Origin of the sequence: Niallia sp. RD1 (assembly GCF_024219955.1) — a bacterium.
Classification (GTDB): domain Bacteria; phylum Bacillota; class Bacilli; order Bacillales; family Cytobacillaceae; genus Niallia; species Niallia alba.
Genome location: NZ_CP100420.1, coordinates 345365 through 460707, shown reverse-complemented (window position 1 = coordinate 460707; position 115343 = coordinate 345365). Strand labels below are relative to the sequence as shown.

The following is a 115343-nucleotide window of genomic DNA, read 5'->3' as shown; positions in this document are numbered from 1 at the left end:
TGGCGGTTTTTTTTATTGGGATTAGCAAGTTCAAGCAATGAAAATTAACGTGGTGTATTTAAAGAGAACAATATTCTTAATGGAAGGGAGCTCATTTATGTATAAACTAGAAGTTCGCCATACGAATAAGATTTTTAAAAAAGAAGGAAAGGAAGTAGTGGCCTTAAAGGATGCCAATTTGAAAATCACAGAAGGAAAATTTATCAGCTTAATTGGTCCAAGTGGATGTGGAAAATCGACATTATTTAATATTATTGCTGGTCTAATTAAACCCACAAGTGGTGAGATTCTCCTCGATGGCAAAAATATTGTCGGCAAAAATGGAAATGTAGGCTATATGCTTCAAAAAGATTTACTTCTACCGTGGAGAAGTATTTTACAAAATGTGATTTTAGGATTGGAAATCAAGGGGGTGAGTAGGAAAGAAGCAGTTGAACGAGCAATGCCGCTTCTTCAAAAATACGGGTTAGAGGGATTTGAACATCATTATCCAGATGAATTATCTGGCGGAATGAGACAAAGAGCTGCATTATTACGCACACTTTTATATGACCAAGATATTATTTTGCTCGATGAACCATTTGGTGCTTTAGATGCACAGACACGATTATTGATGCAAACATGGTTGCTCCAGATTTGGACTGATTTTAAGAAAACGATTCTGTTTGTGACCCATGATATTGATGAAGCGATATATTTGTCAGATGAAATCTATGTGTTATCTCCAAGACCTGGACGAATAAAAGAAAAGGTAGAGGTACATTTACCAAGACCAAGAAATGAAAATACGTTATTACAGCCAGCATTTATTGATTTGAAACAGCATTTATTTGCGTTATTAAAGGAAGAAGTTCTGCTAGAAAAATAAATGTAGGGTAGGAGGAATAAATATGCGCGACAATTCAGAGCAAATCATCTTCCAGCAGGAGCTAAAAATGCAAGAGGTAGAAGTATTTCCCGTTATTATGGAGGATGAAGAGCTGAAGGAGAAAAGGAGAAAGCGAATAACTATTATTGGGCAGATTTTAATAGGGATCCTCTTTTTTATGTTTTGGGAACTGCTGGCGAAGTGGAAAGTAATCGATTCTTATTATTGGAGTAGCCCGACGATTATATGGGAAACAGCCGTTATTGCCTTTACGGAAGGAACTTTATGGAGTGATCTTATATATACTTCAGGTGCTACTATTATCGGCTTTCTTTTAGGGACATTTTTTGGTGCGTTGCTTGGATTATCTTTTTGGTGGTCTTATTTTTATGCAAAAATAGCCGAGCCTTATTTAGTTGCCTTTAATGCCATACCAAAACTAGCGTTAGCTCCTGTTTTAGTTATTCTTTTTGGGATTGGTTTTAGTTCAAAAGTGGTTTTAGCACTTATGATGACCGTTATTGTAACAGCGATAGCTGCACATAGTGGGGTAAAAAGTGTTGATGCTGATTTAGAAAAGATGCTCTTTTCCCTCGGAGCGAAAAAATATCATATTTTCATGAAAGTCGTTATTCCATCAGCAATGCCATGGATTGTCAGCAGCTTAAAAATCAATATTGCTTTAGCCTTAGCTGGGACAATTGTAGGTGAATTTATTAGTTCAAGACAAGGAATCGGCCGCATGATTTTATATGCTGGCCAGATTATGAATATAAATTTAGTTTGGGTAGGAGTTGTTGTTTTATCTATATTATCTGTACTTATGTATGGAGGCACCGTTTGGTTAGAAAAACGCTTATTGAGAGGAAATCGAATTAGAGAATAAATGCTATTAGCTTTATCAAATGTATATAAAAAGTGTGCATATAGGGGGAGAGTTCACATGAAAAAGAGTGGTCACTTTAAAGTTGGAGTTTATCTGTTACTTCTTTTAATGATTTTGAGTGGATGTTCGTCAACCAAAGGAGCAAGTGAAGAAAAATCGTCTGGAAATGGAACAAAGAAGCTTGTCATTGCAGAGCCGGTTCACTTAATAGGCTACTTGCCTTTATATGCAGCGATTCGAGAAGGTTTTTTTGAGGAAGAGGGGCTTGAGGTCGAAGTAATTACAGCAACAGGTGGCGCTCATGTTACTTCTGTAGTTAGTGGTGATGCCTGGGGAAATATCGGTGGTCCAGAATCGAATCAAATGGCAAACACAGGGAACTCTGATCCAATTGTTTCGGTAGTAAATGTCGTAAATCGAGCCAATGTATATTTAATGGCGGATACAGATCAAACAATAGCAAATACTAGTAAGGAGGGCCTTGCTGACTATTTAAAAGGGAAAACAATTGCAGCGGGACGTTTCGGAGGAAGCCCCAATTTACTAACTCGATGGTTAATAATGGATGTAGGATTAGATCCTGAAAAAGACGTCAAACTAGAAGAACCAGCAGATGCAAGTGCTGTCGTTTCATTAGTAGAATCAGGGCAAGCAGATATAGCAAATGGAGCAGAACCCCAGATTACAGAAGGAATAAATAAGGGAGTCTGGGCTGAACCATTTTACAGCTTTGCCAGTCTCGGCGATTATCCCTATTCTGTATTAAGTGTAAAAAAGTCGACAATAGAAGAACAACCAGAGACGGTAAAAAGCTTTGTAAGAGCTGTGATGAAAGGACTAAAGGCGATAGATGAGGATCATGAGTTAGCAATGGAAATTTTAAAACAGGAATTTCCTTCTACTACAGAAGAAAGCTTGAAGGCTTCACTTGATCGAGCATATGCAGATAGCCTTTGGAGTAAAGATGGATTTATTTCCGAAGAAGCCCTTGCAAAACCAATGGAGGTTGTCGAAAAAACAGGCGTTTATACAAATGGATATAGCTATGATGAATTAATTGACATGCAATTTGTGGAGGAGCTTTCTAAATAACTGGTAATCATTTTTGAAAAGAAGGCATATGGAATGAGGTAAAAATCACGAAAATGAAATTGTCTGGAAAGGATGAAATGGATGAATCAGCTGGAATGGGATCCTAAACATAGTGCTCTACTAATTGTTGATGTTCAGAATGATTATTGTCATAAAGAAGGAAGTTTAGCTAAACAGGATTTGGATGTATCTATGGTGGATGAAATGATGCCAAATCTGAAAAGCATGATTACTTCCATGAAAGAAATAAATGTCCCCATTATTTATATTCAAACCATCCATGAGGATAGTACCGATTCAGAAACGTGGATTAAACGATTAAAAGGAAAAAATCAGAAGAACCTTTGCAGAAAGGATACGTGGGGAGCAGAATTTTATCAATTAGAACCAGAGAATAAAGATGTAATCGTGATAAAACATAGATATAGTGCATTTATTAATACAAGATTGGATTCCGTATTGAGAGCTTTGAAAATCCAAACTCTTTTAATGGCAGGTGTTAGTACAAATATTTGTGTGGAATCAACAGCAAGAGACGGCTTTATGCTTGATTATGATGTTATTTTCTTATCTGATTGTACTGCCGCCTTCTCAAAAGAGGCACATGATATGACTTTGCAAACAATCAATCAATTCTTTGGAACAGTTGCTACAAGTAAAGAAGTTGTTAAATCTATTCATGCTTTACCAGTAGGAAGCGAATGATTTTATTGTGAATGGATGGAGTGGAATAGACTTGATTTCTGCCGAAAGTGGGTGAAGGCAAGAAGCTCCCATTCCTCCCATAGGAATATTGTAGATTTAGCGGTATGAAAGGATATTACCAACTATGAGAGAATAGTTGAACGTCATATTATAGAGAACACAGATGTTCACCATCATAAAGGATGATTCGAATGGTAAAAAACAAAGTAACTTATTTCGAGGCTAGGGATGGCACCAAAGCGGAGGACCATAAATTCCAATCCATACTTTTATTGATATCTGTCTGTACTGGGGCATTTTTGTCCCATTTTTCTGCTGGATTTGTCAATATTGCCTTAACAGATATATCAATAGACTTTTCTGCAAAGCTTTCCGTTACACAATGGATTGTCAATGGCTACCTTCTATCGATTATGTTATTTTTACCTCTAATGGGGAAACTAGCTGATCAGTTTGGCAAGAAACGTATACATAATCTTGGTTATCTTATTTTTGCAGTGGGAGCATGTGGAGCAGCTCTATCTTTCAATATTCCTCTGTTAATTATTGCAAGAGTAATCCAAGGCAGTGGTGCTGCTATGCTCCAAGCAGTTAATATGGCGATTGTTACAGATGCTTATCCAGAAAAACATCGTGGAAAGGCGCTTGGGATTATTAGTACCTCTGTTGGGATTGGTGCATTATTAGGTCCATCTGTTGGTGGTTTTTTCATTGAAGCTTTTTCGTGGCATAGCTTATTTTGGACTGTGGTGCCAATAAGTATTGGGGCATATTTTTTAGCGCAAAAATTTGTTCCAATGGATCGAAGCTTTGAAAATTCTAGCTTTGATTACAAAGGAAGCATCTATTTTGGTGTGGGAATCGTAACTTTTGTTTTTGTACTTAATTCGATTGGAGAAGGCGTTTATAAGGTATATTTATTAGTAATAGCTTGTGTCAGTGTTGCCTGTTTTCTTTTCTTTTTTTTCCATAGCAAGAAAGAAGAGTACCCATTTATACAGCCATCGATTTTTTCATCTCCGATTGTTAAAGCAGGTGGATTAATATTAATGGCAAGCTATTGTGCTGCATTTGCTTCCACTGTTATTTTGCCATTTTATTTAAGGGGTGTTTTGGGATTTTCTGCCGAGCAATCGGGGCTATTATTGATGTGCTATCCTTTGTTTCTTGCTGTTCTTGGACCAATCAGTGGATCTTTATCAGACAAGTTTGGAGGAGCAAAGGTAGTAGTTGTCGGCTTAGGACTGTTGTGTATTACGATGCTAGGTTTAAGCTTTTTATCTCCTGGGACATCTTTATCCACTTTAATTATTTTGCTTAGCTTATTAGGCTTTTCTATGGGGATTTTAACCTCACCTAATTACAGTATTATGATGCTATATGTGCCCCTGCAATATTTAGGAATGATGAGCAGTACGATTGCTTTGCTTAGAAATATAGGAATGGTAATCGGAACAGCACTTGCGATTACCTTTATGAATACATGGTTAGACGGAACGATAACCGATTGGATGAATGATACTAGGCGCTCAGAATTTGAGGCAGTGATGTTAGGATTTCATTATTTATTTTTACTTTTATTTATTCTTCTAGTGTTGATTGGTATTTATTTTCTTTATTCGGTATTTCGAAGAAAAGAACGAGATGCAGAGGGAATTTTTTAAAGACTTGTTTGTGTAAAGCTGTTTTTTTTATTTATGCTTCAATAAATAAATATTATTTGATGGTTTCGAAAACCCCTGGCTATGCCGGGGGTTCCGGAGAGCTTATAGCGAGGTAACAAAAAAACCTCCTTTCATGGTAGGATAAAGTTGGTTTCCCGACCACTTTATCTCACGCAAGAAGGAGGTATGCCCTTATGAAGGACATGAACAGTTTAGCACATACAACATGGAATTGTAAGTATCACATAGTCTTTGCCCCAAAATACAGAAGGCAAATTATTTATGGCAAATACAAAAAGAGTATAGGACAAATCATAAGAGAGCTATGTGAAAGAAAAGGTGTCATTATACATGAAGCAAATGCCTGTCCGGATCATATCCATATGTTGGTTAGTATTCCACCAAAATTAAGTGTATCGCAGTTCATGGGTTACCTAAAAGGAAAAAGTAGCCTGATGATATTTGATCGACATGCGAATTTGAAATATCGCTATGGGAATCGTAAATTTTGGTGTCGTGGTTTCTACGTTGATACCGTGGGGAGAAATAAGAAACAAATACAAGAATATATAAGAAATCAGCTGAAAGAAGATTATATGGCTGATCAGCTAACTTTGTTCGAAGAATTCGATCCGTTCACGGGTGAGAAAAATCGGAAGTAAATAAAGAAATTCTTTAGAATTGGTGAGTGAATGTGGTGCAGAAGGGAAACCTTTTCAGTGGGCCTTTAAGGCCGAGGCCGGTAAGAGAGGCTTTTAGCCGCAGAGCAAACCACCAGTTCACACTGGTGGTTTTGATTAGATAAACGCATCGAGATATCAGCCAAAAAGAAGTTATATTAGTGAAATATATGGAGATAGGAGTCAAAAAGAAGTTAAATCAGTGAAATATATGGAGATAGGAGTCAAAAAGAAGTTAAATCAGTGAAATATATGGAGATAGGAGTCAAAAAGAAGTTAAATCAGCCAACCCAATCGAGATATCAGCCAAAATCAAAGTATATCAGCCAACCGCATCGGGATATCAGCCAAAATCAAAGTATATCAGCCAAAATCAAAATATATCAGCCAACCCAATCGAGATATCAGCCAAAATCAAAGTAAATCAGCCAACCCAATCGAGATATCAGCCAAAATCAAAGTATATCAGCCAACCCAATCGGGATATCAGCCAAAATCAAAGTATATCAGCCAACCGCATCGGGATATCAGCCAAAATCAAAATATATCAGCCAACCCAATCGGGATATCAGCCAAAATCAAAATATATCAGCCAACCGCATCGAGATATCAGCCAAAATCAAAGTAAATCAGCCAACCCAATCGAGATATCAGCCAAAATCAAAATATATCAGCCAACCCAATCGGGATATCAGCCAAAATCAAAGTAAATCAGCCAACCCAATCGGGATATCAGCCAAAATCAAAGTATATCAGCCAACCGCATCGGGATATCAGCCAAAATCAAAATATATCAGCCAACCCAATCGGGATATCAGCCAAAATCAAAGTATATCAGCCAACCCAATCGGGATATCAGCCAAAATCAAAATATATCAGCCAACCCAATCGGCATATCAGCCAAAATCAAGTTAAATCAGCTAACCCAATCGAGTTAAATTTCTCACACCCAAAAAAAGAGTATAGAACAATCAACCAGATTATTCTATACTCTCCTTAACATTAAAATTTAAATTTCTTCTTTTTGATTAAACTGGGACACAATTTCCATTAATTCTTCTGCCATACTGGATAAGGATTCAGCAGAAGCTTTAATTTCTTCCATAGATGCCATTTGTTCTTCTGTAGAGGCAGCGACTTCTTCTGTACTGCTCCCGTTTTCTTTAGAAAGAAGGGCAATCTCATTAGCAACCCTTACGACGTCTTTGATCTGTGTCGTGATCGTAGCCACCGTTTGGGCAACTTCTTCTATGGCTGGAGCTACTTTTTGCGTGTTTGTTACAATCGTGGAGAAGGATTCAACAGTATTTGTTGATATACTTACTCCTGTCTTCGCTCGATCTAATGTCTCGTTTAACATCGTGACTGCTTCTGATGTATCTTGTTGAATTCCCTGTAAGGATTGCGAAATATCTTGTGTGGAAGCTTGTGACTGCTCCGCTAATTTCCGCACTTCATCTGCTACAACAGCAAATCCTTTTCCGTTTTCTCCTGCTCTAGCCGCCTCGATTGCTGCATTCAACGCTAACAGATTAGTTTGATTAGCGATATTGCTTATTAATTCAATCATTTTTCCAATTTCATTTGAACGCTCCGCTAGGGAAGCAATAATCGAATTGGAACGCTGAACAGAATCATAAATGAACTCCATTTGCGTTAAATTATCATGAATTTGCTTTGTCCCCTGTTCTGCATTCGTAAAGGCAACTTGCGATAATGAAGAGACGTAATGGGAACGGTCTTTTATCGCCTCTACTCCGCTTAAGATTGAATCCAAGGCAAGGGCATTATCAGAAATTTTCCCAAGTGTATGCTCATTGCTCTCAGCAATCGACTGAATGGAAGAGGCTATCGTAGTAGAGGCATTGCTTGATTGTTCTGCACTTGCATGTAATTGTTCAGCTGATGCTGCTACCATATTTGAGCTCTCCGACATATTAGAAATCATTTTTGATAAATTGTCTTTCATTTGTTCAAAAGCTTCATTTAAATGATAAATTTCATCTTTGGCTTTAATAGAGAATTTAGCTGTATGTAAATCTCCTTTTGCAACCTTCTGCATATTTGTTTGTAATTTTTGAATCGGTTTCGTAATAAGTGAAGATTGAATGAAACCAATCGTCAATGAGATAGCAGTTACTATTGCACTAAAAATTACAACAAGAAACATTCTTTGTTCAGACTCTCTCTGGGCATTTTCAATTTCTGGCTTCAAAATATCATTTGTAAGCAAATTATTTAAAATATCAGCCTGATCCGACAAAGTATCTGATAGAGCAGTAACCTCATCTAAAGCAGATTGAGAAGGGCTATTGCTGTTCATCAGTGCGTTTCCTTTATGTGTAAGTTCTTTGTTTAAAGCCGCTAATTCCGTTAATCGTTTTTCTATATCTCCGTCAGCGGAAATTTCTACCCCCTTGTCAACAAAGGTATTGATATTACTGCTAGCACCATTGAATCTGTTTTTGAAACTAGGCGTAGAGTAGACAAAATACCCCCTTAAGTAGGAGATTTGTCTCGCTGCATTCGTTTTAATTTGTTCTGAAATAGAGCGCAGTTCTGTAACTGTTTCGATTAGGTAATCATATGTTTCTACTGTTTCCTTTGTACTTTTATAAGAATAATAAGACAGTATGATAAATAAAATGGAAACAATCAAAAAACTTACAGATAATTTATGTTTAATGGATATTCTCATTCTATTCTCCTTTCTTTTGATAAAACATTTTTGTTAAGGTGCTTTAATTAGCTCCCAAACATAGGAACATCGAATTATATCGGCGGAAATTTCCTTGTTTGTAGTAGAAAGGTAAAAGTCGGAATTAAAAGAAAAGTGGTAATTATTGAAAATAATGGTGCAAGTTCATAGATATAGAAACAAAGGAATGATTTAAGAAGAAGGAGGGTATATAGTAATATCACAACAGATAGAGAGGTGTGCATACATGGCTAATCCAGATATTACAATGTATTATTTTGAACAAAATAGGTATATACCTAACCACCCATATTTACCAGCACTTCATTACAAGAAGGCAATGGAAAATAAGGAAGAAAATATCGAAAAAGTTTTTCATTATAATAATTGGAAAAATAGTTGGACGAATGGAGTTTTTCCATATCATCATTATCATAGTAATGCACATGAAGTTCTTGGGATTAAAAAAGGCTCTGCTTTACTACAAATAGGAGGGGAAGGAGGCTCTAAGCTTATTGTAAAGAGTGGAGATATCTTGCTACTTCCAGCTGGAACTGGTCATAAGAAATTATCAGCTTCACCAGATTTTCAAGTCATCGGTGCCTATCCGAGTGGGGAAGATTATAATATCAAAAAAGATGTAGAGGAAGATTTAAACGGTGTACAAGAGGAAATAGAAAACGCAATTTTTCCTGAAGCGGATCCAGTCTATGGGGAAAGTGGTCCACTTGCAAAGATGTGGAGACAAAAATAATTAGCATAAAATGTTGATGGGACCCTTAGTAATGTGAGTATTAAGACCTAATCAGGGAGGAGGGTTCCACAATGATGGGTTTTAAAAAATCTTTACTTATATACATATTTTAGGTAATGTAAAGATAGATAGTTACATTAATTTAAAGGTGGGAGAACAGCGACAATGGTTTATAAACAAATCGTAGAAAAATGGACAAGTTTTGCAGGATTAGAAGCTAACTTAAAAGCGCAACTAACAGAATTACAAACATCTGATAAGTTGCTGGAGGACAGTTTTTATAAGCACCTAGAATTCGGTACTGGTGGTATGCGTGGAGAATTAGGGCCTGGTATTAATCGCATGAATATCTATACTGTTCGTAAGGCAGCTGAAGGATTAGGGAAATACATAGTAGAACAAGGGGAAAAAGCGATGAATCGTGGGGTAGCTATTGCATATGATTCCCGTCATCAGTCTCCAGAATTTGCATTAGAAGTTGCGAAAGTAGTCGGTAAGCTTGGAATTAAGTCCTATGTATTTGAAGAGCTTCGTCCTACACCTGCATTATCTTTTGCTGTAAGATACTTAAATACATTCGCGGGAGTAGTGATTACCGCTAGTCACAATCCTCCTGAGTACAATGGATTTAAAGCTTACGGAGAAGATGGTGGACAACTTCCTCCTGAGGCTGCAGATATCATTATTAAATATGTAAATGCAGTCGAAGACGAGCTAACGATAGAGGTTTTAGAAGAAAAAGAACTATTAGAAAAAGGCCTATTAACATATATTGGTGCAGATGTGGATGCTGCCTATGTTGAACAATTAAAAACGATCCAATTAAATCGTTTGCCAGAAGCAAAAGATTTAAAAATTGTCTTTACTCCACTACATGGTACAGGAAACAAGCCAGTTCGTGCAGGATTAGAAGCATTTGGATTTGAAAATGTAACAGTCGTAAAAGAACAAGAATTACCTGATTCTAACTTTTCTACAGTAAAATCGCCAAACCCAGAAGAGCATGCAGCTTTTGAAATTGCGATTCGTTATGGAAAAGAAATCGATGCAGATGTTCTCCTTGCTACAGATCCAGATGCAGATAGACTAGGGGTTGCTGTGAAGGATTTAAGTGGCGAATACACCGTTCTTACAGGAAATCAATTAGGTGCATTAATGCTAGAATACTTATTATCCGAGAAAAAAGCGAAAGGGATCCTGCCAGAAAATGGTGTGGTTATTAAAACAATCGTTACCTCTGAGATTGGCCGCACGATTGCTAAGTCCTATGGCATTCCAACAATCGATACATTAACAGGATTCAAATTTATTGGCGAAAAAATTCAAGAATTTGAACAAACACATGAGCATACTTTCCTTTTCGGATATGAAGAAAGCTATGGCTATTTAATCGGTGATTTTGTTCGTGATAAAGACGCTGTTCAATCTGCTATTTTTGCGGCAGAGGTTGCTGCTTATTATAAAGCAAAAGGCTTAACGCTTTATGAAGGATTACTAGAAATTTTTGAAAAGTATGGCTTCTATCAAGAAGGTTTAGAGTCATTAACGTTAAAAGGAAAAGATGGAGCAGAACAAATAGCTTATATTATGGATACATTCCGTAAGGCTCCAATCAAAGAAATAAATGGCTTAAATGTAGTTGCAGTAGAAGACTATTTAACAAGTCAACGTCAAGAAGGTCTAACAGAAACATTGATTGATTTACCTAAATCCAATGTGATCAAATACTATTTAGAAGACGGTTCTTGGTTCTGCTTGCGCCCATCTGGAACTGAACCAAAGGCAAAGTTCTACTTTAGTGTGAATAGCCCTTCCTTAGAAGAAAGTTCTAGTAAACTAGAAGCATTGAAGACAGGCGTAATGGAGCAAGTGAACGCTGTAATCGATGGATATAACAAATAATTCATCAGATTAATAATAAAAAACTCCTTCAAGGAATGTGTTAGTAAAGAGAAGTCATTCTCAGTCTAGACATTCTGAAGGAGTTTTTTATTGGAAAAATTTAAAAATGCAAAAATTGAGTTTTAGAGCGTTTTATTGCCCTAAAGTTCAAAAATCGCCTAGACGAAACTTAAGTTTTCTATATGTAAACACTCCCCAAAATTGAATTTTTGACATTTTCCATTTGCTGAAATTCATAGTATGATTTTACTAATTTAGTAGAGAAAGGAGGGAAAAGATGATTAATCAAGTTACTTTAGTCGGGCGACTAACGAAAGATCCAGAATTGCGAGTAACACAAGAGGGTACATCTATCGTCCATGTTATTGTCGCAGTTAATAGAAACTATAAAAATCAAGCTGGTAACTACGAGGCTGATTTTGTCCAGTGCATATTTTGGAATAAAGTAGCAGAAAATACAGCACAGTATTGTCATAAGGGATCTTTAGTAGGAATCGTTGGAAGAATTCAGACAAGAAATTATGAAAATCAGGAGCAAAAAAAAGTTTATGTGACCGAAGTTATTGCAGAATCTGTTCGTTTCTTGGACCCGAAAAAAGTGGAACAAACCATTCCATAAAGGAGGAAAAAATTGTGAATAATGTGCCAGATGTAATGGTTACATTAATTAAAATGCAGGCAAAGACAAATGAAAAATTAGAGCAATGCAATGTAAGAATCAAACAATTAGAACATATTATTTACACCGAAAAAATCACTCGTACTTCCTCAGCATCTTAAGACTTTCATTCTATACACTACTCACACTATTATCTTTTCGTTTCAAAACTCCTCTTTGAAACAATCAATCTTTATTAGAAAGAATCAATACACACTCCGATTATATTCCCCATTATTTAAGTGCCTTTGTGGCACTTTTTTGTTTGCTGGTAGTTCAATAATAAATACGGAAAATTCTAGTAAGGATTTAAGGGGAAGGATAATACAGAAGGTTATCAACGTAGAGAAGAGAAAGAAAAAACATCCTTAATAAAGAAATTTCCTATTAAGGATGAATCGCTATAATTATCGAATATTCTGATATTTTACCAATCGACTTTTTCTAGTATTGTTAGTACAGCCCGAACTTCTTCTTGCGTAAAGCCTTGTTCTTTTGCCTCCATTATGAGCGATATCCATTCATTGTCCAAATTACTTTCTTTTGAAACTTTGGTGGGAAACAAATTAATCATGATAATTAACCTCCTTATAGAATATAAGGTGGCCTAGCCATCATAGTATAAATCTACCTTAGACCTGAAGCTTTGCGTCCCACCTTTTCAGATGGTTTGCCTTTATCTGATAATTGTACTATTTAAATTTTATCACTATTGTTCAAAAGTTAACAACTTTTTCATAAACAATGTTTCGACATATTCCAACATATCTATAGTAATTAATTATTCGGAAAGCAAATATAGTCGGCAGAAGCAAAAGAGTTAGGACAAGTCCGCAGTATTCTACTGCTTTTAGAGTAACTATTTCTAGCTCGAATTGTTTCTAGCAGACAATTTTTATATAATAGAAAGGGGCTTTTTTAAAATTTTTTCATTAGGGGATACATAATGGATAAGAAATGGTTAGGAAATGTAAAAGTAAATATTTTAAGCTCGGAGGAAGCTATTACTTATATAAAAGAAAAACTAGCGAAGAAAATAGCTTCGGATATTTTTTTCCTAAATGATCATGGATACAATATTGCGCAAAAGGATTCAGCATATCTTGACATACTGAATAATGCTGATTTGTTGTTAAATGATGGAATCGGTATCGAAATGGGAGCAAAGTTTTTTGGATTTTCTTTTAAAGAGAATTTAAATGGCACTGATTTAATTCCAGCATTATTTCAATCTTTAAACGAAGAGAAGGGTAACCAATATCGTGTCTTTCTTTTAGGAGCGAAACCTGGTGTTGCCCAAAAGGCACAAGAACGCCTTCAAGAAAAATATAATAATATCCTTTTTGTAGGCTGTCAGGATGGATATTTTCCGAAAGAAACCACAGAAAATATAATTGAAGAAATTAATAAGAGTAAAGCAGATATCCTTTTAGTAGGATTTGGAATGCCGCTACAAGAACAGTGGATTAAGGAACATCGATCAAAGCTTGAGAGCACGATTACAATGGCTGTAGGTGCTTTTATCGACTTTTCTTCCGGTGAAGTTACAAGAGCTCCTAAAATTTTTCGCGACCTTCGTCTCGAATGGCTATATCGAATGGGAAAAGAGCCGAGAAGATTATGGAAACGAAATTTCGTGGGGCATTTCGCTTTTTTCTATTCTATTTATAAGCAAAGAAAAACAGAGAAAAATACCTGATAAGGAAAACTCCTTGTCAGGTATTTTTTCTCTGTTAATTAGCTGTTCGCTTTTTCCTTTTTTGTACTAGAAATACAATTGCCCCAATTAGCAGGAGACTTAACCCAATTAAAAGAAGGTTATAAGTACCTGTAGCAGTATTAGGAAGTGATTCTCCTTTTCCTTTGTTTGGATTACTTGATGATTCTGTGACTTGCTTTGAATCCTCCGAGCCTGGTGTTTTAACATCGTTACCACCAGAAGCAGGCGGTGGTGTTTCCGAATCTGTTTCTCCAGAAGTAGGTGGTGTTTCTGGTTCAGTAGGCTGAGTTGGCTCTTTCTCATCAGCATCGACTAATAGAATAGTTCCACCGTCTTCTCTAGAAGGAAGGCTTATCGTAATTTTATTTTCACTAATAGGATATGTCTTTCCAGAATATAAATCTACTGCTTCCTTAGCAAATGGAACTTCAAAAGTTACTTCATTTGCTGTTTCTTTCGTATTTAATCCCACAAAAACTTGCTGATTGGAGTATTCACGTTTAAATACAGAATAACCTTCTTCATCACTCCCCGTTACTTGAGCACGAGTTCCTTTTGAAAATACGCTGGAGTATTCTTTTCTAGCATTTAATAGTTTTGTATAGTGTGATAGGACATCATTGTTTTGTGTTAAATTCCAATCAATACTATAACGGTTATCATAGTAAGGGTAATTATTTGCTCCTGACAGTCCAAGCTCTTCTCCATAGTAAATGACAGGTTGACCTTTGGAAGTAATTTGGAGAGCTGCTGCAAGTTTAAGCTTTCCTATGTCACCACCAACAGATTCTAAAAATCCATCTTCATCATGACTACCTAAAAATTGGCCTAATGTTCCTGTATTTGAAAGCTTATTATTTCTTTCCTCTAATGCAAGTTGGACACGCTCTATATCGCCATTTGCAAAATCACGTGCTAAATATTTGAAATCGAAATCTAATAAGGAATCCATCATGCCACTATTTAAATAGCCTTGATCATCATTTACCTGTGCTCCCCAAGCTTCTCCAATTAATTTAAAGCTTGGCATAATTTTTGATAATTCATTTTTGAAGCTCATCCATGTTGTATTTTCAACGTGCTTGACTGTATCGACACGGAAGTAATCGATCGTGTTGCCTTTCGCTGTTTTTGATTTTTCAATCCAGCTAGTTTGCCAATCTACAATTTGTTTTCGTACTTCTGGATTTTCGGTTAAGAAATCAGGTAGTCCAGATAGTTCCCCTTGTACAGTATCTGTGCCACCATCACGGAACATTCCAGCAAAACGATTTCGATCTTCCGATGTAGGGAAGTTGGCGATTTTTCCATCATTTACTGCATCACTTGCTTTTAAACCATAGCCGGCATGGTTTACGACAACATCAACCATAATTTTTATCCCACGATCATGGGCTGCATCAATTAGCTCATGAAAATCTTCCATTGATCCAAAATGAGGATTTAACTTTTCAAAATTACTAGCCCAATATCCATGGTACGCATAATAAGGGGTTTCTGGATCTTCATTGCGAACATCGTACTGGATATTTTCTACTATAGGATTAATCCATATTGTATTAATTCCAAGGTTTTCGAGGTAATCTAACTTTTTCGTTATGCCCTTAAAGTCTCCACCGTGATAGGTTCCAGGTTTACTCGTATCATAGCCAATACCGTACGGATCATTGTTGGATGTATCTCCATCAAAGAATCGATCGGTAAGCATAAAGTATATTCTTGCCTCATCCCAGTCAAAATCATCTTTTCCTACTGAGTGTCTTGCTTTAATGGTGATTTCTGCTTTTTCTGTATGAGTGTTGCCATACTGATCGATAATATATACTGGAATTTCTTTTGGTCCAGTAGTTGTATTTTGGTCAATAGCAATGGTTAGTTCCTTTAATTGTGGATCAATCGCTACTTTTTCTTTTCCACCAATTGTTCGTAAATCAGCATAAACTTCTCTAATAGCTGTATTCTTGTTTGTTTTCCAATCAACCGTTAGTACTGCATTGTCGTTATAAGTAGCTTCTTGTGGATAGATATTCGCAAGTATATTTAAATCTGCTTTTTCATAAGCGAGAAGGGACTTTCCATCGACTGTATTGTAAGGATCAGTAACCTCTGTTTCTATCCCATCAATTGTGACAAAGAATGAATAAGGATGCGTTCCTTCTGGAATATTTTCTATCGTATAGGAAAAACGTTCATTCTTTGTTTCATTCGCCATCTTATAACGTTTTCCATTGTATTGAAGTTCTACTTGCTCGATTTTGTCCATTTCATTTTTAGCAAATAAATCTTTGTCTCTGTAGTAGAATGTGGCATTTCCGTTTTCCAAAACAGGACCAGTAACTTCAGGGACAATATAAAGATCCTCTTGACCACTAGTTACATAAACCTTCGTTATTAAATCTGTTTTATTTAGAGGAATATAACGGTCTCCATTACCTTCTTTAATAGCAGTATCCCAATTCTCACCCTTTCGTAAAATAAATCCAACGTTTTGCGTTGCTTCACTTACATTAATCGTTGCAGTCGCCATGCCATGGAGATTTTGATCGAAATCGATTTGATCATCTTTTACACCAGTTCCCCAAACCCATATATGCCAATCCTTGTAATCTGAATCAGGTCGATCATACATAAATTGAATATGTCGTCGTTCATAATTACCGCCCTTTAACTTATCAATGGCTTTAATAGCTTCTTCTTTCGAGTAAAAAACAGTTTCTAATCCTTCAATTATCCATGCTTCAGTATCTTGTTTGCCATCAGCAACAACAATTGTATTTTGCGCATCTTGTGCTTCCCAGTTTCCTTTGCGGGGGATAATGGTTATCTCGTTTTCTGGAAAAGAATAAGTTCCATTTATAAACGTATAATCATTTGTAACATCCTTCGTAAAAGGAAAGCCATTATCAGGTATGCCACTGTTAAAAATCCATAAATCCCATTTCGTATAGTCTTCATCGAAACGATAATAGTTTATATTGTACGTATACATGCTTCCAACAATCTCGATTTTCTTTTCTGCTTTTTCCCCATCTTTTTCAGCAAGAAGGGTAAAGGATTCATTTGCTTTTGCATTGTCATGCACTTTTAGTTGTCCATCCACAAGCTCGACACCTTCAACTTTGTCTTTCAGTGACCAAGTTAGCTGCGTTTCGTTCTGCACACTGCCATCTTTGTTTACTAGTGTTGCTTCTAATGGATAGGCTTTATTTTTTTCAACCTTCACAGGAATTAAATCAAGATTTAAGCCGGGAACAACGAAGGTACTGTTTCCATTTTCTATCTTTTCATTGGCTGGATCTGTTATCCATTCATTGTCCACGATAAACTTATATTGATAGACACCTGCTGCGAGATTCGGAACGGTAAGCGACCATCGATTATCAGCATCCTGTTCCATTGATAATGCTCCATTTTGCCAATCCGTAAAGCTTCCTGCCACTTTAACTTCCTTTGCAGCTGCATTATCATAGAAAAACTGCACGGACTTATCAGCAGTAAGGATAGGGGAATCTAGTAAACTATCTGCTTGTGCTTTTTTACTTGGAAGATAGCCTCCAAAGCTGCTGAAAATAAGAAGAAAAATTAAACATAGTGCGAGATAAGGATGTTTTTTCGTTTTCAAAAAACATTCTCCTTTCCATTTTTTTATGAGAAACAGAATGACTTCTGTTGCTACCTATGTATTGTTTCCAAGAAAACGATTGCGCTAAGAAAATAAAGGTATTTATCGAGAAAGTGAAGTCATGATGAAAAGGTTTGTGAAAACGTTTGCGCAAAATAGCAAAAAAAGAAGATGGTTGAATTTAATTGTTGAAAACGTTTTCTGCTGATTCTTTTTAAAGATACTATGTTTTTCGGTTTTTGACAATAGTTTTTGTAGTTTTTAATATGAGAAAAAGTGATATAATGACTAGATTATTTTAATTTTTATCTGACAGAGTAAGGTATCAATATAGGTTTTTCTTTTTAAGTTATTATATTAAACTTCTTATAAGAATAATAAATGTAAAAGATGTGATAAAATAGGAAAGAATTTAAATTGTAATTTAAAGGAGAATTATTCTTATGATTTTAGTAGTAGGTGGAGCTGGCTATATTGGTAGCCATCTAGTCAAAGAATTAGTGGAAAAGGAAGAAGTGGTAGTACTAGATAATCTTGCTACCGGACATGAGGAAGCTGTTGATTCTCGTGCAGTTTTCGTAAAAGGTGATTTAGGAAATGTGGAGGACTTAGAATCCATTTTTTCGAAGTATCCAATTAAAGCAGTCATGCATTTTGCTGCTTTTAGTCTAGTAGGTGAATCTGTTCAAGATCCGTATAAGTATTATGAGAATAATGTTGCTAATACATTAACATTATTAAATGTCATGTTAAAACATAATGTTAAAAACTTTATATTCTCATCTACTGCGGCTACATATGGAATTCCGAAGGAGGAAATAATTGTAGAAAAATCAGAAACTTCCCCTATTAATCCGTATGGAAGATCAAAATTAATGGTAGAACAAATTTTAGCTGATTTTCATGCAGCTTATGGACTTAATTATGTAGTATTACGTTATTTCAATGCCGCAGGTGCTCATGTATCAGGCGAAATCGGCGAAAATCATGATCCGGAAACACATTTAATTCCGATTATCTTACAGCAATTATTGGGAGAAAGAGAGTCTATCTCTGTCTTTGGTACAGATTATCCAACAGAAGATGGGACTTGTATTCGCGATTATATCCATGTAACAGATTTAGCAAATGCTCATATAGCTGCATTAGACGCCCTATTAAATGGAACAAAGAAAGCAGAAACCTATAATCTTGGCAATGGGGTGGGCTATTCTGTAAAACAAGTAATTGAAATGTGTGAAAAGGTTACTGGTGAAAAAGCGAACGTAATTCTTGGTGATAGAAGAGCAGGAGACCCAGCAAGATTAGTTGCTTCTTCAGATAAAATATTCAGCGAACTTGGCTGGAAAGCAGAAAGAGGCTTAGAGACAATTATTGAAAGTGCTTGGAAATGGCATAATAAATAATACTGAAGGCGAAGGAATCAATACAATTTCTTCGCTTTTTTCTAACACTCCGGTCTTATTTTAGGTTGGATAGCTTGTCTCAGCAATCGTATTTAACACAAAGGGAGCTAAAAAATGTTTAATGTAAATCGTATTCATCATATAGCAATTATCTGTAGTAATTACGAAGTTTCTAAACAATTTTATGTTGATCTATTAGGTTTTAAACCACTAAACGAAGTATACAGAGAAGAAAGAGACTCATATAAGCTAGACCTTTTAGTAAATGATATTTATCAAATTGAACTTTTTTCTTTTCCTAATCCAAAGGAAAGACCAAGTTATCCTGAGGCTGCTGGCTTACGTCATATTGCATTTGAAGTGAATAACATAGAAGAAACTGTACAATATTTACAATCGAGCAATATTACAGTTGAAGAAATTCGGATTGATCCAATTACAGCCAAAAAGTTTTCCTTTTTTGCAGATCCTGATGGGTTACCAATTGAACTATATGAGGCTTAAATATTATAGGCTTTTCCCTTTATATTGAGAAAGGCTACTAATTGTTTTTAAAATAAAAAGCTTGTCTTGGGTAGTTAATGAACGCCAACTACGTACTTTTATTTTCATTGTGAAACCTCCTCTTTTTAATATGAAATATCTTATAGTATTTATATACCGCGTTTAATTTCATTGAAAACACTAAAATTATCAACAAAAGCTGACAAGTATTTCTCGAGAAATGTCGGGAGGTGAAAAAGTGGCCTTTAGCAAATTGCAAAGACCACTTTTTTATAAATATTATTTTGTTAACCAGTTATTTATAGTTTGAACTACGTTTTTACTAGAACTACCAACTGAATACGTATTCCATTCTTGATGAAAATCTGCAATTTTTTCTAATTGAAAAGAAGAATGGTGAATGATTTCAACGATATCTTCGGTTGAAAAAGCAATGGGACCAGGAACAAGTTCATGATAAGGTACCCAAAAACCTCGAGTCTTTCTGTATTCTTCTAAATCATAAGGATAAAAAATCATTGGCTTTTGCAAAAATGAAAATTCAAAAGGTATAGAGGAGTAGTCCGTTATTAATATGTCGGTAATAAATAATAAATCATTCAAAATAGGGTAATCAGAAAAATTATAAACAAAGCCGTTATAGTCACTAAAATCTATCTGATTATTAATGCTAGGATGAAGACGAACAAGAATGATGTACTCCGATGCTAAAGCATTTTTTAAATAGGAAAGGTCTAAATGAATTTGATTAGATAATTCTGCTTCATTTTCTCGAAAAGTTGGAGCATAGAGAATAATTTTCTTGTTTTTTAGATTGGTATACTTTTTATAAAAGAAGCTTGTCACTTTCTCTATATGTTCTTTATCAAAAAAAATATCTGTTCTTGGTATTCCCATTTGTAGTATTTGACAGGAGGAAGCAGAGAAGGCTTCACAAAAGATAGCAGACATTTTTTCTGAACCAGAAAGAATATAGTCAAACTGTTTATAAACAGCCGCGAATCTCTCTTTCGCTTTATTTGAACGATCCTTGACACTTAAATCTTTCCAGCCAAAAGTTTTAATTGCGCCATTCGCATGCCAAATCTGTAATTTTTTTACACTTTTCTTGAATGTGATAGAAGATAAGAAACCATAATAATTATCTAATATAATCACTTGAGATGTTGCTAAAAAATATATTCCTTTAAGGAAAGATAAAGGATGTTTTGGAGAGAAGTGCAAAACCGTATCTCTTGTAATCCGTTCTTTAAAAAAAGGATGAGTTTTATCATCTGTTAATAAAATGCATTGGATGTTTGGGTAATTTTTCTTTAATTCCTCATAGAGATGAGTAGTATTTTCAACAAAAGACACACAAAAAACTATTTTCTTCTGTAAAGGAAATAGTTTTGCAATTCCAAATAGAAAAGAAAATAGTTTTAAGTATAAGTAAATGGCTAACTCTCTAACCATTTACTTTAAATAAGTCCTTTTTAATTTTTGTTGTGGAAATCCCAACCGTTCTTGGAAGATAAACCACTTCACAGTAATCCTTTAAGAAGTCAAATTTTCCTTCCCAATCGTCTCCCATAACAAAAATATCAATGTTATGATCTACAACATCTCTTATTTTTTGGTCCCAATCATGCTCAGGAATTACTTCATCAACATAACGAATTGCTTCTAAAATCATTTTTCGATTATCATAAGTATGGTATGCTTGCTTGTTTTTAATTGCATTAAATTCATCACTGGATAGTGCTACTGTTAAGTGATCTCCCAACTCTTTAGCTCGTTTCAAAATATTTATATGGCCCCAGTGTAATAAATCAAAGGTACCATAGGTAATTACTTTCTTCATTTTTTTCCTCCTATAATGATAGACAATTTAATAAGGATAGAATTATTCTAAAGGATGATGATTAGGTAATCCTTCTGCAACACCCTATAATCTGTATTCCATGTTTGAATCATTGGCGTTAAGTAGTAAAACTTTTTTTTTAGCTTTCCCTAATTATTTTATTTTAAAACTTTTTCCGCTTATTGACAAGTATCAGCATTGTTTTGTCATAATATGAAATATATATGCAAAATTTGTTTAAAATAAAAGTAAAGATTTTTTTTATTTATCAAATTTGTTGGATCAATTTTTTTTTAGACAGTGAGAACATCATTTAAAAAAATGCAAAAAGGTAAGGTGATACTTCACTGCAAGTATATGTGATATTAATGCCTGATAGGAGTTTAGCTATTTTGATTTTATGGTTGATTGAATTCCAGCACATTGTTATATATAATGTTGGTTAGGTGTTTTATGAGATAATGTTCATAATAAGAAGTTTATTTTTTCTTTTTCAACAATTATACGCTCTTTTTTTAAGGTGTTTATGTAGAGGAGAAGAGATAAACTTATTAATTAAATAACATTATTAAATGGAATTTGCATTTTGGAGAGGGGATTCTTAATGAGTGAATCTGGGTTTAACCATAAACAAATACAAACGATTAGCATTATCCACAATATACTCCGTTTTCAATTTGGATTTAAAACAAGTATATTGGAGGATAATAAAGCCTCGTTTCTCATTTTAAATAGAAAGACAGAAAGCGAAAAATACGTTCCGTTTCATACAATAGAAGATGAAAATACTGTCGGAAGTTATGAAGTTAAAATTGATTTACATAAAGAAATAGGATTTTTTGGACAACCAGGGGTATGGGATATATATGTTGTAGTAGAGTCAGAAGATGATGAATACAAAAGATATCGTTTAGTAAGTAATCGCCAAGAGTTGAATTTAATTTACTATAATTATGCAGATATGGGAACAGTTTTTTATCCATATACGACTAATAAAATGAATGTTTCTCTGAAAACGACAAAAAAACCTTTTATTGCGAAAGTAGAGGATGCTTTTCTCGAAAAGGATGGTTCATTAAATATTAGCGGATATGTATTAAATACTAATCTTACTGTTAGCAATAAAGAAATAAATAAGACATTAATTATTACGAATCATTTAGATGAAGAGCAATATCGTTTGCCTTTAGAAAATATAAAGAGAACAGATTTAACGGAATTGTATGGGGATGGGATACGAAACTATGATGAGATCGGCTTTAAAGGTACTATTGATTTAAAAAATTATTTGCATACATCTGAATTATTATATTTCCGATTTTATATTGAGTTATCATCTATTGAAAATGGAGAAGAGGTAGTTACAGTTAGTCCAAGATTAACTTTTAATCCTTTTAACCCACTACACTCGAGAAGAGCGAAGGTTATAAAAATTGATGGAATAGATAGAAGGATTTTTATTAAAAAAACAAAGGTAAAGAGCTATCTTTCCGTTAAAGTATATGTGTATAATCGTTCGAAAGAGTGGAAAAGTAGAATTAGAAGGAAAATGACGGATATAAAGAGAAGCAGGAAGATAAAGATACTTTACAAAAAAGTCTTTAAGTTGCTCGGGTATGCTCCAGTTCGTAAAAAATCTGTTGTATTTGAAAGCTTTGCTGGAAAGCAGTTTAGCTGTAATCCGAGAGCAATATTTGAATATATGAAGGAATATAATCCTGAATATAAAATGTACTGGAGTGTTGATAAAAAGTACATGAAAAATTTCGAAGGCAGAAATTTAAATATTGTGCCCCGTTTTTCTATCAAATGGTTATTTATTATGGCAAGAGCACAATATTGGGTGAGCAATAGCCGTTTACCTTTATGGATTCCGAAACCAAAGCATACAACTTATCTACAAACATGGCATGGTACGCCACTGAAAAAATTGGCTGCTGATATGGACGAAGTGCATATGCCTGGTACAAATACAGTTAAATATAAGAATAACTTTTTAAAAGAAGCATCTAATTGGGACTATTTAATTTCTCCTAATGCTTATTCTACGGAAATTTTTAAAAGAGCATTCGACTTTAATAAAACAATGATTGAATCTGGCTATCCTCGAAATGATGTGTTGCATGTAGATAATACGAAAGAAAATATAGAAGCCTTAAAACAAAAGTTTGCATTACCGATGGATAAGAAGGTAATTCTTTATGCACCTACTTGGAGAGATAATCAATTTTATGGAAGAGGCAAATACAAATTTGATTTAGAATTAGATTTAAATATGCTTCGTGAACAGCTTGGAGAAGAGTATATTGTATTATTAAGGATGCATTATTTGGTGGCAGAAAACTTTGATTTAACACCATATACAGGGTTTGCATTTGATTTTTCAAATTATGAAGATATTAGAGAGCTTTATTTAGCTTCTGATATTTTGGTAACTGATTATTCTTCCGTGTTTTTTGATTATGCAAATTTAAGAAGACCAATGATATTCTTTGTATATGACATTGAAGATTATCGAGATAATTTACGTGGTTTTTATTTTGATTTTGAGAAAACTGCTCCAGGTCCACTTGTGAAAACGACAGAAGAAGTTATTGAGTCAATCAGAGATGCAGAAGTAAGTCCTATAAGTGATAAATTCAATGATTTTTATGATAAGTTTTGCTACTTAGAGGCTGGGAAATCTGCTGAAAGAGTAGTGGAAGAGGTTTTTAACAAAAGATAAGAATTCAAAAGCAGAATATTAGAGGCAATAAAAAAAGAGCTGGGTAGGTCTTTTTTTATTGCCTTATTTTTTATCCTACTCTTAAAGGGCAGTAAGACCCCCGTTGATGAAATTCTTCTTTATTGTACGTCCAAATGTTCTTTTAACTCATTTTGAATTTTAGTTTTTTCTGCATCGTCCACAATTAAATACCATACTTTATTAATTGTTTGTCCAGAACCATTGATGGTTAACTGATCGATATTGCTAGCGGCTGCTTTATATTTAGATTGAATGTCGATCATTTCATCAAAAGTGATATTTGTTTTGATGTTTTTGCTTAATGCTTCAAAAATTGAATCGAAGTTTGTTAAAGAATTTAAGCTAGCTCCTTCTTTAATAACAGCTTGGATAATTAGTCTTTGTCTTAACTGTCTACCAAAGTCACCTCTTGGATCATCATAACGCATTCGGGAAAATTTCAATGCATCCTCGCCATTTAGATTAACAGGGCCTTTAGCAAAGTGAACCCCTTCGTAAGTGAAATCTAAATCATTTTCTACCGTTACCCCGCCAACAGAATCAACAATATCTTTAAAGCCTTCCATATTAATTTGCATATAGTAATCAATAGGTATATCAAGGAAGTTTTCTACTGTATCCATCGACATTGGAACACCACCAAATGCATATGCATGATTGATTTTGTCTGTAGTGCCGTGTCCCACAATTTCTGTACGAGTATCACGAGGTATGCTTAGCATTTTAACAGATTTTTTATCAGGATTTACCGTAAGTACGATCATTGTATCCGATCTTCCTGAGTCTCCATCACGTTCATCCACACCTAACATTAAAACAGAGAATGGCTCTTTGTCCCCAAGGCTCAAAGTATCGGTTCTTTTTGAAGTCTGTCTTTCAATTGGCTCATGCATATTATTCACAGCAGTGGAAAGAGAATGCCATACAGTATACAGATATATTCCTATTCCAATAACAAGGAGAAGAAGAATAATACCCGTGACTTTTAACCATTTTCTCTTCTTTTTTTTCGGCTTATTTCTACTCATTTAACAATATCCTCCATATCTTGACAAAAAATGATAAACTTATTTAAAGAATAGCAGAAATCATCTCTACTGAACATTCTTTTTTAGTATAGGATGAAAAGAACTAATGTTCTTTTTAATAGTAAATAATAGCACTTCTATTTTACATTCATATTCATAAGGAATATTTTGTGATTAGTAAGTGTTAATCATGGATAAACTTTTCCTATACTATTAAATAAAATGAGAGCTCTTGAACAATTTTTATCTTATTATTTGAGGATACATTAAGAATTATCCCCCAAAGCTATTTTTAATAGCATTATTTAGTTAAGCTTAGTTCAAAAGTATTCTATTAATAGATGATGATATACTGATACCTGAATATATAGACGACCTTTTTAAAAGAAAAGTTGCAAAAGATAGCGTTTACACCATTTTTTTCTGAGCAGATAAGATGAAATTGATAGAAATACAATAAAATAGGTCCAATAATAGTGCTTTTCTAATGATTGAAGTATACTAAATAGTAGTAGCAAGTGACGCACTAAAAATTTATTTATAAGAGAGGTATTTTTTATGAGTAAAGTAAAAAAAGCGATTATTCCTGCTGCAGGATTAGGAACTAGATTTTTGCCAGCAACAAAGGCGATGCCAAAAGAGATGTTGCCAATCGTTGATAAGCCAACGATTCAATATATTGTGGAAGAAGCAATAGCCTCAGGAATCGAGGATATTATTATCGTTACTGGGAAAGGAAAAAGAGCTATTGAAGATCACTTTGATAATGCTTTAGAATTAGAAGAAAATTTAATTGCAAAAGAAAAATTTACTTTGTTAGAAAAAGTGAAGGAATCTTCCAATGTAGATATCCATTATATACGACAAAAAGAACCAAAAGGTTTAGGGCATGCTGTTTGGTGCGCGAGAAATTTTATCGGGGATGAGCCGTTTGCCGTATTGTTAGGAGACGATATTGTTGATAGCGAAAAACCATGTCTAAAGCAATTGATGGATCAATATGATCAAACCCTTTCTTCTGTCATTGGTGTACAAGTCGTACCTGACTCGGAAACGCATCGATATGGAATAATAGACCCCTTACCAGATACAGGTAGAAGATATCAGGTAAAGAAATTTGTTGAAAAACCTAAACAAGGAACTTCGCCGTCTAATTTAGCCATTATCGGAAGATACATATTTACACCACAGCTGTTTCACTTTCTTGAGTCACAGGAAATTGGCACTGGAGGAGAAATCCAACTAACAGATGCAATTGAAAAACTAAATAAAATTCAACGTGTATTTGCTTATGAATTTGAAGGAAATCGTTATGATGTCGGTGAACAATTCGGTTTTATTCAAACTACAATTGAATTAGGGTTAAAACGTACAGATATAAATGCACAATTAAAAAGTTATATATTAGAGCTTGCTGAAAGATTAAAAGAAAAGGAAAAAAATAAACTTTCTAAGTGAGTGTTTAGATAAATTAATGAAATAAAATTCTTTTTAATAATAGCGAAAGACTGCCTTCATTATAGGGGCAGTTTTTTTGTCGTCTTTTTATAATAAAGACTTTTAGTAGGTATTTTAAACTACTTATTTTGCATAGTGAAATTTTATGAAAATGAAAATTTTGACAAGAATCGCTAAAAAATAGATAAAATTACCCATTATTTTTTGTCGAATGCTCTTAACATATTTACCATTTTACTAGATAATAGAAATATAGAAAAAATAGTTAGGAGTGAGTGGAAAATAGAAACTCGAATATTTTGGAGAATAGCAGGTACATCTTTGTTTTTATGTTTTCTTTTGTTTATAATTTCACCCCAAATGAACATAAAAGCAGCAGAGAATACATGGTCCTCCAATTTTTACAATAATAAAAACTTAACAGAAACACCTGTTTCCAAATTGTATGACAATATACGATTTAATTGGGGGAAAAACGAGCCTTTAGCAGGAATCAATAAAGATAATTTTTCAGCTAGTTTTGAAAAGAATATAAGTATTTCCGATTCTCAAAAAGATTATTATTTTCACACATATGCTGATGATGGTGTGCGTATGTATTTGGATAATCAAATAAAAATCGATCGATGGACAAGTTCGAGTGGAAATTACTTAGCAGCTCCAATGACTAATTTGTCCCCAGGTAATCATACAATAAAAACGGAATACTATGAGGGAGCTGGCAATGCTGTATTATTTGCAGATATGCTTCCTTTTGGATCATGGATTGGTTATTTCTACAACAATGAAAAATTCAGCGGTAATCCAGAAGATGCTCTAGTATACACTCCAGACAAAAATGGCGATTTAAGCTTTGATTATCAGTATGATAAGCCCAATGTGAAAGGTATTGGATCCAATCATTTTTCAGCTAAATTGTTTACGTATAAAAAATTACCAGCAGGAAATTATCTTCTGCAAACAAAGCATGATGATGGTACTCGTATCTATATTGATGGGCAATTAGTTTTAGATAGTGATCGAGTTTCTCAAGATACTAGATTAATTACAATCGAGAATAACCAAGGAAATGATGTTCATGAGATTCGCATTGAATACGTAGAGAAAACAGGAAAAAGTTATTTGCAATTCTCTCTAAAATCTGTTCAAGACGTATTATCGACATCTACTTGGTTTTCATCTTATTATAATAATACGAACGTTTCAGGAAATGCATTTGTTTCATCTGGAATAAAAGAGATTAAATATAATTGGGGAAATTCAGCACCAAATTCTAGTATTAACAAAGATAATTTTTCAGCCTCATTTTATAAGCTCTTAAATAAAGGAGATTACTTTGTTTATTCATATGCTGATGATGGAGTTAGAGCAAAAATTAATAACTCAATCTTGTTTGATCGTTGGTCAGGAAGCTCGGGTAAAGCAAATAAAGCATTAATCACTAACCTTAATGAAAATAATAACGTCTTTCAATTAGATTACCTTGAAAAGTCAGGAAAAGCTCTTATTAATGCTGATGTTCTTCCATTAGGACAATGGCTAGGCTACTATTATTCTAATAATAGCTTAAAAGGTGCGCCAGCTAATAAAGCGGTAATAAAGGGTGACGAAAAAGGAGCATTTAGTTTTGATTATGGGAAGAACGCTCCGATATCAGCTATACCGAAAGATAACTATTCTGCCAGTTTTACTACTGCATTAAGGCTTGAACAAGGAGAATATGTTATCCGTTCTGTGGCTGATGATGGAATTCGTGTTTATGTGGATGATAAATTAGTAGTAAATCGATGGAGCTCTGCAAATTCAAAGGAAGATGCGTATAAAATTAATATAAGTGATAGAAATGATGAAGCAGATTCATCTAAAAGAAATATTCATTGGATAAGGGTAGAGTATCTTGAGAAAACAGGAAATTCAAAATTGAATTTTGATATTAAACCTATTAATCAAGTAGTTACTAGCCAGGAATGGATGAATATTTTTTACCCAAATACTAATTTATCGGGCACTGGAACAGTTATAGGTGGCTTGAATTCGAAGAATAAGGTTTCAAGCATCCAGTATCAGTGGAAAAAAGATGCTCCTTTAGCTGGAATTCCAAAAGATAATTTTTCAGCATCATTCTTGCGGAAAGTTTCAGGAAGCAGTGATTATTTTGTTTCTACATTTGCAGATGATGGCATTCGTGTCAAATTTGATAATAAAACTTTGATTGATCGTTGGAAAAGTTCTAGTGGTACTTTTGATAAAGCAATTGTAAGAGGGGTAAGCACTGGAGAACATATTACTCAAATAGATTACTTAGAGAAATCAGGGAACGCCTATGTGTTTTCTGAAATTCAGCCGTTAGGTAATTGGATCGGGTATTACTATAATAATAAGAATCTCTCAGGTACTCCTGTGACATCAAATGTTATCAATAATTCTAATTCAAACACGCTCACACAGAATTATGGGAAAAATGCACCGATTTCTAAAGTAAATAAGGATAATTTTTCAGCTAAATTTGTAACTGCTAAGAGAATGAACGCAGGCGAATATATTATTAGGGGATTATCTGATGATGGTGTAAGAGTGTATCTTGATGGAAGACTCGTTATTGATAATTGGAAAAATGGTTCTTATCGTGAAAAAGCAACAAAGGTAAAAATAGATAATGTAGATGGTGATAATATCCACTGGATTGAAGTAAGATATTATGACAACACGTCAACTGCTAAATTCCAAGTTTCTATTCAGCCATACAATGAACAAAATATGCTTGATGGGACTTGGTATGCAGAATATTATCCAGAGGTAATAGATAAAAATCAAGCACCTTCTTATAAAGTAACAGATTCAAAGAGAAATGTTGTCATAGGAGGAAAGGATTCTCTAAATAAAATCTACGATATCGATTTTAATTGGAAAAAAGGATCTCCTGATAATGCAATTCCTTCTGATAAATTTTCAGCTGTTTATAAAAAAGTGCTTAACGTTACAGAGAACACTAACTATAATTTTAAGCTTAAAGCAGACAATGGAGCAGTACTTGAGGTTGATGGTAAAGTTCTAATCGATGCTTGGAATGGTAATATCGGAAAAGAAAATGAAGTAATCGGTTATTATCTTCCAAAAGGAAAGCATACTTTTGTCATTAAATACTATGAGGGAAGTGGCGATGCATATCTTTCTTTTGATATGGAAAAGTCAAAGGCAATTACAAAGACTTATAGCTACTTGAATACCACATTAAATGATGCTGTTAATATTCAACTGAGCAAAAGTGCACAAACTGATAAAAAATATAAAGCATATATGAGAGAAGACGCTTTTAAATATGTTAGCAGTAGTGTCGATTATGGCATTATAAACAGCGGTACATGGAATGTTAGAGGTGGAACTAATACAAGCAGTTGGGTTATAGGTACCTTTAAAGGGGATTATAAAATTACCATTCTATCAAAAACAGCAAAGAAAGATAGTGATGGAATGTTTTGGTATGAGATTGACTTTTATAAATATTCTGTACCGGTCGGCCAAGTTAAACCAGATATAACACCAAAATATACGGTGAAATACAATACTTGGGTAAATGCTAGTCCTACGGATATTAGTTACTATATGAACCCAAGTAATTTTGAGAATGATGATAAACAGAAACTACAATTCTTATTATTATCTTCAAGTGCGAATCTTAATTCAAAAGAAGTCAATGATAAAATACTCAAAAATAAGGGGATTTTATCTGGAAAAGGAAGCTCATTCAATGAGGCCGGAGAAAAATATGGTATTAATGAGATTTATTTGATTTCTCATGCTCTATTAGAAACTGGAAATGGGACTTCAAGCTTGGCAACTGGTATTAAGGTATCTTCTGTTGATGGAAAGGCAGTTACTCCAAAAACTGTATATAATATGTATGGTATTGGTGCAGTTGATGGCTCTGCACTTAAGAGTGGATCCGAATATGCATATAAGATGGGGTGGACTACTCCAGAGAAAGCGATAATAGGCGGTGCTGAATTTATAGGGAAGAATTATATTAATAATATTACTTATAAACAAGACACTCTTTATAAAATGCGCTGGAACCCTAGTAAACCAGGTGAACATCAATATGCTACAGATATAGGATGGGCGAGTAAACAAGTAAGCAGTATGTACAATTTATATAATATGTTAACATCCTATCGAATGGAATTAGAGATACCTAAATATAAATAAAAAACTAATTAGACGTGTATTCTATGCAGTATTGTATTCGCTGCATAGAATATTTTTTTATTGCTACGGATTTTTTAAAAAATTTTGGGTAGTAATTGTAATTGAACTAGTAATTTTTTCTATTGAATTAGAGGAAATCAAGCGATTTATTATAAGGTTTGAAATCTATCTTTTTTCTTTATATAATGTTTGATAGATTGTATTGGTTAAGATTGAAAAAAATTAACATTTTAAAATATGTGGAAAGGATGTATAGTATTAATGGCATTGTAATTTATGCCAAAGTATGTTTAATTTTAAACAAAGAATAAGATTAATATTACTGAAAATAAATATATTTAGTGTAATCCCATTTATTTTAGTGAAAAATAGAAATGGGAACAGCTTAAAGAAAGGTACTATAAGATTATGGCTTCTATCGTTAAAGTATTAAAAGAGCAATTTAATCATTTTCATTTAATTAGAAGACTATCCCTTTATGAATTAAAAAGTGCAAATAGGAATAACTATTTAGGGATTTTATGGGAATTGATCAATCCAGCAATCCAAATTGCTATTTATTGGTTTGTGTTCGGTTTTGTACAAAAGAGACGTGGTGTGGAAGGAGCTAATGGAGAGGTATTTCCTTATTTTATTTGGATGCTTGCAGGTATTACACTTTGGTTTTTTATCTATCCTGCCATTACAAAAAGCTCTAAATCTATCTATACACGTTTAAGAATGGTTTCTAGAATGAACTTTCCCTTAAGTGTTATACCGTCTTATGTCATTATGTCTTTACTGTATCCACAGTTATTACTAATGGTCATAGTAATCGTTATTTATCAGTTTATTGGGTATCCAATTTCAATATACTATTTGCAAATTCCATATTTCTTATTTGCGGCAATTATGTTTTTGTTTGCCCTTGCTTTAATAACATCTACAATCTCCACAATTATAAGAGATTTTCAGATGCTTTTACAGTCTTTAATGAGGGTTCTGTTGTATCTTACTCCTATTTTATGGCCAGCAAATCACTTAGGTGAAAAGTTTGAAAAAATTATGCAAATTAACCCGCTTTATTATTTAATGGAAGGTTATCGTTATGCCTTGTTGGGACAAGGGTGGTTTATAACGGAGCACCCAGGAATGACGATATATTTCTGGAGTGTAGTACTTATATTGCTTCTTGTTGGGACGTATATGCACGTTAGATTTAGAAAACACTTTATTGACTTTTTATAATTGGAAGTGGTTTAATGGAAAAATCAGTTATTGTTAAAAATTTAACAAAACGATATAAATTATATGAAAATAATGGCGATAAATTAAAAGATATTTTCTTGCCTAGAAGCTATGGGGAACCATTTTATGCATTAAGTAATATAAATTTTGAAGCAGATCATGGTGATGTTATAGGTTTTGTTGGCGTAAATGGATCAGGTAAGTCTACTCTATCGAATATTATTGCAGGTATTGTTCCGCCGACAGAGGGAACAGTAGAAATTGATGGACAAGCCTCTTTAATTGCCGTAGCTGCTGGTGTGAACAATGAGCTTACGGGCAGAGAAAATATTGAATTGAAATGTTTGATGCTTGGTTTTTCAAAGGAACAAATAAAAGAGCTGGAACCGGGAATTATTGACTTTGCTGAATTAGGAAAGTTTATTGATCAGCCTGTGAAATCATACTCAAGTGGAATGAAATCACGATTAGGCTTTGCTATTTCCGTAAATACGAATCCAGATGTTTTAATTATTGATGAGGCGCTATCAGTTGGCGATAAAGCTTTTGCTGAGAAGTGTTTAGCTAAAATGGATGAATTCAAAAAAAGTGGAAAAACAATGTTCTTTGTTAGCCATTCCATTGGACAAATGAAAAAGTTTTGTCAAAAGGGAATATGGTTAGAACATGGGCAACTGAAAATGGAAGGGAAAATCGATGAAGTTATCCCTGCCTATGAAGAATTTTTAGCCAAGTATAAAAAAATGAGTGATAAAGAAAAAAGGGAATTTAGGGAACAGGGCTTTAAAAAGCAAAGTGACCCTGAATATATTGGTAAAATATAGACCGCCATACAAGGCGGTTTCTTATTATAGAAAAGAAAACCCTGGGCTATGCCTAGGGTTCCAAAAAGCTTACAGCGTGGTATTAAAAAAAGTTCCTCGTGGTGCTAAAATATTTTTTGGTTCGCCAACCGAAAATAAATAGCCAGGAGGAAGTCCTTATGTCAAAAGACAATAATAGTTTAGCACACACAACTTGGAATTGTAAGTATCACATAGTATTTGCACCAAAATATAGAAGACAAATAATTTACGGGAAAATAAAGAAAGATATTGGGCAAATCTTACGTACCTTGTGTGAGAGGAAAGGCGTAGAGATAATAGAAGCAACTGCGTGTAAGGACCACGTACATATGTTAGTGAGTATTCCGCCAAAATTAAGTGTATCAGCATTCGTAGGATATCTAAAAGGAAAAAGTAGCTTGATGATATTTGATAGACATGCACAACTGAAATATAAGTATGGAAATCGAAAATTTTGGTGTACAGGATATTATGTAGATACGGTAGGAAGAAACAAGAAGGTAATTGAAGAATATATCCGTAATCAAATACAAGATGATCTAGTCGCAGAACAATTAACGATTATGGAATATATTGATCCATTTACAGGGGAAGAAGTGAAGAAAAAGAAACGAAAAAATTAGGAGAGAAGGCCTTTGAGGTCTGGCCAGTAGAAGTAGTACAATTGGCGAACCTTTCAGTAGCCCTTTAGGGTTTGGTCAGTAACAAAGGCTTTCAGCCGCAGAGAAAACCACCCGTTCTCACGGGTGGTCCTTATTTGTGTAAATTTGTTTTAGTTTGGGAAATATGTGGAATAATAATGGAAAATTACTTTTTATTGGTATATGATGAATTGTAGACATAATGGTTAATTTTATTGAAAAATACATATGAATTGGGGAGGTTAATGGAATGACTGAATCCTATAACCGAAATAGCTTTGAAAAAGCAAATGATATTAATTACAATAATGATGGATATTATGTATATGAAAAAAAGGCAAATATCTTAGGGTTATTTAAGAAAAAAATGGACAAATTAGTTACAGTTGTTACTCCGGTTTATAATGCAGAAGAAAATTTAAAGAAAACGGTTGATTCTGTTATTAATCAAACTATAGACTTCAATCTAGTTGAGTATATCCTCGTAGATGACGGTTCTACAGATAATTCGCGACCTATCTTGTTAGAATATGCAAAAAAATATCCGAATAGTATTAGAGTTGTATTCTTGGAGAAGAACACTGGTACCCCTGGACACCCAAGAAATTTAGGAATACAATTATCAACTTCGCCATATGTTACATTTTTAGATGCTGATGATTGGTTGGAAGCAGATGGATTGCAAACAATGTATTCCATTTTAAAAGAGACAAATGATGATTATGTTGTAGGAAAAACAATACAAGTGGAAAGTAAATCAACAAAGATTGTTGGAGAGCATGAATCATGTATGGAAAGAAGAAGTGTTCTTCCAACTTCCATTCCACATATCTTCCAACATTTAGGGCCAAGAGCTAGAATGGTAAAGACGTCTTTATTAAAGGAAAATAATATTAAGTATCCAGAGATGAAATTTGCAGAGGATAAGCAATTTTTTATTGATGTCTTAGTCAACGCAAAAGCAATTTCCACTACAACCAAAACAATTTATTACTTAAATCGTTTAGATGAAAATAATGCTTCTCTTACAAAACAAACAGATATTATGCATAAAATGGATACTAATATCCGAGTTATTAATTATGTTAAAGGGAAGCAATTAGATGTGCAGATAGAAAAGATGATATTAAATAGATTATATGAATTTGACTGTATTACGAGATTTTTTAATAGACAGCATTTCTTTAAAAGTAAAAATAAGGGTGCTTACTTTAAAAAATTTGCAGAGGTAGTGGAAACTACTAAGAATTTAAATTATGATATCACTAATCAATTTTTTCATCACATCAATAAAGCTGCTTATCAGATGTACTTAAATGGTGAATATGACCAATTAGCGCAATTGTTTATGTGGGATAAAAGTCAAAAAGTGAAGGAGATTATCGTTAATGATAATTTACCTTATATGATTACTCCTGTTGCTGGGTATGAACATATAAGGATATCCATGGCAGCGTTTTTTGAAGATGGAAGGTTTGAAGAAGATGGTTATAGAGTTAAATTCAATATTTATGGAGACTATACTGAAAATATCAATGAATTAATTTTCCGAAATCGAAGTAATCCAGAAGATCAATATTCTTTTTCTATTTCTAAAGTGGATGAGTATCTCTATGAATCGTTCTTGCCGAACTCGGCATTAATACAGTTAGCAAAAGGAAGCTATGGGATATTTATAAAGTATAATGACTATCAAAAAATTAATATAAACCGAATAGATCCTCATCAAAAGGAGCTAGATAAAAAATCTTTTCATTTTTATACAACCATTAACTCTAACTTAGGGTTAAATGTTAGCAAATAATAATAATAAAAGTGGCTACGCAATAGCCACTTTTTCTTACATGAAAATAAGTTGTTTTGAAGTTGCTAGTAGAAAGAAAATAACTTTAGATAAGTTGAAACCTTCTGGACTTTTTTACGTCTTATATTATGATAGTTAATAAAGCAATTATTTTTTTGTAATATAAAAAAAGATAGTGATTAAAGAGACCAAGTATCTCATAAATATGCTATAATAAATTTCGATATTGTAAGGAAAGACAGATGCCTACAAATGTGCGTTTTAAGGGCATTAGGGAGGATCTACATGATTTATATAATGCTTGTTGTATGTTTTATCGCTTCTATCTTGCTTACTCCTTTAGTTAAAAAGCTAGCATTTAAATTAGGAGCAATGGATAAACCAGAACAACGTAAAGTACATCAGAAAGTTATGCCTCGTATGGGTGGTTTAGCAATATATATTAGTTTTGTTATCGGAGCATTAGTTATTAATCCTGATAAGGCCTATCATTATCCGATTTTACTTGGTAGTGCCATTATCATCGTAACAGGTATGCTGGATGATATTTATAATCTTTCAGCTAAAGTAAAATTTCTAGCCCAAACATTAGCGGCAGTTATCGTTGTAATTTGGGGTGGAGTACAGGTAGAATTTATCAATCTTCCTTTTGGAGGAAAATTGGAGTTCGGATTCTTAGATATTCCAATTACGATCCTTTGGATTGTTGGGATAACGAATGCGATGAACTTGATAGATGGGTTAGATGGGCTTGCCTCAGGAGTATCTAGCATCGCTTTATTTACGATCACTGGAATGGCCATGATAATGGGTAATGGATATGTAATAGCGATTTCATCGATCGTGTTAGCAGCTACATTAGGCTTCTTACTCTTTAATTTCTATCCAGCTAAAATATTTCTTGGAGACACAGGAGCGCTATTTCTCGGCTATATAATAGCAGTCATGTCATTATTAGGCTTTAAAAATGTCACGCTAATTTCCTTTGTTATTCCTGTGATTATTTTGGGAGTTCCAATTTCAGATACTTTTTTTGCTATCATTCGTCGTTTAGTTAATAAGCAGCCTTTGATGGCACCTGATAAATCACATTTGCATCATTGCTTACTAAATATTGGTTTTACCCATAGACAAACGGTGATTATTATTTATGCAATGGCTTCCTTTTTTGGATTGGTTGCAGTAATATTCTCTCAAGCGAAAGTATGGGGGGCAATGTTGTTAATTGTAACAGTACTGCTAATTATTGAACTAATAGTAGAAAAAATAGGTTTAGTAGGAAAGAATTATAAACCCATTTTAAAATTTATTAATGATATAAGATATTCAACAGAAAAAAAATAAGAAAAGTCGGGAACACCATTTTGTGTAGGTATTCCCGACTTTTTAATTTAAATCCAATTATGTTAAATTGCTGTCTTGTTCAGAGATAGAATCTATTTCCTCCCCATCTTCATCATCAAGATGAAATATATCACTATCATAATGCTTTAAGCTTTCAGGAGTAATTTTATTAAACATCCCTAGTTTTTTCACATTTATCCCTCACTTAGCGAAATAATCCTATGCCGATAGTAATAGTATGTACAGAATTACAAAGTTTTAATAATATTTCTATGAGAGGAGAATAAAAAGTTGAGAAAACCTAGGGTTAAAATAATAAAGCACAGAGACAATGGCTCTGTGCTTTATCGTTTTCTTATTTTACATTTTTTACATATTGTGCCGATACATAACCAGTGACTTTCCCATATTTGATTTTATACCATAAACCGCTTTTTGCGTATATGGTTACTTTCTGATTATTAGGGACTGTTCCAACCCTTTTGGAAGAGGGGGATGCCTTTTGTCTTATATTTAGTTTTGAAGCTTTTACAGTCCCTGTCTTCACTTTATATAAGCTAAACTTTTTAGTTGCTGTTTTCTTTAGTTTGCTTCCATTTACAGACTCTACAGAAACTGAATAACTACCATCACCTGTGTTTCCGACACTCCAAGTGAATGAATGAATTCCTGCATTCAATGACTTATTTACACCCAAGGTTTTCACCGTTTTTCCTTTACTGTTCAAGATTTTTACCGTTGTTGCTGTCGATTGATTGACGTGAAAGCTAGTCTTTATCTTGTTTCCGCTTGTATCATAGCTAGCCTTTATATCTTTAATTGTCGGGGCAGTCGCTTTCTTCAGGGTGAAATTTTGTTTGGCTGTTCTTTCTTTGCCGCTACTATTAACTGCTTTAATTGTTAATGTGTACGTTTCATCTTTAACATTACGGACATCCCATTTATAAGTAGATGTTCCAGCAGACATAGATTTATTGCTAGCTAATGTTTTGACTACCTTATTCTTGCTGTCTAAAATCGTAACCGTTGTTGTTGTCGGTTGATTGATAGAAAAGAATGCATTAATGGTGTTTGCTTTTGCATCATACACTGTTTTGATTGAATTAATAGTGGGTACGTCAATTTTTATGATTTGGAATCCAATAGTACTTGTTACTTTATTGTTCGCACTGTCTGTTGTGATGATTTCTGCTGTGTAACTGCCATTAGTCCAGCTTGAAACATTGGCATTATAAACAAAATTTCCAGCCTGCAACAATCCGTTATTTAAAAGGGTCGTCATTACTTTACCATTTTTATCTTTTATTCTAACGACTGTATTAGCTGTTTTAGTTAGCGTAAAACCAACGTTAACGATATTCTTCGCTTGATCAAACATAGCTTTACTATCTTTTATTTCAGGAGCTAAAATAGCAGCTTTACTATATTCTGTTACTAGTTGTGTTCCAGGATAATAAAACGCTAAAATTGTGGTGTGCTTTTGTCCGGCATTTGCACGATTATTTGCTCCATATTGGCTTAGTCCAACCCCATGACCAAATCCTCTACCGGCTATACTGTGTATGTCAGTAGTAGAAGCGCTTTTGGTTACGAGATAACTTTTAACATAATTCAGACCGATCATTGCTCTTACTTTAGATGCTGCAATATTTGTCTGATTAATTTCTTGCAAAATTAGTTCTCCATTGGAGTCCTTCATATTTTTTACATAAAATTGAATGGAGATGGTACCTGAGCTTACTCTTTTCGTGATAGAAGGATTATTAAAAGCTAATGTAGGAATACGAATAATTTTGATGTCTTTATCTTTATAACCATTTTCGTTTAACCATGTTTTAATATTAGTAATAATAGCAATGTCTTTTTCAGTAACTTTATTCCACCAAGTATCTGGATTTGCCAAATCCTTATCTTTCATATCTATTTGTGTCGTATGAACGTTGAAGTTCCAAGTATAGCTTGTATCAAAAGGATCTGCGGCATTCATTAAATAGGCAAAATCATTTCCCCATACGTTATTAGCTGAATCCATTAATCCACCATTGCTGGCAGAGAAAACAGCGTCAATTAAGCGATTATTATATTTTAAGACTTGCCCAGTAGTAGCTTCCACTGCAGCATCTGAATTAGGATGAGAATCATTTAATCCGCCGTAAACTTGATGACTAATTGTATCTGTAATGGTCTTGCCGCCATAATTCCAAGAATAGGTACGAGCAGCAACTGCCTGTGCTTTTAAAGCTACTATATTCCAGGAAGCAGGCACTTCACTTGGAACAACGCCTTTAAGATATTCTTCCATTCCAAGAGTGTTAACTGGGCGAATATAATTAGAACCATTTATTGTTTCCATCATAAATGTAAAAGAACCTTTGTATTTTCTATTGTCAATTGTTAGATAATCATCAGGATTGGATGGAGTAAATGTTAACGAATCAGCTTCATAAAGAAAAGTACTTCCTTTATATAGCTTAAGTTTGGCTTGTTCTATTTTAAGGGTATAGGTTGTTGTATTGTTTAAAGAAATTTTTCCATCTGTCGTTTTATATGTTCCTGATGGTGTAATGCTAATTTGAGTTTTGTTTCCTAGGTAATTTTTTAGCATCACATGTATTTGTGGTTCACTGCCGCTCTTGCTGCATAAGTAGGCTGTACAAATGCTGGTAGTAGAGAAATACATAAGGTGAATGATAACAACAATGAGAATGTTTTTTTCAATATCGTTGCTTCTTTTATTTAATTGATGTAGATCTGTAATTTAATTGAAATACCATTGGAACGGGAGAGGAGAAAAAGGAGAAAAACTTTCTTTTATCATGAAGCTAGTATTCTATCATACTTTTATACTATTGTTTTCGTAGAAGTCGAGTGAAGGCAAATATAGATGCAAGTAGAAGAAATATACATTTTTTGAAAAAAAGACATACACCAGAAGATCAGTGTATGTCAGGTATGAAGATTAATTTAAAGTAGAAGTGTCTGTTGTTGTGCTTGTATTAGTATTAACATTTGATTCAGTGTCTATTGTTGTACCTGTATTCATGTCCGTTGTACTGTCGGAGTCAGATAAAAGACTGTTAGTTAAGCCTAAATGTTGCTGCAGAATGGATTTTGTCTCCGCTAATGCTGTTTCATCTAATTGATAAATATATTTACCATCTACACGGCCATCCGTACCCGCGAGTGTAAGTGTTTCTACTTGTAAACCGTTATCGGCAGTTGCATAAGCAATTAAGGACTGCATATCGCTGAATGATAGGTCTGTTGTCATATTGCTTCCGACAGCTTCCATTACTTTTGAATATTTTGTTATCCCTTCAACAGAGATCGCTTTTTTCATGATGGCTTGCATAATTAATTGTTGTCTTTTTCCACGCTCAATGTCGTTATCAATTTTTCTTGTTCTTGCAAGGGCAAGTGCTTGTTCTCCGTCCAATTCCTGATATCCTTGTTCAAGATGGATAGCGCCTGCTTTATCCTTCGAGTTTTGTTCTGTAAATGTCACTGGGACATCGACATCAATACCACCTAAAGCATCAACTACATCCATAAAGGCGTCGAAATTCATTTTTACATAATAATCAATCGGAATCTCTAGTAATTCTTCTACTGTATCTAAAGTAGACGTAACTCCACCGAAATAGTGTGCATGAGTAATTTTATCGGAATAGCCGCGTTCCGGAATATATACATAGGAATCACGTGGGATGCTGAGTAATTTAACCGATTTTTCTTTCTCATTTAAAGTCGCTACCATTAAGGCATCGGAACGAGAACGGGTAGTACCAGATTGACTAGATCTTTTCTCGCTGTCATCTACTCCAATAAATAGGATGGAGACGTCATCGATATTAGGATCTACTTTTGCGTCTCTTTTCGAATCACGATCAATTGGCTCATACGAATCATCTGCAACTGATTTTGCTTTTGAGTATAAGGTTGCTCCATAACCGATGCCTGCTATAAGGATCACAAGTAATGGTACAAAAATAAACAATTTTACTTTTTTTCGTTTCTTTTTCTTTGTATCCTTTATATAAGTTTCTCTTGTATTATTTGCCATAAGTTTCTCCTTTGTGAATTAAGAAATACGTAATGAAATCATAGTTACTATATTACCTCTATCTCTATTCTGCGTAAATTAGCAGTTTATTTCTATTCAAGGTATATTTTTGTAATAATAGTAAATAATTCAAATATGGGTTTCTGCATACAAGGTTTCTTTTTCTTTAATTATACCTTGTCCATTCGTTAAGTCTGTTATCCAATCTTTATATGTCTCCACCTGTTCAGAATCAACAAAGACATCGATTTCGACATTTTCTAAATAATGAATATCTTTGATTTGATAATTTGATGATCGTAATTCATTTTCTATTTTTCCAAGTAATGGATACTCGATGGATACACTAACGATTTGTTTTAATTTTCTTTCAATGATACCCACATTTGCTAATCCTTCGGAGGTAGTTTTTCCATATGCGCGAATAAGACCTCCAGCGCCAAGCTTAATCCCTCCATAATATCTTGTAACAACAACTGTCGTATCTTTTAGTCCTTTTTTCTTTAGTACCTCAAGAATTGGCACTCCTGCCGTTCCACTTGGTTCCCCGTCATCATTCGCTTTTTGAATTTGGTCATGTTCTCCAATTAAGTATGCAGAACAATTATGTGTGGCATCTTTATGTTTTTTCTTTATTTCTCCTATGAAAGCCTGTGCTGCTTCTTCAGTTTCTGTTCGAGCGATATGAGCAATAAAACGTGATTTTTGAATAATTAGTTCATATTCTCCGTAGCTAGGCACAGTTAGATAGGAAGGAAGCACAATGGAAAGCTCCTTTCTGTGTCTTTATCCTATACTTGTTATCCACCAAATATCGTAATGAGATTCTTCTGTTCGTTATATAAGTCAGTATTTGTAACTTTTTCTATTTGAAAAAAAATAGAAAATCGATAATTAGTCTTATTTCATTATAATTCGACATTCTTTTTTCTTCAATTATTGTTCTCTTTGTAATCAAATCTTAATATAGCGATTTAGCAAGCGTGATATAATAAGTAAAACTCAATGCTCGAAAAGACCCGCTACATATGTTATGGGCTATATTTCATGGATAGGCTTAAGATTCTTTAATTTCCAGCTTCTTTCATCTATTTATCTTCTTTTTCTTTGTTTTTGGTTTAGAATAGGATAAAATTATATTATTGCATTTTTACATACTTTTTCACAGTAATTCTTGTTGGTAATAGGTCTTGAGGCATGGTTTTTGGTAGGGGAAGATGTGTCTAAATAACGATTTTAATTTATTTTACGATGAATTATACATATTATTAACTTTCAAGCTAAAATAAGAATGGATGTTGGAAGGGTTTTAGCCTTTTTGGAGGAATTATATATGTTAATAAGGAAATTTGACACAAAAACGTTAGATTATATTGTGGAACAAATGATTAAGACCGTTGGTTCCAGCAAAGACGAGATTTTTCGTATTGGAGAACAATGTCGACAAGATTATGAAACCCTTACCGAAGAATTAAAAGAAATGAAAGTACTCGTGTTAGATACGATAGAAAAAGGAGACAAGCTAGAGATCCAGTCTCGATTTGCTCGTAAACGCTTATCAGAAGTGAGTAAGCATTTTAATGAATACTCGGAAGCGGAAGTTCGGGAAGCTTATGAAAGAGCACATACGCTGCAAATGGATTTAAGCATGAATCGTCACCTAGAAAAGCAATATCGAGAAAGACGAGATGATTTAGAGCGTCGATTGTTAGGACTAGATGAAACAATTGAGCGTGCAGAACATCTGGTAACGCAAATTTCTGTCGTGATGAATTACTTAGTTAGTGATTTAAAACAGGTTGGCGAAGTAATCGAAGACGCCAAGCAAAAGCAGGATTTTGGACTAAAAATTATTGGTGCTCAGGAAGAAGAGAAAAAGAGACTTTCTCGGGAAATACATGATGGGCCAGCACAGATGATGGCTAATGTAATGATGCGCTCTGATTTAGTAGAAAGAATATATAAAGAGCGTGGCGCAAAAGAGGCTTTTGAAGAGATTAGAAATTTAAAGGTAATGGTACGTAGTGCATTATATGAAGTTAGACGAATCATTTATGATCTTCGTCCAATGGCTTTAGATGATCTTGGCCTTATTCCAACACTAAAAAAATATTTACAAACAATAGAAGAGTATCATGAATCAACGAAAATTGAGTTTGCCATAATCGGAAAAGAAGCAAGACTCCCAAGTAAGTACGAAGTGGCAATTTTTCGCTTAGTTCAAGAATCTGTCCAAAATGCTTTAAAGCATGCAGAAGCATCTAATATTTCTGTTAAAGTGGAACTACGAAGAGACCAAATTATTGTCTTGGTTAAGGACAATGGCAAGGGATTCGATAAGGATCAGAAAAAGGACGAATCTTTTGGTTTAATTGGGATGAGAGAGCGAGTACATCTTCTTGATGGGGAATTAACCATCGATTCAAAAATCGGAGTTGGAACCATTATTATGATCAACGTTCCTATTAGATGATATAAGGGACTGTTTTTCATAGGAGAATCCAATCTTTGTAAGATAGTTAATTGAGTAGTATTGACTAAAGCAGATAATCTTGACTTCTGAGGGAAAGGAGGTCCCTAAACTGAAAGGGGCTATCCTTCCTGGATTAACTGTTTGTGTCTGTAATCAAGGACTTCATACATAGCAAAACGTATTATTATTCGAAAAGAGCCTAAAGAAAATAAGGGAGGCGGAGCAGTTGACTACTAAGATAGTTATTATTGATGATCACCAATTGTTTAGAGAAGGGGTAAAACGAATTCTCGACTTCGAATCGAGTTTCGAAGTCGTAGCTGAAGGGGATGACGGTACACAAGCTATTCAGCTAATTGAAGAATACCAACCAGACGTAACAATTATGGATATAAATATGCCTACAATTAATGGAGTAGAGGCAACAAGACAATTGTTAGAGAAATTTCCTGATACAAAGGTTATCATTCTATCCATTCATGATGATGAAAACTACGTAACCCATGCATTAAAAACAGGTGCTAGCGGTTATCTACTAAAAGAAATGGATGCAGATGCACTTATTGAAGCGGTTAAAGTAGTAGCTGACGGAGGTTCCTATTTACATCCGAAAGTAACCCATAACCTAGTAAATGAATATCGTCGTCTAGCATTAGAAAATGCAAACTCTGATGAACACCATGTACAAGTTGTAGAAATTAGAAGACCATTACATTTATTAACTAGACGTGAATGTGAAGTCTTACAGCTTCTTGCAGATGGTAAAAGTAATAGAGGAATCGGCGAGGCATTATTTATTAGTGAAAAAACGGTTAAAAACCATGTAAGTAATATTTTACAAAAAATGAATGTAAACGACCGTACGCAAGCAGTTGTTGTTGCTATTAAAAACGGTTGGGTAGAAGTTCGTTAATAGGAAAGGTGCTACCTGAATCACTAGTTGGTTTAAGGAGCTCCTTTTTTATTTGTCCTTACAGTAGTTTGTGGAATTGTCATAATATTGTAAGTGAATTAGGTGTTTTTACCTAGGATTATTGATAAGATATTGGTAAAGAAGATGATAGGAGGAATTCCAATGAATGGAATCAAGAGACTTCCTGATCACACCCTAATAGAAGCATATTTAGAAGCGATAAAATTAGAACTCGCCGAAGAATTCATCCTGCTCCTCTTTGTAGAATTAAAGAGAAGAGAAATTCCCATTCCGAATCAACCTCAAAAGTAAAAAATCTGTTATAATATTTTCTTGCCTATTAAAATTCCATATAAATTCCTCTTTTTGTGCATTATAATAGAGTTAATATATAATGCAAATAAACTCTTTTTTAGTTAAAATGGAATACAAACGAATAGATAAGGAAGGTAACTAATTGGATGAAAACAGCTATTGTTACAGATAGTACGGCTTATATCCCTAAAGATGTAAGGGAGAAGTACGATATACATATGATTCCATTGACGGTCATTCTTGGGTCAGAAGTGTATGAAGAAGAAAAAGAATTAACAGCATCCGAATTTTATGAAGAAATTAAAACAAAGGAGCTGCCTACTACTTCTCAGCCATCAATTGGAAAATTTGTGGAGCTATTTGAAAAACTCTCCGAGAATTATGATGAAGTAATTAGTATCCACTTATCAAGCGGAATTAGCGGTACTTATCAAGGCGCCATCTCTGCGGGAGACATGGTAGAGGGAATTAATGTATTTGCTTTTGATACAGAAGTGAGCTGCATGGTTCAAGGATTCTATGCCATTGAAGCAGCGAAATTAGTCCGTGTAGGCAAAACAGCAGCAGAAATTATGCCAATTCTAGATGAATTAAAAGAAACAAGCCACGCCTACTTTATGGTAGATGATCTGTCCAATCTCCAACGCGGAGGACGCCTTTCAAGCGCCCAAGCAATCATAGGAAGTCTCCTGCAAGTAAAACCGTTGCTACATTTCAAGGATAAACTAATCGTCCCATTTGAAAAAATCCGCACAAAAAAAAGAGCAATGAAGCGCATTGTGGAACTTTTACGCGAAGCAACAAACGGAGACAGCTACTATGCTGTCATTATCCATGCTAATCGCGAAGAAGAAGCAAAAGAATGGAAAGCAGAACTAGAGCAAGAATTTCCGAATATTGAATTCTCCTTAAGCTACTTTGGTGCCGTAATTGGAACTCATTTAGGTGAGGGGTCTATGGGGCTTGGGTGGATGAAGAAGAGATAATAGGTTGTGTTAGAGAGATCCCGGTTCTTGATGAGAACCGGGGTTTTTTTGATGGGGGTTGGTTGATCATAAGTAAAGGAGTGGGGAGTCGCAAGTAAAAGGTGAAAGTCGCAAGTAAAAGGTGAAAGTCGCAAGGAAAAGTGGAGGAGTTGCAAGTAAAAGTGGGGAAGTCGCAAGTAAAGTGGGGAGTCGCAAGTAAAAGTAGAGAAGTTGCAAATAAAGGAGTGAAAGTCGCAAGTAAAAGTAGAGAAGTCGCAAGTAAAGAAGTGAAAGTCGCAAGTAAAAGAGTGAAAGTTGCAAGTAAAGTGCAGAGTCGCAAGTAAAAGTAGAGAAGTCGCAAGTAAAGGAGTGAAAGTCGCAAGTAAAAGTGGGGAAGTGGCAAGTAAAAGAGTGAAAGTTGCAAGTAAAGTGCAGAGTCGCAAGTAAAAGTAGAGAAGTCGCAAGTAAAGAAGTGAAAGTCGCAAGTAAAAGTGGAAAAGTCGCAAGTAAAAACTGTAAAACGGCAACTAAGATTGCTACCACTCATATCAGAAAGCACAGATTATATTAACGTTCGTAATTTTTTATGAAATATGCAGGAATTCAAGCCAAAGTATAGAATAAACAGTATAAAAATGAAAGGAAGTGATCAGTTGATTGTAAAACCAATTGAATATCCATATCGAGCGCTTCAATTAGAAGCTTTACTTTCCAGAATTAGAGCCCATCATCCTAATATTTCTTTAATAAATCAGGATTATCAAAGAAAATTGGCAGGCTACAGGGGGGAGAAAGCTGTAGACTTCCCACTTAGTTTTTTACCAGATGAGGACTACTTTATTCTTCATGATTTACGTCTATGGGATGGAAAACATTTTTTTCAAATTGATGTATTAATTCTTCATGCAAAATATGCCCTAATTCTTGAAGTGAAAAACATAGTAGGTGAACTGTACTTTGATATTGATTTGCATCAAATGACACGAATAAAAGGAGAGGAAAAAGAGGCCTTTCCGGACCCTATTATTCAAGTAAACAGATTAAAGAGACAACTTGAAGGCTGGTTACTAGCCAATCAATTTCCTGCTATTCCGATTTACTCTCTCGTTGTATTTAGTAATCCCAAATCGATTTTACGTTTATCCCCTCCTCAAATTCAAACCTTTAAAAATATCATAATTCATAAAGAGTATTTGCCAGAATTAATTCCTAAACTTACTTTATCTTTTAAAGCATCCTTCCTCCCAGCAGATGAAAGGAAGAAATTAATCAAATGCTTAAAGAAAAAGAACACTCCTTTAGATACGGATATTCTGCAAAAGTATCAAGTTAATAAAGCAGATATCATATCCGGAGTGAAATGCGAATGTTGCAACCAATTTTTAATGAAAAAACATATGCAACATTGGTATTGCCTTGGTTGCAAACACAAGACAAATCAAGTGATGATCCCAACTTTAAAAGATTATTACTTTCTTTTCGGGGAGCAAATCACCAATTCTCAACTCAGGGAATTTTTACAAATAGATTCTATTTACACTGCTTCCAGAATACTAGCGAAATTAAACTTAAAAGTGACTGGAGCAGGAAAAATGACTGTCCATCACTTACCCTTAAAACTATTTAAATCAGAATTAGGAGGAAAATAATGCGATTTTATCAAAAGGACAATATATTAATCCCCACTAAAAGTAATCCCCCTCACTCTTTTCGAATTTCGAATGCTTCACCAAATCTGCTCTTAACGCCCCCACTTAATAGTGCTTATCCATTTAATCCCCAACTCCAAGCTACTCTTCAAGGTAAAGCATTACTACTAAATGAACTGCCTTTTTCAGAAGAAGAAATCCAAGCACATTACAAAAATGGATATTGTTCCTACATGCAAGGCATTGATAAAAATACTCGCAATAAATATAGCTGTAAGCGATGTGGTAATGAGAATCAGCAGCTGTTTGCAAGTTTTCCATGTGCGAGATGTCAAGAAACATGTACCTATTGTCGGAACTGCATCATGATGGGGAGAATTAGTGAATGTACTCCATTAATTACTTGGAATGGACCTAAATTAATTCAAGAAACTTCAGAAATTGCGCTACAATGGAGCGGAACATTATCACCAGGACAGCAAGAGGCATCTGATAAAATGGAGGCAATTATCGAAGACCAATCTGAACTACTTATTTGGGCGGTGTGTGGAGCTGGAAAAACGGAGATACTTTTTAAAGGGATCGAAAAAGCATTAAAGCAAAACCAACGAGTATGTATTGCAACCCCTCGCACAGATGTTGTCCTCGAATTGGCCCCTAGATTGCAGGAGGTTTTTCCAGACATAAAGGTTCTTCCTGTTTATGGCGGCAGTGAAGATCGTCATCTATATAGTCCCCTAACGATAAGCACAACACACCAGCTTTTTCGTTTTCAACAAGCATTTGATCTCGTCATTTTGGACGAAATGGATGCTTTCCCCTATTCAGTTGATACATCCCTTCAATATGCTGTACAGAAAGCGAGAAAAGAACACTCGACACTTATCTATTTAACAGCAACCCCTGATAAAGCTTGGCAAGAAAAATGTAGACAAAAGAAGATTCCCTTCGTCACCATCCCTGCTCGTTTTCATCAATACCCTTTACCAGTTCCTACTTTTCAGTGGTGTGGAAATTGGGAAAAAGGATTAAGTAAGGAAAAGTTACCTGCCACACTTATTAAATGGATTCATGAACGAGTTCCCGAGAAGAAACCAATGCTTTTATTTGTGCCGAAAATTTATTATATGGAAAAAATAAAAACGCTCTTACAACCAATTATAAGTAGCTTAGAAACTGTTCACGCAGAAGATCCTAATAGAAAAGAAAAGGTCCGGAAAATGCGTGATAAAAAAGTGGACTTGCTTATCACGACAACCATTTTAGAAAGAGGGGTAACTTTTCCTAATGTAGATGTTGCGGTGTTAGGGGCCGAAAATCAAATTTTTACCGAAAGTGCTCTTGTTCAGATTTCAGGAAGGGTAGGCAGGAAAAAAGAATTTCCGGATGGAACGATTACTTTTTTTCATTTTGGAAAAACAAACAGTATGGTTTCAGCACGAAAACAAATTATGAAAAGTAATAAAGAAGCAAGAGAAAGGGGGATGCTTCGATGATTTGTGCGATTTGCTTAGCTCCAGTAACCCCAGAATTTAATTGGACTTATCTTTTCTCAAGAGAGCCAGAATGTTATTTATGTGCAGATTGCAAGGGGAAATTAGAAGTGATTAAAGGGGAGATGTGCCAAGTATGTGGTCGATCTCTTCAAATGCTGGAGACTAGACATGTTAAAGATAGGGTATGCCGCGATTGCCAAAAGTGGGAAGAACTAAATGAATGGAAAGGTATATTGCAATCGAATCAGTCGTTATTTTTATATAATGATTTTTTGAAAGAGACAATTGCTCGATTTAAATATAGAGGAGACTTTCGCTTAGCTTCTGCCTTCGTTTCTTTTTTACCGAAGGATTTAGGGGAAAATAAGATAGTTGTGCCCATTCCATTAAGTGAGGAACGCTTGTATGAGAGAGGATTTAATCAAGTAGAGGCTGTTCTTTTTTATACGAAAATCCCTTACACTAATTGTCTTGTGCGCATACATAGCGAAAAACAATCGAAAAAAACAAGACAAGAACGCTTGCAAATAGAAAATATATTTAAACTAGAGAAGAAAGAGTCGATAATTGCTCAAGATATTCTTCTTGTGGACGATATATATACTACAGGTGCAACGTTACGGAGTGCAGCAAAATTATTAAAGGAAGCGGGAGCAAAGTCCATCTCTTCCTTTACAATTGCAAGATGAGGAGGAATTTTGGTGGCAGAACTAGGGAATTGCCCACAATGTGGCGATATTTATGTGCTAAATAATATTCGCGATGTGTGTCTAAAATGCTATAAACAAGAAGAAGCGGATTTTGAAAAAGTCTATCAATTTATTCGCAAAAAGCAGAATCGAACAGCGCAAATGGATGAAGTAGTGGAAGCAACGGGCGTAGAGAGAACGCTGATTTATAAATTTATCAAAAAAGGCAGAATTAAGCTCGCTCAATTTCCGAACCTTGGCTATCCTTGCGCGCAGTGCGGTACGATTATTCGTGAAGGCAAGCTTTGTAATTCTTGTTTAACGGGGATAAAAAATGACTTGCATGCAGTCGAACAAGAAGAAGAAAGACAAAAAGAGCTTAAAAAAAGGACTACCTATTTTACACGTTAATTCCAAACAAGCGCCGAACTCGTTCGGCGTTAAACCTACAACCTAAAATCCCCTCTAGGAATATACTCACACATATGATTGGGAAAGTAGTTATTTTGACGTATTTTTATAAAAATTAAAGGAAATGATTAAATAAAACGCTAATCATCCGATACTAGTAATAAGAATAAAACTTGTACGGGAAAGAAAGCGAGGAGTACACAATGAAAATTAATAATTATGGAACACAGGGCATTAATCCATATAAAAAAGTAAACAAAGTCGACCAATCCAATAAAGCGGAAGGAACAAAAGGAGCAGATAAAGTTGAAATCTCTGCGGCTGCGAAAGAATTACAGCAAGTTTCCCAAGTTTCTGCTGCGCGCACGGAAAAAATCGATGCATTGAAAAAACAAGTACAAAACGGAACATATGAAGTAAATCCGCAAGATGTAGCAAAAAGCATCTTAAACTTTTATTCCAAAAACTAATCCATTCATAAAAAAGGAGGGCTAACATGTCAGCAACATTATTAATACAGACACTGGACAAGCTTGTGAAGTTACATCAAAGTTTACATGAAGTAGCAAAAAAGAAGACAGAAGCAATTAAGATTGGCGATATGGACGCCCTCAAGCAAATTATGAAGGATGAACAAGCTCATATTATGAGCATACAAAAACTGGAAGAAGCAAGGGTTACTATCTCTAAACGAATGGTTCCAACTATTCCAGATCCTACAGTGATGGATTGCGTAAAGTTTCTTGATTCACAAGATGCAGAGAAAGTATCGGAAATTGCCAATCATCTGAAAGAAATTATCATGAATTTAGCAGAAACAAATTCATTGAATCAACAGCTTCTTCAACAATCCATGCAATTTGTCAATGTTTCCTTAAATTTATTAAAGCCGACGCAGAAAAGCATTAATTACGGTAAGCCGAGCGGCAATAATATTCAAACGAACGCAATTGGAAAACAAGGAAACAGCTTATTAAATATAAAGGCATAATGGGGGAAATAAAATGGCTTCAACGTTTATGGGATTAGAAACCGCAAGAAGAGGAATAACAGCACAACAAGGTGCTTTATATACAACCGGAAATAACATCGCTAATGCAAATACTTTAGGCTACACTCGTCAAAGAGTCGATTTACAGCAATCAGAAAGTTTTCCATCTGTAGGGACAAATGCACCGAAAATGCCGGGGCAAATGGGAACTGGCGTTGTAGCAGGGGCAGTTGTGCGTGTAAGAGAAACATTCCTTGATACACAGTATCGATCTGAAGCGAGCAAGCTCGGCTACTGGGAAAATCGCTCCGCAGCATTAAGCAATTTAGAAACCATTTTGAATGAGCCGTCTGACTCTGGTTTATCTGCAGCGATGGATTCTTTCTGGAAGTCACTTCAGGACATGGCAGTTGATCCGCAAAATGCTGGTGCTCGTGCAGTAGTGCGCCAGCGTGGGATTGCAGTAGCAGAAACATTTAATTATTTACATCAAACTGTTTCTGCAGAAAAAGCAGATGCAAAAAATGAATTAAGTGTAGCTGAAAAAGAAATAAATACATTGCTTTCACAAATTGACCAAGTAAATAAGCAAATTGGCAGTATTGAGCCAAATGGCTATTTGCCCAATGATTTATATGATAAAAGAGACGGTTTACTAGATGAACTATCAAAGTTTGCGAATATCAAAGTAAGCTACGAAGCTCCAGGCGGAAATGCATTAGCACAAGCAGAAGGAAAAGCAATTGTTACTTTAGTAGATGATAAAGGGAATGCTCTAGGAACATTGGTTGATAAAGATGGTGCTAAACAAGTAAAGATAAACAGCAATGCAGATGATACAGCTGTTCAGTCTATTTCAATCGGAGATACAGTAGTTGACATTAATAACTTTAACTCTACTGGAAAATTAAAGAGTGTAGTAGAATCGTATGGATATGTAGATCAAAATGGCGAATTAGCTGGGACTTTTAATGATATGTTAAAAGAATTAGACAATCTAGCATATACTTTTGCAACAGAATTTAACAAGGTGCATGAAGAAGGACTAAGCCCGAATGAAATAAAAGATGGCGACAAAGCGATTTCTTTCTTTGCCGATTCGGAAAGTGCAGATGGTAGCATTACGGACCGCAATGGCTTTGCGAGCAGAATGACGATTTCACAGGATATTCGAAACAGCTTGGATAATATCACAAATGCAGATCCTTCAAATCCAACACTTGGTGATGCAACCTATGTGAGTAAATTAGCAGAAATCATCAATAACAAATATGATTATGGTAATAATTCAGAGCAGTCAAATTTCCGCAACTATTTTGAAGGGGTTATCGGAAGTATGGCAGTAAGCGCACAAGAAGCAAATAAGATGGCTGCCAATTCTGCAACACTTCAGCAAACGGTTGATAATAGACGAATGAGTGTTAGCTCTGTTTCATTAGATGAGGAAATGACGAATATGATTCAATTCCAGCAAGCATATAATGCATCGGCAAGAATGATAACGGTAATGGATGAATTGCTAGATAAGATTATAAACGGCATGGGCGTCGTTGGAAGATAGGTGAATAAATAATGCGTGTCACACAATCAATGGTATCAGCGAATTCCCTTCGCAATATTAGCAGTAGCTACAATAAATTAGCTGAACTAAATAACCAAGTTGCAACCGGTAAAAAAATAACAAAACCATCTGACGATCCAGTCGTTGCAATGAAAGGAATGTACTTCCGTTCCAATTTAAATCAAGTGGAACAGTATAAACGAAATCTTTCCGAGCTTCATTTGTGGATGGATAACTCTGAAGCTGGTCTTGAGCAAGCTACGAGTGGGCTTGACCGTGTTCGTGAGCTTTTACTTCAAGGGAAAAATGGTACAAATGATACGGATGAAAGAGCAGCAATTGCAAAAGAAATTGCTCAGATTAAAGATGATTTAGTGAATGTTGCTAATACACAAATTAATGGAAAATACATTTTCCATGGAACAGATGTATCCAATCCTTTAGTGACAAATGGTACACCACCAACTGTTGCAGCTAATATTAATGACCCAGCAATTGATAGTTACGGGGTAGAAGTTTCTCAAGGAATTACGATGAAAGCAAACGTAAGTCCTTCTAGTACATTTAATCAAGAAATGTTTGATGTACTACAAGGAATTGAAGATAAGTTTAATAGTAATGATACAGAAGGTTTAGATGATTTATTAGGACGTTTAGACGGAGTTATTAATTCGATGAATAGAGAGAGAGCGGAGCTTGGTGCTCGTTCTAATCGATTGGAAATGGTTGAAGCAAGAATAGATGCTCAGGAAGTAATGGCAACAAAGGTACTTTCTGATAATGAAGATGTCGATATGGAAAAAGCGATCACTAATTTATCTGTTCAAGAAAGTGTGCATAATGCAGCATTAGCAGTTGGTGCACGATTGATTCAAACGTCTTTAATTGATTTCTTACGATAAAAATAGAAGGAGGCAAGCCTGACTATTGTTTTGGTCTGATGGTTTGGCTCCTTTTTTAATAGTTCCTTGTTAATAAATGTATAGAAGGGTGTGAAAATATGTTTCCGCAAATTAGATTACAATCGACGCCAGCGCGTTTGGATATGTGGGTAGATAAAGGATCATTAGAGATTCAACAGAAACAGGCTGATTTGGAGATAGAACAGCCGAAAGCAGAACTAACAATTGAAAGAAGACCGTCTCAATTGACGATTGATCAAACAAAGGCTAGAGAAGATGTTGGATTTAAAAGTGTGCCAAGAATGATTGAAGATGCTGCTGCAGAAGGAAGGCAGGCAGTTTTGGAAGGGATAGCAAGAAGAGGGCAAGAGCGAAATGAATTGCTACAAATTCAAAATGGTGGGAATCCCATCGCTGCACAAGCGAAAAGAAATAGTCAAGGAGCTCCAAAGCAATTTGGCCTAGGATGGATTCCGTCTCCAAATAGTGTGCAAATTAGTTATGATCCAGGCGAAGTAAATATTTCAGTTGAACCGAAAAAAACAATCATTAACAGTACAATAAATAATCCAGAAGTGAATTACACTCCTTCTAAAGTAAATGTACAACTAGCACAGTATCCATCTTTAAAGATAGATTTTGAAAATTTAAAGTATATTGGGGTAAACTATGAACAATACATATAAAGGAATGATATAAGTGAAAATTGCGACGAAGTATCATGGTGAAAAAGAAATACAAGAAAAAGAAGTGATTACTTTTCCACAAGCTATTCCTGGATTTCCTGACGAAAAGGAATTTGTTCTTTTACCTCTTGATGATGATGGGCAATTTAACGTTCTTCAATCATTGGAAAATCAGCAATTAGCTTTTGTACTTTCGAATCCATTTACTTTTTTTAAAGAGTATGATTTTTCATTAGAAGAATATATTGTTGAGTTATTAGAAATTGAATCAGAAGAAGATATTTTTGTTTTCTCTATTTTAACTGTTCATGATCCATTTGAAAAAACAACTGCCAACTTGCAAGCACCAATAATAATTAATAATAAGAAAAACATGGCAAAACAAGTAATTTTAAATGAACCAAATTATCACACAAAACACCCGTTATTTGATAAATCAAAACCAACATTGGTGAAGGGGTGATTCGATGTTAGTTCTTACACGGAAAAAAGGTGAGGTAATAAAAATTGGGGATGATATTGAAATCACTATTGTTGCAGCTAAGGGAGAACAAGTAAAAATTGGTATTTCAGCTCCGAAAAATGTAGAGATATATCGCAAAGAGGTATACGAAGAAATCATTGCAGAAAATCAACAGGCATCAGCAGATGTGGCTACGGTTATGAATTTGTTTAAAGGAAAGAATTGAAATTATTTAATAAAATGGCGTAGCCCAGGCTATGCTTTTTATTTGCTCTTTATACACCATTAAACTATTTCTCTAAAATTTTTTTATAAAAAAATAAAAAAACTATTAAACCTTTGAAAAGTAAAGACGATATATAAAGTAAGAGGGGGAAGGGCGGCCGACCTTCCTAACTCCTATCAAACTATCATGTTCACAAGGATGTGAACACCTAAATTCAAGGAGGAAAACAAACAATGAGAATCAATCATAATATTGCTGCTCTTAACACTTACAACAAGTTAAACAGCGCAACAAACGCACAAAGCAAATCAATGGAGAAATTATCTTCTGGTCTACGTATCAACAGCGCTTCTGATGATGCGGCAGGTCTTGCAATTTCTGAAAAAATGCGCGGACAAATTCGTGGATTAGATCAAGCTACTCGTAACGCACAAGACGGTATTTCTTTAATCCAAACTGCTGAAGGTGCTTTAAGCGAAACTACTGATATTCTGCAACGTATGCGTGAATTAGCTGTTCAATCATCTAACGATACAAATACGGATGATGATCGTGCAGAATTACAAAAAGAAGTTGACCAATTATCTCAAGAAATTACAAGAATTGCCGAAAATACAGAATTTAATACAAAAAAGCTGATTAACGGTGATGCAAAAGATGTAACATTCCACATTGGTGCGAATGAAGGACAAAATATCAAATTAACAATAAATAATATGGATGCTCAAAACCTAGGAGTTGTAGGACAAACTGGTGAAAATACTGCTCTAGATGGTAATGCTGCTATTCAAATCAGAAACGATAAAGGTGAAGAATATACTGTTAAATTTACAGCTGCTGAAACTGATGTTAATGGGGCAGCTATTGATAAAACAACTGCTTTACTAGATGAGGAAAATAAAACAATAACCATTACATTAGCTCAAGCAGGAGGAGATATCACTGCTAAGCAACAAGATGTTTTAGATGCTATTAATGCAGCAGGAAAAGGACATGTAGTTGCAACTGCAGTAGAAGGTGGCGATCTTGATGAACTAGCAACAGTTGGGGATGATACAACAACTAGTACTGAACTTGAAGTGGATACAACTAAAGGAATAAATATTTCAAGTCAAACAGCAGCATCAGATGCTATTAAAACGATTAATACAGCAATTCAATCAGTTTCTGCTGAAAGATCAAAATTAGGTGCATATCAAAATAGATTAGACCACACTATTAATAATTTAAGTACGTCTTCTGAAAACTTAACTGCTGCGGAATCTCGTGTCCGTGACGTTGATTATGCTTTTGCTGCATAAATGCAGTAACAAGCACAGTCGTCCTAGCTGGTAACGGCTAGAGATTACGATCGGGTGAATTGCTGGAAAACTCTTAGAGCTTTTCTTACTACAACGTAACTAGAAATGGTAGGCGTGAATGTGTGAAAAAAGAAAAGATTGGGCAATCAGCAGCCAAGCTCCTTACTTGAAAAAGTGGAGAAGGTTCAACGACTAGGATAAACCATCTAAGGCTGAAGCTATGATGATGAAATCCATAGGTAAAACAATATACATCAGTATTGTGAATCCGAAGTGCCCGACCCCTACTAGAAATATTAGAGGGTGAAGATATAGTCTAGTCATTTATGAAAGTAAATGTTCGCACGATGGCGAAAGAAATGATGGCACAAACTAAGAATTCTATTCTTTCTCAAGCAGCACAAGCTATGTTGGCTCAAGCAAACCAACAGCCGCAGGGTGTTCTTCAATTATTACGTTAATAGTGAGTTTTTTTAAAGAGATATCAGTTTTTCTGATATCTCTTTATTTAGTAGTTTGTTGATTTAATAGGTTACTAATTTCTTTCTCACTCATTTTATTTATTCGGTAGCAAAGTTCAGTAATTTGGCTATTGTTTAAACCACTAATATAATTACATTCTTCTAATAAGTCCCTATGCTCTCCTTTAATAATAATTTGATAGCTTTTCTTCGTATTAGTAAAATTCTCTAAAAAATAGTCGTTTATAAATAAATTTCTATATCCGTTTTTAGACTTAATTAATGATAGTAGGTTTGGAAGTGTATTTAGAATTTGATAGATTTCTTCTGTAGGACATTTTATAGTTATGGATAGTGGAAGTTTTATCGTTGTTCGTTTATCAGGTAATTTAGAAGGGAGAAAAAGAGCTACTCTCCTTTTTCTATTCATACAGGAGTGTAAATATGGATCTATCATATGTAAAAAATATAGTATCTGCTTTTGATCATAAAGAAGTAGTCTATTTTGTTTATCTTGAGAAAATTGTATATGAAACTTTTGGTAAATTAATTGGGCTAACAATTTGTTTTCTTCCATACTAAAGCATTCGGTAGATAAGATAATCTTTTTTATTTTTGAATCTTTCATTATTAAACATCCATCATCTTGATAAAACCATGCAAGGGCTAAAACATTTAGGTATCTCTCTAAGAATGTAAATGGAAGGATTTTTTTACCTTGTGGATACCAAATATTCATTAACTCAGAAAAATACTTGCTGTTTCTTGATTGTGAATAATAATGTTCTGTATAGCCAGCTGAAATTCTAGGATCTACTATTTTTCTGTATTTAGGCATAACTAAAGGTATACATTGTTTTAGTTCATGATAACAATGATAAGTCCATTCTTTATCCTCCATTCGATGACTAAAACGAAATCTAGCTTGTCTTCCAGGCGATTGAAATAAGTTGCCATCCCCAAGAAGTTTCCCTGTTATCATGCATAATCCCTCATAAGAAAATTCATTTTCTATACTAGCGTATTTATCCAATATCATCATTATCCTTTCGAAAAGAATATACGTTCTATTATATTATAGGTCATTTATCCCTATTAAACTAGTAATATTATCCCTTTAAGCAATCTTTCGGTAATATTTCTTAAATCTTTCACTATTTAACCGATATAAAAAATATAAAATTCTAGATGCATTCACAGGGGGATAATTTATGATTGAACGGATTGGTTCCCAACATAATATCTACACACCTAGACAAGCGGAAAACACTAATGGTATCGAAAAAAAATTAGATAGTATGGATCCTCAGTTACAGCTTTATGGTCCAAAACCAAACAAACAGCAATTAAACGAAGTAATTGAAAGTATGAATGCTTTTATGCAACCTTCACATACTTCCTTGAAATTTGAGCTTCATGAAAAATTAAATGATTATTATGTAACAGTTATTGATGATGATACGAAAGAAGTTGTCCGCGAGATTCCTTCTAAGAAAATGCTCGATATGTATGCAGCGATGAAGGAATTTATGGGCTTAGTGATTGATGAAAAGATATAAAAGAGGTGAATTAAGATGGTATTAAGAATTGGTGGTTTAGCTAGTGGAATGGATATTGATAGCCTTGTTGAACAGTTGATGACAGCAGAGCGGGTACCACTAGATAAGATAAATCAGAAAAAGACATATACAGAATGGCAGCGAGATGACTATCGAGAGATGAATTCCTTGTTGCTAGATTTAGATAATACTATTTTTAATGGAGTATCAAAGCAAGCTAGTTTTATTAAAAAAACAGTTGCTATTTCTAATTCAGATGCACTTTCAGTTAAAAATGTGAATTCTACGATTGATTTTTCTGGATCGATGTCAATTAATAAGTTGGCTACTGCTGCAACTATGCAAAGTAAAGAAAAGACTGATATTACTAATTCCTCAGAGAAACTTACAGGTTTAGTAGGGCAAACAATTACAATTAAGGCTATTACAAAGGATGGAAAGCTGCAAGAAGAAGCATTCAAAGTAGAAATTACTTCTGAAGATACATTAGACAGTATTATTGCAAAAATAAACAAAGATTCTGGTGTAACTGCTTTTTTTGATAATAATAGTAAAAAAATCTCATTTACAGCAAAAAATACGGGAGATAATTCTGAAGGAGCGGAAATAATTCTTGAGGATGACGGTTCTTCAGGAAACAAATTTTTTAATGATATATTAAAAGTAAACACTGATAATGATAGAGCATTTAATAACGGTTCAGGAACAAAGGGATCAAACGCTGATATAACCTATAACGGTCTTAATATCACCCGTCCATCCAACACCTTTACCATAAACGGAGTAGAGTTCACTGCCAAAAAAGTAACAACAGAAGCAGTAACATTTTCTTCTACACCTGATGTCGATGGTATTTTAGACACAATAACACAATTCGTTAATAAATATAACGAAGCAGTGGAAAAGATTCGTGCCAAAACAACTGAAACAAAGTACCGTGATTATCCACCACTAACAGATGCACAAAAAAAGGATATGGAAGAAGTAGACATTGAAAAGTGGGAAAAGATGGCGAAGAGTGGTACGCTAAAAAGTGATTCCATTTTAACGAATGTTTTAACGAAAATGCGTTCTAATTTTAGCTCTCCGGTGAGTGGAACATCTACTTATTCACAATTATCTCAAATTGGGATTACGACTACCTCAAATTACTTAGATGGTGGGAAGCTAACGATTGACGAAGATAAACTAAAAGCAGCAATTTCTGCTAATCCAAACGCTGTTTATGAGCTATTTCAAAAGGATGGAGCAACGAGTTCTGAACAGGGGATTGCACGTCGTTTAAGAGATACCTTAAAAACAGCTATGACTGATATTACCGCAAAAGCTGGGAAATCTACTAGTGTAAATAATACTTTCACGTTAGGTAAAGTTTTAAATAACTATGCAGACCAAATTACTCGTTTTGAAGATAGACTGACATCAGTCGAAAATCGTTATTGGGCTCGTTTTACAGCAATGGAATCTGCAATTAACAAAGCAAACAGTCAGTCATCATATTTAATGAATATGTTCAGTTCTTAATAAAAAGGAGATTTAAAAAATGGCCATTTCTAATCCTTATCAATCTTATCAGCAAAACTCAGTAAACACTGCATCTGCTGGGGATTTGACATTAATGCTATATAACGGCTGTCTGAAATTTTTACATTTAGCCAAAAAAGCAATACAAGATAAAGACATTCCAACTCGAAATACGAATATCCAAAAATCACAGAATATCATTAAAGAATTAATGGTAACCTTAAATATGGATATTGCGATTTCACAAAATTTGATGACTTTGTATGATTATATGAATCGTCAGCTTATAAAAGCGAATATTGAGAATAACATAGAAATTATCGAGGAAGTAGAATCTCTCGTAACAGAATTTCGTGATACTTGGAAAGAAGCAATTGTCCTTAACCGTCAAAAGCAGCATGGTCAGGGCGGCCAAGCATAATGGAAGCATTAAAGCAATGCTATGCGATTACGAATGAATTAGTGGAGCTGTTAAAGGGAGAAGCGGAAGTAGATACGGAGAAAGTTAATCAGCTTCTCGATCAGAGGCAGGTTTGCTTGACACTTCTAACGCCACCAACTACAGAAACCGAAAAGAAAATCGGACAGGCTCTCTTACAACAAGATAAAGAATTGTTTGCATTGCTGCAAAAGGAAAAGCAATCCATTCAAAAAGAATTACGAGGCTTAGAATATAAAAAAACATCCAATCAAAAATATGTAAATCCATATCAATCTTTGCAAACGGATGGCATGTTTTACGATAAACGTAAGTAGTGGGTCAAGGGGACAGGTTCCTTGTCCCACTTTTTTTCTATTTAGTTAGAGGATTAGCTTTATTTTTGTTGAAATAATTAGGTATAGTTATTTCTTTTTTTCTCCTTCTTTTCCACATGATTAATCCTTCCACAAACTATTTCCTTAAAACGAACAAATTTTCATGAGTAAATTTAGTTATTGTATAGAGGTGGTGCTTATTGGCAAGAAATCCAAGGAAAAAGAGTGTTAATGGTATTTATCACATTATTATAAGAGGTATTAATAGGCAAATTATTTTTGAAGATAACGGTGATAAAATCCAATACTTAAAAATATTAAAAAGATATAAGGAGATTAGTAAGTATAAGTTATATGGTTATTGCTTGATGGATAATCACATCCATCTTTTATGTAAAGAAACAGATGAATCTATTTCAGATATAGTGAAGAGAATTAGCTCCAGTTATGTCCATTGGTATAATGCAAAATATGAAAGGAGTGGCCATTTATTTGAGGGGCGATTTAAGAGTGAGACCGTTGAAGAAGTGAGATACTTTCTAACAGTGCTTCGATATATTCATCAAAATCCTCTAAAAGCTGGTGTGTCAAAGAGTGTTTTGAATTGTAAATGGACTAGCATAAGGGAGTATCTTGATAAACCTAATTTGGTTGATACAGAACTGGCTCTTCAACTCTTTTCACACGATGAGAAGAAAGCATTAGAATTATTTAAAGCATATACTTGTGATCTTAATAAAGAAAATTGTTTAGAAGTCAAAAACTCTGTTAAGATTGCTGATCAAGAAGTTTTAGAGATAATGAGGAGTTTAGGAATACCAAATAGTTCTAGCCTACAGCAAATGAATAAAAAAGAAAGAGATAAATTATTAAAGAGGCTGAAAGAAATAGAAGGGGTAACTATTAGACAAGTTGCAAGGATAACCGGAATATCCAAAAGTGTTGTTCAGCGTGCAAAATAAGCATATTAGTTTCATCAAAAGTAGAAAGGGTGGCTAATATCTAAATTAGCCACCCTAATGGGACAAGGAACCTGACCCCACTGTCCCAATTCAAATCACCCTCGACAACCCAACACGACTCTGCTTATTCTCCATACTCTCCCCAATGAACACAATCTCCGAATCTGCGTCTTCAGGAGCAATAATACTATGATCCTCAATAGTCACCTTACAAGCTGTTACACTTTTTTCGATGACTACATTTTCACCGATAACGGTTCCAGGAAGGAGTACAGAATCTTTTACGAGGGATCCTTTTCCGATAATGACATCATTGAAGATGACGGAGTTTTCTACTGTTCCATAAATTTCGCAGCCTTCACTTATAATGGAGCGTTTTACGGTAGCGGATGATTCAATATAGGATGGGGCAAAGCACTGTTCGTGGGTGAATACGGTCCAGTCTTTGTCATTTAGAAAGATATTGCTTTCCTTCGATAATAAGTCCATATTTGCTTCCCAGAAGCTGTCGATTGTCCCAACGTCCTTCCAGTAACCTTTAAATGTATAAGCGTGTAATTTGCGGTTATCTGTCAGCATAGCAGGAATAATATCTTTCCCAAAATCTTTTGAAGATAATTCATTTTTTTCTTCTTTTTGCAGATAGTTTTTAAGCGTTTTCCATTTGAAAATATAAACACCCATTGAAGCTAAATTCGATTTTGGGTTAGATGGTTTTTCTTCAAAATCGACAATGCGATTATTCGTGCTATCTGTGTTCATGATGCCGAATCGGCTAGCTTCCGCCCAAGGAACTTCCGTAACTGAAATCGTTGCATCTGCCCCTGTTTTTATATGCTGTTGTAGCATTAGATTATAATCCATTTTATAAATATGGTCACCAGAAATAACAAGAACATAATCCGGGTTATACTGGTCAATATAGGATATATTTTGATAAATAGCATGGGCTGTACCATCATACCAGCGCTCTTCAGTACCACATTGGTATGGAGGGAGGATGCTAAGTCCGCCATCTCTGCTGTCCAAATCCCAATCTTTTCCGTCTTTAATGTAATTTTGCAGTACATGTGGCTGGTATTGTGTCAATACACCAACTGTATCTATACCTGAATTACGGCAGTTACTTAATGTAAAGTCAACAATACGATATTTTCCTCCAAAGGGTACTGCTGGTTTTGCTAATTCTTCTGTTAGTTTTTTTAATCTTGTCCCTCTTCCGCCAGCCAATAGCATTGCAATACATTTCTTATTCAAAATAGATCCCTCCAGTATGCGTTGTCAAAAGTTCATTAGTTAGAAATTCAAAAGAAAGTAATATATTACTTATATTTCCAGAAAGTTTTCAAATTTTAAGAACATCTCTTGGAAAAGCAAATGTTCTTGATTTTTTCTTATCAAGTAGATCTATTTCGGTTTATAAACGATCATCTTCCCAGAGCTTGTAATAGTATTCTTCCTCTTCCATTTCTTTTAATTCTAATTCAGGTTGGTTTTGTAAGATTTTCTCACTCATTCTTTTACCTCCAGGTTAAATTCTTAATGTGTTCATTGTAGCAAATATAAAACAATGAATTGTAAAAAAATTCTGATTAATTTCGCTAAAACTCGACATATAATGGATAAGAGTTACTCATAATTCCATTTATCATTAGGAATATAGGCTTCTTCTCATAGATTATGTCGAAATGTTTTTAAAAAAAGGAGTTATTGTATAGATCTTTATATACAATAGACTTAACTTTTGATAGGGAAAATACTAGGAATGCATCCTTCTTTGCCTATCTAATTTTTTTCAAAGAACTAGTTCTTTTACTAGTAAACCGGCTACTTCTTTTTTTCGTATCGAACTATACGTTTTAATTATGCTGTATATATAACCTCTACTAATCAATTTGAAACATTTTCTGACATAAAAAATTTCTTAGAATAATTTTCCTAGGAATACTCACTAGTAGTTCATTTTTGAAAAAAGTTCACAAATTTGTCGAAATTCATTCTCGTTTTAGCAGGATTTTGAGAGGGTATGCTAGAAATATATTGTATAGTCAAAATGATTTCTTATATGGTATATTTTCATTTATCGTTAGGAAAAAATAAGACTTGCACTGGAAATTATAAAGGAGGAGTAACTTATGAACTTCAACATTAGAGGAGAAAACATTGAGGTAACTCCAGCAATTAGAGAGTATGTAGAAAAGAAAATATCAAAATTAGAAAGATATTTTTCTGAAACACCAGATGCACAAGTGAATGTGAACTTAAAAACGTATAATGACAAAACTTCTAAGGTCGAGGTTACAATTCCAATGTCCCAGTTGCTGTTACGTGCAGAAGAAGACCACATGGATATGTATGCAGCCATTGATTTAATCTCTGATAAATTAGAAAGACAAATAAGAAAACATAAAACAAAAGTAAATCGTAAGCATAGAGAAAAAGGAAATCTTAACGAACTATTTGGTTCTTACGAGAGTGCGCCAAATACAGAGGAAGAAGAACAGGATCTAGAGATTGTCCGTCAAAAACGCTTCAATTTAAAACCAATGGATAGCGAAGAAGCAATCCTACAAATGGACCTTTTAGGCCATAACTTCTTCGTCTACACAGACGCAGAAACAAACAACACTAATATCGTCTATAAACGAAAAGACGGAAAATACGGCTTAATCGAAGCACAATAATAAAAAGCCTGCAGTCTAGACAAGCTGCAGGCTTTTTATTATTTAAAAACCTATATAATAGGCAAAGTTTGGACTAATAATAAGCTGCCTTTGTTAGCAAAAAATAAGACTAGGATAGATTTGAAACCTAGAGTTATTTCCTTCATTTTCATACTTTCTCCAACCTCAAATAAGTCAATAGACAACCCTACTAAATTTTTCAAACACTTTTGTATCTATCTGTGAAATTTTGAAAATTCTAAAAAATACTTCCTAATTTCTAATCTACAAGCTATAATGAAACATAATTTAAAACAGAAGATGCGTGGTGGTTAAATGAAGTTAGATGAAACAGATAAACGAATATTAGATTTACTTACAGCAAATGGCAGACTATCTTATGTAGAGATTGGAAAAGAACTAAATTTATCACGAGTAGCAATAAGAGAGAGGGTCAGCCAACTTATCGAAAATGGAGTCATAGAGAAATTCAGCGCTGTTATCAATTCTGAAAAAGTAGGCAAGACAGTTTCCGCCTTTTTTGAAGTCGACTGCGAGCCAGCTTCTCTTATTCAAGTAGCGCAAACGCTAGCGGAAAATCCAGTTGTAGCAAGCTGCTATCAAATGACAGGTCCAAGCACTTTACATATGCACGTCCTAGTCGAAGACTTCGAAGCACTAGAAAGCTTTACCAACAACGAGCTCTATTCTTTAGAAGGAATCACAAGAGTGGAAAGCCATATCCTTTTAAGAAGATTTAAAAGCAGAAATGGCTTGAAAATTTGACAATAATACAAAACAAAAGATCAAATTTACTATTTTATCTTTTGTTTTGTATTTTTTTATGTTCTTAGTGGGTCCTATAAAAAAAGAAGGCTGCTGGTAATAGCAACAAACTTTACGAAAACAGCCAAAAAGAAAAAGCAGAATAGATGTAATTGCCAAGCTAAGGGCGGCGTAACTTCAGACAGTTTAAGGAATGTACATTTTTATTCTTATCGCTTACTCTTGGTAACAGAGAAAACTGCTCTGTGCCCCTTTTGCGCTTATTCTTCTGGTATTGGCATTATTTGCGTTTTCATTGTTTTTGTCACACCGACAAGAATAGCAAATATCGGGAGCGTGGTTGGGGATTATACAACATTTTTTCTTACGGGAGCTGGTATCCTGCTATCTATAATTGCACTATTGATGAAGACAGAGAAAAAGCTAATTCCTGTTATAGCTTTAATACTGTCCTCGTCTTTGTTTATATTTTGGATAATCTTTATTTTCCTATTGTTTACTGGGCAAATTGAATTTGCTCCGTAATAATTAAAGAAATTTGATTTTGCGTGACCTCTTTTAAAAGGAATAACTTGATTTTAATGATTTATATGAAAAAAAGTAATTGGTTCTCTAGAAGCATTGAACAACACAACAGGTGCTTCACCACCATTAAGGTTCTTCAGTCTGCGGATGATTACCACAAACCTTCTTTCTTTAAATTAATAATTTCGTATAATCGTTTAGGTTTTTATTTCTTCTTCAACTTCCTTTACATAGGTGAACTCTATTTTAAACATTTGATTTTCACTGTAGGAATTTCATACCTCGCTCTCCAATCAACCTTCTGATCACATCATTATAAAATTCAGATTAATTGTAAGGATATAGAAACCCCAACCAATTCCCCCAAGAAAATTTATAAATTACTTTTAAAAATTCTCTAACTAAAAATATAAGGAAATTTACTTTTTTGAAATAGTATTCACCGTTTAACATTCCTACCAATCAGAACGAATCCATCCATATAAATTACTATAAGAGAATAAAGATAGTATAAAAATACCCGAAAATGTATGATTATTAACTGAATCCAATCCCCGTAATCTATAGAAACTCTCCTTTTTTCAAAGTCGCTAACTTTGTGAAAAACATATTACTATTTCGATAAAATAAATATTAGAGAAGCGAAAGGGTTTTCTTGTTTTCTGTAAATATCGAATATATAAAATTATTAATTTTTTTAGAAAAATCACTAGAATTCTTTTTGTAACTGTCTTATAATCATGAATATTAATTATTTGCTTTCGTTTGTTAATTAAATGAAAGGATTTAGTTTACTTTTGAAAGTTAATATTGGTTATTTTGCAAAGAGGGGGAAGGTGAGACGGTTGATCTCGATGATTATTAGAAGGCTATTTCAGCTCGTATTATTACTTATTGGAATATCTTTCTTAGTTTTTGCTAGTATGCACATGGCACCAGGTGATCCAGCTTCGATTATAGCAGGACCAACGGCAACTGATTCTGATATCGCCGCCATTCAAGAAAGTTTAGGTTTGAATAAGCCTTTTCTTGTTCAGTATTGGGACTATTTAAAAAATGTATTACAGGGTGACCTGGGTTATTCCTATCAAACGAAACAGTCTGTGTCAGAAGCGATTGCGCTAAGATTTCCGAATACACTGAATTTAGCAATTGCAAGTATCATTGTTGCGGTTGTGATTGGATTAGTAGCTGGTATTATCTCAGCACTTAAACAAAATTCATGGCTAGATGTATTCAGTACTGTATTTTCATTAGGCGGGATATCGATCCCTAACTTCTGGCTAGGTTCTATCTTGATTCTCGTATTCGCCGTCAACTTACAGATGCTGCCGGTTGGAGGATTGGATGCTCCGTTTTGGACAATTGAGGGAATGCAGCAATTAATTCTTCCTGCTATTACATTAGGAACGGGCTCAGCTGCGATGATTGCTAGGATGAGTCGTTCCTCGATGTTGGAAGTGATTCAAGCGGATTATGTCCGAACGGCGAGGGCCAAAGGAGTGAAGGAAAAATCAATTATTGGCGTCCATGCAATGAAAAATGCAATGATTCCTGTCATTACCGTAATTGGCGTTAACTTTGGAGGATTATTAGGGGGAACGATTATTACCGAACAGGTTTTTGCAATAAATGGTGTTGGGAGATTAATGATTAATGCGATTGCATCAAGAGATTTTCCGATGGTGCAAGGCTCCGTATTATTGGTAGCTTCCCTTTTTGTTTTAGTGAATTTAATCGTTGATATTATTTACGTCTTTGTAGATCCGAGAATTAGCTATGACAATTAAGAAAGGAGGAAGTCGATGGAAACAGTAACAAACCCGCAAGTGTCACCCATTGTAAAGAAGGCAAAGAAAGATTCGTTTCTATTATCTACTTGGAAAAAGTTGATTCGAAATCGTTTGGCCGTTGTTGGACTGATTCTTATTATATTGCAAGTAGCAATCGCTATAACGGCACCGTTAATCACAAGCTATGACCCTGCACGTCAAAATCTTGAAGCGACAGAATTACCGATGTTCTCTGAAGGACACTGGCTTGGGACTGATAATTATGGTCGTGATATGTGGAGCAGAATAGCTTATGGGGCAAGAATCTCCTTAGTAGTTGGTAGTATAGCCGTTACGCTTGGATTAGTAGGCGGCATTACGCTAGGCTTGTTGGCAGGCTATTATCGTAAATTAGACGGAATTATTATGAGAATCGTAGACTTACTATTTGCTTTTCCAGGTATATTGCTTGCAATGCTTATCATTGCCGTTCTTGGAACGAGCTTAGTAAATGTAGCGATTGCTATCAGTATCTGGTCGATTCCTTCTTGTGCCAGAATAGTCAGAGGCTCTGTTTTATCTGTAAAAAAACAAGAATATATGCTGGCAATGAAATCTCTTGGAGCAAGCGATATTCGCATTATGTTTAAGCATATTTTGCCAAACTGTACAGCACCAATTATCGTGTTCGCCACCATGCGTATGGCGACCGCAATTCTTTCGACAGCTTCTCTTAGTTATTTAGGATTAGGAGCGCAGCCACCAACACCTGAATGGGGAGCAATGATTTCTCAAGGACAGGCGTATATGTGGACATCCCCACATATGACGATTATTCCTGGTATTGCCATTATGCTAACAGTATTTGCTTTTAATGTCTTAGGAGACGGATTAAGAGATGCGCTCGATCCAAATATGAAAGTTAATCAATAACAAATACATATAATGAAGGGGAGTTATTTATGAAGAAGTTAGTTTTTGCTATGTTAGCATTATTACTGCTTGTTGCAGCAGGCTGTTCGAAAAGTTCTAGTGGAGGATCAAACGGAGGAAATGTTACCCAGGAAATAACGTATGCATCAACTTCAGATGTAGTAGGACTATCGCCCATTTTAACAAATGACTCTGTTTCTGCCTCTGTCAATGAGCAAGTATACGAAACATTGTTCACGCGTAATTCAGAAACAATGGAAATTGAACCACTTTTAGCGGAATCCTATGAAAATCCTGATGAATTAACATGGGTAATCAAGTTAAAAGAAGGAATTACGTTCCAAGACGGTACACCATTTAATGCGGAAGCAGTAAAGTATACATTTGATAAATTCCGCGATCCTGCAACTGCTGCACCACGTGCTTCATTGCTTGAACCAATTGAATCTGTCAATGTACAAGATGAATACACAGTAGAAATTAAAACAAAGTATGCATATGGTGCATTACTTGCAGCACTTTCTCATTCTAATGCAGCAATTGTTAGCCCAGAGGCAGATAAAAACGGCGATTTAATGAAAAATCCTGTAGGTACTGGTCCATTTAAATTTGTTAGCTGGACACCAGGAGAATCTGTTGTATTAGAAAAATATCCTGATTATTGGCAAGGGGAAGCAAAACTAGACAAAATTACTTTTAAAGTAGTGCCAGAAGTAACAACAGCAATTTCCATGCTGCAATCAGGAGATGTTCAATTTATTGACGCAATTCCAACAGAGCAATTGTCTCGTGTAGAAGGGCTTAAAAATGTAGAAATAACGAAAAAAGAAGGAACACCTGTTTACTGGTTTGGATTTAACATGCAAAAGGAACCGATGAACAATTTAGAATTTCGACAAGCAGTAGCATATGCATTGAATCGTGATGCTTATGTGAAACAACTTAACGGTTTAGGGGTTGCTGGTAATAGTGTTATTGGGCCAAAAGTATTCGGCTATGATGAGGCAAGCAATGACGTTGGTTATGAATATAACCTAGAAAAAGCAAAAGAATTAGTAGAGAAAAATGGCTTTGGTGACAAAGAGTATACATTACTAGTTGCGAACAGAGCGAACTATATGAAAATGGCAGAAATCAGCCAATCTCAATTGCAAGAAGCAGGCTTTAAAATCAAAATTGAAACAATGGAATGGGGAACATATCTTGATGCAACCCGGACTGGAGATTATGAGTTGAGTTTCTTAAGCTGGTCCAATTCAACAGCAGATGGAAGTGAATTATTATATCCAAATTTCCATTCTGATAATGTAGAATCCTCTAACAAGGTGAAATATAGCAATGAAACATTTGATAAATTAGTAGAAGAAAGTCGTGAAAGTGTAGACCAAGATGTGCGTGCAGCGAAACTAAAAGAAGCGAATGAATTTCTTGTAAAAGACGCACCAGCCATTGTTATGAACCATGGAGTAGTAACACTTGCTTATGATAAATCTGTTAAAGGATTAGAGATTGATCCAACAGGAACTTGGTCACTATATAAAGTTTACAGAGAGTAGGGATTAAAAATGGAGAAGAAGCTATTATCTGTAAAAGACTTACGGACAAATTTTCGTACAGCTGATGGGGAACTATCAGCTGTACGAGGAATTTCTTTTGACTTAGATAAGGGAGAAACATTATGCATTGTCGGAGAATCCGGTTGTGGGAAAAGTATTACCTCCCTTTCACTTATGGGGCTTCTTCCGAGTAATGGCTATATTAGCAAAGAGTCTTCGATTAATTTGAATGGCACCGATTTGTCAAAACTCCCGAAGGAACGACTGCGTTCTATCAGAGGTCGCGACATCTCGATGATTTTCCAAGAACCGATGACGGCTCTAAATCCGGTTTTAACAATCGGATATCAGCTAAGAGAGCCGCTAATGCTTCATCAACAATTATCGAAGCAAAAGGCACATGCGAAAGGAATTGAATTATTAACACAAGTTGGAATTCCCTATCCTGAAAAAAGAATGAAGCAATACCCACATGAATTAAGTGGCGGGATGAGACAACGGGTTATGATTGCTATTGCCCTGTCATGCCGTCCGCAATTATTGATTGCTGATGAACCAACTACTGCGCTAGATGTAACAATTCAAGCACAAATATTGGATTTAATGGATGATTTAAAGAACCAGCTTGGCATGGGTGTTATTATGGTTACCCATGATATGGGAGTAGTTGCGGAAATAGCGGATCGAGTAATGGTTATGTATGCCGGGGAAAAGGTGGAGGAAGGCGATGTGGAAAGTATCTTTACCAATCCGCAGCATCCTTATACAAGAGGCCTTCTAAACTCTGTACCTGATATTGATGATCCATCTTTTGAACTTGAAGCAATTCCAGGTTCATTGCCTAACTTAAATGAAGAAATCAGTGGATGTCGCTTTCATCCGCGCTGTCCATTTGCGACAGATAGATGTAAAGCAGATTCCCCGAAAGAATATGAGCTGCATTCCGCTCATCGCGTAAAATGCTGGTTGCAGGAGGAGGTGGAAATACATGCAGACGATCGAGAAACCATCCCTTCTTAAATTAGAAGGGGTTAAGAAGTATTTTCCTATTAAAGGTGGCTTATTGCAAAGAGTTCAAGGCAATGTAAAGGCTGTCGAAAATGTTAGTTTAGAAGTTTTTGAGGGAGAAAGTGTTGGTGTTGTTGGAGAATCTGGCTGTGGGAAATCGACGCTTGGCCGAACGATTCTTGGATTAGAAGAAATAACCGATGGAAAGGTGTATTTCCAAAGCCAAGATACACAGGCACTTTCGAGTAAAGAACGAAAAGCAATCAAAAAAGATATGCAGATGATCTTCCAAGATCCATATGCTTCCTTAAATCCGCGCCAAAAAATTGGCAATGCATTAGAAGAGGCATTTGTTATTCATACCAATCTATCAAAAGAAGATAGAAAACAAAGGGTAGTAGAACTTTTACAAGAGGTCGGTTTAAAGGAAGAACATTATGATCGCTATCCCCATGAATTTAGTGGCGGGCAGCGTCAACGTATTGGGATTGCGCGTGCAATTGCTCTTAATCCTTCTTTGATTATTTGTGATGAAGCAGTTTCTGCTTTAGACGTTTCTGTTCAAGCACAAGTATTAAAATTAATGAAGGGATTAAAAGATAAATATCAATTAACATATCTGTTTATCTCTCATGATCTAGGGGTAGTTCGCTATTTTTGTGATCGAGTTTTAGTTATGTATTTAGGGAATACGGTGGAACTTGCTTCCTCGGAAAAATTATATGAAAATCCCCTTCATCCTTACACAAAAGCATTGTTATCCTCGATTCCGCGACCTAAAATGGGAGGAAAGGGTGAACGTATTCGCTTAAAAGGAGAGATCCCTAATCCTGCTAACCCGCCATCTGGGTGCCCGTTCCATACACGCTGTCCGATTGCGACTGACTTATGCAAACAATCGAAACCAGAGTGGAAAGAAGCAGAGGCGAATCACTTCGTAGCCTGTCATTATGTCGGAAAGGAATTGAATTAATATGAAACTAGATTACTTGTATCATCCTTATCCATCCCAACGTAACACTGTATTTGCCAAAAAGGGAATGGTCGCTACTTCCCAGCCTTTAGCTGCTCAAGCTGGTCTTGAAATTTTGCAGAAGGGTGGGAATGCGATTGATGCGGCTATTGCAACAGCAGCAGCCTTAACAGTAGTGGAGCCAACATCGAATGGAATCGGCGGCGACGCGTTTGCCCTTGTATGGGTAAAAGACAAGTTGCACGGATTAAATGCGAGCGGCCCGGCACCAAGTTCTATTTCTATTGACGATTTAAAAGAAAAAGGGTTAGAGAAGATGCCAACCCATGGCGTTATCCCCGTTACTGTACCAGGAGTTCCATCTGCATGGGCTGCACTTTCAGAAAAGTTTGGAAAGTTACCTTTGAGTGAAACGTTGGCACCGGCTATTCGTCTGGCTGAAGAAGGTTATCCAGTTAGCCCGACTTTAGGGAAGTATTGGGATCTTGCGTACAATCGTTTTAAAGAGAAGTTTCAAGGAGAAGAATATAAACCTTGGTTCGATACCTTTGCACCGAATGGCAGAGCGCCAAAAATTGGCGAGGTTTGGTCATCAGAAGGTCATGCTTCTACCTTGCGTTCTATTGCAGAAACAAATGCGGAGAGCTTTTATCGAGGAGAATTGGCAGAAAAAATTTCGCAGTTTATGGAAGATCATAATGGCTATCTTCATAAAGACGATTTAGCTCGTTTTTATCCAGAATGGGTAGAACCAATATCCGTTTCTTATAAAGGTTATGACGTTTGGGAAATTCCACCAAATGGTCAAGGGTTAGTTGCTTTAATGGCATTAAATATTGCTAAAGGCTTTGATTTAACAGAGAAGGATTCGGTACATACATACCACAAGCATATCGAAGCAATGAAGCTTGCATTTACAGATGGAAAAGCATTTATTACGGAAGAGAAAGAAATGCCTCATACAGTAAGTGAACTATTAAGCGAAGAATACGCGGCTTTAAGAAGAGAAAAAATCGGCGAGCATGCCATTACTCCAGAACCATTATCCCCTCCAAAAGGAGGAACGGTTTACTTAGCCGCAGCAGATGAAGAAGGAAATATGATTTCGTATATTCAAAGTAATTACATGGGCTTTGGTTCGGGAATTGTTATTCCAGAAACAGGAATTGGCTTGCAAAACCGCGGGCATGATTTTTCACTAGATCCCACTCATCCCAATGCATTAAAACCAGGAAAAAGAACGTATCATACGATTATTCCAGGTTTCCTTACGAAAAATAATAAACCAGTCGGACCTTTTGGGGTTATGGGTGGTTATATGCAGCCACAAGGACATTTCCAGGTTGTCACCAATACAATTGATTTCCATTTGAACCCACAAGCGGCATTAGATGCACCAAGATGGCAGTGGTTGGAAGGAAAGAAAATTCTCGTAGAACCTCATTTTCCAAACTATCTTGCCCAAGCACTTGCAAGACGTGGACATGAGATTCAAACCGCGACGGAGTATGGGCACTTTGGCAGAGGACAGATTATTTGGCGAGATGAAGAGACGGGGGTATTAATTGGCGGGACAGAATCAAGAACAGATGGAGCGATTGCTTCCTGGTAAGACTTCGGAAAGGTTGTTGATTTTATGACACATTGGCATCTATTTCTTGCATTTTTCCGAGTTGGGATACTAGGATATGGCGGTGGTCCATCTTCTATTCCCCTTGTAAAAAATGAAGTAGTCGATAAATATAAATGGATGACAGATGACGAGTTTTCTGATGTTTTAGCATTAGGGAATGCTTTGCCTGGACCGATTGCGACAAAGATGGCCGGGTATATTGGTTGGCAAGTAAAAGGAGTCCTCGGAATGTTAAATGCCATTATCGCATCCGTTGTTCCGACGATTTTATTAATGATTGTTCTTTTAACCTTTTTAAATTCCTTTAAAGATAAGCCTTGGGTATTAGGAATGGCCAAGGCAGTTGTTCCCGTAGTTGGGGTAATGCTAGCGGTATTAACAGTAGATTTTCTAAAAAAAGTAAATGCTCATTTTGGTGTGAAGCTAACGATTGGATTACTGATAGCAAGTCTTATCCTTTTAGTTCTTCTTAATATCCATCCAGCGATTGTAATTGGAGTTGTTATTGTTGTTTCCCTTCTTAGTAAGCAGGAGAAGCAGGAAGTAAAAGAGGTGAAGGCTTCATGATTTACTGGCACATCTTTTGGGCATTTTTTCTTCCTGGGATACTTGGCTATGGAGGAGGACCCGCTTCCATTCCTTTAGTGGAAAAAGAAGTAGACGACCGGTATGGCTGGGTTACGGAAAATGAATTTAGTGAAATGCTGGCAATGGGAAATGCATTGCCTGGACCAATTGCAACAAAAATGGCAGGCTACATCGGATTTCAAGAAGGTGGTGTAATTGGAGCCTTTATTGGTGTCTTTGCGACGGTTGCTCCATCCTTGTTACTCATGATTGCCTTGCTTCGTCTTTTAATGAAATTTAAAGATTCACCTAAAGTAAATTTACTGACAAACTTAGTTCGACCAGTGATAGCGGTTTTACTAGCAATGATGACGATTAGTTTTTTTCAGAATTCGTATGATGGAATCGGAATTTACCAGACAGTTTTCATAGGCGTCGTAAGCTTACTTTTACTAGAAAAAGTAAAAGTTCATCCTGCTTATGTGATAGCAGGTTCCCTTATGTATGGGGCTATTTTCTTGGCTTAAATGGAGAAGGAGGTTAGGCAATGACATTTTCGATTATTGGCTATGATCCACAGGAAAAAGAATGGGGCATTGCTGTCCAGTCTAAATTTCTTGGCGTTGGTGCAGTTGTTCCTTGGGCAAAAGCAGGAGTGGGAGCCGTTGCGACGCAATCTTATGCAAATACGTCCTTTGGTCCAGAAGGCTTGCGTTTAATGGAAGAAGGAAAATCAGCAGAAGAAGCCTTGCATACACTATTAGACAAAGACCCAGGAAGAGAGCAAAGACAGGTTGGCTTTATTGATGCAAATGGGAATGCTGCAACTTTTACGGGAAAGGAATGTTATAACTGGGCTGGAGGGGTAACAGGTCCTCATTTTGCAGCACAGGGAAATATTCTTGTTGATGAAAATACAGTACAGGCAATGGCGGATATTTTTCAAAAAACAGAAGGGAAACTAGCAGAACGGCTACTTGCAGCATTGCAAGCAGGACAGGACGCTGGTGGTGATAGTAGAGGGCAGCAATCAGCAGCGCTGCTTGTTGTAAAAGAAAGTGGAGGATATGGTGGTTTTAATGATCGCTATGTTGACTTGCGGGTAGAAGATCACGAGGAGCCAATCAAAGAACTTGCACGCATCTATCAATTACAGCAACTCTATTTCGCCCCATCAAAGCCAGAGAATATTATTTCGATAGAAGGAAAGACGCAAGAAGAACTAACGACACACTTACAAAGATTAAACTATCTAAACGAAAATACAACAGACGTATCAACAGCGCTAAAAACATATATTCATACCGAAAACTTTGAAGAACGAGAGCAACCAACAGGACTCATCGATTTAGAAGTACTTGAGTATATGAAAAAACAGAAGTGATTATCGTAAAAAACTTCCTAAATTGATAGGGAGTTTTTTTGTGTGTCTTGATAGAATCCATTGTTCTGTCAAGGTATAAGTTGTCACGCTATTGTGGAAATGGTAAGATGTATAGATGATACTAGTTTCATTTTAAAGAAAAATGGGTATTTAGCCATCATTTTTCTTCTATAATATATAGTATGCGATATAATTAAAGGTAATTAACTAAAAAATTGATTTTTTTCGATGAAATCACGGATATGTTAACAAAGAAGACAATTAATTTTCATCTGCTTTTAATGAAAAAGAGATAATCTTCCCAATATCTACTACGATTTCTCATTATAATAGAAAAAGGAGCGTTTTTTAATGCTTGGAATTTTAAATAAAGTATTTGATCAAAACAAACGCGATATTAAGAAATTAGCAAAAATTGCTGATAAGATTGAATTGCTTGCAGATGAAACTGCAGCATTATCGGACGAGCAATTAAAAGGAAAAACAGAAGAATTTAAAGCGCGTTTCCAAAAAGGGGAAACATTAGATGACTTATTGGTAGAAGCCTTTGCAGTAGTGAGAGAAGCTGCCAAGCGTGTACTTGGACTTTATCCATATCATGTACAGCTAATGGGGGGAGCATCCCTTCATGATGGAAATATTTCCGAGATGAAAACAGGGGAAGGTAAAACATTAACGGCAACAATGCCTGTTTACTTAAATGCCCTATCTGGTAAAGGAGTTCACGTTGTAACAGTCAACGAATATCTTGCTACTCGTGATGCCGCAGAAATGGGTCAATTATATAATTTCCTTGGATTAACAGTCGGACTTAACTTAAATGGTCTTTCTAGAGAGGATAAGCAAGCAGCTTATAGTGCCGATATCACATACGGAACAAATAATGAATTTGGTTTTGATTATTTGCGTGATAACATGGTTCTTTATCACGAGCAAAAGGTACAAAAACCATTGTATTATGCAGTAATCGATGAAGTCGATTCCATCTTAATTGATGAAGCTCGTACTCCACTTATCATTTCTGGTTCTGCACAAAAATCAACACAGCTTTATGTTCGTGCTAACATTTTTGTTAGCAGCCTAAAGCCAGAAAAAGATTATACCTATGATGAAAAAACAAAAGGTGTTCAATTAACAGAAGAAGGTATGTCAAAAGCAGAGCGTGTTTTCCAAATCGAAAACCTATTTGACGTTTCCAATGTTGCGATTAACCATCATATTACCCAAGCATTAAAAGCTCATGCTAGTATGCACAAGGATATAGACTATGTGGTTCAAGATGGCGAGATTGTCATTGTTGACCAATTTACAGGCCGTTTAATGAAAGGCCGCCGCTATAGTGATGGCTTGCATCAAGCAATTGAAGCGAAAGAAAACTTAGAAATTCAAAATGAAAGCATGACGCTTGCAACGATCACATTCCAAAACTATTTCCGTATGTATGAAAAACTTGCAGGGATGACTGGTACAGCAAAAACGGAAGAAGAGGAATTCCGCAATATTTATAATATGAACGTTGTTGTTATTCCAACAAACCGTGATATCGTTCGTGATGATCGTCCAGATTTAATCTATGCATCAATGGACGGGAAATTTAGAGCAGTCGTGGAAGATATTGCAGAGCGTCACAAAAACGGACAACCAGTACTTGTTGGTACTGTTGCAATTGAAACGTCTGAAATCATCTCGAAGTATTTAACGAAAAAGGGAATTCCGCATAATGTCTTGAATGCGAAAAACCATGAAAGAGAAGCGGAAATCATTGCAACTGCCGGGGAACAAGGTTCTGTGACCATTGCAACAAATATGGCTGGTCGTGGTACAGATATTAAACTTGGCGAAGGTGTTAAAGAATTAGGCGGTCTATCAGTTATCGGTACAGAGCGTCATGAAAGTAGACGTATTGATAACCAGCTTCGTGGTCGTTCTGGTCGTCAAGGAGATCCAGGGGTAACACAATTCTATCTATCCATGGAAGATGAATTGATGCGCCGTTTCGGTTCAGACAATATGAAAAATATGATGGCGAGACTGGGTATGGATGATTCCCAGCCTATCCAAAGTAAAATGGTATCCCGTGCTGTAGAATCTGCACAAAAACGTGTAGAAGGAAATAACTTCGATTCACGTAAGCAATTACTACAGTATGATGATGTTCTTCGTCAGCAACGTGAAATCATCTACTCACAGCGTAATGAAGTATTAACTTCTGAAAACTTGCGCTCTATTGTGGAAAAGATGATTAAATCATCATTAGAGAGAAATGTCCAAGCACATACTCCAGATAATGCAGACAGAGAAAGCTGGGATTTACAGGCTATCGTGGATTATGTAAATGGAAATCTTCTTAACGAAGGTGATGTAAGTGTAGCGGATCTTCGTGGAAAAGAAAGTGATGAAATCGTTGAATTCATTTTCACGAAAGTATTACAAAGCTATGATGAAAAAGAAGAGAAGCTTTCGCCTGAACAAATGCGCGAATTTGAAAAAGTTATTGTTCTTCGTGCAGTTGATAGTAAGTGGATTGACCATATCGACCAAATGGATCAATTACGCCAAGGTATCCATCTTCGTGCATATGGACAAATCGATCCGCTTCGTGAATATCAATCAGAAGGATTTGCTATGTTTGAAGCAATGGTTATTGCCATTGAAGAAGACGTTGCAAAATATATCATGAAAGCAGAAATCCGCAATAATCTGGAAAGGGAAGAAGTGGCAAAAGGCCAAGCAGTAAACCCAAAAGAAGAAGGCGGTGACAAGAAACCAAAGAAAAAACCAGCAGTTAAGCAACTAGACATCGGACGTAATGCACCATGCTTCTGTGGCAGCGGAAAAAAATATAAAAATTGCCATGGCGCAAATTTATAATATATAGTAGTTAGGGGTCTACCTTTTCCTTTTGGAAAACGGTAGACTTTTTTATTTGGATGGGGGCGGGGGCTTGGAGATTGGATTAGAATGCAAGTAAAAGAGGGAAAGTCGCAAGTAAAGGTGAGGAAGTCGCAAGTAAAGGTGGAGAAGTTGCAAGTAAGGGTGCGAAAGTCGCAAGTAAAAGTGCGAAAATCGCAAATAAGGGTGGAGAAGTCGCAAGTAAAGGTGTGAAAATCGCAAGAAAGCCCGCAAAACGCACGATCAATTTCCCGCTTCACTATTAAATTAACAGGAAAACATGCATTTTTTTTCAAAAAGCCATATAATACATAAAGGAAGTAGTAAACTACTTAGAACTATAATTTATATAAAGGGTGACATTAATGGAATTAGCAGATATTCGCAATGAGTTAGAAAAGATAAATGTAACACTAGAAAACTTTAGGGGGTCTCTTTGACTTAGAGAACAAAGAGGCGCGTATTGCTGGGTTAGAAGATGAAATGCTTCATCCTGACTTCTGGAATGATCAGCAAGCAGCTCAAGCAGTAATTTCAGAAAGCAATGCATTAAAGGACCAGGTTCATGAATTCTACCAATTAGTAGAAACATTTGAGAACCTTGAATTAACTTACGAATTGGTGAAGGAAGAGGACGATGCTGAGCTTCGTGCGGAGTTGGAAGAGGAGCTTACGGAATTAGTTGATCGTTTAAGCCAGTTCGAATTAAATTTATTATTAAGTGGACCGTATGATAAAAATAATGCCATCTTGGAACTGCACCCAGGTGCGGGTGGTACAGAGTCTCAAGACTGGGGCAGCATGCTTCTGCGCATGTATACAAGATACGCAGAGAAAAAAGGGTTCAAAGTGGAGACCTTGGACTATTTACCAGGAGACGAAGCTGGTATTAAGAGTGTAACGTTAGCGATTAAAGGACATAACGCATATGGATACTTAAAAGCGGAAAAAGGGGTTCATCGCTTAGTGCGTATTTCACCATTTGACTCGTCTGGCCGCAGACACACAAGTTTCGTATCCTGTGATGTAATGCCTGAGTTTAACGATGAAATTGAAATCGAGGTTCGTACAGAAGATTTAAAAATTGATACGTATCGTGCTAGTGGAGCGGGTGGTCAGCATATTAATACAACCGATTCTGCTGTTCGTATTACGCATATTCCAACAGGCGTTGTTGTTTCCTGCCAGACAGAGCGTTCGCAAATTAAAAACAGAGAAACCGCAATGAAAATGTTGAAAGCAAAATTATATCAACGTAAAATCGAAGAACAAGAAGAAAAGCTTGCGGAAATCCGTGGAGAACAAAAGGAAATTGGTTGGGGAAGTCAAATCCGTTCTTATGTTTTCCATCCATATTCCATGGTTAAAGATCACCGCACGAATACAGAAGTTGGGAATACACAATCTGTCATGGATGGTGACCTTGATATCTTTATTAATGCTTATCTTCGTTCCAAAATTAATTCTTAATAAACAGAGCCAAATTCGGAATGGATTAGTGATTGCTAATCCAGGCGAATTTGGCTTTTTTATATAGCACTAATGAAAGTATCCGTTTTCACTTTCTGTTTACTATTCTTTTACAGTTTTTTTACATAATATTTTCCAATTAATGAAACTATTTCACAGTTTCACCGTCTTACTTAAGTGGGGTATTTAATAAAAAGATATTTCATTATAGGAAAAAGTGGAAAGAAAAGAGGTATTACAAATGCAAAAAACAATATTAACCATTGCTGTACCTTGTTTTAATGAGGAAGAAGTTTTTGATCAGACAATGGAAAATTTACGAACCGTTTTGTGCGATTTAATGGGAGAAAATTTAATCAGTGAGCAAAGTCAATTACTGTTTATTGATGATGGCAGTAAAGATTCTACATGGGAGAAAATCGAAAATGCTACTTTGTTTGATCCGTTAGTAAGTGGAATGAAACTATCGAGAAATTTTGGCCATCAGCGTGCATTATTAGCTGGATTGGAAGAGGCAGTCAAATTTTCAGATTGTGTGATAAGTATCGATGCTGACCTTCAAGATGATACAGGCGTAATAAGAGAATTCATTATTCAGTATTTACAAGGCAATGAAATCGTCTATGGAGTAAGAAGCAAACGGAATACAGATACTTTTTTCAAAAGAAATACGGCCCAAGGCTTTTATCGATTAATGGAGAAAATGGGCTTGTCACTTGTTTATAATCATGCTGACTATCGATTATTAAGTAAAAGAGCAATCGAGGAAATGCTTCGGTTTAAAGAATCAAACATGTTTTTAAGAGGTGTTGTCCCTCTATTAGGCTTCAAATCTACAAAAGTTTATTATGAACGAAAGGCTAGAGCAGCAGGGGAATCAAAATATCCTTTCCGTAAAATGATTGCTTTTGCTTTAGATGGAATCACTTCTTTTAGTGTAAAACCAATCCGTCTTATTACGATGTTAGGTTTCTTATTTTCGGTGATTAGTGTATTTGCTGGTATCTATGCGTTAGTTCAGAACTTTATGGGGCATACAGAATCTGGATGGACATCTTTGATGATTTCTGTTTGGCTACTTGGTGGATTAATGCTTATGAGTATCGGTTTAATCGGAGAGTATATCGGAAAAATTTATGAGGAGGTTAAGCAGCGACCACGTTATATTATTGAAAGTAATTTATGCAAGAAAGTAGGAAATAAATCAAAGGTGCATTCTAGATGAAGGATAAATCGTTTCTTATATTCTTAATAGTTGGTCTTATGAATACTTTTATTGGTTTATCTATCATTTATTTATGCTTGAACATACTGCATTTCCATTATTGGACTGCAACGTTTATAGGAAATGCAGTAGGAGCATGTGTAAGTTATTTTCTAAATAAACGATTTACATTCAAAAGCACTGCGGATTTAGGAAGTAGTGGACTACGCTTCATCGCAGTCATTTTAGCCTCTTATTTTCTTGCTTATAAAGCAGGCTTGGTAATTGTGGAAATGCTGCTGAGTGAAATGGCCTTTTTATCTTTCTATACAGATGAAATTGCCGTTCTATTTGGAAGTGGTTTCTATACATTATTAAATTATGCAGGGCAGAAATATTTTGTTTTTCCGAAACGATATCAAGAAAATGCTAGGAGCGTCAAATGAATTATTTAAAGAGAGAAAGAACGTTTTTTTATATAGCAATTGTAATTGTTTTACTGTGGGTACTGCCTTATTTTGTGCTAAATGAAGATGCTCATATGCGAGTACATGACAATCTAGATTCTAACTTGGGATGGTATGAAGTAATGAAAGATAACGGAATTGCCTTCTCTCCGTTACATACACCAGTGGAACAAATTATGAATGGGGAATTTTCGAGAGACACTTATTATTCCGAGTATTATGCGATGGTCTTCCTATTTCAACTATTCCCTCCTGTCATTGCATATGGACTTAGTCAAGCAATTACTCACTTTGTTGCATTTTTAGGGATGTATTTATTATTGAAAAAATATGTGATGAAAGAGGAGCATAAAAATGCTTATCTGATTACAATTGGCGTTGCGCTAGCCTTTAGCTTAACACCGTATTGGCCGTCAGGAATGCTCAGCATTCTTGGAATGCCCCTTGCCTTATGGAGTATGATGAATATTAAAAACGGAGAAAGAAACTGGAAGGATGCAGCTGTTTTAACGATCATTCCCTTCTTTTCAACCTTTGTTATTGGCTTTTTCTATTTCCTTGCAGCGATGGGAATGTTTTGGCTATACGACAGTATCAAGAACAGAAAAAGAAATTGGGCATTTCTTATCGCCATTATCTATATGATTTTTATTTATTTAGCAATCGATTATCGTCTTGTTTTTTCCATGATTGCACCACTATCGGATGAATTAACAAACAGAGATGTATTCTATCAATCAAAGTTAAATTTTGTGCAAACCTTGAAGCTTGTCGTGAAAAATTATGTGATCAGTCATAATCAAGATCGAACTATTCATCAATTTATTATTTTACCATTAACTTTATATGGTCTTATCATCGTTCGTTTGAAAAAAACGTGGAAGGAAAATAAATTATATGTAGGTCTTCATTTATTGAATATCGTCCTCTCAACATGGTATGCCTTTTGGTTTTTTGAAGGATGGCAGCCATTAAAAGAGAAGTTTGGTATTTTAACAAGCTTTAATTTTGCTAGATTTCATTATTTGCGACCGGTGATTATCTATACTTTATTTGCACTTACTTTGAAAATGATCTGGAAGAATGGCTATTTCGGTCGTAAGCTTGTCTATGTGCTGATAATCGGTCAGTTACTAATTTTAGTGCTGACAAATGAACAGATCATGTATAAAAATCAACCAAGCTATAAAGAATACTTTGCTGAAGAGCAATTTGCAGACATTAAGGAATTTATCGGAAAGCCGCTGGATCAATATAGAGTAGTAAGTATCGGCATCCATCCAAATGTAGCACAGTATAATGGGATGTATACACTGGATTCCTATAGCAATATTTATCCATTAACATATAAGCTTCAATTTAGAAAAATAATCGAGCCAGAGCTTAACAAAAATAAAGCGTTAAGAAACTATTACGACGACTGGGGCGGTAGATGTTATATTTTTGTCGATGAATTGGGCAAGTACTATCAATATTCTAAGCAATCCGATAAAGAGATTAACCATTTACAGTTAAATGTAGAAGCATTGAAAGAGATGGGGGGACAATATATTCTATCTGCACTCCCAATCAATAATGCAGAAGAAACAAATCTTGAATTTATGAAGGATTTTGAATCGAAAGAAAGCAATTGGCATATTTATTTATATAAAGCCATGTGAAAAAAGAGCCTGACTTGGCTCTTTTTTTATTTTTCGATTCTAGATTAAGGCGTTAAAAAATATATTTAAATGGACATGCGTTAATTTTTGTTGAGTATTTTTCTGTAAAGCACGCCCATCTTTCTAAGAGGAGGAACTTCATGGAGATTATCATTGCTATTATATTAGGAATAGTAGAAGGATTAACTGAGTTTGCTCCAGTTTCATCAACTGGCCATCTCATTTTAGTTGCGCATTTATTAGAATTCACAGGGGAGAAAGCCAAAACGTTTGAAATTATTATCCAATTAGGAAGTATTCTTGCGGTAGTCTTTGTTTTTTGGAGACGAATTTTAAGTATTCTAGGAATAAAAAAGTGGCAGAAGGGGGAAGAGGTTGGGACATTAAGCATTTTTCATATTGCCATTGGAATTATTCCCTTTGGGATAGGAGGCGTCCTATTTTATGATTTTATTAAGGAAGTACTTTTTCGATCAGGAACGGTTGTAATTACGCTTATTATCGGGGGTCTATTGATGCTGGCAGCAGAGAAATGGAAACCGCACAAGCCTACAGCAGAAACCTTAGATCAAGTTACTTATCGACAAGCATTTGCAGTTGGAATGTTTCAGTGCTTTGCATTGGTACCTGGCTTTTCCCGTTCTGGGGCAACTTTATCTGGTGGTTTGCTCGCTGGAATGAGCCACAAAACAGCATCGGAATTTACTTTTATTATGGCAATTCCGATCATGGCAGCTGCGACTGGTAAGGATTTGTTCGAAAGCTGGAACTATTTAACTCCACAAGACCTTCCTCTTTTCCTGACTGGTTTTTTCACTGCTTTTATTGTTGCATTATTAGCTATTAAGTTTTTCTTGCAGCTAATCAACAAAATCAAGTTGGCTCCTTTTGCTTATTATCGATTCGGACTTGCCTTCCTCTTTTGGATTTTTATTTTATAGTCTTTAACAGACCTCGCAAACTACTTTTGCGGGGTCAAATCTTCTTATTTCATCGCTTTACCACGCTAATTTATCACCATTTACACTTCAAATAATAGATGATATACTCTCTGCTTGGGAAGAATCAGTTCATTGAATGATGAATAGAGGAATGAGAATCGCTTCCTCTTTTTCGTTTGTTTTTTTTTTAATAAATTGCACTGATTATAAAAAGGATGTCATATTTTTGATTATGCTCTTTACAATTTTTACATAATAAAAAAGATTGTCGAATAAGAATGCTTTGAAAATGTGACAGAAATTGACAAGAAAATAGAGGTGTAAAAGAATGAAATTGCGCGAGTATGTTTATGTGCTAATAGGGTCGGCAATTGTCGCTTTATCATTTAATTTGTTTTTATTACCTAACAATATTGCCTCTGGCGGAGTAAGTGGTATTAGCACGATTACAAAGGCAATGTTTGCGTGGGAACCAGCCTATGTGCAATGGGCATTTAATATTCCATTATTTATTTTAGGCGTCCTTTTATTAGGAAAGAGCTTCGGAGTGAAGACGTTAGTGGGTACCGTATTTTTACCATTTGTTGTGTACCTTTCAAGAGGGTTAGAGCCATGGACAAATGAACCATTACTAGCTGCCCTTTATGGTGGAATAGGGATTGGACTTGGCATAGGAATTGTTTTTAGAGGGAAAGCATCTACTGGTGGAACAGACCTAGCTGCTCAGATCATCAATAAATTTACAGGTATTTCGTTAGGCAAATGTGTCGCATTAATTGATGGGATTATTGTTATTACTGCTTCTATCGTATTTAGTATTGAACAAGGTCTTTATGCATTAATTGCTTTATTTGTAACGAGTAAAACAATCGATCTTGTTCAAGTAGGATTTGGAAGTTCAAAAATGACTTTGATTATTACCGATAAACAAGAAGAAGTAAGGGAAGGTATTTTAAATAAGATTGACCGTGGTGTAACAAGATTAACTGCACACGGTGGCTATACTGATTCAGAAAGACCAATCTTAATGTGTGTCGTAGATCAGTCGCAATTTATAAAGCTAAAGCAATTAGTAAAATCTATTGATGAAACAGCATTTGTGGTTGTAACAGACGCCTCAGAGGTTCTTGGGAGAGGTTTTAAATAAGATTATCCCACTCTTAACGGACAGCCATCCATGAAGCAAGCTTCACCAACAAGGATGAAAATAGGTGTTGATTGCCCATACTGATACTACGGCTGGAGAGGAAGGTCGACTTACTGTGGTACCTCGAGTCCATCGGACAGTCTGACACCAACGATCAAGGTGCACCAACAATTGTCGCTCTCTTTGAGAAGCACGCATGGGAGATTAACCCTATTCTGGTTGTTGCACCAGCCTCCATAATTAGTGGCCGTAGAAAGGATGCTTTTTTATGCAAGTAGTTGTGGAACGTGCATGTGGGTTAGATGTTCATAAGAACAGTATAACCGCATGTGTAGTTACTCCAGAGGGAAAGGAGATTAAAACCTTTTCTACTATGACTGTATTTTTATTAGAACTAGTAGACTGGGTGAAGGAACATGGATGCACACAAGTGGCGATGGAAAGTACTGGGGTATACTGGAAGCCAATTGTCAATTTATTAGAATTGGAGGAAATCGGTTATTTAGTTGTCAATGCCCAACATATCAAAGCAGTTCCTGGAAGAAAGACAGATGTAAAAGATGCCGAGTGGATCTGTGAATTACTCCGACATGGATTACTAAAAGGTAGCTATATTCCAAATAGAGATCAACGAGAATTAAGAGAACTTGTTAGATATCGCCGAAGTATGGTGGAGGAACGAGCACGACAACATAATCGAATCCAAAAAGTACTGGAAGGTGCCAATATTAAATTAGGATCCGTTGTTTCCGATATTTTAGGAGTATCAAGCCGAGAAATGCTTCAATCGATCGCTGATGGCGAAGACAACGTGGAGATATTAGCTAATTCAGCTAGAGGAAAGTTAAAAGAGAAAAGACAGGAACTAGAACTTTCCCTTCAAGGAAGAATAACTGCCCATCAACGTATGATGTTAAAGTCGATTTTAAGCCATATAGATTTTTTGACAAAACATATTGAAATGATTGATGAGGAGATCGAATCTAGATTAGAACCATCCAAGGAAGATATAGAAAGATTAGATTCTATTCCAGGGATTGCCATTCCTACTGCCCAACAGATTTTAGCTGAAATCGGAAATAAAGTGGGGGAACAGTTTCCAACTGCAGCTCATTTATGTTCATGGGCGGGAGTTGTACCAGGGCACAATGAAAGTGCGGGTAAAAAGAAATCATCTAAGACGAAAAAAGGGAATAAATACTTACGGTCAGCATTGATAGAGGCGGCTCATTCGGTTGCAAGATCAAAAACCTATCTCGGTGCGCTTTATAGAAGAATTTGTGCGAGAAAAGGAAGAAAGAGAGCTGGAATGGCTGTTGCCCATGCGATGTTGAGAATTGCCTATTACCTCTTAACCCGTAAGGAATATTATGTTGATCTTGGAGAAGATCATTTTGATAAACAAAAACAACAGTCAATTGTTAGTTATTCCGTAAAAAGGTTAGAGAAACTTGGCTACCAAGTAATCATCTCAAAAGTATCTTAAGCAAACGGACCATTCATAAATTGGAATATGCGCTCTCTTTCAAAAAACACGAATGAGCTGCGTCGTATTTAGTGTTGCCAAATTTCCAAGATGACAACAGTTTATTTTCATGGGAGTAAGACTCCCCCTCAAGCATAGGAGAATACGAGGAAGATCAACTGTCCGTAAAGGTCCGATTGGTTCAACTAACCATCAGTGGGGATAAAGGAAAGCCCCCACTGATGGAAGTTTCACTTTATTGAGAATATCTTTTTTAGGGATGATTCATTGGGTTTAAAAGGAATCGGAACTAAAGAAGATATTCTTTTTATTAGGCTGTTTTCTAAAGGATTGTTGTTTTTTCAATCGAAAAAAGAATTAGTTGAAAAAATGGAGCAGCCGGAATACACGTAGACGCCACGGGGATTAGCGAGACAGTCTGAGACCCCGGAGGCGAAGCGGAGGAGGCTTAAGCTTAGCCCCACGGAAAGCGAAGTGTATTCCGGCTGCGGGTAATCGCAACAAACTTTACGAAAACAGCTTTTTATTATAAATTTGTCGAATTTTCTTTTTTTAGAATGTAGTATACAGGAAATGAATTTTGTGAATTTTTTGTGTCTTAACAAAAGATGGTTTTTAATATGTAAATAATGTTCAATAAAAATTAATGGATTCAGGTATATAATACTATTTATCGAAAAAAATAACGAAAATAAAGGGGAAATAGGTCGATTTGTAGTACTATATTAATAGAAATTGTTGGCATATGATGAAAACAATAGTACTTTATGTTATGTTTGAAAAGAAAATGTAATAATTTTTTACGTTAATTTGACGTATTATGATGATATAATAGCTTAAGTAAGCAAAGGGGCAGCCTGTGAATAATTGCAGATTGTCACTTTAAGTCGGTTGAAAGTTGTCGAATTTTGGTTTTTGAATCATATGGAAAAGTAGAAGGAATAGGTTAGGAAAATTAAACTTATTGCCAGAGGATAAATTCATAAACCAAATCACTTCCATATAACTCTTCTGTGATTCGTTTATGTTTTCAAACTCATATGTAACTTCTTCACTTTTCAATAATCCATACAAAAAATAATTCAGGTGTGATAATAGATGATAGAAATGAAGAATGTAATGAAGAAGTATGCTAACGGTGTAATAGCCGCTAATGGGATAAATGTTAGGATCAATCAAGGTGAATTTGTTTATGTAGTAGGACCAAGTGGTGCAGGTAAGTCTACATTTATTAAAATGATGTATCGTGAAGAAAAGCCTACACAAGGAAGTATTCGAATTAACGGTATAAATTTAGAAAAATTAAAAGACAAGAAGGTTCCATTATTAAGAAGAAACATGGGAGTTGTCTTTCAGGATTTTAAGCTCCTTCCTACGTTAACTGTTTTTGAAAATGTTGCCTTTGCGTTAGAAGTTATTGAAGAAAACCCAAAATATATAAAGAAAAAAGTCATGGAGACTCTAGAACTGGTTGGATTAAAGCATAAGGCAAGGATGTTGCCAACAGAATTATCTGGAGGAGAGCAACAACGTATTTCCATTGCACGTTCCATTGTCAATTCCCCGAAATTAGTGATTGCAGATGAGCCTACCGGAAATCTGGATCCTGAAACATCATGGGAAATTATGAATATTTTTGAAACGATAAATAATAGAGGTACAACAATTATAATGGCAACCCATAATCGTGAAGTAGTTAACACGATAAAGCACCGTGTTATTGCTATTGAAGGCGGCAGAATTGTACGTGATGAAACGAGAGGTGAATACGGATATGAAGGCTAGGACAGTAGCTAGGCACACAAAAGAAAGTTTTAAAAGCCTTCTTCGTAACGGTTGGATGACATTTGCCTCTGTTAGTGCGGTAACCATCACATTAATCCTTGTTGGAGTATTCTTCGTTATAATGATGAATTTAAATCATGTAGCGACTTCTATTGAAGAAAATGTAGAGATAAGAGTGCATATTGATGTAGCAGCAACAGAGGAAGAGAGAAACACGCTAGAAGATCAAATAAAGGCTATTCCAGAAGTCGGTAGTGTTGTCTTCTCTCCTAAAGGGGAAGAATTGGACAACTTAATCAGTAGTCTAGGAGAAGATGGGGATGCCTTTAAACTCTTTGAACAGGATAATCCATTAAATGATGTCTTTGTTGTGAAAACGAAGGATCCAGAAGATACATTAACCGTAGTAGATAAAATTGAGAAGCTTGAACACGCTGCAAAAGTAAGGTATGGACAAGGTACTGTTGAAAAGCTATTTAGCGCAATTGATATGAGTAGAAATGTAGGGATTGTGCTGATCATCGGTTTACTATTTACAGCAATGTTCCTTATTTCCAATACGATTAAAATTACGATTGTTGCGAGAAGAAAAGAAATTGAAATTATGCGTTTAGTAGGAGCAACCAATTGGTTTATCCGCTGGCCATTTTTCCTAGAAGGTATGTGGCTTGGCATATTAGGATCAATTATTCCGATAGCTGCGGTTAGCGCAGTTTATTATTATGCGTATCAATTTTTAATAGCAAAATTAGCAGGAAGCTATATTCAAATTTTAGATTATACTCCGTTTGTATTCCAAGTGTCTGGATTACTTTTAGTAATGGGAGCAGTAATTGGAATTTGGGGTTCTGTAATGAGTATCCGCAAGTTTTTAAGAGTGTAAGTTGGTTGTCGATAAAAAAATTAGTCTAAGGGTCAATAGCTTGGAGAACGAGAACTATAGTGCTTCAAGCTATTCTATTTGAATAAAAAGAGAGAAAGCAACAAATTTACCAAGTTTACATATTGGTATACGGGGAAGGAGCTTGTACTAAATGAAAAAGAAAGTTGCAAAATTAACACTTGTGTCTGCGTTAACTATAAGTAGTGTTATCGCTTATACAGCATCAACTACATCACCGGTATATGCCCAAGGTTCGCTAAGTGAGTTGAATAAGGAAAAAAGCAATATTGAGAATAAGCAAAATGATGTGAAATCCAAACTAGATGATTCTTCTAATAAATTAAATGATATTCATTCAGAACAAGAATCAGTAGAAACAGAGATTAAGAAATTAAATACGTCTATCTCAAGCACACAAGTCAAAATTACCGAGAAAAAAGAGCAGATTTCTACTACAAAAGAAGAAGTGAAAAAATTAGAAAAGCAAATTGAAGAAGTAACAGCAAGGATTGAAAAAAGAAATGAATTACTGAAAGAGCGTGCGAGATCTTACCAGCAAACTGGAGGTATGGTTAATTACCTAGATGTGTTAATGGGTTCACAAAGCTTCAGTGATTTTATTGATAGAGTTGGTGCTGTAGCAACAATCGTAGAAGCGGATCAAACGATAATTAAAGAGCAAGAAGCGGATAAAAAGCTATTAGAGGACTCTAAAGCAGAGCTAAAGTCGAAATTAAGCTCACTAGAAACAATGCTTGCTGATCTTGAATCGCTAAGTTCTCAGTTGAATACAGAGAAAAAAGCAAAAGACAAATTAATGGCTCAATTGAAAGAAGAGGAAAATCACGTACATGCAGAAATGCTTTCTTTAGAGGAAGAAGAACAGCTACTTAAAGATCAACAGGTAGCTATGGAAAAGGCGATAAAATTAGAGAAAGAAAGACAAGCAGAATTAGCAAGAAAAGCGGCAGAAGCAGAAAGACAACGTAAAGAAGCAGAAGCAAAGGCTGCTGCGGAAAGAGCTGCTACACAAAAAGCTGCTGCACAAAAAGCATCAGCTACTAAATCTAGTTCGAATAAAACTACATCAATCAGCTCGTCTAGTGGAGGCAGCAGTTCTCCAAGTGTATCGAAGTCATCTACTTCTGTATCATCTGGTAACTTTACCCGTCCAGCAGGCGGCGGCTATTTATCTTCAGGGCTTGGACAACGTTGGGGTACTTTCCATGCAGGTGTTGATATTGCAGCGACTGGAGCTGTTCCGATTTATTCGGCTGCAGATGGTGTAGTTATAAGATCGTATAATTCAAGTAGTTATGGACAAGTTATCTTTATTAGTCATTACATTGATGGACAGCAATACACAACGGTTTATGCACATATGAGAGATGGCAGTCGTTTAGTAAATGCTGGAGATGTTGTTTCAAAAGGACAACGTATCGGTACAATGGGTAATACAGGTGATTCTACTGGACAGCATTTACATTTTGAATTGCATAAAGGACCTTGGAACCAAGCAAAATCAAATGCAATTAATCCAATTGGAATTGTTCCATTGTAATAGAATAGTATAGTACTAGTTTATCCGAAATAAGGAGAGTTAAACATGAAATGATAGGCATATGTTATTTCTCCTAAACCCGACTTTATGGCGTTCATTTTTAAATGAACGCCATTATTTCTTTTGGTGGAAAGAGTTGGATATCAGAAGGAAATAGAAGGAGTCATGTCGCTACAGAAAGCATAAATTTGTATGCTATAATAGATGGAAAGGTTTGTAATAATAAAGGGGTAAGATTATAGATGAGCGAATTTAATGATAAAAATGAATCAATGGATCCAATAAATAAGCATGAATTGGATGAAGAAACACTATTTATTGTTTCTCAAACGTTTAAAGCACTATCAGACCCTACAAGGATAAAAATCCTCCATTTATTGTCAAAAAAGCAGCATTCTGTTAATGAAATCGCAGAAAATCTGCATATGCTCCAATCGACTGTTTCTCATCAACTTCGTTTTTTAAAGAATTTGCGCTTAGTTAAATATAAGCGAGAAGGAACAACAATGATTTATTCCTGTGATGATGAGCATGTAATGGGTGTATTAAAACAAATGATTGATCATGCAAGACATCACTAAGTAACAGATACTTTCTAATATCTATATTGACTGTAGAAGCTTCTAGAAGGAAAGGGGATTCTACAGTCTTTTTGATGTTTTCAAGATGCCTTCTCTTCTTTTTTATACTCCACTGATGGAAGTTTCTTTCTTATAAAAAATCAGAATATAGATTGACACTTTTATAAGATAATTCATATAATATAAATATGAGTATATGAATAATTGTTCATATATTAAAAAATAATATAAGTCAGTGTGTAATAGATAAAATTTTCAAAGGAAAGTAGGGATAGAGATGGGAGAAGAGAAGCAGCTATTGAAAAAAGAATTTACATTAGAAGGCTTAGACTGTGCTAATTGTGCAATGAAAATAGAAAATGGAATTTCCTCCATTAATGGAGTTAGTGAATGTAATGTCAACTTTGCTACACAAACGTTAAGTTTACAGTTAGATGAATCGAAACAAAACAATATTTTAGCAAAGGCTGAAAAAACAATTACGAGACTAGAACCACATGTGAAAATGGTGGAAAAGAGAAAAAGAGCTACTTCTACCTCCCATAATCATGCACATGATCACGAGCATGACAACGATACACATGGACATTCGCATGATCACGGTGCGGAAAATACAAAGAAATTAATTGGAAGATTAATCGCTGGAACGATTGTTGCAGCGATTGGAATTATTGCTCCGTTAACTGGAATTATCGAATTTGCTCTTTTCTTCTTAGCATATTTAATTGTCGGGGGAGACATTTTATTTAGAGCGATAAAAAACATTTTACGTGGGCAAGTATTTGATGAGCATTTTCTAATGTCAATTGCAACATTAGGCGCATTTGCTATTCAAGAATATCCTGAGGGAGTAGCAGTTATGCTTTTCTATCAAATAGGTGAGCTATTCCAAGGGGTAGCCGTCAATCGTTCCAGAAAATCGATTACTAGCTTAATGGATATACGGCCAGACTATGCAAATGTAAAGGATGGAACAGAATTAAAGAAGATGCCACCAGAGCAAGTGAAAATTGGTGATATCATTATGGTAAAGCCAGGGGAAAAAATTCCGCTTGATGGACGGGTTATAGAAGGAAGCTCTTCTGTCGATACATCAGCGTTAACAGGCGAGTCCGTCCCTCGTGATATCGAGATTGGTAATGAGGTACTAAGTGGATTTATTAATAATCACGGAGTACTAACAATCGAAGTAACAAAGGATTTTGGAGAATCAACAGTCACGAAAATATTAGAGCTTGTACAAAATGCAAGTAATCGCAAAGCACCTACTGAAAATTTTATTACTAAATTTGCAAGATATTATACGCCGGTAGTAGTGATTACAGCTGCTTTATTAGCTATCGTGCCACCCCTATTAATAAGTGGTGCAACTTTCTCAGACTGGTTGTATCGTGCACTAGTCTTCCTTGTTATTTCTTGTCCTTGTGCTCTTGTTGTCTCTATACCGTTAGGATTCTTTGGCGGAATTGGTGCAGCATCAAAAAAGGGGATCTTAGTAAAAGGGAGCAATTATTTAGAAGCATTAAATGATATTAAGTATATTGTTTTCGATAAAACTGGTACTTTAACAAAAGGAGTATTTGAAGTAAATTCAATCAAAGCCTCTCCTGGATTTTCAGAAGAAGAAGTTTTGGAATATGCAGCTTATGCAGAAGCGCATTCTAATCATCCGATTGCGGAATCCATTAGAAAAGCATATCATGCTCAAATAATCGAGGAACGTTTGGAAGAATATCAGGAACTATCTGGCCATGGAATTATTGTGAAGTTTGATGGGAAGAAAGTGCTAGCTGGTAATCAAAAATTGATGTTAAAAGAAAACATAGATTACTTACAAAACGAAGAAGTTGGTACGGTTATTTATGTGGCAGTAAATCAAGAATTTATTGGTTCCATTGTTATTTCTGATCAGGTAAAAGAAGATGCAGAAGAAGCTATTCAACGTTTAAAAGAGTTGGGGATAAAGAAAACGGTCATGTTAACCGGTGATGCTAAAAAGGTTGGCGATAAGATCGGCGCTTTATTAAAAATAGATGAAGTTCATGCGGAGCTGTTGCCACAGCATAAAGTCGAGGAAATAGAGAAACTAGATGCACAAAAGCAGGTGAAAGAAAAAATTTTATTTGTTGGGGATGGGATAAATGATACTCCTGTTTTAGCAAGAGCTGATGTAGGAATGGCAATGGGCGGTTTAGGTGCAGATGCAGCGATTGAGGCAGCAGATATTGTCATTATGACAGATGAACCTTCTAAAATAGCAACAGCGCTGTCTGTTGCAAAACGTACAAGACGAATTGTATGGCAAAATATTATATTCGCCTTAGGGGTCAAAGCGATCTTTTTATTACTTGGAGCCTTTGGCATTGCAACGATGTGGGAAGCAGTTTTCTCCGATGTAGGTGTTACGGTTCTTGCCGTTCTAAATGCAATGCGCGTGCTGAGGATAAAAGAGTTGTAAGGAATAATAAATTTACTGATCCACATGTATACATTCTTTTAGAAAAAGAAAAACGGTGTTAAAGCTATTTCGTCTTTGGCACCGTTTTTTTTTGTATGAAATAGATTCATCATAAGTTGTCCGAACCCATCATATACATAAAAAAGGGATAAATACATCGTTGTAGAAGAAGGGACGGTTGAAATGAATCGAAAATGGTTGGCTATTTACATGGCAGGCTCCTTACTAGCGGGGTCAGGAATGACATATATGGGAATAACCGTTTTAGAAAAAAGACAAGGGGATCAAACGAATGATCAAACAAGTGAGACAACATCTCTTTATAAGTTAGATAAAGCCTATCAGATCATCCTGCAAAATTATGTAGAAAATGTAGACAAGCAGAAATTAGAGGATGGAGCAATCAAAGGGATGCTCGCTACCTTGGAGGATCCATATTCTGTTTATATGGATCAAGAGGCTGCAAAACAATTTGAACAGGCATTAGATTCTTCTTTTGAAGGAATTGGCGCAGAAATTAGTATAGAAGAAGATAAAATGATCATTGTTTCTCCAATTAAAGGTTCTCCAGCAGAAAAAGCGGGCATTAAACCACAAGATCAAATTATTTCCGTTAATGGAGAAAAGGTAGAAGGAAAAGACTTAAATGACGTAATTGGCCAAATTAGAGGGGAAAAAGGAACCAAGGTTGAACTAGAAATTAAACGAGCATCGGTAGATAAACCGCTAAAGGTAGACATTGTACGAGATGAAGTTCCCCAAATAACGGTTTATTCTGATATCAAAAAAGATGGTGGAGAAAAGATTGGCTATATAGAAATTACGTCTTTTTCTAAAGATACGGCAAGTGAATTTGAAAAAGCGTTAAGTACTTTAGAGAAAAATGAAATTTCTGGTCTTATCTTAGACGTCCGCGGTAATCCTGGTGGATTGCTTACTAGTGTGAACGCTATTGTGGAGCAATTTTTAACTGACCATAAACCTTATTTACAAGTAGAGAATAGAAATGGAGACCGCGAACCGTTTTATTCTGATTTAAATAAACAAAAGGACTATCCAGTTGTAGTGCTGATTGATAATGGTAGTGCGTCCGCTTCGGAAATTTTAGCTGCTGCCTTGAAAGAAGGGGCAGATTATCCGCTAATTGGGGAGAATTCCTTTGGAAAAGGAACAGTCCAACAACCAATTTTGATGGATGATGGCAGTGAAATCAAATTAACCGTTTCTAAATGGCTGACTCCTGATGGAAATTGGATCCATAAAAAAGGAATAAAACCAACCATTGAAGTAAAGCAAACAGATTTATATCACACTCATCCTTTGCAAATTGTAGACTCGCTAAAGTTAGAAGATAATGATGAACAAGTCAAATATGCACAAGAAATTTTGACAAGCCTAGGGTTCACGACAGATCGACAAGATGGCTATTATAGTCCGCAAACAGAAGTTGCTGTGCGAGCATTCCAAGATAAAAACACGCTCGAGGTAACTGGCATAATTGATTCAAAAACGGCTGCGAAGCTGGAAGAAGCGGTTAAAATAGCGAAGCAAAAAGACGAAAATGATATCCAATTACAAACGGCTATACGATATTTAGTACATTAAATTGTGAACGATAAAAATGAGAATCTCCTGCCCATTTTTCAAAAGCAGGAGATTTTTTTGTAAAACCTTATTTATTTAGCACACTATCTTCCAACACTAAATTTTTATCTCCATAAATTTTAGTTATATGAGTGTCTCCCCAAGCACAAAGGGCATTTAAAATAGGCTCTAAACTTTTTCCATAGTCACTTAATTCATATTCTACTTTTGGTGGTATTTGCTGATAGATAATACGGTTAATTACGCCATCTTCTTCTAATTCTCTTAATTGTTGTGTAAGCATTTTTTGTGTAATATTTGGCATTAATCGTTTTAACTCACTTGTTCTCTTTTTACCATGTGTTAAGTGGCATAAAATCACACATTTCCACTTCCCCCCAATTACTTCTAAAGTGGCTTCGACGGATATATTATATTTCTTATTTTCCATGATATCCTCCATTTTATAGGTACTTTTTTGTACCTATATAACTTTTAGGTTCCTACATTACAAAAAAGTACGTACTTTTCTATTTGTCTTATATGATTCATAATAACACTTGCCGGTTAAAATGCAAGATAAGAAAAAAACTACCACTAGTGGTTAACGATATATTTAATAGGAGGAAAAGAAAATTGAAGCATAGAAAGAATACTTTCGCTTTAATTGCATTAGCTATTAGTGCTTTTGCGATTGGGACTACGGAATTTATAAGTGTTGGTTTACTTCCATTAATAGCGGAAGATTTTCATATAGGGATTACAACAGCGGGATTAACCGTTTCTATTTATGCACTCGGCGTCACCATCGGAGCACCAGTTTTGACAGCTATTACTTCAAATTTTTCACGAAAATCACTATTATTGTGGATCATGATTGTTTTTATTATCGGCAATAGTATAGCTGCATTTGCACCAAATATCACAATCTTACTGATTGCACGTATTGTATCAGCTTTTGCTCACGGTATATTTATGTCAATTGGTTCAACCATAGCAGCAGATTTAGTAGAAAAAGAAAAAAGAGCAAGTGCAATCTCTATTATGTTCTCCGGATTAACCGTTGCAACCGTAACGGGAGTTCCATTTGGGACATTTATCGGACAACACTTTGGATGGAGATTGGCATTTATCATCATTGTTATTATTGGAATTATTGCGTTTATCGCAAATAGTGTACTTATACCAAGTAACTTATCTAAGGGCGGCCGTGCAACCTTTAAAGACCAATTGCGGTTAATTACAAACGCTCGACTTTTAATGCTCTTTTTAATTACGGCATTAGGATATGGTGGAACTTTTGTCGTTTTCACTTATCTTTCTCCATTGCTGCATGAAATAACAGGATTTCAGCAAAATACGGTAGCAGGAATTTTATTATTGTATGGCGTGGCAATTGCGATTGGGAACATGATTGGTGGCAAGCTATCTAATAAAAATCCGCTACAGGCATTATTTTATATGTTTATCGTTCAAGCAATGGTACTGTTCATTTTATCTTTTACGCTGCCATTTAAAGTAATTGGCTTAATAAGCATTCTTTTTATGGGATTATTGGCGTTTATGAATGTTCCGGGATTGCAGGTTTACGTAGTAATGCTTGCAGAACGCTATGTACCAAGTGCGGTAGATGTTGCTTCTGCTGTTAATATTGCTGCCTTTAATGCAGGAATTGCTATCGGTTCTTATTTAGGAGGAATAGTAACCAATTCACTAGGACTAATCCATACTTCTTGGGTTGGCGGAATAATGGTTGTCGCTGCTATCTTCCTAACAGGTTTCAGTTTAGTTTTAGAAAAAAATTCATTACAAAAAGGAGTTTTAACACGATGAAAAACTTACAAGATACAGTTAATTTAACAAACGGAGTAAAGATGCCTTGGTTAGGATTAGGCGTATTTAAGGTGGAAGAAGGTCAAATACTCGTTGATGCTGTAAGCTCTGCGATTAAAAATGGCTATCGCAGCATTGATACGGCAGCTATTTATGGGAATGAAGCTGGAGTTGGTGAAGGAATAAAAAAAGGAATGCAAGAAGCAGGAGTTGCGAGAGAAGACTTGTTTATTACTTCAAAAGTATGGACAGACGATTTAGGCTATGAAGAGACACTAAAAGCTTATGAAGTAAGTCTAGAAAAATTGGGACTAGATTATTTAGATTTATACCTTATTCATTGGCCAAAAGAAGGCAAATATAAAGAAGCATGGAGAGCATTAGAAACACTATACAAAGCGGGGAAAGTAAGAGCGATTGGGGTAAGTAATTTTCAAATCCATCATTTAGAGGAATTAATGAAAGATGCAGAAATGAAACCAATGATCAATCAAATTGAATTGCATCCACGCCTAACGCAGAAAGAATTAATTGCTTATTGTGTGAGTCTTGGAATTCAAGTAGAAGCATGGTCTCCATTAATGCAAGGCCAATTATTAGATCAGCCTGAATTAGTAGAGATTGCTACAAAGTATCAGAAATCTGTTGCGCAAGTAATTATTCGATGGGATTTGCAAAATGGTATTGTTACGATTCCGAAATCCGTGAAAGAGCACCGTATAATCGAAAATGGAAATGTATTTGATTTTACTTTAACAAAAGAAGAAATGGATAAGATCGATGCATTAAACATGGATCAACGAGTTGGTCCAGATCCAGATAATTTTGATTTTTAATATATGCTTTATCTTTTAATCAAGTAGCAGAAAAAGAGGATGGACATAACTAAATAGATACTCTGTAAAGACGAACAATATCGAATTAGCTAGTAAATAGCGGCTGCTTTCGCATACTTTTACAAGAGGAAATATAATTAGTTGGAAAAACAGAGCAGCCGGAATACACGAAGGCGCCACGGGGATTAGCGCGAGCCCCACGGAAAGTGAAGTGTATTCCGGCTGCGGGGAATCGCACTAAACTACATGGAAACATCCTTTAAAAAACGAATAAAAAACCAAACAATTATACGGAACTTTGATTAGCATCTTCGTATAATTGTTCGGAATTATCCTTGGCTGGAATACTTTTGTCCCAGCCTTTTCATTTTTCCATAAAGACTGTTAAACATCACTACTACTATTAAAAATTAATAAGTTTTCACTTGAAACCGAATACAAATGGTTGCTTTTATGATAGAATACATCTGAAAAAGAACCATCATAACTAGGAAGGATGGATAAGTTTATGAAAATAGCAATAGCTAGTGATCATGGCGGATATCAGCTAAAAGAAGCGGTAAAAGCACATCTACTTAAAACTGGCTTGGAAGTAGAGGATTTTGGTTGTCATAGTCGGGAAAGTGTAGATTTTCCAGATTACGCCAAAAATGTTGGCGAATCTATTGTGAATGGAGCGAACCAATTAGGGATTTTGTGCTGTGGAACGGGGATTGGTATGAGTATTGCTGCAAATAAAATCACTGGAATACGTGCCGCGGTTGTCGGAGATGTGTTCTCAGCTAAAGCAACAAGAGAACATAATGATAGCAATATCCTTTGTTTAGGAGAAAGAGTTACTGGTGAAGGATTAGCATGCTTAATTGTAGATACGTGGTTAAGCGCAGAATTTCTAGGTGGAAGACATACTAATAGAATTAATGGAATTAAAGAATTAGAATCATATTATTGTTAATAGTAGGACAAATTGACCTCCTATTTATCAAATGAAACATATTATAACTTGTACGTACCATTAATAGGTTATACTAAATATGTATGGTTTATTCTTTGAAAGTTGTATGGTATAATGGTTTTGGAAAAATATATCATTGAGAAGAAAAGGTAAAAAAATACTTTTTCTTCAAAAATCATGGACATTTTTCTGTATATTATTAGTTACGTATAGCTTATGTAAAAGTTAGGGGGTAAGATGTTGAAGGTTGGTGTGATTGTCTTAGGTTGTGTGCCTTCAGGGGTAAAACAAATTCTTCATCGATTATATGAGGAGTTAACTTCTATGCATCAACTATTTGGACTTGAAATAGACAGAGAATCAGGTGAAGTCACTTATACGGAATTGAAAGAAGTTAGTGATGCACCATATTTAAGCCATGCTATCTTAAAGGTAAGCTCTACACCAGTAAACTATCAGTGGAATCAAGCACTTGCTCCAATGGATATGACAGTTGTAATTGGGGATGCGCATGCCAAAGAAATATGGCAAACTTCTATAGCCAATAAAGAAGCCATTCGTACTTTATTTGTTCCAGTTTCCATTTACAATAACCTGAAAGGAAATGACTGGACTTTAGGGTATGATACAGCACTTAACAGTATTACTCAGAATGTGTTAAAAGTTCAGGATACCATTCATTCTCTTAAATATGATAAACCAAGATTATTTGGTTTTTCGATAGAGGGGAATCCGTCGACCAATATGTTGCAGGACATCTCTCTTGCAGTGGATGGGAACTATTTAGCAGTAGATTACGAGGAAGAAGAAATTACCGCCTTATGTGACGCAATAATGAAGAGGTATACATATATAAAAACTTCTAATGTCTTAATATACAGCGAAACTTCAAAAGAGGTAATCCAAAATTCCGTGATTAGTAAGCTTGATGTAGATTGGAAATATACAGAAATTGATGAAGCATTATGCATGGGAGTAAACCCAACAGCCATCGATCGAATCCTTGCAAACGAACTAGCAGATGAAGTATTAAGATGGATAAAAAATAATTGTTTAACAGGTGAACTCGCCGTTCAAAAGGATGGAATTCAATTTAAATAAACCCCTAAGCCTAAGTTAATAAAGCCATTCAATAGTTTAGGTTTAGCATTAAATAAATCAAAAAAGGATGAGGAAAATGAGTAATCAAGTAAAAACAAATATTGAACAATTAGCAATTAATACGATTCGTACTTTATCAATCGACGCTATTGAAAAATCAAATTCTGGTCACCCAGGAATGCCGATGGGGGCAGCTCCAATGGCATATACACTATGGGCAAAAGAAATGAATCATAATCCAGCTAACCCTAACTGGTTCAACCGTGACCGCTTTGTGTTATCAGCAGGACATGGTTCTATGCTTCTATATAGCTTGTTACATTTATTCAATTATGGTGTTTCAATTGATGATTTAAAGAACTTCCGTCAATGGGGAAGCAAAACTCCAGGTCATCCAGAATTCGGACATACACCAGGTGTTGAAGCAACTACTGGTCCATTAGGACAAGGTATTGCAATGGCAGTTGGGATGGCAATGGCAGAAAGACATTTAGCAGAAACATATAATAAAGAAAACTATCCAGTGGTAGACCACTATACGTACAGCATTTGTGGTGATGGTGATTTAATGGAAGGTGTATCTGCAGAAGCTGCTTCACTTGCAGGTCACTTAAAATTGGGCAGATTAGTAGTTTTATATGATTCAAATGATATTTCTTTAGATGGAGATTTAAATCTTTCATTCTCTGAGAGTGTCCAAAAACGTTTTGAAGCATATGGATGGGAAGTTATTCGCGTCGAAGATGGCAATGACTTAACAGAAATTCAAGCAGCAATTTCGCAAGCAAAAAAATCAGATGTGCCTACATTAATCGAAGTGAAAACAGTAATTGGTTATGGTTCTCCAAATAAAGGTGGAAAATCAGCATCACACGGTGCACCACTAGGAGTTTCTGAAACACAATTAGCGAAACAAACATATGGTTGGTCATATGAAGAGGCATTCCATGTTCCAACAGAAGTTTCTGAGCACTATACAGCATTAGCGCAAGAAGGGGCAGATAAAGAAAAAGCTTGGAACGAATTATATGAAGGCTATAAAGCTGCTTATCCAGAGCTAGCAACTCAATTAGAAACAGCTATCAAAGGCGAGCTACCTGAAGGTTTACAAGAGAGTTTACCTGAATTTAACGCTGGGGATTCTATGGCAACAAGAGACTCATCTGGTAAAACAATTCAAGCTATTGCTAGTGCAGTACCTTCTTTCTTTGGCGGATCTGCAGACCTTGCTGGTTCAAACAAAACATTAATAACTAGTGAGAAGAACTTTGCGATTGATGGCTATGCTGGCAGAAATATTTGGTTTGGTGTACGTGAATTTGCTATGGGAGCAGCGCTAAATGGTTTAGCACTTCATGGTGGTGTGAAAGTATTCGGAGCAACATTCTTCGTATTCTCTGATTATTTACGTCCAGCAATCCGTTTAGCAGCATTGATGAAATTACCAGTAACGTATGTATTCACACATGATAGTATCGCAGTTGGTGAAGATGGTCCAACTCATGAGCCGGTTGAGCAACTAGCTTCTCTACGAGCAATGCCAGGACTTTCTATCATTCGTCCAGCAGATGCAAAAGAAACAGCTGCTGCATGGCAACTTGCTGTAGAAAGTACAGATACACCGACAGCTCTTGTATTAACACGTCAAAACTTGCCAACATTAGACTTAACAAAAGCAGAAGCATATGAAGGTGTGAAAAAAGGTGCTTACACTGTTTCAACTGGTAAAGAAGCAGCTCAAGCATTAATCTTAGCATCTGGTTCTGAAGTATCTCTTGCAATGAACGCACAAGCAGCGTTAGCAGAAGAAGGAATTTCAGTAAATGTGGTAAGTATGCCAAGCTGGGATCGTTTTGAAAAACAATCTGCTGAATACAAAGAAAGTGTATTACCAGAAAGTGTTCAAGCACGTGTTGCAATTGAAGCTGGTGCATCTCTTGGTTGGAGAGAATACATTGGTTCTAAAGGAGAGCATATTACGATTGATCATTTCGGTGCATCTGCTCCTGCAGATAAACTTTTCCAAGAGTATGGATTTACGGTAGAAAATGTAGTTGCGAAAGTAAAATCTTCTATCGCAAAAACAAAATAATCAAGGGAAATGTACTTGGTGAAAAGAAAGAAGCTAATGACCATCAAAGATGGTTATTAGCTTCTTTCTTGTGCAGGAGAATTTAAAGAAAGGATCTATAAAAATGTTATTAAATAAATTTTGTCTTAGTAGCAGGTGTCAATTTTAGCGATAGTTTAGCTGGAAAAAGTAGATAAATACAGTCAAAATAAGTAATATGCTTATAGAGATTTATACATAGTTTTATCAAATTTGGCAACAATTCCTTCAGCAAAAAAAATAGAGAAGGGAAAGCTGTTTGTGCAAGTTAATCACTTAGTGACACAATTCACAAACTAGTTATGGAAATGAAAACGGATACAATATCTTTTTCATCCATGCTACAATGAAATCAAGTTAAGAGGTGATAGATAATGTATCTTGACGAAAGAAGTAATATTTTATTAAAGGAAGTATTAAGCAATCCTGATACTTCCAACATAAAGCTAGAGAAAAAATTTCACCTATCAAGAAGACAAGTTAGTTACAGTTTTCAGAAGATCAATGATTGGCTAGAATCGAATAATTATCCTGCTATTAAAAGAACAAATGGCGGAAAGTTCATTATTAGTCCAGTCATTATGGAGTTATTCGCTGAAAAGACAGATGAACAAGCGGATAAGCATTATATCCCATCTGAAACAGAAAGAGCTCAATTTATTCTATTGTATATTATCAGTAGCGATGATGAGCTGTCCTTACTTCATTTTACTAGTGCCTTAGGGGTAAGTAAAAATACGATTCTTCGGGATATGAAAACAGTTCAGCAAATGATTGAGCCTTATGAACTTGAGGTTAGTTATTCAAGAATGAAAGGTTATGAGTTAAAAGGGAAGGAATGGAATGTTCGTAAACTATTAGTGGAAGTACTAGAAAATATCTTATCTATATATAATGGCGAAATATATATTCAAAAGTTTATCAATGTACCTAAAGATAATTTGATTACGATAAAAGAAAGACTAGCAGAAGTCGAATGTAGTTTAAATCTCCAATTCATTGATGAACGAATTAACTTATTGCCATATATTTTAGCTGTAATATTAAAGCGTATACAAAAAGGAAAAGTAATCCAGGATTTTTACCATATTGATTATCGTTCCTTATCTGATACGAAAGAATTTATTGCAGCTGAGATTTTGATTAAAGATATTAAACATATTCCGAAAGAAGAACATCTGTTTATGACCTTGCAGCTGTTAACATCCAAGATATTATCAGCACAATTCTTAGCTGATCACCAAATCCCGGAGTTAACGAAAGCTTTGGAAACATTTCTTCATACTTTTGAGTACAAAGCATGTATTGCATTTAAGGATAAAGCGGCATTACTTGAAAGGTTAGTACTTCATATGAAGCCTGCTTATTACCGAATGAAATACAATCTATCGACGAATTACACAATGATGGAAAAAGTAAGCGAAGAATTCGAAACGATTCATTTTATTGTAAAGGATTCGATTGCTCCAGTAGAAGAATATATAGGATGTCCAATACCAGAAAGTGAATTAATGTTCATCACTATTTTTGTCGGAGGACATTTAATTAGCTCAGGAGAAACCATTCAGAAGAAGAAGAAAGCAGTTGTTGTTTGTCCTAACGGTGTATCTATCTCGCGTCTAATGGAAAGCACCCTACGTGAATTATTTCCTGAATTTTATTTTCATCAAGCTTTATCGATTCGGGAGTTTCACCAACTCAATTATCAAGTTGATATTATTTTTTCACCAGTACCATTACAAACGGATACAAAGCAATTTGTTATCAATCGGATACTATCAGACTTTGAAAAAGTTCAACTTAGACAGAGGGTACTTAGAGAAATATTTGACTTAAATACAAATGTAATAAATATTGAGCAATTAATGGGGAAAATCGAGAAATATGCGTCTATAAAGGATAAAGAATCTTTGAGAGATGCGTTGCAAGAACATTTTACTATTACGACAACTAGTGAAACTCAGGAGCCAATGACAAAAACGGATTTATCGCTCGCATCTTTACTAACTCCTGAAATGATTACAGTCGTACAAAGCGTAGAAGACTGGCAGCAAGGAATACAAATAGCAGCTGGTCAGCTATTGAAAAATGGAAGCATCACAGAAAATTATGTAGAAGAAATGTTGAAACAGTATCCAGCAATGGTTCAACATATCGTATTAAGAAATGTGATTGCCATTCCTCATGCTGATCCTGAAGCTGGCGTAAATAGAGTCGGCATGAGCTTATTAAAAATAGAAGATGGTATCCCATTTAATGAGAAGGTTAGAGTCCATTTTATCGTAGTGCTTGCATCTACAGATAAGCATAAACATCTTTACGCGCTAAGACAGCTTATGAGCATATCAAAAAATGGCGAAGAAATCAGTAATCTAAAGATCAGCAAAAATCCAGAGCAATTATATGAAATTATCAAAAAATATTCTTAAAGTTAAGTGAAAGTGGAGGAGTTTAAAATGGCAGTTGCTTCATTTATTAAAGAAAGCTTAGTGAACGTCGGATTAAAGGTGGAAAATCAAGATCAGCTTTTTAATGCAATGTTTGAAAAGGCATATGAGCAGGGTTTTGTAAAAGAAACATTCCTACCAAAAATTAAGGAGAGAGAATCGATCTTCCCAACAGGACTAAGTGTCAATGAGTATAGTATCGCTATCCCTCATACTGATCCGGAGCATGTAGTGGAGCAATTTATCGCTGTTTCAGTTTTAGAAAAACCCGTATCCTTTCATTTAATGGAAGATAACACAAAAACAACGGAAGTTCAGGCGGTATTGATGCTTGGCCTGAATCAGCCACATAGTCAAATTGAAGTTCTACAAGAATTAATGCAGGTAATCCAAGTAGAAGATCATTTAGAAAAGCTTATTCATGCGAAGGATAAATCAGATATAACAGCATTATTTCAAAGTATTAACGTTTCCTGAAAGGGTGGTGAGTAAATTGAACAGGCAAACAATACTGGTTGCTTGTGGCGCAGGGATTGCTACATCGACTGTTGTTCTTGATCATTTAGAAGAATTAGTTGAACGAGAAAATCTAAAGGTGGAGCTTGTTCAATGCAAAATAGCAGAAGTTGCTAGTTTACAGTCTAATGCAGATTTAATCGTTTCGAGCACAATATTACCAACAAAATATTCGATTCCGGCTCTTAGTGCAACCGCTTATATTAGTGGGATAGGAATGGAAGAATTAGACAAAGAAATTTTAAGTTATTTAAAAAAATAATGAAATGCATAAAAGGTTAGATAGCAAAAAAATGAATTGCTTCTATATAGATATTACGAAAATTGAAGGGAGATTATTAAAATGAAAAAAGGTAAAATTCTTGTAGCTTGTGGAGCTGGTATTGCAACATCAACAGTAGTATGTAACCGTGTAGAAAATTTGGTGAAAGATAATAACTTAAACGCTGAAGTAGTTCAATGTAAAATAGCAGAGGTTTCTTCACTTCAAGCAGATGCAGATTTAATTGTATCAACAACAATCCTTCCAAAACAATATGATATTCCTGCTATTGTAGCAACTGGTTATATTAGTGGAATCGGTATGGAGCAAATTGATCAGCAAATTCTTGGTCATTTTAAAAAGTAATTTCTTAAAAAGGGTTACATCCTAGAAGAACATCTTGCCAAAAAGTAGAGGCGGGGAAACCTGCCTACTACAATCCCTTTCCAAAAGTGGTGTATAGGATACACAAATATAAATAACATATGATGAGAGGAGATTCAAAATGGGTCAACTTTTAGATGGAGTACAGTACGTCCTAAGTTTAGGACCAACCGTTATCTTGCCAATTGCCATACTTATTATTGGACTTATTTTTCGTACAGGATTCAAAAAGGCATTTCGTTCAGGTTTAACAATTGGAATTGGTTTTGTCGGCATTAACTTAGTTATTGGAGTTCTAACAGGCAGCTTAGGGCCAGCTGCACAAGCAATGGTTGAAAGATTTGGCTTGAATTTACACGTAATTGATGCTGGTTGGCCAGCGGCGGCAGCAGGTGCTTGGGCATCACCAGTTGCAGCAATTCTTTTACCGATTTGTTTGGGCGTAAACTTATTAATGATTTTCTTAAAATTAACAAAAACATTAAATGTAGATATTTGGAATTACTGGCATTTTATCGCCGCTGGTGCAACTGGTTATATTTTAACAAATAGCTGGATATTTGCAATCCTTTGTGCGGTAGTTTATGAAGTAATTGTATTAATTATTGCAGATAAAACACAGCCAATGGTTGAAAAATTTTACGGTTTACCAGGTATTACATTTCCAACAGCTTCAACAGCATCATTTGCACCACTTGGTATTTTAATAGGTTTATTGATTGAAAAAATCCCAGGACTTCAAAAGATAAAAGCAGATCCGGATGTTATTCAAAAAAGAATGGGTATTTTCGGAGAGCCTATGATGATGGGCTTTATCTTAGGAATTGTCATTGGTATTTTAGCTGGTTACAACGTAGGCGACGTATTCCAAGTTGGTATTTCAATGGGTGCCGTTATGCTATTATTACCGCGTATGGTTAAGATCTTAATGGAAGGTTTATTACCAATTTCTGAAGCTGCACGTGAGTATTTAAGAAAACGTTATGCTGGCAGAGAATTATATATTGGTCTAGATGCAGCATTAGCTGTAGGACATCCAGCAGTTATGGCAACTGCACTTATTTTAGTACCAATTACATTGTTCTTAGCAGTAGTTCTTCCAGGTAACCAAGTGCTACCTTTTGGAGACTTAGCAACCATTCCATTTTTAGTAGCATTCATTGTTGGTTCTAGAAAAGGAAATATCATCCACTCCGTTATTGTGGGTACAATTATGATAGCGCTTTCCCTATATATGGCAACAGATTTTGCACCAGTATTTACTCAAATGCTTGCAGGTGGATCATTTGAAATGCCGGGCGGAGCTACTCAAGTATCCAATTTAGACACTGGAGGAAACTTGCTGAACTGGTTAGTTTTAAAGGTTTCTCAACTTTTCCAAGGTGTAATTTAATCCATATTTAATTGATTAAAAAGGCTATTTTCTAAAGAATGTTGTTTTCAACAGCAACAAACTTTACGGAAATAGCCATTAAAAATAACGAGGAGGATTTATGCAATGAAAGCTGTAACAAAATTAAAATCTGGCTATGATGAAATGGAGCTAGTCGATATTGATGAGCCCTCTGCTTATGATGATAAAGTAAAAATAAAAGTTGCTTATACAGGTATTTGTGGTTCGGATATCCATACTTTTAAAGGTGAATACAATAGCAAAAATACTCCTGTAGTATTGGGTCATGAATTTTCTGGTGTAGTAGTAGAAGTTGGTAAAGATGTCTCCACAGTAAAAGTCGGTGACCGAGTAACAAGTGAAACAACCTTTACAACTTGTGGAGAATGCATTTATTGCCAAGAAAAAGACTATAACCTATGTCCAAACCGAACAGGTCTTGGTACACAAGTAAATGGTAGTATGGCAGAGTATGTGATTGCTAGAGAAGAAAGTGTACATGTATTAAATGAGAATGTTAGCCTAGAAGCAGCAGCACTGACAGAGCCATTAGCTTGTTGTGTCCATGCAGCATTAGAAAAAACAACAATTGAAGAAAACGATACTGTATTAGTATTCGGTCCTGGTCCAATTGGATTGTTATTAAGCCAAGTAGTAAAAGCACAAGGTGCCTTCGTTATTTTGGCTGGAATCACAAAAGATAGAAAAAGATTAGATCTTGCAAAAGAGTTGGGCATAGATGTTGTGGTTGATCTTTTACAAGAAGATTTGAGCGAAATTGTTAATCAACATACCAATGGTTATGGCGCGGATAAAGTGTTTGATTGCTCTGGTGCTGTTCCAGCCGTAAACCAAGGTCTTGCATTAACGAAGAAAAAAGGTACTTTCGTCCAAGTAGGACTATTTGCGAATAAAACAAATGAGATTGATCAAGAATCTATCATTCAACGAGAAATTAACTATATCGGATGTCGTTCTCAAAAACCTAGCTCTTGGGATATTGCTTTGAAATTACTTGAGGATGGAAAAATTGATACCGATAAAATGATTACAAAAGTCGTATCACTTGAAGAATGGCGCAATGGTTTTGAAAAAGTAATGGCTGGTGACGAAATAAAAGTTTTAATTGAATCATAAGCACTGCAATAAGATAAAAAATACTCCTCTTACATCGTTAAAGTGGAGTATTTTTATTTGTTTACTTGGATAAATGGAAATACCAAATCACTATAGTTTACAAAAGGGTAGACAATATTGAAGATGAAAACGTATACAATAAGCTGTATTTCATGTGATAAAATGAACATGTCAAGAAGAATAATGGAATGTAATGGAAGTTAATTGTTTCATGAAATCCTCTATTGCTAGGTTTTTATTAGGTGAATAGCTTATCTAGCTAATAGAGTTGATTAATAGAAAGGATGAGGAGCATGAAGTTAGCCATTGCATGTGATCATGGTGGATTTTCATTAAAAGAAGCAGTAAAAAAATATTTATTGGAGCAAGAAATAGAAGTGGAGGATTTTGGCTGTCATAGTAGAGAAAGTGTTGATTTTCCAGACTACGCAAGAAAAGTAGGAGAATCCATTATGGCAGGTAAAAATGAATTAGGAATTCTTTGTTGTGGGACTGGTATTGGAATGAGTATTGCAGCAAATAAAATAAAGGGAATCCGTGCCGCTGTAGTCGGTGATGTATTCTCAGCAAAGGCTACAAGAGAACATAATAATAGTAATGTCCTTTGTTTAGGAGAGAGAGTTACAGGAGAAGGATTAGCAGTATTAATAGTAGAAACATGGCTCCAAGCGGAATTTTTAGGTGGCAGACATGAAAAAAGAGTTGGAGCTATTGGCGAATTAGAGAAACATCTTTGTTGATAGAAAAGGCAGTTTTCTATCAGATTGTTGTTTTTTCAAAAGGAAAAATGAATTAGTTGGAAAAATAGAGTAGCCGGAATACATATAGACTCCAGTGGGATTATCGAGACAGTCTGAGAAGAAAGCAGGAGCGTAGCGGCTCAGCGCGAGCCCCACGGAAAGCGAAGTGTATTCCGGCTGCGGGCGATAGCAACAAACTTTACGAAAAAGCCATAGAAAAAGATAATTACAAAGATAAAAGGATGTTAAACAGCTAATGGAATAGAAATCTATGAGGCTTGATAAATAAGGATAAACAGGAGGCATCTTTGTGAAAGTAGGCATCATTATTGCGGGGGTACTACCTGCAGGAGTTAAACAAATTATTCACAAAATGTTTAATGAATTGGCTCCATGCCATCAATTGTTTGGGATTGAAGTAAAGAAAGAAACAGGAGCAGCAGACTATCTTGAATTTATTGTAAATAATGATTCTCCCTATCTTAGTGAGTCAGTGCTGAAGCCTTCAACATTATCAGTTAACGTGAGGTGGGAAGAAATTTGTGCCCCAATGGATAGTATTATTTTTATTGGTGATGCTCAGGCAAAAGAACAATGGCAGAAATCATTAGTAAGAAGCGGAAAAATCCATTCGTTATATGTTCCTGTTTCTATATATAACGATATCGAAGGTTCTGATTGGTCTTTAGGCTATGACACGGCTATTAATAGTATTACGCAAATGATTCTAAAAGTGAAAGACACGATTCACTCCTTAAAATATGAGAAACCAAGATTATTTGGCTTTTCAATTAAAGGATCACCATCACCATCGATTAATATGCTTGAAGATATCTCGATGGCAGTAGATGGACATTTTATAGCAAATCCATTTGAACGAGAAGAAGGGGAGCTTTTATCCAATAAAATTGATGGTAGTTTTAACCATGTTCATACGTCCTCTGTATTAGTATACAGTCATACAAACAGAGAAAGAGTGAAAGAGCATTTAATTAATCATTTGAATGTGGATTGGAAATACACAGAAATTGATGAAGCACTTTGTATGGGAACAAATCCAACAACGATTGACCGAATATTAGCAAATGAAATAGCAGAAACGATTGTATTGTGGTTAAACAATCATCATCCTACAGGAGAAATAATGGTGAAAAAAGATGGCGTTCTTTACCAAAATAAAAAATATGAAGGAATGATAATATGAGTAACACAGTTGTGACAAATGTAGAAAAACTAGCAGTTAATACGATTCGTACTTTATCGATTGATGCCATTGAAAAATCAAATTCTGGTCACCCAGGAATGCCGATGGGGGCAGCTCCAATGGCTTATGCATTATGGGCAAAAGAAATGAATCATAATCCAGCTAATCCAAATTGGTTCAACCGTGACCGTTTTGTTTTATCAGCAGGACATGGTTCTATGCTTCTTTATAGCTTGTTACATCTATTTAATTATGGTGTTACTATTGATGACTTAAAGAACTTCCGTCAATGGGAAAGCAAAACTCCAGGCCATCCAGAATTCGGACATACACCAGGTGTTGAAGCAACTACTGGTCCATTAGGACAAGGTAATGCAATGGCAGTGGGGATGGCAATGGCGGAAAGGCATTTGGCAGAAGTATATAATAAAGACAATTTTCCAGTAGTAGATCACTATACGTATAGCATTTGCGGGGACGGTGATTTAATGGAGGGCGTTTCTGCTGAAGCTGCATCACTTGCAGGTCACTTAAAGTTAGGTAGATTAGTAGTATTATATGATTCCAATGATATTTCCCTAGATGGTGATTTGCATCTATCATTCTCTGAAAGTGTTCAAAAACGTTTTGAAGCTTATGGTTGGGAAGTAATTCGAGTGGAAGATGGAAATGATGTAGAGGAAATTCATAAAGCCATCACAAAAGCAAAACAATCAGATATTCCTACATTAATCGAAGTGAAAACAGTTATTGGTTATGGTTCACCAAACAAAGGTGGAAAATCGGCCTCACATGGTGCGCCGTTAGGAGCTTCTGAAACAGCGTTGGCAAAGCAAGCATATGGTTGGCAATATGAAGAAGCATTCCATATTCCAACAGAAGTTTCGAAGCATTATGCGGAATTGGCTAATGAAGGCGAAGAAAAAGAACAAGCTTGGAATGAGTTATATGAAGGATATAAAACGGCATATCCAGAATTAGCAACCCAATTAGAAGGTGCGATTAAAGGAGAGCTACCCGTTGATTTACAAGAAAAGCTACCTGAATTTAATGCTGGAGATTCTATCGCTACAAGAGACTCTTCAGGAAAAACAATTCAAGCAGCTGCGAAAGAAATCCCATTCTTATTTGGTGGATCTGCAGACCTTGCTGGTTCGAATAAAACATTAATGACTGCTGAGAAAAACTTTGCGATTGATGGCTATGCTGGCAGAAATATTTGGTTTGGTGTGCGTGAATTTGCAATGGGAGCAGCTTTAAACGGATTAGCATTGCATGGTGGAGTGAAAGTATTTGGAGCAACTTTCTTCGTATTCTCTGATTATTTACGTCCAGCCATGCGTCTAGCAGCATTAATGAAATTGCCGGTAACATATGTATTTACACATGATAGTATTGCTGTTGGAGAAGATGGTCCAACTCATGAGCCAATTGAACAATTAGCTTCACTTCGCGCTATGCCGGGACTATCGATTATTCGTCCGGCAGATGCCAAAGAAACAGCAGCAGCATGGCAACTTGCATTAGAAAGTACAAATACACCGACAGCGTTAGTATTAACACGACAAAACTTGCCAACATTATCGTTAACGAAAGCAGAAGCATATGAAGGGGTAAAAAAAGGAGCGTATACCGTTTCCGCTGCAAAAGAAGAAGCACAAGCATTAATCTTAGCAACTGGTTCAGAAGTGTCTCTTGCTATTAAAGCACAAGCAGCGTTAGCAGAAGAAGGAATTTCAGTAAATGTAGTAAGTATGCCAAGCTGGGATCGTTTTGCAGAACAGACGGAAACATACAAAGAAAGCGTCTTGCCAGAAAGTATTCAGGCTCGTGTTGCGATTGAAGCTGGTGCATCATTAGGTTGGAGAGAATATATCGGCGCAAAAGGAGAACACATTACCATTGATCATTTTGGTGCATCAGCACCAGCAGATAAACTCTTCCAAGAGTATGGATTTACCGTAGAAAATGTAGTTGTGAAAGTAAAAGCTTCAATTGCTAAAACGAATTAACAGGAAAGAGAGGTCAATAATCTTTTAAGGTTATTGGCTTTTTTGTTGAGAATAAATTACATAGGTGCTTATCCTTCATTAAAGGAAAGTTAGCACCACTGATTGAAGGTTCACTTTATCAATTGTTCTTTTTCCATTTAATCTAGTAAACAAACAAGAAAAAGATAACAAAGAGAGAATAATTCTGCCCATAGTCTTTCTATTACCATATTAGTAGAATATAATAGATTTATAATATAAAAAGATTAAATTCCTTTACTTAGAGGAATGAATAGATTGGAAGCTTATTGTAAGGATGGGGGAAGTTTTTATGTGGCAAGATTGGTTGCTCGAACTTTTAAAAGGATTTGGTAAATTATTTTTGCATCCTGTATTTTATTTATCGTTTTTATTTGCCGCTTTTTTAGGGGTTAATAGAGTAAAAAAAGAAAGAAGAAATTTTACGGTAAGAGCACAGAATGCTTATTTTGAATTAAAGCAAATGGTACCACTCGGGCTGATCGTAGGATTGTGTATATCCATTCTTTCTATCGGCCTTGTCTTAGTAGTTCCTATGGAATTTATAATTTATACAGGGATCTTTACGGTTGTATTAGCGCTCATTGGGAAAACAAGAATATTATCACCTGTATACACAGCTGGATTAGGAATAATAGTAAGTAGTGTTTCGATTTTCCTTGGATGGGATTATTTCTTGTTTTCTCAAAGTAATCTTCAGTCCTCTGAATATATTTTTCCAACAGCTATCATTTTATTAGGCTTCTTGATTATTTCCGAGGGAATATTTGTTCGTGGAAATGGTGTTAAAGGAACTTCACCGAGATTAAGGAAGAGTAAACGAGGTCAAGTTATCGGCGTGCATCTTTTAGAAAGAGCATGGATATTGCCAGTGTTTTTATTTGTTCCTTCTGGGATCTTATCAATTCCATTGGAATGGTGGCCAATGCTTACTGTTGGAAACCAAACATACTCTCTCATCCTAGTTCCTTTCTTGATCGGATCCAAAATGCAAGTTCAAGGAGAACACCCATTTTGGGCACTAAGAAATGTAGGACGAAATATTATTATTCTTGGTTCTATTGTAATAGTAGGAGGAGCTGCATCTTATTTCTTTCCACTTGCTTCTATTGGTTTAGTGCTAGTAGCAATTATAGGTCGTGAATGGATTACAATTAAGCAGAGAAATAAAGAAAAAAATCAGTCCTTCTATTTTTCTAGAAAAAACAATGGGGTAGTAATATTAGGAATTGTTCCAGATTCTCCTGCAGACAAAATGGGGTTGAGAATTGGAGAGATGATTTCTAAAGTAAATAGCATCCCAGTCCAAGATAAAAATCAATTATATATAGCTTTACAGAAAAATTCAGCCCATTGTAAGCTTGAGGTCTTTGATAATGATGGTGAAATTCGTTTTGTGCAAAGGGCTTTATTTGAAGGAGATCATCATGAATTAGGCTTACTGCTGATTCCGGATGAGAAAGTTCATGGGAATGAAGCGGTGTAAAAATGTGTGGTTTTCATAATTACCCGGAATGATTTGTCATAACAATTCGAATATAATTGAGTTAGTTGCATTAAAAAAAAGTTCTAGATTTGCAAAAATGTTCTTTACTGATTTAAAGAAAATACAAATAACTAAATATCTAAAGGAAAATAAATTATATAAAAAACAGAAAACCTCTGCTCATAGATGACGTAGAGGTTTTTTTATAGTTTTTTTTCTGAAAAATAAGAAGAGAGAGAATGATTTCATGTTTCTTATCCATACAAGGATGAAGTAATGTACAGCGTAATTTCAAGTAATTTATCAATATATTGATAAAGTGTTTGGTGTTTTATGGATGATTGATATTAAAGAAAAATTACAGGAGTAAGGACGAGAGTTTGAATCTTACTATAAAGTTTTAGAGGTTTGTAACCTACATAAAGCACATAGGGTGTTAAAGGAGAATTTGTTAATTGGAATTTCCTATCATGTAAAATGATTGGTTATACTGACCGGGGAAAAACTAAAATTGGCATGTCTAGGCCAACAGCTTTAGCTAATTTAGTAAATAATGAAGAAATCAAGAAACTTGCACAAGATAGTGAGACGGTTTCATTGGCTGTATTAATAAAAGAATATAAAACTTAAAGTTGAAGTAGTTAAGTTATAAAGTCTCCTTAATCCTTGAAACTCTGTATGGGTGATTCAAGACTTGATTCCATGTAATAAGATCAGGTTCTTTTTAGTTCCGCACACTGAGTTTAAATTTTTTAAACGCTTTCAACTTCCAACGCTACGTTATCAAACAATGGATGCAGGTTATGATTATGAACCAATATATGAACAAATTCATCGAATGGATCACCAATCGGTTATTGCTTATAACAAGCGTAACGAGCCTGAGCCAATAGGGTTTGATATACATTTCGCACCTACTTGTTTCCGAGAACATTCGTACCGATATGATAGTTTTGATATCAAGTATGAAACACTTAAATATACACGTCCAAAGGAATGTAAAAACTGTCCGCTCGCCGATGAAGATAGTTGTCAAAAGATATATAAAGTGAAAATCACTACAGATCTACGGAAATATACAGCACCAGCTCGTGGTTCAAAAGCTTGGAAAACCATCTTTAAACGCCGAACTGCCGTGGAAAGAGTGAATGCGTATCTAAAATTATACTTTCAATTAGACAATGTTCGCTACCGGACAGGAAAACGTGCTAAAGTTCACTTTGATCTAGTGACCTTAGTTTATAATGCTTCAAAATTAACTGTTGATCGACTGAACACAGCTTTGAACAATCAAAAACAAGCAGCATAATTTTTAAAAATCGATGAAGCGAAATTCTGCAAAACTGTGTTTCTTTAAAATAAGGGATTATGAAATTGATTCAAATGTGAAGATATTGTGAAAGAAATCCAAATAATCTTCACAAAAGGAATTTATATTCTATAATACCCATATAGGTATAAACCTAATGGGGTATATTTAAAAATATTGATGCGAATGAAATAATAAATAGTTGGAGGGAATAACATGTCACAGAAATTCATTATCGTAGGTGGAGTTGCAGGTGGAGCCACAGCTGCAGCAAGATTAAGAAGAATAAGTGAAGATGTAGAAATTGTTCTTGTAGAAAGGGGAGAGTATATTTCATTTGCTAATTGCGGACTTCCTTATTATATTGGGGAAACAATCAAAGACAGAAGCAAATTATTAGTCCAAACTGTTAAAGGGATGTCAGATCGATTCAATTTGGACATTCGGAATTTAAGTGAAGTATTATGCGTTGATCCTAAAAATAAAAAAGTTACCATTAAGAATTTACAATCTGGGAAAGAGTATAAGGAATCCTATGACAAGTTATTATTATCACCAGGGGCTAAACCAATCATTCCACCAATTCCAGGATTAAGTGAAAATGAGGTATTATTTACATTAAGAAATATTCCAGATACAGATAAAATAAAAAAATATATTGATACCAATCATCCTAAAAAGGCGATTGTAATTGGCGGAGGATTTATTGGAATTGAAATGGCTGAAAACTTGTTAGAAAGAGGAGTAGAAGTAACGATTATTGAAATGACAAAGCAAATTATGGCACCAATTGATTTAGAAATGGCTAGTATTTTACACGGAAACATAAAAGAAAAAGGTGTGAATCTAATATTAGAAAACGGGGTCCAAGCATTTGCTAATAAGGGAAAGAAAGTTATTCTCTCTGATGGAACAGAAATAGAAACCGATATGACCATTCTTTCTATAGGTGTTAAATCGGAAAATGAATTAGCTAAAGTAGCAGGACTTGAATTAGGCGAGCGTGGAGGAAT

At 35.3% G+C, this 115343-nt stretch carries 100 protein-coding genes, 2 pseudogenes and 1 riboswitch (1 of these 103 cut by a window edge); of the genes and pseudogenes, 89 read left to right on the top strand and 13 right to left on the bottom strand.

Translation table 11 applies throughout. The features are described 5' to 3' along the window. Positions 1 to 97 precede the first annotated feature (97 nt). The 7 genes from NKG37_RS02270 (at position 98) to NKG37_RS02240 (ending at position 6318) form a co-directional block, all read left to right on the top strand. Entirely contained in the window at positions 98 to 868 is a 771-nt protein-coding gene (locus NKG37_RS02270) for an ABC transporter ATP-binding protein (RefSeq protein ID WP_101729371.1), read from the top strand. A gap of 67 nt (positions 869 to 935) precedes the next feature. Next, positions 936 to 1754: an ABC transporter permease gene (locus NKG37_RS02265; protein WP_254416350.1), complete on the top strand. Its 819-nt coding sequence runs from the start codon at positions 936 to 938 to the stop codon at positions 1752 to 1754. A 57-nt stretch (positions 1755 to 1811) separates the two neighbouring features. After that, on the top strand, positions 1812 to 2846 hold the full coding sequence (locus NKG37_RS02260; protein WP_016202164.1) for an ABC transporter substrate-binding protein: 1035 nt from the start codon (positions 1812 to 1814) through the stop codon (positions 2844 to 2846). An 81-nt stretch (positions 2847 to 2927) separates the two neighbouring features. Beyond that, positions 2928 to 3551 (top strand): cysteine hydrolase family protein, encoded by a 624-nt coding sequence (locus tag NKG37_RS02255; RefSeq protein WP_016202165.1) that lies wholly within the window; start codon positions 2928 to 2930, stop codon positions 3549 to 3551. Positions 3552 to 3742: 191 nt separating this feature from the next. Then, positions 3743 to 5215 (top strand): MFS transporter, encoded by a 1473-nt coding sequence (locus NKG37_RS02250; protein ID WP_016202166.1) that lies wholly within the window; start codon positions 3743 to 3745, stop codon positions 5213 to 5215. Between the two features lie 194 nt (positions 5216 to 5409). After that, positions 5410 to 5877: an IS200/IS605 family transposase gene (gene tnpA, locus NKG37_RS02245; RefSeq protein ID WP_100525941.1), complete on the top strand. Its 468-nt coding sequence runs from the start codon at positions 5410 to 5412 to the stop codon at positions 5875 to 5877. A gap of 261 nt (positions 5878 to 6138) precedes the next feature. Continuing rightward, the gene (locus NKG37_RS02240; RefSeq protein ID WP_224427724.1) at positions 6139 to 6318 is read left to right on the top strand and encodes a hypothetical protein; all 180 of its coding nucleotides are present in this window, start codon (positions 6139 to 6141) and stop codon (positions 6316 to 6318) included. A 586-nt stretch (positions 6319 to 6904) separates the two neighbouring features. Here the strand turns inward: NKG37_RS02240 and NKG37_RS02235 are convergent. Continuing rightward, on the bottom strand, positions 6905 to 8593 hold the full coding sequence (locus NKG37_RS02235) for a methyl-accepting chemotaxis protein (protein ID WP_254415732.1): 1689 nt from the start codon (positions 8591 to 8593) through the stop codon (positions 6905 to 6907). A 247-nt stretch (positions 8594 to 8840) separates the two neighbouring features. Here NKG37_RS02235 and NKG37_RS02230 point away from each other — a divergent pair, with 247 nt between their 5' ends. The 4 genes from NKG37_RS02230 (at position 8841) to NKG37_RS02215 (ending at position 12029) form a co-directional block, all read left to right on the top strand. Next, positions 8841 to 9347 (top strand): cupin domain-containing protein, encoded by a 507-nt coding sequence (locus tag NKG37_RS02230; protein WP_016202169.1) that lies wholly within the window; start codon positions 8841 to 8843, stop codon positions 9345 to 9347. Between the two features lie 165 nt (positions 9348 to 9512). Continuing rightward, positions 9513 to 11249, top strand: coding sequence for a phospho-sugar mutase (locus tag NKG37_RS02225; RefSeq protein WP_254415731.1), 1737 nt, complete (start codon positions 9513 to 9515; stop codon positions 11247 to 11249). A 277-nt stretch (positions 11250 to 11526) separates the two neighbouring features. Further along, on the top strand, positions 11527 to 11868 hold the full coding sequence (locus NKG37_RS02220; protein WP_016202171.1) for a single-stranded DNA-binding protein: 342 nt from the start codon (positions 11527 to 11529) through the stop codon (positions 11866 to 11868). Positions 11869 to 11882: 14 nt separating this feature from the next. Continuing rightward, on the top strand, positions 11883 to 12029 hold the full coding sequence (locus NKG37_RS02215; RefSeq protein ID WP_156827760.1) for a hypothetical protein: 147 nt from the start codon (positions 11883 to 11885) through the stop codon (positions 12027 to 12029). A 305-nt stretch (positions 12030 to 12334) separates the two neighbouring features. Here NKG37_RS02215 and sinI read toward each other — a convergent pair whose 3' ends face one another. Then, a complete protein-coding gene (gene sinI / locus NKG37_RS02210; RefSeq protein ID WP_016202172.1) occupies positions 12335 to 12481 on the bottom strand; it encodes a DNA-binding anti-repressor SinI in 147 nt (48 codons plus the stop codon). 24 nt (positions 12482 to 12505) lie between these two features. Beyond that, a riboswitch (cyclic di-GMP riboswitch) is annotated at positions 12506 to 12592 on the bottom strand. 261 nt (positions 12593 to 12853) lie between these two features. On the opposite strand from sinI, the gene NKG37_RS02205 reads away from it, so the two are divergent. Continuing rightward, on the top strand, positions 12854 to 13606 hold the full coding sequence (locus tag NKG37_RS02205) for a WecB/TagA/CpsF family glycosyltransferase (RefSeq protein ID WP_254415730.1): 753 nt from the start codon (positions 12854 to 12856) through the stop codon (positions 13604 to 13606). Positions 13607 to 13640: 34 nt separating this feature from the next. Here NKG37_RS02205 and NKG37_RS02200 read toward each other — a convergent pair whose 3' ends face one another. Beyond that, a complete protein-coding gene (locus NKG37_RS02200) occupies positions 13641 to 17249 on the bottom strand; it encodes an alpha-amylase family glycosyl hydrolase (RefSeq protein ID WP_254415729.1) in 3609 nt (1202 codons plus the stop codon). Positions 17250 to 17692: 443 nt separating this feature from the next. Here NKG37_RS02200 and galE point away from each other — a divergent pair, with 443 nt between their 5' ends. Together galE and NKG37_RS02190 are read left to right on the top strand one after the other, a co-directional pair. Further along, positions 17693 to 18655: a UDP-glucose 4-epimerase GalE gene (gene galE / locus NKG37_RS02195; protein WP_016202175.1), complete on the top strand. Its 963-nt coding sequence runs from the start codon at positions 17693 to 17695 to the stop codon at positions 18653 to 18655. A gap of 114 nt (positions 18656 to 18769) precedes the next feature. After that, complete coding sequence (locus tag NKG37_RS02190) at positions 18770 to 19159, top strand: SMU1112c/YaeR family gloxylase I-like metalloprotein (RefSeq protein ID WP_169189145.1); 390 nt, start codon at positions 18770 to 18772, stop codon at positions 19157 to 19159. Between the two features lie 279 nt (positions 19160 to 19438). Here NKG37_RS02190 and NKG37_RS02185 read toward each other — a convergent pair whose 3' ends face one another. After that, the gene (locus tag NKG37_RS02185) at positions 19439 to 20614 is read right to left on the bottom strand and encodes a CDP-glycerol glycerophosphotransferase family protein (RefSeq protein WP_205835654.1); all 1176 of its coding nucleotides are present in this window, start codon (positions 20612 to 20614) and stop codon (positions 19439 to 19441) included. Beyond that, a complete protein-coding gene (gene tagD, locus NKG37_RS02180) occupies positions 20607 to 21002 on the bottom strand; it encodes a glycerol-3-phosphate cytidylyltransferase (RefSeq protein ID WP_016202177.1) in 396 nt (131 codons plus the stop codon). Before tagD ends, NKG37_RS02185 begins: the two co-directional genes overlap by 8 nt. 604 nt (positions 21003 to 21606) lie before the next feature. Between tagD and NKG37_RS02175 the strand changes: the two genes are divergently transcribed. Then, complete coding sequence (locus NKG37_RS02175; RefSeq protein WP_254415728.1) at positions 21607 to 23727, top strand: CDP-glycerol glycerophosphotransferase family protein; 2121 nt, start codon at positions 21607 to 21609, stop codon at positions 23725 to 23727. 119 nt (positions 23728 to 23846) lie between these two features. Here the strand turns inward: NKG37_RS02175 and NKG37_RS02170 are convergent, their stop codons facing one another. Next, a complete protein-coding gene (locus tag NKG37_RS02170) occupies positions 23847 to 24776 on the bottom strand; it encodes a polyisoprenyl-teichoic acid--peptidoglycan teichoic acid transferase TagU (protein WP_254415727.1) in 930 nt (309 codons plus the stop codon). 558 nt (positions 24777 to 25334) lie between these two features. Between NKG37_RS02170 and galU the strand changes: the two genes are divergently transcribed. From galU to NKG37_RS02135, 7 genes are all read left to right on the top strand, one after another. After that, positions 25335 to 26234 (top strand): UTP--glucose-1-phosphate uridylyltransferase GalU, encoded by a 900-nt coding sequence (galU, locus tag NKG37_RS02165; protein WP_212121698.1) that lies wholly within the window; start codon positions 25335 to 25337, stop codon positions 26232 to 26234. Positions 26235 to 26594: 360 nt separating this feature from the next. Then, positions 26595 to 30440 (top strand): PA14 domain-containing protein, encoded by a 3846-nt coding sequence (locus NKG37_RS02160; protein WP_254415726.1) that lies wholly within the window; start codon positions 26595 to 26597, stop codon positions 30438 to 30440. Between the two features lie 408 nt (positions 30441 to 30848). Further along, positions 30849 to 31667 carry an ABC transporter permease gene (locus NKG37_RS02155; RefSeq protein WP_254415725.1) on the top strand — a complete coding sequence of 273 codons (819 nt, stop codon included), beginning with the start codon at positions 30849 to 30851 and terminating at the stop codon, positions 31665 to 31667. A 14-nt stretch (positions 31668 to 31681) separates the two neighbouring features. Then, entirely contained in the window at positions 31682 to 32491 is an 810-nt protein-coding gene (gene tagH, locus NKG37_RS02150; protein ID WP_254415724.1) for a teichoic acids export ABC transporter ATP-binding subunit TagH, read from the top strand. Positions 32492 to 32649: 158 nt separating this feature from the next. Beyond that, entirely contained in the window at positions 32650 to 33135 is a 486-nt protein-coding gene (gene tnpA, locus NKG37_RS02145; protein ID WP_061800923.1) for an IS200/IS605 family transposase, read from the top strand. A 268-nt stretch (positions 33136 to 33403) separates the two neighbouring features. After that, positions 33404 to 34957: a glycosyltransferase family 2 protein gene (locus NKG37_RS02140; RefSeq protein ID WP_254415723.1), complete on the top strand. Its 1554-nt coding sequence runs from the start codon at positions 33404 to 33406 to the stop codon at positions 34955 to 34957. Between the two features lie 285 nt (positions 34958 to 35242). Further along, positions 35243 to 36301, top strand: coding sequence for a glycosyltransferase family 4 protein (locus NKG37_RS02135; RefSeq protein ID WP_254415722.1), 1059 nt, complete (start codon positions 35243 to 35245; stop codon positions 36299 to 36301). Positions 36302 to 36358: 57 nt separating this feature from the next. On the opposite strand, the gene NKG37_RS25980 is transcribed toward NKG37_RS02135, so the two are convergent. The 4 genes from NKG37_RS25980 to NKG37_RS02120 all read right to left on the bottom strand — a co-directional run bounded on the left by NKG37_RS25980 (position 36359) and on the right by NKG37_RS02120 (position 41126). Continuing rightward, complete coding sequence (locus NKG37_RS25980) at positions 36359 to 36493, bottom strand: hypothetical protein (RefSeq protein ID WP_264196251.1); 135 nt, start codon at positions 36491 to 36493, stop codon at positions 36359 to 36361. Positions 36494 to 36656: 163 nt separating this feature from the next. Beyond that, entirely contained in the window at positions 36657 to 38906 is a 2250-nt protein-coding gene (locus NKG37_RS02130; RefSeq protein ID WP_254415721.1) for a SpoIID/LytB domain-containing protein, read from the bottom strand. A 354-nt stretch (positions 38907 to 39260) separates the two neighbouring features. Continuing rightward, a complete protein-coding gene (locus NKG37_RS02125) occupies positions 39261 to 40364 on the bottom strand; it encodes an LCP family protein (protein ID WP_254415720.1) in 1104 nt (367 codons plus the stop codon). A 129-nt stretch (positions 40365 to 40493) separates the two neighbouring features. Beyond that, positions 40494 to 41126: a YigZ family protein gene (locus NKG37_RS02120; RefSeq protein WP_254415719.1), complete on the bottom strand. Its 633-nt coding sequence runs from the start codon at positions 41124 to 41126 to the stop codon at positions 40494 to 40496. 571 nt (positions 41127 to 41697) lie between these two features. Between NKG37_RS02120 and NKG37_RS02115 the strand changes: the two genes are divergently transcribed. From NKG37_RS02115 to NKG37_RS02025, 18 genes and pseudogenes are all read left to right on the top strand, one after another. Next, positions 41698 to 42837 (top strand): sensor histidine kinase, encoded by a 1140-nt coding sequence (locus NKG37_RS02115; protein WP_101729355.1) that lies wholly within the window; start codon positions 41698 to 41700, stop codon positions 42835 to 42837. Positions 42838 to 43063: 226 nt separating this feature from the next. After that, entirely contained in the window at positions 43064 to 43750 is a 687-nt protein-coding gene (locus tag NKG37_RS02110) for a response regulator (RefSeq protein WP_016205197.1), read from the top strand. Positions 43751 to 43912: 162 nt separating this feature from the next. After that, positions 43913 to 44062, top strand: coding sequence for a sporulation histidine kinase inhibitor Sda (gene sda / locus NKG37_RS02105; protein ID WP_205835652.1), 150 nt, complete (start codon positions 43913 to 43915; stop codon positions 44060 to 44062). A gap of 149 nt (positions 44063 to 44211) precedes the next feature. Then, the gene (locus tag NKG37_RS02100; protein ID WP_254415718.1) at positions 44212 to 45051 is read left to right on the top strand and encodes a DegV family protein; all 840 of its coding nucleotides are present in this window, start codon (positions 44212 to 44214) and stop codon (positions 45049 to 45051) included. Between the two features lie 161 nt (positions 45052 to 45212). After that, the gene (locus tag NKG37_RS02095; RefSeq protein WP_254415717.1) at positions 45213 to 45374 is read left to right on the top strand and encodes a hypothetical protein; all 162 of its coding nucleotides are present in this window, start codon (positions 45213 to 45215) and stop codon (positions 45372 to 45374) included. A gap of 309 nt (positions 45375 to 45683) precedes the next feature. Beyond that, on the top strand, positions 45684 to 46679 hold the full coding sequence (locus tag NKG37_RS02090) for a nuclease-related domain-containing protein (protein ID WP_254415716.1): 996 nt from the start codon (positions 45684 to 45686) through the stop codon (positions 46677 to 46679). Further along, positions 46679 to 48175 (top strand): ATP-dependent helicase ComFA, encoded by a 1497-nt coding sequence (locus NKG37_RS02085; RefSeq protein WP_254415715.1) that lies wholly within the window; start codon positions 46679 to 46681, stop codon positions 48173 to 48175. Before NKG37_RS02090 ends, NKG37_RS02085 begins: the two co-directional genes overlap by 1 nt. Beyond that, positions 48172 to 48864 (top strand): ComFC family protein, encoded by a 693-nt coding sequence (locus NKG37_RS02080; RefSeq protein ID WP_254415714.1) that lies wholly within the window; start codon positions 48172 to 48174, stop codon positions 48862 to 48864. Before NKG37_RS02085 ends, NKG37_RS02080 begins: the two co-directional genes overlap by 4 nt. Positions 48865 to 48876: 12 nt before the next feature. Beyond that, positions 48877 to 49275 (top strand): TIGR03826 family flagellar region protein, encoded by a 399-nt coding sequence (locus tag NKG37_RS02075; RefSeq protein ID WP_101729349.1) that lies wholly within the window; start codon positions 48877 to 48879, stop codon positions 49273 to 49275. Between the two features lie 203 nt (positions 49276 to 49478). Next, positions 49479 to 49745: a flagellar biosynthesis anti-sigma factor FlgM gene (gene flgM, locus NKG37_RS02070; protein ID WP_101729348.1), complete on the top strand. Its 267-nt coding sequence runs from the start codon at positions 49479 to 49481 to the stop codon at positions 49743 to 49745. A gap of 26 nt (positions 49746 to 49771) precedes the next feature. After that, on the top strand, positions 49772 to 50266 hold the full coding sequence (locus NKG37_RS02065) for a flagellar protein FlgN (RefSeq protein ID WP_169189134.1): 495 nt from the start codon (positions 49772 to 49774) through the stop codon (positions 50264 to 50266). Between the two features lie 13 nt (positions 50267 to 50279). After that, positions 50280 to 51827: a flagellar hook-associated protein FlgK gene (gene flgK / locus NKG37_RS02060; RefSeq protein WP_254415713.1), complete on the top strand. Its 1548-nt coding sequence runs from the start codon at positions 50280 to 50282 to the stop codon at positions 51825 to 51827. Positions 51828 to 51838: 11 nt separating this feature from the next. Further along, entirely contained in the window at positions 51839 to 52729 is an 891-nt protein-coding gene (flgL, locus tag NKG37_RS02055) for a flagellar hook-associated protein FlgL (RefSeq protein ID WP_254415712.1), read from the top strand. Positions 52730 to 52827: 98 nt separating this feature from the next. After that, a complete protein-coding gene (locus NKG37_RS02050; protein WP_254415711.1) occupies positions 52828 to 53415 on the top strand; it encodes a DUF6470 family protein in 588 nt (195 codons plus the stop codon). 13 nt (positions 53416 to 53428) lie between these two features. Then, positions 53429 to 53878, top strand: a complete 450-nt coding sequence (fliW, locus tag NKG37_RS02045) for a flagellar assembly protein FliW (protein ID WP_254415710.1) — start codon at positions 53429 to 53431, stop codon at positions 53876 to 53878. A 4-nt stretch (positions 53879 to 53882) separates the two neighbouring features. Beyond that, positions 53883 to 54104, top strand: a complete 222-nt coding sequence (csrA, locus tag NKG37_RS02040; protein WP_212117533.1) for a carbon storage regulator CsrA — start codon at positions 53883 to 53885, stop codon at positions 54102 to 54104. Positions 54105 to 54337: 233 nt separating this feature from the next. Then, positions 54338 to 55405, top strand: a complete 1068-nt coding sequence (locus NKG37_RS25975; protein ID WP_302183204.1) for a flagellin N-terminal helical domain-containing protein — start codon at positions 54338 to 54340, stop codon at positions 55403 to 55405. A 347-nt stretch (positions 55406 to 55752) separates the two neighbouring features. After that, a pseudogene (locus NKG37_RS02025) lies at positions 55753 to 55866 on the top strand (flagellin); the annotation flags it as partial. Positions 55867 to 55909: 43 nt separating this feature from the next. On the opposite strand, the gene NKG37_RS02020 reads toward NKG37_RS02025, so the two are convergent. Then, positions 55910 to 56899, bottom strand: coding sequence for an endonuclease (locus tag NKG37_RS02020; RefSeq protein WP_254415709.1), 990 nt, complete (start codon positions 56897 to 56899; stop codon positions 55910 to 55912). Between the two features lie 178 nt (positions 56900 to 57077). On the opposite strand from NKG37_RS02020, the gene flaG reads away from it, so the two are divergent. The 5 genes from flaG (at position 57078) to NKG37_RS01995 (ending at position 60667) form a co-directional block, all read left to right on the top strand. Next, complete coding sequence (gene flaG, locus NKG37_RS02015) at positions 57078 to 57425, top strand: flagellar protein FlaG (RefSeq protein ID WP_016203469.1); 348 nt, start codon at positions 57078 to 57080, stop codon at positions 57423 to 57425. Between the two features lie 15 nt (positions 57426 to 57440). Beyond that, entirely contained in the window at positions 57441 to 58949 is a 1509-nt protein-coding gene (locus tag NKG37_RS02010) for a flagellar hook-associated protein 2 (protein ID WP_254415708.1), read from the top strand. Positions 58950 to 58968: 19 nt separating this feature from the next. Continuing rightward, complete coding sequence (gene fliS / locus NKG37_RS02005; RefSeq protein ID WP_254415707.1) at positions 58969 to 59370, top strand: flagellar export chaperone FliS; 402 nt, start codon at positions 58969 to 58971, stop codon at positions 59368 to 59370. After that, complete coding sequence (locus NKG37_RS02000) at positions 59370 to 59705, top strand: flagellar protein FliT (RefSeq protein ID WP_254415706.1); 336 nt, start codon at positions 59370 to 59372, stop codon at positions 59703 to 59705. The genes fliS and NKG37_RS02000 overlap by 1 nt, the downstream gene beginning before the upstream one ends. 200 nt (positions 59706 to 59905) lie before the next feature. Then, the gene (locus NKG37_RS01995) at positions 59906 to 60667 is read left to right on the top strand and encodes a transposase (protein WP_254415705.1); all 762 of its coding nucleotides are present in this window, start codon (positions 59906 to 59908) and stop codon (positions 60665 to 60667) included. A 90-nt stretch (positions 60668 to 60757) separates the two neighbouring features. Here NKG37_RS01995 and NKG37_RS01990 read toward each other — a convergent pair whose 3' ends face one another. Next, positions 60758 to 61927: a glucose-1-phosphate adenylyltransferase gene (locus NKG37_RS01990; RefSeq protein ID WP_302183230.1), complete on the bottom strand. Its 1170-nt coding sequence runs from the start codon at positions 61925 to 61927 to the stop codon at positions 60758 to 60760. Between the two features lie 875 nt (positions 61928 to 62802). On the opposite strand from NKG37_RS01990, the gene raiA reads away from it, so the two are divergent. From raiA to NKG37_RS01860, 26 genes are all read left to right on the top strand, one after another. Beyond that, positions 62803 to 63351, top strand: a complete 549-nt coding sequence (gene raiA / locus NKG37_RS01985; protein ID WP_016203462.1) for a ribosome hibernation-promoting factor, HPF/YfiA family — start codon at positions 62803 to 62805, stop codon at positions 63349 to 63351. 315 nt (positions 63352 to 63666) lie between these two features. Further along, on the top strand, positions 63667 to 64116 hold the full coding sequence (locus NKG37_RS01980) for an Lrp/AsnC family transcriptional regulator (protein WP_016203461.1): 450 nt from the start codon (positions 63667 to 63669) through the stop codon (positions 64114 to 64116). Between the two features lie 222 nt (positions 64117 to 64338). Beyond that, entirely contained in the window at positions 64339 to 64641 is a 303-nt protein-coding gene (locus NKG37_RS01975; protein WP_254415704.1) for a hypothetical protein, read from the top strand. 845 nt (positions 64642 to 65486) lie between these two features. Next, a complete protein-coding gene (nikB, locus tag NKG37_RS01970; protein ID WP_040343527.1) occupies positions 65487 to 66431 on the top strand; it encodes a nickel ABC transporter permease in 945 nt (314 codons plus the stop codon). A 15-nt stretch (positions 66432 to 66446) separates the two neighbouring features. Continuing rightward, complete coding sequence (locus tag NKG37_RS01965) at positions 66447 to 67346, top strand: ABC transporter permease (protein ID WP_254415703.1); 900 nt, start codon at positions 66447 to 66449, stop codon at positions 67344 to 67346. A gap of 29 nt (positions 67347 to 67375) precedes the next feature. After that, on the top strand, positions 67376 to 68902 hold the full coding sequence (locus NKG37_RS01960; protein WP_101729333.1) for a glutathione ABC transporter substrate-binding protein: 1527 nt from the start codon (positions 67376 to 67378) through the stop codon (positions 68900 to 68902). Between the two features lie 9 nt (positions 68903 to 68911). Beyond that, a complete protein-coding gene (locus NKG37_RS01955) occupies positions 68912 to 69922 on the top strand; it encodes an ABC transporter ATP-binding protein (RefSeq protein WP_254415702.1) in 1011 nt (336 codons plus the stop codon). Next, a complete protein-coding gene (locus tag NKG37_RS01950; RefSeq protein ID WP_016203456.1) occupies positions 69891 to 70883 on the top strand; it encodes an ABC transporter ATP-binding protein in 993 nt (330 codons plus the stop codon). Before NKG37_RS01955 ends, NKG37_RS01950 begins: the two co-directional genes overlap by 32 nt. Position 70884: 1 nt before the next feature. Further along, on the top strand, positions 70885 to 72495 hold the full coding sequence (locus NKG37_RS01945; protein ID WP_101729331.1) for a gamma-glutamyltransferase family protein: 1611 nt from the start codon (positions 70885 to 70887) through the stop codon (positions 72493 to 72495). A gap of 24 nt (positions 72496 to 72519) precedes the next feature. Continuing rightward, entirely contained in the window at positions 72520 to 73083 is a 564-nt protein-coding gene (locus tag NKG37_RS01940; RefSeq protein WP_101729330.1) for a chromate transporter, read from the top strand. Then, complete coding sequence (locus NKG37_RS01935) at positions 73080 to 73610, top strand: chromate transporter (RefSeq protein ID WP_169189121.1); 531 nt, start codon at positions 73080 to 73082, stop codon at positions 73608 to 73610. Before NKG37_RS01940 ends, NKG37_RS01935 begins: the two co-directional genes overlap by 4 nt. 20 nt (positions 73611 to 73630) lie before the next feature. Beyond that, positions 73631 to 74467 (top strand): DUF1028 domain-containing protein, encoded by an 837-nt coding sequence (locus tag NKG37_RS01930; protein WP_101729329.1) that lies wholly within the window; start codon positions 73631 to 73633, stop codon positions 74465 to 74467. Between the two features lie 351 nt (positions 74468 to 74818). Next, complete coding sequence (gene secA / locus NKG37_RS01925) at positions 74819 to 77338, top strand: preprotein translocase subunit SecA (RefSeq protein ID WP_169189120.1); 2520 nt, start codon at positions 74819 to 74821, stop codon at positions 77336 to 77338. A gap of 386 nt (positions 77339 to 77724) precedes the next feature. Beyond that, positions 77725 to 78829, top strand: a protein-coding gene (gene prfB / locus NKG37_RS01920; RefSeq protein ID WP_156827808.1) for a peptide chain release factor 2 whose coding sequence is annotated in 2 segments (ribosomal slippage) — positions 77725 to 77796 and positions 77798 to 78829 — 1104 coding nt in all. Because the reading frame shifts where the segments join, the coding sequence is not laid out codon by codon here. Between the two features lie 241 nt (positions 78830 to 79070). Then, the gene (locus NKG37_RS01915) at positions 79071 to 80054 is read left to right on the top strand and encodes a glycosyltransferase family 2 protein (protein ID WP_254415701.1); all 984 of its coding nucleotides are present in this window, start codon (positions 79071 to 79073) and stop codon (positions 80052 to 80054) included. Next, positions 80051 to 80479 carry a GtrA family protein gene (locus NKG37_RS01910; protein WP_254415700.1) on the top strand — a complete coding sequence of 143 codons (429 nt, stop codon included), beginning with the start codon at positions 80051 to 80053 and terminating at the stop codon, positions 80477 to 80479. Before NKG37_RS01915 ends, NKG37_RS01910 begins: the two co-directional genes overlap by 4 nt. Continuing rightward, on the top strand, positions 80476 to 82161 hold the full coding sequence (locus NKG37_RS01905; RefSeq protein ID WP_254415699.1) for a DUF6044 family protein: 1686 nt from the start codon (positions 80476 to 80478) through the stop codon (positions 82159 to 82161). The genes NKG37_RS01910 and NKG37_RS01905 overlap by 4 nt, the downstream gene beginning before the upstream one ends. Before the next feature lie 140 nt (positions 82162 to 82301). Next, positions 82302 to 83102, top strand: a complete 801-nt coding sequence (gene bacA, locus NKG37_RS01900) for an undecaprenyl-diphosphate phosphatase (protein ID WP_016203446.1) — start codon at positions 82302 to 82304, stop codon at positions 83100 to 83102. 328 nt (positions 83103 to 83430) lie between these two features. Then, positions 83431 to 84249 carry a YitT family protein gene (locus NKG37_RS01895; RefSeq protein ID WP_016203445.1) on the top strand — a complete coding sequence of 273 codons (819 nt, stop codon included), beginning with the start codon at positions 83431 to 83433 and terminating at the stop codon, positions 84247 to 84249. Between the two features lie 268 nt (positions 84250 to 84517). After that, the gene (locus tag NKG37_RS01890; protein ID WP_254415698.1) at positions 84518 to 85735 is read left to right on the top strand and encodes an IS110 family RNA-guided transposase; all 1218 of its coding nucleotides are present in this window, start codon (positions 84518 to 84520) and stop codon (positions 85733 to 85735) included. Between the two features lie 1098 nt (positions 85736 to 86833). Then, on the top strand, positions 86834 to 87520 hold the full coding sequence (gene ftsE / locus NKG37_RS01885) for a cell division ATP-binding protein FtsE (RefSeq protein ID WP_016203444.1): 687 nt from the start codon (positions 86834 to 86836) through the stop codon (positions 87518 to 87520). Continuing rightward, the gene (gene ftsX / locus NKG37_RS01880) at positions 87510 to 88403 is read left to right on the top strand and encodes a permease-like cell division protein FtsX (protein WP_016203443.1); all 894 of its coding nucleotides are present in this window, start codon (positions 87510 to 87512) and stop codon (positions 88401 to 88403) included. Before ftsE ends, ftsX begins: the two co-directional genes overlap by 11 nt. Positions 88404 to 88554: 151 nt before the next feature. Then, positions 88555 to 89964, top strand: a complete 1410-nt coding sequence (locus tag NKG37_RS01875) for a murein hydrolase activator EnvC family protein (protein WP_169189118.1) — start codon at positions 88555 to 88557, stop codon at positions 89962 to 89964. Positions 89965 to 90206: 242 nt separating this feature from the next. Continuing rightward, a complete protein-coding gene (locus tag NKG37_RS01870) occupies positions 90207 to 90545 on the top strand; it encodes an ArsR/SmtB family transcription factor (protein ID WP_016203441.1) in 339 nt (112 codons plus the stop codon). Between the two features lie 277 nt (positions 90546 to 90822). Then, entirely contained in the window at positions 90823 to 93003 is a 2181-nt protein-coding gene (locus NKG37_RS01865) for a heavy metal translocating P-type ATPase (protein WP_254415697.1), read from the top strand. 183 nt (positions 93004 to 93186) lie between these two features. Continuing rightward, positions 93187 to 94608: a S41 family peptidase gene (locus NKG37_RS01860; RefSeq protein WP_169189116.1), complete on the top strand. Its 1422-nt coding sequence runs from the start codon at positions 93187 to 93189 to the stop codon at positions 94606 to 94608. Between the two features lie 67 nt (positions 94609 to 94675). Here the strand turns inward: NKG37_RS01860 and NKG37_RS01855 are convergent, their stop codons facing one another. Next, a complete protein-coding gene (locus tag NKG37_RS01855) occupies positions 94676 to 95038 on the bottom strand; it encodes a winged helix-turn-helix transcriptional regulator (RefSeq protein ID WP_016203437.1) in 363 nt (120 codons plus the stop codon). 185 nt (positions 95039 to 95223) lie between these two features. Here NKG37_RS01855 and NKG37_RS01850 point away from each other — a divergent pair, with 185 nt between their 5' ends. The 18 genes and pseudogenes from NKG37_RS01850 to NKG37_RS01765 all read left to right on the top strand — a co-directional run. Next, complete coding sequence (locus tag NKG37_RS01850; RefSeq protein WP_254415696.1) at positions 95224 to 96420, top strand: MFS transporter; 1197 nt, start codon at positions 95224 to 95226, stop codon at positions 96418 to 96420. After that, entirely contained in the window at positions 96417 to 97256 is an 840-nt protein-coding gene (locus NKG37_RS01845) for an aldo/keto reductase (protein ID WP_169189114.1), read from the top strand. The genes NKG37_RS01850 and NKG37_RS01845 overlap by 4 nt, the downstream gene beginning before the upstream one ends. A gap of 508 nt (positions 97257 to 97764) precedes the next feature. Next, positions 97765 to 98211, top strand: coding sequence for a ribose 5-phosphate isomerase B (gene rpiB / locus NKG37_RS01840; RefSeq protein WP_016203434.1), 447 nt, complete (start codon positions 97765 to 97767; stop codon positions 98209 to 98211). A 237-nt stretch (positions 98212 to 98448) separates the two neighbouring features. Beyond that, a complete protein-coding gene (locus tag NKG37_RS01835; RefSeq protein WP_224427647.1) occupies positions 98449 to 99312 on the top strand; it encodes a 6-phosphofructokinase in 864 nt (287 codons plus the stop codon). A gap of 76 nt (positions 99313 to 99388) precedes the next feature. Further along, positions 99389 to 101404: a transketolase gene (gene tkt, locus NKG37_RS01830; protein ID WP_016203432.1), complete on the top strand. Its 2016-nt coding sequence runs from the start codon at positions 99389 to 99391 to the stop codon at positions 101402 to 101404. Positions 101405 to 101796: 392 nt separating this feature from the next. Beyond that, positions 101797 to 103851: a BglG family transcription antiterminator gene (locus tag NKG37_RS01825; protein ID WP_212117486.1), complete on the top strand. Its 2055-nt coding sequence runs from the start codon at positions 101797 to 101799 to the stop codon at positions 103849 to 103851. Between the two features lie 27 nt (positions 103852 to 103878). After that, positions 103879 to 104346 carry a PTS sugar transporter subunit IIA gene (locus tag NKG37_RS01820; RefSeq protein ID WP_016203431.1) on the top strand — a complete coding sequence of 156 codons (468 nt, stop codon included), beginning with the start codon at positions 103879 to 103881 and terminating at the stop codon, positions 104344 to 104346. A gap of 16 nt (positions 104347 to 104362) precedes the next feature. Further along, positions 104363 to 104647: a PTS sugar transporter subunit IIB gene (locus tag NKG37_RS01815; protein ID WP_016203430.1), complete on the top strand. Its 285-nt coding sequence runs from the start codon at positions 104363 to 104365 to the stop codon at positions 104645 to 104647. 81 nt (positions 104648 to 104728) lie between these two features. Beyond that, the gene (locus NKG37_RS01810; protein WP_016203429.1) at positions 104729 to 105013 is read left to right on the top strand and encodes a PTS sugar transporter subunit IIB; all 285 of its coding nucleotides are present in this window, start codon (positions 104729 to 104731) and stop codon (positions 105011 to 105013) included. 139 nt (positions 105014 to 105152) lie between these two features. Continuing rightward, on the top strand, positions 105153 to 106424 hold the full coding sequence (locus NKG37_RS01805) for a PTS galactitol transporter subunit IIC (RefSeq protein ID WP_016203428.1): 1272 nt from the start codon (positions 105153 to 105155) through the stop codon (positions 106422 to 106424). A gap of 105 nt (positions 106425 to 106529) precedes the next feature. Continuing rightward, entirely contained in the window at positions 106530 to 107561 is a 1032-nt protein-coding gene (locus NKG37_RS01800) for a zinc-binding dehydrogenase (RefSeq protein WP_101729314.1), read from the top strand. A gap of 293 nt (positions 107562 to 107854) precedes the next feature. Beyond that, on the top strand, positions 107855 to 108301 hold the full coding sequence (rpiB, locus tag NKG37_RS01795; protein ID WP_101729313.1) for a ribose 5-phosphate isomerase B: 447 nt from the start codon (positions 107855 to 107857) through the stop codon (positions 108299 to 108301). A 310-nt stretch (positions 108302 to 108611) separates the two neighbouring features. After that, the gene (locus NKG37_RS01790; protein WP_169189112.1) at positions 108612 to 109505 is read left to right on the top strand and encodes a 6-phosphofructokinase; all 894 of its coding nucleotides are present in this window, start codon (positions 108612 to 108614) and stop codon (positions 109503 to 109505) included. Beyond that, on the top strand, positions 109502 to 111517 hold the full coding sequence (gene tkt, locus NKG37_RS01785; protein WP_254415695.1) for a transketolase: 2016 nt from the start codon (positions 109502 to 109504) through the stop codon (positions 111515 to 111517). Before NKG37_RS01790 ends, tkt (NKG37_RS01785) begins: the two co-directional genes overlap by 4 nt. 310 nt (positions 111518 to 111827) lie before the next feature. Then, positions 111828 to 113021, top strand: coding sequence for a PDZ domain-containing protein (locus NKG37_RS01780; protein ID WP_169189110.1), 1194 nt, complete (start codon positions 111828 to 111830; stop codon positions 113019 to 113021). A gap of 477 nt (positions 113022 to 113498) precedes the next feature. Continuing rightward, positions 113499 to 113651 carry a DUF302 domain-containing protein gene (locus tag NKG37_RS01775; RefSeq protein ID WP_016203423.1) on the top strand — a complete coding sequence of 51 codons (153 nt, stop codon included), beginning with the start codon at positions 113499 to 113501 and terminating at the stop codon, positions 113649 to 113651. Between the two features lie 124 nt (positions 113652 to 113775). Further along, positions 113776 to 114330, top strand: a pseudogene (locus NKG37_RS01770) (transposase); the annotation flags it as partial. Between the two features lie 216 nt (positions 114331 to 114546). Further along, positions 114547 to 115343, top strand: partial view of an FAD-dependent oxidoreductase gene (locus NKG37_RS01765; RefSeq protein WP_169189096.1) — the 5' portion only. 1171 nt of this gene lie beyond the right edge of the window; the window shows 797 of its 1968 coding nt (coding positions 1-797); the start codon lies at positions 114547 to 114549; its stop codon lies off the right edge, out of view.

Excerpts from the sequence above, each read along its gene's own strand:
- tkt (WP_016203432.1), top strand. The coding sequence starts at position 99,389 with ATGAGTAATCAAGTAAAAACAAATATTGAACAATTAGCAATTAATACG.
- tkt (WP_254415695.1), top strand. The coding sequence starts at position 109,502 with ATGAGTAACACAGTTGTGACAAATGTAGAAAAACTAGCAGTTAATACG.
- NKG37_RS01905 (WP_254415699.1), top strand. The coding sequence starts at position 80,476 with ATGAATTATTTAAAGAGAGAAAGAACGTTTTTTTATATAGCAATTGTA.
- NKG37_RS01955 (WP_254415702.1), top strand. The coding sequence starts at position 68,912 with ATGGAGAAGAAGCTATTATCTGTAAAAGACTTACGGACAAATTTTCGT.
- tnpA (WP_061800923.1), top strand. The coding sequence starts at position 32,650 with ATGTCAAAAGACAATAATAGTTTAGCACACACAACTTGGAATTGTAAG.
- NKG37_RS02235 (WP_254415732.1), bottom strand. The coding sequence starts at position 8,593 with ATGAGAATATCCATTAAACATAAATTATCTGTAAGTTTTTTGATTGTT.
- NKG37_RS02185 (WP_205835654.1), bottom strand. The coding sequence starts at position 20,614 with ATGGTTAGAGAGTTAGCCATTTACTTATACTTAAAACTATTTTCTTTT.
- NKG37_RS25975 (WP_302183204.1), top strand. The coding sequence starts at position 54,338 with ATGAGAATCAATCATAATATTGCTGCTCTTAACACTTACAACAAGTTA.
- NKG37_RS01855 (WP_016203437.1), bottom strand. The coding sequence starts at position 95,038 with ATGGAAAATAAGAAATATAATATATCCGTCGAAGCCACTTTAGAAGTA.
- sinI (WP_016202172.1), bottom strand. The coding sequence starts at position 12,481 with ATGATTAATTTGTTTCCCACCAAAGTTTCAAAAGAAAGTAATTTGGAC.
- NKG37_RS02160 (WP_254415726.1), top strand. The coding sequence starts at position 26,595 with ATGAACATAAAAGCAGCAGAGAATACATGGTCCTCCAATTTTTACAAT.
- NKG37_RS02225 (WP_254415731.1), top strand. The coding sequence starts at position 9,513 with ATGGTTTATAAACAAATCGTAGAAAAATGGACAAGTTTTGCAGGATTA.
- NKG37_RS01780 (WP_169189110.1), top strand. The coding sequence starts at position 111,828 with ATGTGGCAAGATTGGTTGCTCGAACTTTTAAAAGGATTTGGTAAATTA.
- NKG37_RS01860 (WP_169189116.1), top strand. The coding sequence starts at position 93,187 with ATGAATCGAAAATGGTTGGCTATTTACATGGCAGGCTCCTTACTAGCG.
- NKG37_RS02250 (WP_016202166.1), top strand. The coding sequence starts at position 3,743 with ATGGTAAAAAACAAAGTAACTTATTTCGAGGCTAGGGATGGCACCAAA.
- NKG37_RS02000 (WP_254415706.1), top strand. The coding sequence starts at position 59,370 with ATGGAAGCATTAAAGCAATGCTATGCGATTACGAATGAATTAGTGGAG.
- NKG37_RS01865 (WP_254415697.1), top strand. The coding sequence starts at position 90,823 with ATGGGAGAAGAGAAGCAGCTATTGAAAAAAGAATTTACATTAGAAGGC.
- secA (WP_169189120.1), top strand. The coding sequence starts at position 74,819 with ATGCTTGGAATTTTAAATAAAGTATTTGATCAAAACAAACGCGATATT.
- NKG37_RS02115 (WP_101729355.1), top strand. The coding sequence starts at position 41,698 with ATGTTAATAAGGAAATTTGACACAAAAACGTTAGATTATATTGTGGAA.
- NKG37_RS01875 (WP_169189118.1), top strand. The coding sequence starts at position 88,555 with ATGAAAAAGAAAGTTGCAAAATTAACACTTGTGTCTGCGTTAACTATA.
- NKG37_RS01890 (WP_254415698.1), top strand. The coding sequence starts at position 84,518 with ATGCAAGTAGTTGTGGAACGTGCATGTGGGTTAGATGTTCATAAGAAC.
- NKG37_RS02130 (WP_254415721.1), bottom strand. The coding sequence starts at position 38,906 with ATGCTAAAAAATTACCTAGGAAACAAAACTCAAATTAGCATTACACCA.
- NKG37_RS01825 (WP_212117486.1), top strand. The coding sequence starts at position 101,797 with ATGTATCTTGACGAAAGAAGTAATATTTTATTAAAGGAAGTATTAAGC.
- NKG37_RS01775 (WP_016203423.1), top strand. The coding sequence starts at position 113,499 with ATGATTGGTTATACTGACCGGGGAAAAACTAAAATTGGCATGTCTAGG.
- NKG37_RS01805 (WP_016203428.1), top strand. The coding sequence starts at position 105,153 with ATGGGTCAACTTTTAGATGGAGTACAGTACGTCCTAAGTTTAGGACCA.
- galU (WP_212121698.1), top strand. The coding sequence starts at position 25,335 with ATGAGTAAAGTAAAAAAAGCGATTATTCCTGCTGCAGGATTAGGAACT.
- NKG37_RS02170 (WP_254415727.1), bottom strand. The coding sequence starts at position 24,776 with ATGAGTAGAAATAAGCCGAAAAAAAAGAAGAGAAAATGGTTAAAAGTC.
- raiA (WP_016203462.1), top strand. The coding sequence starts at position 62,803 with ATGAACTTCAACATTAGAGGAGAAAACATTGAGGTAACTCCAGCAATT.
- bacA (WP_016203446.1), top strand. The coding sequence starts at position 82,302 with ATGGAGATTATCATTGCTATTATATTAGGAATAGTAGAAGGATTAACT.
- tagH (WP_254415724.1), top strand. The coding sequence starts at position 31,682 with ATGGAAAAATCAGTTATTGTTAAAAATTTAACAAAACGATATAAATTA.
- NKG37_RS02260 (WP_016202164.1), top strand. The coding sequence starts at position 1,812 with ATGAAAAAGAGTGGTCACTTTAAAGTTGGAGTTTATCTGTTACTTCTT.
- NKG37_RS02265 (WP_254416350.1), top strand. The coding sequence starts at position 936 with ATGCAAGAGGTAGAAGTATTTCCCGTTATTATGGAGGATGAAGAGCTG.
- tnpA (WP_100525941.1), top strand. The coding sequence starts at position 5,410 with ATGAAGGACATGAACAGTTTAGCACATACAACATGGAATTGTAAGTAT.
- rpiB (WP_016203434.1), top strand. The coding sequence starts at position 97,765 with ATGAAAATAGCAATAGCTAGTGATCATGGCGGATATCAGCTAAAAGAA.
- NKG37_RS01820 (WP_016203431.1), top strand. The coding sequence starts at position 103,879 with ATGGCAGTTGCTTCATTTATTAAAGAAAGCTTAGTGAACGTCGGATTA.
- galE (WP_016202175.1), top strand. The coding sequence starts at position 17,693 with ATGATTTTAGTAGTAGGTGGAGCTGGCTATATTGGTAGCCATCTAGTC.
- NKG37_RS01930 (WP_101729329.1), top strand. The coding sequence starts at position 73,631 with ATGACATTTTCGATTATTGGCTATGATCCACAGGAAAAAGAATGGGGC.
- flgK (WP_254415713.1), top strand. The coding sequence starts at position 50,280 with ATGGCTTCAACGTTTATGGGATTAGAAACCGCAAGAAGAGGAATAACA.
- NKG37_RS01940 (WP_101729330.1), top strand. The coding sequence starts at position 72,520 with ATGACACATTGGCATCTATTTCTTGCATTTTTCCGAGTTGGGATACTA.
- NKG37_RS01895 (WP_016203445.1), top strand. The coding sequence starts at position 83,431 with ATGAAATTGCGCGAGTATGTTTATGTGCTAATAGGGTCGGCAATTGTC.
- NKG37_RS02205 (WP_254415730.1), top strand. The coding sequence starts at position 12,854 with ATGGATAAGAAATGGTTAGGAAATGTAAAAGTAAATATTTTAAGCTCG.
- NKG37_RS02230 (WP_016202169.1), top strand. The coding sequence starts at position 8,841 with ATGGCTAATCCAGATATTACAATGTATTATTTTGAACAAAATAGGTAT.
- NKG37_RS02085 (WP_254415715.1), top strand. The coding sequence starts at position 46,679 with ATGCGATTTTATCAAAAGGACAATATATTAATCCCCACTAAAAGTAAT.
- NKG37_RS02155 (WP_254415725.1), top strand. The coding sequence starts at position 30,849 with ATGGCTTCTATCGTTAAAGTATTAAAAGAGCAATTTAATCATTTTCAT.
- flgL (WP_254415712.1), top strand. The coding sequence starts at position 51,839 with ATGCGTGTCACACAATCAATGGTATCAGCGAATTCCCTTCGCAATATT.
- NKG37_RS01870 (WP_016203441.1), top strand. The coding sequence starts at position 90,207 with ATGAGCGAATTTAATGATAAAAATGAATCAATGGATCCAATAAATAAG.
- NKG37_RS01945 (WP_101729331.1), top strand. The coding sequence starts at position 70,885 with ATGAAACTAGATTACTTGTATCATCCTTATCCATCCCAACGTAACACT.
- flgM (WP_101729348.1), top strand. The coding sequence starts at position 49,479 with ATGAAAATTAATAATTATGGAACACAGGGCATTAATCCATATAAAAAA.
- NKG37_RS01915 (WP_254415701.1), top strand. The coding sequence starts at position 79,071 with ATGCAAAAAACAATATTAACCATTGCTGTACCTTGTTTTAATGAGGAA.
- NKG37_RS02220 (WP_016202171.1), top strand. The coding sequence starts at position 11,527 with ATGATTAATCAAGTTACTTTAGTCGGGCGACTAACGAAAGATCCAGAA.
- NKG37_RS02065 (WP_169189134.1), top strand. The coding sequence starts at position 49,772 with ATGTCAGCAACATTATTAATACAGACACTGGACAAGCTTGTGAAGTTA.
- NKG37_RS01910 (WP_254415700.1), top strand. The coding sequence starts at position 80,051 with ATGAAGGATAAATCGTTTCTTATATTCTTAATAGTTGGTCTTATGAAT.
- NKG37_RS01960 (WP_101729333.1), top strand. The coding sequence starts at position 67,376 with ATGAAGAAGTTAGTTTTTGCTATGTTAGCATTATTACTGCTTGTTGCA.
- NKG37_RS01950 (WP_016203456.1), top strand. The coding sequence starts at position 69,891 with ATGCAGACGATCGAGAAACCATCCCTTCTTAAATTAGAAGGGGTTAAG.
- NKG37_RS01845 (WP_169189114.1), top strand. The coding sequence starts at position 96,417 with ATGAAAAACTTACAAGATACAGTTAATTTAACAAACGGAGTAAAGATG.
- sda (WP_205835652.1), top strand. The coding sequence starts at position 43,913 with ATGAATGGAATCAAGAGACTTCCTGATCACACCCTAATAGAAGCATAT.
- NKG37_RS02140 (WP_254415723.1), top strand. The coding sequence starts at position 33,404 with ATGACTGAATCCTATAACCGAAATAGCTTTGAAAAAGCAAATGATATT.
- tagD (WP_016202177.1), bottom strand. The coding sequence starts at position 21,002 with ATGAAGAAAGTAATTACCTATGGTACCTTTGATTTATTACACTGGGGC.
- NKG37_RS02190 (WP_169189145.1), top strand. The coding sequence starts at position 18,770 with ATGTTTAATGTAAATCGTATTCATCATATAGCAATTATCTGTAGTAAT.
- NKG37_RS02100 (WP_254415718.1), top strand. The coding sequence starts at position 44,212 with ATGAAAACAGCTATTGTTACAGATAGTACGGCTTATATCCCTAAAGAT.
- NKG37_RS02175 (WP_254415728.1), top strand. The coding sequence starts at position 21,607 with ATGAGTGAATCTGGGTTTAACCATAAACAAATACAAACGATTAGCATT.
- ftsE (WP_016203444.1), top strand. The coding sequence starts at position 86,834 with ATGATAGAAATGAAGAATGTAATGAAGAAGTATGCTAACGGTGTAATA.
- NKG37_RS01800 (WP_101729314.1), top strand. The coding sequence starts at position 106,530 with ATGAAAGCTGTAACAAAATTAAAATCTGGCTATGATGAAATGGAGCTA.
- NKG37_RS01980 (WP_016203461.1), top strand. The coding sequence starts at position 63,667 with ATGAAGTTAGATGAAACAGATAAACGAATATTAGATTTACTTACAGCA.
- NKG37_RS02050 (WP_254415711.1), top strand. The coding sequence starts at position 52,828 with ATGTTTCCGCAAATTAGATTACAATCGACGCCAGCGCGTTTGGATATG.
- NKG37_RS02270 (WP_101729371.1), top strand. The coding sequence starts at position 98 with ATGTATAAACTAGAAGTTCGCCATACGAATAAGATTTTTAAAAAAGAA.
- NKG37_RS02080 (WP_254415714.1), top strand. The coding sequence starts at position 48,172 with ATGATTTGTGCGATTTGCTTAGCTCCAGTAACCCCAGAATTTAATTGG.
- flaG (WP_016203469.1), top strand. The coding sequence starts at position 57,078 with ATGATTGAACGGATTGGTTCCCAACATAATATCTACACACCTAGACAA.
- NKG37_RS01835 (WP_224427647.1), top strand. The coding sequence starts at position 98,449 with ATGTTGAAGGTTGGTGTGATTGTCTTAGGTTGTGTGCCTTCAGGGGTA.
- NKG37_RS01935 (WP_169189121.1), top strand. The coding sequence starts at position 73,080 with ATGATTTACTGGCACATCTTTTGGGCATTTTTTCTTCCTGGGATACTT.
- NKG37_RS01810 (WP_016203429.1), top strand. The coding sequence starts at position 104,729 with ATGAAAAAAGGTAAAATTCTTGTAGCTTGTGGAGCTGGTATTGCAACA.
- csrA (WP_212117533.1), top strand. The coding sequence starts at position 53,883 with ATGTTAGTTCTTACACGGAAAAAAGGTGAGGTAATAAAAATTGGGGAT.
- NKG37_RS01965 (WP_254415703.1), top strand. The coding sequence starts at position 66,447 with ATGGAAACAGTAACAAACCCGCAAGTGTCACCCATTGTAAAGAAGGCA.
- rpiB (WP_101729313.1), top strand. The coding sequence starts at position 107,855 with ATGAAGTTAGCCATTGCATGTGATCATGGTGGATTTTCATTAAAAGAA.
- NKG37_RS02135 (WP_254415722.1), top strand. The coding sequence starts at position 35,243 with ATGATTTATATAATGCTTGTTGTATGTTTTATCGCTTCTATCTTGCTT.
- NKG37_RS02255 (WP_016202165.1), top strand. The coding sequence starts at position 2,928 with ATGAATCAGCTGGAATGGGATCCTAAACATAGTGCTCTACTAATTGTT.
- NKG37_RS02010 (WP_254415708.1), top strand. The coding sequence starts at position 57,441 with ATGGTATTAAGAATTGGTGGTTTAGCTAGTGGAATGGATATTGATAGC.
- fliS (WP_254415707.1), top strand. The coding sequence starts at position 58,969 with ATGGCCATTTCTAATCCTTATCAATCTTATCAGCAAAACTCAGTAAAC.
- NKG37_RS02125 (WP_254415720.1), bottom strand. The coding sequence starts at position 40,364 with ATGGCAAATAATACAAGAGAAACTTATATAAAGGATACAAAGAAAAAG.
- ftsX (WP_016203443.1), top strand. The coding sequence starts at position 87,510 with ATGAAGGCTAGGACAGTAGCTAGGCACACAAAAGAAAGTTTTAAAAGC.